Source organism: Ruegeria sp. HKCCA5426 (assembly GCF_013034585.1).
Lineage (GTDB): Bacteria > Pseudomonadota > Alphaproteobacteria > Rhodobacterales > Rhodobacteraceae > Ruegeria.
Genome location: NZ_WQGH01000006.1, coordinates 115,343 through 230,685 on the forward strand (window position 1 = coordinate 115,343; position 115,343 = coordinate 230,685).

Here is a 115,343-nt window from a genome sequence, read left to right on the forward strand (position 1 = left end):
CAACGAACAGGATCACCGGCAGGTAAAAGTCCCATCCCAGTTCAACGGTTTGATTAAGGGAACCCCAAAGCATCGCGTGTCCCCTCAGTCAAACAGCTTGTCGCCTTCGAAGACGGGCTTGCCGTCCCTCAGGCATTTCAGATCGCGCATCAGCGACTGGATCAGCCGCCAGATCATCAGCGCAAAACCGGTGGGCACGGCCATCAGGAACCAGACCTTTGACACGCGCAGCCCATCCGTGACCGAGCCGAACTTGGCCGAAACATGCACAGCCTCGTACGACCAATAAAGCGCGATGACGGCCACGCCAAACATCACCAGATCGCCAAAGATATACAGCAGCGCCTTGGGACGCGGCCCGAGATAATGCATGATCACGTCGATGCGGATATGAGCGCGTTCCTTGACCGCCGCCGCAGCGCCAATCCACGCGAGGTAGATAAAGGAATAGCGAACGATCTCTTCACCCCAGATCGACGAATACGCGAAAATTTCGCGCCGCAGGACCTCGATGGCCATGGTGATGACCAGCATCACGTAGAACACCAGCAGCAGCCAGCGTTCGGCGTTGCGGTCTATGTTTTGAAGTAAGGTCATCTGTTCCCTCGGCGTGCAGGCAGTCAGACGCGCGCCTTCTGGTCCGGGCGTTTACCGGCCTGACTGCATGAGGTTGTGACGGTCGATCAGGCGTCGTGGACGAAATACTTGCCTTGGGTCCCTGCGGCCTCGACCAATTTCTCGAACGCATCCATCGATCCGGCCAGTTCCGTCTTGAACGGATCCCAATCGGCGTTCTGATATCCACCGACGCTTTCCCACTCGGCCAGTTGGTCAGAGCTGAGCGAGTGGAACTCGACACCCGCCTTGTTCAGTTCAGCCATTGCATAGGCGCGGGCCGAGGGCACTTTGGCAAGGTTCTGGTGGCTCGTCATTTCGGACGCCCACATGATGCCTTCCTGTACGTCCGCCGGCATCGAATTGAACCACTCCAGATTGCAGGAATAGACCTGACTGTCCGGCACGGCCTGCGTAAAGGTCACGTGGCTGAGGATGTCCTTGAAACCAAAGACGAACAGCGCGCCCACAGATGGATCAAGCGCATCCGCGACGCCCTGCTTGATGGCCGAGGGGGTCTCACCCCAAGCGACGGGCGTCGGGTTTGCGCCGACCATGCGATAATACTGCTGCAACATCTTGGAACCCGGCACGCGAAACTTAATGCCGCTCATGTCACCCGGAGTGATAATGGCATTCCCGCCCTGCCGCACGGCAACAACGCGGGGGTCGATCACGACGTAGAACAACGCCTTGAATCCGGCAGCTTCGACCTTGGGATGGACTTCGTTTTTCCACGTGTCCGAATTCACGAGATTGGTGAATTTCTGGTTCGATCCGCACAGATACGGCATGTTGATCAGGTCAACGGTCGACGCAAACGGCGCGAAATTCGACAACGAGTGTTGCGCGGCCTGAATAGTGCCGCCCTGAACCTTTTGCACCAAAGATCCGCCTGCACCCAACTGTCCACCGGGGGCCAGCTTGACATAGACCTTACCGTTGGTGGCGTTCTGAATGTTTTCCTTAAGGTCCAACTGCATGATCGGATAACTGCGTGATGCACCCAGCACATAGGCTGTAGCGATGGTCATCACATGATCCGCTGCCTTTTCGCGTTCGCTCTCTTCTTTGGCGGTTTGCGCTGCGGCCTCGGATGACCACAGCACGCCCCCCGCCCCGGCAACCAGCGCCGCCGTGAACGCCCCCGTGGCGCTGAGCTTCAGGAAATTGCGGCGCTCGGCCGACGCCAGTTCAGTTTTTTCGTTGTTCATTGATTGCCCTCCCAAGCAAAAAAGTCAGCCGTCGCTTTCTGCGTCGCGGTCAGCCTCCTTTTTCAGAATTGCGACAACGAACAGGATCGACGCCGCGAACAGGACCAACATCTCACCCACGTCCCCAAGAAAGGCACTGCCTGCAAAAGCACCCAAAGCCACGTTCGCGAAGTAGATGACAAACACGATGATGGATGCGGTCAGAAACACTTTTCCGGACTCCCTTCGGATTCGGCCCAAAGTCATTTGTAAGCGCTTACATCAAAAATGCAAGCGCTTACATATCTGCTTTCCTTGGGGGCCCGTTGAGATTAGACTTATTGGCAAAAGTGAATTGCGGGTTTGATAATGTCGAAATTGGGGGCGGCACCAACGCTGGACGATGTGGCCAAGATGGCGGGCGTTTCGACGGCGACTGTCTCGCGCTGCCTCAACAGCCCCGACCGTGTCGTCAAGGCGACGCGGGAACGCGTTCAATCGGCTGTTGATGCCTTGGGCTATACACCGAATTTTGCTGCACAGGTGATGGCCGCCAAACGTACATTCACCATTGGTGCGATCATCCCGACAATGGAGAACGCAATATTCGCGCGCGGGCTGCAAGCCTTTCAGGAAGAGTTGCACCAGCACGGATATACCCTTTTGGTTTCAAGCTCGGCCTACAAGCCAGACATCGAGGAAGAACAAATCAGGACGCTCGCGGCGCGGGGCGCGGATGGGCTTTTGCTGATTGGCCATGACCGCGACCCAAAGATTTATGAGTTTCTGGACCGTCGAAATATCCCTACCCTGGTCGCGTGGTCTTTTGCGCCAGATGCGCCGGTCCCCTCGATCGGGTTCGACAACCGCGCGGCGATGTGCGCATTGGCAAACCGTGTCATTGCCATGGGCCACACGCGTCTTGGCGTGATTTCCGGCGTCAGCGCAGGCAACGATCGCGCGCGCCTGCGGATCGAAGGCGTAAAAGACGCCACGCGGCAGAACGGATTAGACGTTTCGGATCTGACAATCATCGAAACGCCTTACGAAATTGAATGCGGGGCCCAGGCGTTTTCCCAGTTGATAGGCCAAGCTTCGCGCCCGACAGCCATCCTTTGCGGTAACGACGTCTTAGCCGTTGGCGCGCTGCGGCGGGCTCAAGAAATCGGGCTGCGCGTTCCCAAGGATGTTTCAATCACCGGATTTGACGACATCGAATTGGCCCGAATTGTTAGCCCGGCCCTGACAACTGTACACGTTCCACATCGCGAGATGGGGCGCAAGGCCGCCCTGCAACTGGTCGAGATGGTCGAAAAACAGGTCACGGATCAGGGCGAACAGCTCGACACCAGTATCATCGAAGGTCAATCGCTTGAGCCGCCGGGCAAAACTTAAGCTGCCTCGGCCTCCATCGTCCTGAATTCATTTTTGAGCCAGATATGTTTTTTGCACATAGGTTCGGTAAAGTGCTGGCGTATCAGCTTTTCCATCGCCTTCTGGATCAAAGCCGATGTCGTTTCGGGATAGACCTCGGTGGTAAACAAAGACACGGTCCGCACAAAGTTCCGGCCCGGAAAAGGCATTGCTTTGACGCTGTCATGAAATCGCTGAGCGCGGTGGAAACACGCGGCAGTGGTAATCGCCCATCCCGCGCCCTCGGCAACCAGCCCAATGATCGACTGATTGCATTCCAGTTCGAACCGGTTCGGCAAATTGTACTTGCTACGGGTCAACTGAATTTCGATCTGTTTACCGATCATATAATCCCGCGAATATCTCAACAGCGGAAGGTTTGCATCCGGCTCAAACAGTTCTTCGGGCTGAACTTCAATGCTACTAGGTAAAATGACGATAAATGGGTCGCGCATCAGCGGGTATTCGATCAACCCCTCTGTGCGTTCTGATGGCCGCGTGGCGACCCCAGCGTCCAGCTTATGCTCTTGAAGTTTGGCGATGATCTCATGGCTGGGGCGGGTGTAGTGTCGAAAGTTACAGCGCGGCAACGCCTGAGCCAGAAACCGGAACAGATCAGGCGCGATCTGGTTGTCGAAATCGTCGATCAGGGCCAGCCTCAGATCGGTCGCGTGGCGCCAGTTTCCGGTTCGGATTTCAGCCTCACCCCGTTTCAATACCGTCAGGCCATCTCGGACATAACGCGCGAAAACCTCTCCGGCCGGGGTCAGCCCCATTGGGCGGCGACCATGGTCTACCAGTTCGATGCCAAGCGCACGTTCAAGACTGCGCAGGTGGTTTGAGACAGTACTGATGGACAAGCCCGTTTCCGACGCGACCTGTTGGATCGACCCTGACTTGGCGATCAGTTGAAACACTTCCAGCCAGCGGAGGCTTAGAGATTTAGACACAGCAACCGTCCATTGTTTCGATTACCTCGAAACAAGCCAAGCAGAGAAATGTCCGTTCGGCAATGGTGATGTTGTTTATTCGGCCCTAACCTAAGACCGAGCCCGTTCAAGATTTGGGTCGTAGGGCGAGGCCGGGACGACGGTGACCGCCACATGCTCGCCACAACGGTCCAACACCATTTCGCTGCCGATTTCGGCCAGTTCCGGCTCAACAAATCCATGCGCCAGGTTAAGGCCGACTCGATGCCCCCATTCGCCAGACGTGACCGTACCAACCACCCTATCCCCCTGCATGAGCGACCCTCCGGGATGCGCGGGGCCTTGCGATGTGTGCACCTGCAAGACAACCAGCTTTTTGCGAGGTCCGTCCGTTTGCCGCGCCTCCAATGCCTTGCGCCCAGTAAAGTTGCCTTTGTCCAGCTTCACGAACCGATCCAAGCCGGTTTCAAAAGGATCAAACTCTGTAATTAAGTCGGATTTCCAATGCAGGAAGCTTTTCTCCATACGCATCGAGTCCACAGCGCGTGCGCCAAACAACTTCATGCCCATGGGTTCACCGGCCTGACGTAAAGCCAAGTACGCAGCATAGAGCGATGCGTTGGGCACATGAATTTCATAGGCCAGTTCGCCCGAGAAACTAACACCCATAACGGTGGCGGGGGCGATCCCGACAAAACACTCGCGAACGCTGAGCCATGGGAACGCCTGGGCCGACCAGTCGCCGCGGGCGCAGGCGGACAGGACATCGCGCGCCTTGGGGCCAGCAAGGATCAGGATGGTCTGATCGTTGGTCAGGCTGCGCAGGTGGACGTCTTCGTCAGCCCGCAAATGGCTGGTCAGCCAGTCCATGTCGTGAAATTCGCTGGCCGCTGCCGATCCGTACCAGATACGTTCAAGGCCCCGGTCACTGGCGGGCAGATTGGCCACCGTCGCCTCGGCTTTGATCATACCGTTGTGGTTCAGCAGGTAACCCAACCCCACACGCCCGTCGCGGCGGGTAACCGCGCCGCAGAACACCCGATCCAGAAACGCGTGACGATCTGCACCCGTGATCTCGATTCGATTGAAACCGTTCACCTCGGCCAGCCCTACATTGGTCTGGACATTGGCAACCTCGGCGGCCACCAGATCGAAGGTTTCGTCAAAATCGAAACTGTGGCTGGGCGCGAAATCGGGCGATGGCTTGATGTAATCCACCCTCTCCCACCCGTTGACCACGGTGAACTCGGCCCCCTCAGCCGCCAGAACCGGGGTCAGAGGGGTCGTCTTGGCGGGTCGCCCGGCGGGGCGGTGTTCATGCGGAAAGTGAAAGCGGAACTCGTTTTGGTAATCCTCGATGGCTTTTAGCGCCGTCAGTTCGACATTCGCGTGACCCGTAAACCGGCGGGGATCAAGGCACCACGTGTCGTAACACGCCTCGCCATGCACGATCTGTTGCGCCAATAGCCAGCCGTGGCCGCCGCCCTCGCCCAGACCGGCGCGCAGGCCGATGATACAGAACGCATTGCGCTTGCCCGGGATCGGCCCGACCAAAGGCGCACCGTCGATCGTATAGGTGATCGGGCCGTTGACCACCGTATGCACGCCCACCTCCATCAGCGCGGGCATCCGGGCAAAAGCGCCCTCCAGCACATCCGTCACGCGGTTCAGATCGTCAGGGCACAGCGCATTGACGAAGTTGGGGTCGATCCCGTCCAGGCCCCATGTCTTGCAATCCTGTTCGTAGAACCCCAGCAACAACCCGTTCTTTTCCTGCCGACAGTAGTAATCGCTGATCGGGCATCGCAGCAGAGGCATCCTGTGGCTGGCATCGCGAATGGCCGGAATCTCTTCGGTCAGGAAATACTGATGCTCCATCGAGGCGACGGGATGATGTACCCCCATCATCGCGCCCACCTCGTTCACGCGATAGCCACCCGCGTTTACGACGATATCGCAGTCGATATCGCCCTGTTCGGTCTGCACGGTCCATGTGTCATCGGCGTGCTGTTTCAGCCCGATAACCGGCGTGTTGCGATACACCTCGGCCCCGGCCTTGCGCGCCCGCCGCGCTAGCGCCTGACACAGCTGGGCGGGGTCGATATCCCCATCCATCGGATCCCACAGCCCACCAATCAGGTTCTCGGGCGAGATCAGAGGGTGACGGCGCGCACATTCCTTGGCATCAATCACCTCGAACTGCACGTCCATCCCACGCGCCATTGATGTGAAATGGCGATAACCCTGCATCTGCGCTTCTGTATTGGCCAGCCGGATGCCGCCGTCGCCATGGTGATAATTGATCGGATAATCCGGGTCTTCGGCCAGTTCCTTATACAGCCGGATCGAGTGCGATTTCAGCCCGACCATCGTCTGGTTCATTCCAAAGTTCGTCACCTGCGCCGCCGAATGCCATGTGGTGCCCGAGGTCAGCTCGTTCCGCTCGACCAGAACCACATCGCTCCACCCCTCCTGCGTCAGATGATAAAGGGTCGAACAGCCTGCAATCCCGCCTCCGATGACAACGACTTTGGTGCGTGATTTCATGGACGTGGCTCCTGCTTTGCTGCCCACAAGTCTTGCGGAACAATGCGCGCCCGCGACAAGCCGCCCAGTGCTTGTATTGAAAAATCGAAACCGCGATTGCGGATTCTGCAAATTGCACTTGGCCTTTGCCAAGCGCGTGAACCCGCGCTTAGGGTTCAGGTAACAGGGCAAGAAAGGAACCGGATGAGCACGGGCAGCAAACGAAGCGGTAGACGCGCCCGGCACGCGAAGCGCGCGGCGGCCCCTGTGATTGATCCCTGCCCGCCCGGTCAGATCGGTGGCGCCTTTAAGCCGCTGACCGACCTTGAGATCACGCAGATTTACGATTCCGCCCTGCGCCTGCTGGAAACCCTCGGGATGGGAGAGGTACCTGATCGGCTGGCCCGCGACCTGCGCGCAGCAGGGGCGAGACCCGGACCTGACGACCGATTGCTGTTCCCGCGCGCCATGGTCGAACAGGCCATTCAATCCGCCCCCAAACAATTCACCTTTCACGGCCGCGATCCCTCGCGTTCGATCGAGGTGGGCGGAGACCGGGTGTATTTCGGCACCGGCGGCGCGGCGGTTCAGACGCTGGATATCGACACGGGGCTATATCGCCCCTCAACCCTGACCGATCTGCATGATTTCACCCGGCTACAGGACACGCTGCCCAATGTCAGCTGGTTCACCCGGTGCTGCGTGGCGACCGACGTGCCCGACAATTTCGATCTGGACGTCAACACCGTTTATGCGCTGATCCGCAACACCACCAAACCAATTGCCACGTCCTTTACGCTGGCTGAACATGTCGCGCCCATCGTCAAGATGCTGGATATCGTCGCCGGAGGCCCCGGCGCGTTCGCCGCGCGCCCGTTCCTGAAGGCGCATATCAGCCCGGTCATCTCGCCCCTGCGCTATGGCGAGGATGCGGTGGACGTGGTCTATAAATGCGTCACCCATAACATCCCCATGTCCTGCATCACTGCGGCACAAGCCGGTGCGACGGCCCCGGCCACGCTGGCCGGGTTTCTGGCGCAATCGCTGGCCGAAACACTGGCCAGCCTTGTCATGGTCAACACGATCAAACCGGGCTTTCCGATGGTGTTTTCCAACTGGCCCTTCATCGTGGACCTGCGCACCGGGTCTTTTGCGGGCGGCAGTGGCGAGACGGCGATTCTGAACGCGGCCTCGGCGCAGATTTCCAATTGGTTGGGGCTGCCGTCAGGTGTGGCGGCCTCGATGACCGATGCCAAGGCGATTGATGCGCAATACGGGGCGGAGAAAGGCATCACCTCTTTGGCGGCGGCGCTGGCGGGCGGGAACCTGATCTATGAAAGCTCGGGCATGACCGCATCGCTGCTGGGGGCCAGTTTCGAGGGCTTCATGCTGGACAATGAAATGCATGCCCACACCTATCGCGCCCTGCGCGGAATCGAAGTGACCGAGGAAAACCTTGGGTTCGAGGCAATCTGCCAGTCGGTTCTGGGCGACGGGCACTTTCTGGGCAGCACTCACACCTATGACGCGATGGAGCGCGATTATTACTACCCCGAACTCGCCGACCGGACCGAGCCGCGCACTTGGGCGGATGAAGGCGCAAGCGACGCATGGACCACCGCCCGCGCCCGCGCGAAAGAAATCCTCGACACACACAATCCCCAATATTTGACGCCTGAACAAGATGCGAACATCCGCGCCCGGTTCCGTATCCTTGATTGATCTTCCCCAACTGACACCCGGCGGCTAGGGTCGGCGGGACTTGCGACGAATGAGGCCCCGATGACCGACCCCTTCTTTCAGCCCGTCTCAGCCATGGAACTGGCGCGCTTTGCGGGCGTACCCACCTTCATGCGCCTGCCCGGCATGACGCTGGATCACGCGCGGATCGCCGAGGTTGATATCGGGCTGGTCGGCATTCCATGGGACGGCGGCACCACAAACCGCCCCGGTGCGCGCCACGGGCCGCGCCAGTTGCGGGATTACTCGACCATGATCCGCGCGATGAACCCCGTGACCGGGGTTGCGCCCTTTGCGATGATGAACTGCGCCGATCTGGGCGACGTGGCCCCGAACCCGGTAGATATCGAAGATACGCTGGACCGCGTGGCATCGTTCTACACCGACCTAACCGCTCGCGGCATCATCCCCCTGACCGCCGGAGGGGATCACCTAACCACCCTGCCCGTTCTGCGCGCGCTGGCCAAATCCGGCCCGCTGGGGTTGATCCAGTTCGACAGCCATACTGACCTTTTTGACAGCTATTTTGGCGGGCATAAGTTCACCCATGGCACCCCGTTCCGCCGGGCCGTCGAAGAGGGCTTAGTCGATCCCAAACGCTTTGTTCAGGTGGGCATTCGCGGCACCGCCTATAACACCGAGGATATCGAGTGGGGCGAGGCCCAGGGCATCCGTATCATCCGAATCGAAGAACTGTTCGACCGCGGCATCGGCGATGTCATGGCCGAAGTGCGCGGTATTGTGGGTGATGCGCCGACCTATTGCACCTATGACATCGACTTCGTCGACCCCACCTTTGCCCCCGGCACCGGAACGCCCGAGATCGGCGGCCCAAACAGCTTTCAGGCCCAGCAGGTTATTCGGGAAATGTCTGGGATCAACCTCGTAGGGGCCGATTTGGTTGAAGTTTCTCCACCCTTCGACGCTTCGGGCGGCACCGCGTGGCTGGGAATATCATTGATGTTCGAACTGCTCTGCGTTCTGGCGCAAGCCGTGGACGCCCGCCGCTAACTGACGTTTTCGGCGATCATCGAGATCATCTCGAACATCACCGCCGCTGCGGTCAGGGCGGTGATATTGTTCGGGCTGTCCTTGGTGGGCATCATGCAGACCACGTCTCCGCCCACGATGTTCAGCCCGCGCGCGGCACGCAAAATCCCCACAGCCTCGTCAATGTCGAACCCCTTCTCGCCGGGCTCCAGATTAGACACCGCGGGCGCGACAGTGGGGTCGAGGCAATCCAGATCAAAGGTGATATAGACTGGGCGATCGCCCAACATTTCACGCGTCTGCGCCACCACGTCCTTCAGCCCGCGCTGGCGGAACTCGCGCATGGTGACGATGTTGTAGCCATAGTCATAGGACGGTTGCAGCCAGTCCAGACTGCGCGGATGACCCCGCAGGCCGATCTGCATGGACCGCGTTGGATCAACTTGCCCCAGATCGGCCAGATAGGCGCCCCAATGGGCGGCGGATTTCTTGGCCCCCAGAAAGTGATCGACCTTGGTGAACACATCCGTATGCGCATCCAGATGCAGAAAGCTGATCGGCTCGCCCCCGGCCAGTTGGCCACGCCCCAAAGCCTGCACTATGCCGCCGGTGATCGAGTGATCTCCGCCCACCGACACAGGCCGCGCCCCCGCTGCGTCGATGTCCTTGTAAAAACCCGTGATGCGTTCGATACAGTCCTCGTTGTCATTAGCGCGCGGAAAGGGCACGTCGCCTACATCGGCAATCTTGGCGCTGGCCCACGGGTCGATCTCAAACACCGAATGCACGCGCCGCTGCACGGCCGAGACATGGCGCAGCGCGCGGGGGCCAAGGTGCTGATCCCGCTCGGTCGTGCCGTTGCCGGTGGAATGGGGCACGCCGACCAAGGCGATATCCTGCCCCTCGGGGCCGGTATTGGGACAGCGGAACAGGGTCGGCACGCCCCACCAATACAGGTTATCCATCATCGACTGTTCATAGCGGTCGGTCATCTGCATCCCCTTCAAGAAAAACGCCCCCGGCAGGCGGGGGCGCATATGTTCAGATTTTCTCGTCTTCTCGCCGGAAAGCCCCCTGCACGATCCGGTCGATGACCATGGCGCAGAACAGGATGGCGAAGCCGCCCAGCAGGCCCGGACCCTTGGCCGCGTATTGCAGCGCCTCAAGGATTTCCTTGCCCAGACCGCCACCGCCGATCAGCGAGATGATCACCACCATCGACAGGCACATCAGAATGGTCTGGTTCACCCCAGTCATGATCGAAGGCAGCGCCAATGGAATTTCGACATCCTTCAGCAACTGCCATTTCGAGGCACCAAAGGCGACCGCAGCCTCTTTGATGCTTTCCGGCACGCCGCGCATCCCCAAAGCCGTTAGGCGGATCACCGGCGGCATGCCAAAGATGATCGTGGCCAGAATGCCCGGCGGATTGCCGGTGCCAAAGAAGGCGATGATCGGGATCAGGTAGACGAAGGCGGGCAGCGTCTGCATCAAGTCCAGCACCGGTTCTGCCGCACGGTAGGCGCGCTGCGACTTCCCGAACCAGATGCCCAGCGGGATGCCGAAGATCACGCACAAGATCACGGCAGCGCCGACCAAGGCCACTGTCTCCATCGCGACGTCCCAGTACCCAAGAAGCGCGATATAGGCCAGCGACGCTGCGGTGAAGATCGCAACCCGAGGGCCTGCTGCACGCCATGCGGTGACACAAATGACCAGCATGACAACGGGCCAAGGCGACCCGATCAACGCAATCGTCAACGCATCCAAAACCGAGCGGACGCCAGCCACGATCCCGTCAAAGACGTCTCCACCCGCCGCTGCAGCAGCATCAATCTTGGCTTCCATCCAACTGGCGAGGGCAGAAAACAGTGTTCCGTTGCCTTCGCCAAGAAAGATCGCGGAAACCTCTTGTTCCGGGAATGCATCCAGCAAGGGCAGCGATGCGTTGACCGTGAATTTGTACACGATCAACGGGCCGATCGCGGCGATGAGAACCGCGCCCAGCACGGTGTTCCTTCTGGACTGTCCGCTTTCCGTGCTGCCCGGATCAATCCGCCATTTCGAATATTGCTTTTCGTAGACCCGATCTGCGTAGAAACCCTGCACCAGTTTGAAAACCAGCAACATCAACAGGCCCGTGATCAGAATCCCTGCCGCTTCGGATTGCGCGGCAGCCGCCCTTTCTAGGCTGGTGTCCGCTGCTTTTTGGATGTTCTCGGCCAGCTTGGTAAAGCGGTCGATATCGGCCTTTTCAGTGGCATCCGCTGCACGTGCCATCAACTCGGCCGCCCGTTCCTGTTGGCGCGCGGCCCGTTCCGCAAAATCAGCGCCAGGATTGCCCCAGGCACCCCGGCCAATCTGAACCCACGCGATGATCTCAAGGATCAGGAAGGTCCAGAACATCCCCCAGATCGCGCGCGAGGCCGACCAGAATGGCCCCAGCACGGCGGCCCACAAGTTGAAGGTATTGGGTACAGGGCTTGTTGCATCATGGATCTTGTGAAACGCATTGACGTAATAGTCGCCATTCGGTCCGACGAATTCCTTGATCGAACGGTCCAGCGCCTCGCGGTCGACTTCGATATCAGAGGCGGCTGTAACTTTCAGCTCGGTGGTTGCGTCAGTCATTTTTGCCCCCTTGAATACCACGCAGCAGGCGCGGCTTGGTCACGATCCCCACGTCATTACCTGCATCCGTTATGACCACTGGCATCTCGGTATTCACCGCTAGGTCGATCAACTGGTCCAGATCCGCGCCCTCATCCGCGCGCGGCGCGCCGTCGAGTGACCCGGAATAGCTGCCCATCGGCTCCATGATCGAGTGCGCTTTGACGAGTTTGAGTTTCGAGATGCCCTGCACAAATTCGCGCACGTAATCGTCTGCAGGGTTCATGACGATATCTTCGGGAGTGCCGATCTGAACGATCACACCGTCTTTCATGATTGCGATGCGATGTCCGATCCGGATCGCCTCGTCCAAGTCGTGCGTGATGAACAAGGTCGTCTTCTTGAGCTGGGCCACCAGCGCCTTGAACTGATCCTGCAACTGTAACCGGATCAATGGGTCAAGCGCCGAGAACGGCTCGTCCATCAACAGGATTTCCGGGTCCGAGGCCAATGCGCGGGCAATACCGACGCGCTGCTGCATCCCGCCAGAAAGCTCTTTGGGCAGGCGATCTTCGTAACCGGTCAGGTTGACGAGGCTGAGAGCATGGTCAGACACCGCCCATCGCTTGGATTTCGGCACTTTGCGGATTTCCAGAGGATACGCCACGTTGTCGCGCACCGAACGGTGCGGCATCAGCGCCATGTGCTGAAAGACCATCCCGATCTGCTGCGCCCGGATGCGGCGCAATTCAGACTCGGATATCTTTGAGACATCCCGCCCCAAAATTTCGATCTTACCTGCGGTCGGCTCAATCAGGCGATTGACGTGACGCACCAGCGTCGACTTGCCAGACCCCGACAGGCCCATGATACAGAAAATCTCGCCGCGCGGCACTTCGAAGGTTGCGCCCTGCACGCCGACAACGCAGTTGAAACGCTCCAGAACTTCAGGTTTTCCAATGCCTTCGCTGCGCACGGCGGCCATGGCCTCTTCTGCCCGTGCGCCAAAGATCTTCCAGACATTTTCCAGTTTTACGACAGGTTCGTCCATTTGCCCCTCATGTGCAGGGCTTTGCCCCGGCATATAAGAAAAGGGCCGCCGCGAACTGTCGCGACGGCCCCCCGATTTTGGATGTTAGTTGGTGAGCCAACCGATGACTGTGTCTTCGTTATCCGCCACCCACTGCCGGGCGAAGTCAGCCGCTTCGACATTGTCGACAGCCAGCGCCTTACCCATCGCGCTTAGGTCGTCGCCCTCCATCTGGTAGTTGCGGAACAGGGCCGCCACTTCGGGATAGCTTTCCTCCAGCTCCTTGGCGTAATGCAGATGGAGTGTCGCGCCATTCCATGCCGAAGATGCCTCAGACTTGGCCAGCCAATCCGGATCATCGGTCGGCTGAACGATGGTCCATGTGGCCGGATCATGCGCGGGCTCTTCCAGAACTGTCAGGTCCTGCGTCACAAAGATGTAGTGGGGGCTATAGCAGAACCCGATCCACGGATCGCCTGCCTTGGTCGCGTTGGCGAGGTTGGCATAGGCAATTGTCTCTTCATACTCGGTCAGGTCGAAAACCTGGTCATAACCGTAAGACTTGGCCCGAATTTTCTCAACCACGGTCGAGGCCCAGCCCGGCGCGCCGATCCAAACTTCTGGCGTGCCGTTACCGTCCGTGTCAAAAATCGCTATCTTGTCGGGGTCGCTCAGATCATCAATAGATTTGATGTCGTGCTGTTCGGCGATATAGGTCGGAACACACATACCCTGTTCGGCTTGCACAGGGTTTTCGTTCATAACGACTGTGCCGTTATCCTTGACGTATGTGTCATGCAGGTTTTGCTGGTTCGGCATCCAGACCTCGGGGTGCACGTGCATCGACCCGCTGTCCATAGCCTCAAATACAATTGGGTTGGTTCCGTTCTGCAATTCCACATCAAGGCCTAGGTTTTCCTCGATAACGACTTCTAGGATATGTGCGGTGGCATTCACCGATGCCCAGTTCGGCACACCGATCACGATGTCCGCAGCAATGGCAGGACCGGTTGCGACAACTGTTGCGCTTCCCAATAGCGTGGCTAGTTTTTTCATCAGGTTTCTCCATGTTGGGCGTTCACGGTGCTGTTTTTTGTCCGATCTGGGTCGGTGTCGCACTTTGCAAACAGTATCAAAAAGCAGTAGCTTTCCGGTTTTTTTGACCAACGGCTTGAGGTGCCGGAATGGTAGGAAAATTCAAGCACGCATGCGCGCCGCCCATCAAGCGTTACGTAAACCAAAACAGCGTATGCGAAATTATCATATATTTGTTTCGGTTTATTGCGATTTGACAGCTTCGGATTCTGTGTAAGCCTCGGGCAAAGCTTCGCTGCGCCGATACAGGCCATCGAAAAAAGCACGCGCAAACTCAATATTCAAATAGCTCACAACCGAATGAATTCGCCACTGGAAACTGAGTGCCAGCCCGACCAAGTGGGTGGCAAACACGTTGAAAATCCCGAAGATCGAGACAGATTAGTTAAGGTTTGAAGCCCATTTGGCCCAGTTATTCGCAGAGGTAGACGATGTCGCAGCCTGATATTCATCTTTACACCGCTGGAACGATGAACGGATACAAGCCCGTCATCTTCTTGGAAGAAGCGGGCGTTCCCTACGACCTGACGCATATCAACTTCTCAAAACAGGAACAAAAGGCCCCGGACTATCTGGCGCTGAATCCCAACGGCAAGATCCCTACGATCTTTGATCGGTCAGAGGGGCGTGCGATCTTTGAAAGCGGCGCAATCTTGTGGCATTTAGCCGAAAAGTACGGAAAGTTCCTGCCAACCGATCCGGTCAAACGGTCCGAGGTTATGCAATGGGTCTTCTTTCAGGTGGGCCATATTGGTCCGATGATGGGTCAGGCCATGTATTTCCAGCATATCGCGGCCCCGAACGGCCACGAAGAGCCGTTTTCGATCCGCCGCTATGTCGACGAAAGCCGCAGGTTGCTTGAAGTCATGAACACCCGGCTGGAAGGGCGCGACTGGATCGCCGCGGATGAGTACACAATCGCTGATATGATGCTTTACCCGTGGGCGCGCGCCTATGTCTGGGCCCGGGTCGAGGTCGATGGCTTGCCGTATCTGAATGCCTGGTTCGAACGCATGGACGCACGCCCCGCTGTTCAAAAGGCGCTGACAAAACCCAAGGCAAATCCTCAGTTCTGGGACGCGGCGGCGGACGCATCGGCCTTTGCAAAAGAAAACGCAGCGCGTTTTGCCGGAGATGTAAAGTCAGGCTCGGACTAGGTGCCGTGCGACAGAATAAATTCGATTGTCGCATTGGTCAGATCAGGAAAGCGAGACCGTTCGCTTACATACAAATAGACCTGCCGTTGTTCCGGCAGGTCTTTGATCGGACGGAACGCCGTTGCTTCAGGAATGTAATCGGCGACGGTCTGCGGCAGAACCGTCACCCAATTCCCTGTCCGGACCATAGTGATCAAGGAATGTGTGTTGTGAATGGTGATGTCGGCCTGTCCGATCGCCTCATGAAGACGCGGCGACTGGATCAAGTCACACAGCGCATTCCGAATGAACGGCACCGATAGAATATCGTCAATCACCAGCGGGCTAGTTTGTGTCATCAAGGGGTGGTCCACGGCACAGACAAGGCCAAACCTGTCTTCAAACAGCGGCAGAGCCGTCACACCGTTCAACGCATGGTGCCCCGAAGCAATGCCTATATCAGCCTTTCCTTCGGTCAACGCGTCCAGCACTTGCGCGGTATCCGTATCCCGCAGTTCGACCTTCACGCCCGGAAAATTCTGCGTCATGTGCTGCAAAACTTTGGGAAATACGATTGCCGCCACCGATGGCACGGATACGATCCGCAACAATCCGTGTTCAGCGTTCACAGCGGCTTCGATATCCAGAACCGCCTGATCGAACTGACGCAGTTGCTTCAGGCTCAAGTCAAACACCTGCTTACCCAGCGGGGACAGGCGGTTTTTGCGCTCACCTTCGAAGAGCTTCTTACCAAGGTGATCTTCAAACTGCTTCAGCGTCATTGAAATGGCGGACTGGGTTCTGCCCAGCCGATCGGCGGCCTCCATCAGGTTGCCGGTTTGCGCCACGGTGCAAAAGCACCGCAATGTCTCAATCTTGATAGGCATACTTCAGTTTTTCTGAACTTTAATCAATTTATTTGAATTTGACTGATACCTCAAGGCCCCCGCACTCTAAGCGCGACCAAAATACGACTCTGGGGCGCATTGTGACCAAATTGAACCTGATTGCCGGCGAATGGCTGGCAGGTGAATCCGAAATCGAGAACCGCAACCCATCGGACTTGAGCGATCTGGTTGGCACTTTCGCGCAGGCCAGTGCAGATCAGTTGGACGCCACGCTGGACCAGGCGCGTGCCGCGCAGGTTGAGTGGGCTGCTTACCTTCCCGAACGCAAGCAAGCGGTTCTAAACACCATTGGCACCGAACTCATGTCCCGGGCTGAGGAACTGGGCACGCTACTGTCGCGCGAAGAGGGCAAGCCACTGGCCGAAGGCAAGGGCGAGGTTTATCGCGCCGGTCAGTTCTTTACCTACTACGCCGCCGAGTGCCTGCGCCAAATCGGCGAGAACACCGACTCTGTCCGCCCAGGGGTTGAAATTGACGTGCGGCGTGAACCCGTGGGCGTTGTCGCCATTATCAGCCCGTGGAACTTCCCCACCGCGACTGCTTCGTGGAAGATCGCACCGGCGCTGTGCTATGGCAACGCAGTGGTTTGGAAGCCTGCGAACATCACCCCGGCCTCAGCCGTGGCGCTGACCGAAATCATCGAACGTCAGGGCATCCCCAAGGGTCTGTTCAGCCTTGTGATGGGGTCAGGGCGCAGCATCGGTCAACGATTGGTGGAAAGCCCCAAGGTGAACGCGATCTCTTTCACCGGATCGGTGCCTGTGGGCAAGGGCATTGCCGCCGCTGCCATTCAGAACCTGACCAAGGTACAAATGGAGATGGGGTCCAAGAACGCGCTGGCCGTGATGGACGATGCCGATCTGGATTTGGCGGTGACACTGGCGCTAGGTGGCGCATTCGGCGGCGCCGGGCAGAAATGCACGGCCTCGTCGCGTCTGGTGGTTCACGCACGGGTCCATGATGCTTTTGTCGACAAACTGGTCGCGGGGGCGCAGGCGATGAAGGTTGGGCACGCGCTGGAGAGCGGCACCCAAATGGGGCCGGTCGTCAGCGAGCAGCAGTTGCAAGAGAACCTCGCCTATGTCGAGCTGGGCAAGTCCGAGGGTGCGGAACTCGCCTGCGGCGGCACGCGGCTGGAGATGCCTCATAACGGGTTCTACATGTCGCCGGGTGTGTTTCTGAACACCAGCAACGACATGCGCATCAACCGCGAAGAGATGTTCGCCCCCCTGACCAGCGTTATCAAAGTGGACAGCTATGATGAGGCACTGAGCGTCGTTAATGACACCAATTTCGGCCTGACCTCGGGCATCGTCACCCAAAGCCTTGCCCGCGCCACCCATTTCCGCCGCAACGCGCGTACCGGTGTTGTCACCGTGAACCTGCCCACCGCCGGAACCGACTATCACGTGCCCTTCGGCGGGCGCGGAGACAGCTCTTACGGGCCGCGCGAACAAGGCAGGGCGGCTGCGGAATTCTATACCACAGTCAAAACCGCCTATATCAGCGCCGGGACGCCGGCCTGATGCGCATCGACGGGCTGCAATACGCCAACTGGTCGGAAAAAATATTCCGGCAAATGCGCGAAGGCGGTGTGGACGCGATCCACGTCACCATCGCCTATCATGAAAACTTCCGCGAAACGGTTCTGAACTTTGAAAAGTGGAACCGCTGGTTCGAGCAATTCCCCGACCTGATCATGAAAGGCCGCTGGGCCAGCGATATCGACACGGCGCGGAAAACCGGGCGGACGGCGGTATTCTTCGGCTTTCAAAACCCCTCGCCCATCGAAGACGATATCGGTCTGGTCGAAATCCTGCACGATCTGGGCGCGCGGTTCATGCAGCTAACCTATAACAACCAGTCCCTGCTGGCGACCGGGTGTTACGAGGCAGAAGACACCGGCATCACCCGCATGGGCAAGCAGGTGATCAAAGAAATGAACCGCGTGGGCCTTGTGGTCGACATGAGCCATTCCGCAGACCGTTCGACCATCGAGGCCGCCGAGATATCGGATCGTCCCATCGCCATCACTCATGCCAACCCACATGACTGGGCCCCCGCGCTGCGCAACAAGCGAGATGCGGTGATCCGGGCCGTGACGGAAAACGGTGGGATGCTGGGCTTTTCGGTCTACCCTCATCACCTGAAAGACAAGTCTGCCTGCACAGTAGAGAGCTTTTGCGAGATGATCGCCCGCACTGCCGACAAATTCGGCGTTCAGCATCTGGGGATTGGCACCGATCTGTGTCAGGACCAGCCCGACAGCGTGGTCGAATGGATGCGTGTGGGGCGTTGGACCAAAGAGATCGACTATGGCGAAGGCTCGGCCTCGGCCCCCGGTTTTCCGCCGATGCCCAGCTGGTTTCAAGACAACCGCGATTTCGGAAATATCGAGGCTGGGCTGCGCGCGGTTGGCATGAACGAAGATGAGGTTTCGGGTATCATGGGTGGTAACTGGTACCGTTTCTTCGACGAAAATTTCGGACCACTGGGGAAATGAACGAAACCGGACGCCATATCGCCCGCAGAGACCCCGCTCAGGTCATGCGCCTGTCGCGGCTGGGGTCGCTGCACCAATGCCGCCTCAGCTTTATGCGGCAGTTGACGCGACGCATGGCGCGCGAAGAATGGACCTTTACCCGACCTGCTTTTGACATCGACGCAAACGGGGTCGGCCACGCCGTCTATACCGCACAAGGCCCGGACCATGCCTATTCACTGGTCGCCTTCGCACATGACCTGCCCCCCGAAAAACGCTCTGACCGGGTGATTGCCGAAGCTTGGGATGCCACTTTCACTCTGTTCGACGGCGTTCCGACCGCGCAGGATATTGAACGCCTTTCCCAGAATGTCCCCTTGCAGGAGGCTGGCCGCGTCAGTGAGCACGAGCTGTCCCTGTCGCGCGCAAACCGTTCTGTGCGCCTATGGGCACATGTCGTCGACAGGCTGGCCGGTGGTCAGCAACCGGACCTCGATCAAATTTACGACGTCGGCTACCTGATGCGCACGACGGCCGTGTACGGCTCTGGCAAATTCGGCGCGGCGGACCGGGAAATAACCGCTGGCCGCCCGGAATTTAACGCTCCGTTCCAGACCGAAATGCTATCGGTCTACCTGACTCGCACATTTGTCCGCGATTTAGTTCAGCACATGGCCCGTGTCAAAGGCGGCAAGAATACAGCCGATCTGGACCCCGACATCGCCCGCTGGCTGGGCATTGGCAATTCGACAGGGCTGGGTATGGCGCCGTTTATCGTTAACCATCCGATCCTGTTCAACAACTGGATCATGGTGCGCGAAGAGGCGATCTCGCGCGTGCGGTCCTTGCCCAGCGCCTCTGACGCGGAAATTGCGCAGTTCCAGAACATTTTTGACCGCAGCACATTGTCGATGTCGTGGTGGCGATCCGAGCATCCTGTCCAAATCAGGAAACTGGCGGCGTTGACCTCAGACATTCAGGCAATCTCGAAACATCTGGACGGGGATGTCCTGACGCAGGACGCCCCGTGGGACCGGCTAATCACATGGGCTGAGGACGCGCTCAGCGAGGAAGGTCAGGAACTTCTCGCGTCGCTGATGCTGGAGCCCTATGGCGATCTGGTGGACGGGTTGGCAAGTTGCATGGCCGACAGCAACCTGAATGCGCAAATCATCGACGGTGCGATGCCGGTGTCCGAGGTCCGCGAACTGATCCTGAGCAACTTTGAATGGGCGCTTGAACTGGATTGGACGGCCGAGCCGAATTGCGCCCGTGCCTGGTATGTGTCCGAGGAAAAGCTGGAACCCAGATTGGGTGAACGGTTTGAGGAACCCATCGCCGAATACGAGCAACCCTTGGCCCCCGCGCGGGACGCTGCCGTGGCGTACAAGGCGCTCGCAGTCTGGCATGGCGACACCCCAATCCGCGAATTCCTGTTGCAGCACCCGGAACATCGGCACACCATCCGGCGCGCGCAGATCGGACGTATCGCCCCCTACGGAGAAATCCGCGACAATACGATCGGCGCCGATGTCATGCCCATAGACATGTTGCGTGCCAAGCTTTCGTTCTTTGGCGCGACGCATTTCGATCCGCGTTCCGATCGCTGGGTTCGGATCTGCATGTATGCGGGCGCGCCCTATCCCGAAGAATTGTCTGATGACACGGCGGATACTTGGGTCTACCCGGAGCCTGCAGCATGAGTTTTTCGCTAAACGAGATTGAGGCGACCTCCAAACGTGCCGCCCGTGGCGCTGGTTACACTTGGGGGCATGCGGAAGAGGCGGGAAAGGCGACCCGCTGGCTTTGCGCACAAGGGTTGGACGGCGTGGCGGCGCTTGCATCTTTGCTGCAGCAAGAACTGTCGCGCTCGCCCGAAAAGCACGTGCCCTGTAATTCTGGCGAAGGCTGGGCCGGAACGGACGTGCTGTGTCCGCTTGCCACTGGCTGTGCGCTTTCAGACAGCGCGTTGGTATTAGAGGCCGCACCGGTCACGTTGACCAATGTTACGACGCCGACCCTATTGCTGCCGTTCGTATCCAACGTGGCACGCATATTGAACAAAAGCGTCGCGATCACGATCGACGGCACGGAGGCACAAACTGATGGGATTGCCCTGCACCTGACCGGGCCGATGCCGGATCAAGCCCAATCCGTTACTGTGCGGTTAGAACAGGTTGCGCCCCCGACCCAACGGCAGCACTCACGCGCAACACCTGATCCTGCGGCTTGGTCCGCTCTGACGGGCTTTGCCCATCGCACCTATGCCCCCGCGACCGAGGAATCCCGCCTACGCGGTGCCGGAGCGGGCCTGTCCGACAACGATTGATGAGGTTGAAATGGTTGAAACTCGCACCCTGACCCTGACCGAAATCGAAGACCTCGCCTTTCGCGCACTTGTTGCAGCCGGTACCAGCGAGGCCAATGCGCGCCCTCTGGCCATTGCCACAGCCGCAACCGAGGCAGACGGCGTCGCCAGCCACGGCCTCGCCTACATCCCGATCTATTGTGAGCATGTTCAGTGTGGCAAGGTCGATGGAAAGGCCAAACCGGTTCTGTCGCGGCCCCGACCCGGCGTGGTGGCGGTGGACGCTGCCACAGGATTTGCGCATCCGGCGATTGACGCCGGGTTTGATGCGCTGATCCCTGCCGCGCGCGAACAGGGCATCGCGGCGCTTGCCATCCGCAACAGCTATAACTGCGGTGTCCTTGGGTATCATACCTATCGCCTGGCTCAAGCCGGTTTGGTCGGATTGGGCTTTACCAATGCACCGGCATCCATCGCGCCATCGGGCGGCTCCAAGCCCGTGGTTGGAACCAATCCTTTCTCGATCGCCGCTCCCGGCACGGACGGCCAACCTGCCCTTTTGATCGACCAGAGCGCCAGCACCATCGCCAAAAGCGAAGTCATGAAACATGCCCGTGAAGGAAAGCCCATTCCCGTTGGCTGGGCGCTGGACGCTGACGGCAACCCCACGACCGACCCGAATGTCGGCCTCAAAGGCTCCATGGCGCCTTCGGGGGGCTACAAGGGTGTGGGCGTCGCGTTGCTTACCGAAATTATGGCGGCCGCTTTGACAGGAGCGACCTTGGGCCTGAACGCGTCACCCTTTTCCGGAACGGCCGGAGGGCCGCCCAAAACCGGGCAATTCTTTATTGCCGTCGACCCGTCGGCCACGTCCGACGGCGCATTTGCATCAAGTATCGCCGAGCTTGGCTCGGATATTCGTTCACAAGACGGGGCGCACCTGCCCGGGGACGGGAGGTGCGCCAAACGCATTGCTGCGCAGGAAACCGGAGTAGCTGTCAACGTCACCACACTGGGCAAGATCGAAGCAATTCTCCGGTAACCGACCTTTACTCTGACCTCACTGGATGAGTCTCAGTTTCTGGATCGAACCTGCGATGGATACGAACGAGTCGATGATCTCATCACCCGTTACTTCGTAGTAATGGGACGGCGATGAGGCGCACGCTTTGATTTCGGCGGCTGCCTGATCGGACGTTTCGAAAGCAACGGCATAGATAATCACGTTGTTCGCTTTGGCCAATTCGCACTGCTGCTTGAACAGTTGCAGGTTCGTCGTCTGCGAAGACGTAATGGTCGTGTCTTCCGACGGGCGGGATATCAGTTCCGTCAGACCGTTTTCCTCTTCCATCTGGTCGGTGGGGCGAACCTGCGGGCTTGTGCGGCCGTCCGTCATGATCACGATGTATTTCGAGGTGTCCTCATGATCCCAGTTCAGCGGGCGGTTCGCGAACTCTGCCGGAATTTCACCTGCTGCGCTGAGATGCGCGAAGGCGTCACGTGACGACGGGTCCAGCAATGCCAGCGCGTATTTCAGGCTGTAGTTGGTTCCGGTACCGTCAAACAGGCGCAGATTGTCGATGAAGTTGTTCAGCAGAAGCTCATCGTTCTGAGCGTACTTGATGCTCATCTCATCATCAGGGCACCAACCCCAGTTCTGAGTGGTCTCATCATAGTCCCAGTTCACGAAATAAGGCACCTGAACATTCGACGCCGACGGGAGCTGCGAGGTCATGAAGTCCGAGTATTCCATCTCAAGACAGGACGACACATTGTTTGGAATGGTCGAAACGTAGGAGTAGAACTCGTCGAATTGATACTCCAAATCCACCTGATTGAATTTGGTAGACCCGTCAGTCGTAACCGTATGATCAAGGCTGAAGTACTGCGTAGTCTGTTTACCGCCTTTGATGGATGCCCCGAGCATCGTAGCAGTTTCCGGCAGGGCCGCAGTTTTGGTGATGATGAAATCCTTCACGTAGTGATGGTAGGTATCCACGTCATCTTTGTTGAAAAGTTCAACATCGTTACCCGGATACCCTTCAATTTTCGCTGAAAAATCCGCAACACCATCACTCGGACTATCTGTGTCGAACCAGAAGACGACGTTCGACACGTCCTGCTCCCATTCCTGGAAGTGGTCTTCTTCGGTCGTTGTCCCAAAACGCTCGCCACCCAAGTATTCAAACATTGTGGCGCCCGGGTTGGTTTGACCTGCGAACGGAACCACATTGATCGAAGTTTGTTTATCAGATTTTTGACCAGTGCTTGGGTCCTCGTTCCTGCTCAGGCTTTTTGTGATGAAAGCCTTGGCCGCTGCCTGCATCAACTCCATGCGGTTGTTGCTTCCCATACTACCCGAAATGTCGATAACCAGCGAAATTTCGGTATGCGGGGCAGCTTCATTAGCCGCAGATGATACGTTCATCGGCAGCGATTCCACACCGCTGAATTGCATGAAGTTCGTAGAAAACCTTTTCGACAAACTGGCGGTAACAGTACGATCCAAATAGTCATCCTGAACACTGATGCTGTTTTGGTACTCTCCCAACCCGCGCACGTCCAAATGGGCTTGCACAACTTCTGCCGGGTCCAGCTTTTGCTCAAGGCTGGCGGCCGACAGCACGGCATTATCAAGTGTCCACTGAAGATTGGCGCGGTCGCGCTCATAATTCATGACGTCCACTGCAATGCCCGTCAAAGCAAAGATGGCGAGAAACAGGAACACCGCAAAAATAGTTAACCCACCATCTTCTTGGGTCGCAAAAGATTTTGCTTGTTCCTTAGGCAACAAAAAACGTTGCGATTTCGAAGACCCCCAGACACGTCCTGACGACATTTCGCTCTCCACTACATCAAGATATTTTTGACAAGATGCGGGATGAATTTGCCGTCAAGAAGTCGCCCAATTGGCATTTAGGCTACCCGAAATTAACCGCTCATTAATCAAAGATGAACGGATTTTTTACCTTAAATGAACACACTGAATTGCAAAACTCGCTCTGTAATCGTGAAAAATATCTGAGAAATTCAATTTCTCTCGCCATTCGAAATGCAGCACCAAGACATTTCTGTTTCCAGCACATTTTAGCCGGACTAATCATTATTGACGACAAATAGATGTCAGCCAGTCAGAGCAAAACCCACTGGCTTTCCTGAACAAATTCGTTGCCAGCCAAGTGCAATAGATTTTATCTTGTTACTGTAATTCCAGGCTATTTATCGAAATGGAAATTCATTCAGAACACGGCCTTTCCGCTTCCGGAATAAACGATCACGCGGCACTCCAACCCTCCAAGCTTCTTGGATCTTCCCAAGTCTAGCTTCGCGCCATAAGCATTAAGCAAATCGACCGCGATCGCCAGTCCTAAGCCACTGCCTGTCACCGAAGTATCCAACCGCCCCCCGGATCGCAAAGCTTCGCGCCGATCTTCTTCGGTTATTCCCGGTCCGTCGTCTTCTATGCAGATTTCGATGGTCTTAGATTTTGATTTCGCCGACACGCGCACCGTGGACTGGCACCACTTCAGGGCGTTATCCATGAGATTGCCCAAAACCTCTTCAATATCCTGCGGGTCCATACGCACCCACAGCCCCGAAGGGCGGGTAACCTCGAATGTTTTGCCTTCTCTTTCCGCCATAGACGAAAACAAACGCGCAAGCCGGTCGATCGAGTTCGACAGGTCCGTCTGCAAATGACTCAGTTCCGCCGTGTTCATGGCCCGCATTCTTGCCAGTGAGCGGCTGAGCTGCGCGTCAATTCTATCCAAGGCTTCTTCGGCAATTTCCGTTTCGGACCCACTTTCGGAAATGTTAATCAATTCGTTGCGCAAAATGGCCGTGGGTGTTTTCAAAGCATGGGCAAGATCCGCAGACTGTCTTCTGGAACCCGCGACAATATCGCGATTTCGGCGCGACAACTGTTTGAGCTCCTCCACAAGCGGCGACACTTCCTCGGGATAGTCTTCCGGCTTCAATCCTTCATCGGTGTCCCAACGATGGGCCACGTCGTTCCTTAGCTTTTGCAAAGGACCCATAATGACCGACACCAGCAGCAGTGAACCCGCAACGCCAATCAGCCCAAGCAGCGCAAAGGCTGGCAACAGGCTGCGCTGCGCTGCGCGCCTTTCTTCAAAAAGTTGCGCGCGGCTTTCAGCGACGCTGACCCCCCAGACTGTTCCGTCTTCGTATGAGATTTCCTGATAAATACTCCGAACAGCCTCACCGTCCGGACCTGCCGTATTCCACAGGGCTGGTTCCTCTGACGCGGCCTCGGGTTCGGCCAATGTTTCGTCAAACAAAGAAGACGAAGTATAGGTTTCACCGTCGCTTCCCGTCACTTGCCAGTACCGACCTGAATACGGCGTGCTATAGGCCGGATCAAACATCAGATCGCGCAATGCATCGGGATTTTCGGTCGTCACGCTCAGACCAACCACAAGTTGAGTATGGCGGTCGCGAAGAGCGGTATCAAACTGGTCCGACACTCTTGCGTTGATATAGGAAAACACGGCCAGAGTGCTCACTCCGACGGACACGGCACCGGATAGAACCCCCCCCAACAACGCCCGCTCACGAAGTGAAAACATCATTCGCTGTCGATCATGTAACCTCGGCCCCGGACCGTTTTGATCAGGTCGGACCCCAGCTTTTTGCGCAAGCGCGTAATGAAAACGGCAATCGTGTTTGAATCCCGATCCCCGTCATATTCATAGATATGTTCCGAGAGCTCCATTCTGGAAATCAGGCGACCACGGTTGTGACAAAGATAGCCAAGGACCGCAATTTCCTGAGCGGTCAATTCAACAGGGACCCCTTTGACGGTCACGCGACCGTTCTTTGGATCCAGAACCACATCACCCATTTCGATCAGGGGATTAAGTTGCCCACTTTGACGACGCAGAATTGCACGTATTCGCGCGGCCAATTCCGGCATGTGGAACGGTTTGACCATATAGTCATCCGCGCCGGCGTCCAAACCATCAACGCGATCACTCCAGCCGTCTCGGGCGGTCAGGATCAAAACGGGGGTCTTAACGCCTTCGTCGCGCCATTCGCGCAGAACCGAAATACCGTCCCGCTCTGGAAGGCCAACGTCCAGGATGATGACGTCGTAAGGTTCAGTTGACCCCAAGTGAAGGGCTTCCATTCCGGTGCGGGCTATATCAACCACGCGCCCTTCAGCATTCAGGAGCTTCTTTATCTGAGCGCACAGGTGCGGCTCATCTTCTGCCAGTAATACTCTCATGCGAAAAAGTTACAGGTATAGTCGCAATTGTTCATCAATTATCTTCTTCCGCCACCACTGTTTCCGTTTCCGCCACCATTGCCGCCGCCGCCGTTACCACCACCGTTGCCACCGCTGTTTCCACCACCGTTGCCACCGCCACTGTTTCCGTTTCCGCCACCACCGCTGTTGCCACTATTCCCGCCGCTATTGCCGTTGCCGTTCCCGCCGCTATTTCCGTTTCCACCACGGTTGCCAACACCGCGATTTCCTGAAAATCCATTCAAGTTGGCCTGGGCTTTCGCGGTTGCCGAGTTACCAAGATTGGATCGCGCCGCTTCTTTTATTTGTTGGCCCACGCGGGACTTGTTCGGCACCACTACCCCGGTCTTTGCGTCCACTATCACACTGATAATGCTACCATTCGGCTTTTTGACCAAAATACGGTAATAGACCCCGTCGGCTTGAAATGCCCGAGCATCAACCGGGGTTCCGCCGAATATTTTCTCGACACCTTTGATTACGTTTTTCAGACGAATTGCACCACCTGATCTAGTGACTTTACGCAGTTCAGAATGCTTAAGCTCGCGTGGCGCAGCATCCCCCTCTCCTACAAGGAGAAGAGAAGCACAGACCACTATCGCAATATGCTTCATCATCGACGTCACTCAAAATCGCGCTCGAGAGCGTAAAGCCTAAAAAAAACAAAGTGAACCGCTGATTAACAATCGGTTTCGCCTGTGTTCAGCCTACATCAGTTCAAATGAGAGCATCAGGTGATTCTGTTACGATTGACTACGTTTTTGAAAAGAGATTTGCACGAGAGCTCAAAATGAGAACCAAAACCGCCCGCCTTCTGAAAGCCACATCAATCGCAATTGCTCTTATGGGGTCTGTTGCAATCGTGGGTGTGATTTCCGTTCCAGATGCCGCCATCGCTAAAGAGGGCAAGGGCAATGGTGGCGGCAACGGTAACGGCGGCGGTAATGGTAACGGCGGCGGTAATGGGGGCGACAAAGGGAAAAGCGGCAGTAAAGGTGCCAGCTCCGAGAATGGTCGCAAGGGCCAAGGTGCAGCCGGGGCGAATAAGGGCAAGGGGTTTGGCCTTTCCGGCCGAGGTTTCGCCAAGACGAATGGCTCCGGCTCTAAGTCAGGAACAGGCAAAGGCTTTTCCCTAAAGAGCTTCTTTGAAGGCAACAAAACAACGAAAGCTGGCCGCAAAACCACTTCGACACAGTCGAAACCTGCCAAAAATGTAGAAGTAACCCATTCTATTCGCCCAACCGCCCGCACGACCGGGAATAAGGCCGCCGCTCTGTTGGCAGCCCACCCATCGGAGCTGGGCGCGCTAAACGCCGCGAATGCAAGCGAAACCGCGTTGCTGAACGCCTCACCAAACTCGCGCGTGGGGCGGATAGCTGCGTACCGTGATACGGTTCTTGCAGGCGAGGAACTGCGCGAAGACCTGCAGGAAGCCCAAGATTTCCTGGACGGCCTCGAGGTTCCGGATCGCTCCATCGAAAAGATCGAAGATGATCTGGAAACCGCTCTTTCCGAGGTACAAGAAAACAAGAACATCGTTGATGACCTCCAGAAGCAAGTGGACGAAACCGACGATCCAAGCGACGAGTTGCTGGGACAGTTGGAAACCGCACAAGGTGAATTGGACGAGTCAATTGAGGAGGCTCAGGACCTTAACGATGAGCTTCAGGCGGCCAATGAATACGAGGACGCGGTAGAAGAGGTCGATGATTTGACTGAGCAAGTTGAAGCACAACCTGAGCTAGAACGTGAAGCACTAGAGAACGCTGCTAACAAGCCTGTAACCGACGAAGTGGAGGCAACGGTCAAGGTCATGCTTGGCCTCGAATAAATTCTGAACTCCTTGCCCAAATACTCACGGAGGCAACGAGTGCCGGGCCAGCCTATACATCCACCTACATGAACTCAGGCTGGCCCGGATACCCGAACAAGAATTTTTACTGGAAGCGTCTTCATTTTATCGAAGCGCGCATATTACTTACTCTAGAAGCGAAGAAAGCCCGCCCCAAATAGGGGCGGGCTTTCACTTTGCTGACCACATCTGCATTAGAGCATTGCGACGATCGGCGTTCGTACACGCAAAAATTACTCAATGGCCACTCGCGAGGTTCTAGCGGAACTGAGGGCAATCAATGGGTTCTCATGAGAACGTGGTGCCCGGGGGCGGAATCGAACCACCGACACGAGGATTTTCAATCAGTCTGGTTTGACCCACATCCCGCCACAAGCCGCCTCATCCAGCAACATTAACTTCTTGGCTTGGTTGCGTTTCTGACGTGCGTACCGCCACATCGGACCATACGCCGCCACATTCAACCACAGAGGTTTGTTTCACCCATAAGCCACCCAAGCGTGTTCTCACCACCCTAAGCGGACATTTGTGCAATCCGCAGCTAATGGTTGCTTCGAGCCCAATCTGTCTTATGCTGCGGAACAGCCGAATGTCCGCTTTTCTCCCAGGTGACCATCACGGCACGCGCCATTGCAATGACCTTAAGCCAGCGTGGAATAAACCTCGGCAACCCGCTGAAAGGTCCAAAAGCAGGCGATAGCCGCACAACCAGTCGCTAAGCCGACTCGTATAGACATCCACAAACTGGAGCTCACGCGTCGACACATTATCAAGGCAGGCCAGAGCGCAAGAATAATGGCCACCTGGCCAAGCTCGACGCCAAGATTAAAAGCAAGCAGGCTCTGCCAGATGTTTGGGGATGTAACCTGCAAAATATTGTGCAACACAAAGCTAAACCCAAGCCCGTGCAAGAGGCCAATCAGTGTCGTCAGAAGCACCATCGTGACCTCAGAGCGCGCGCGGTTATTGAAACTCATAAACGCTGCTGCGGCTGCAAAAATGATGGAAAGCGCGATCCCGGTTTCGACGGTAGGGACAAACCAAGCGCCCGATGGCACAAACCCGAAGAACCCCAGCGACAGCGTTACGCTATGCCCCACGGTAAAACCTGTTGCGCGAAGTAACAGCGCCCTGAGCGTTTGTGCCCCAATGACCAAACACACAACAAACAGAACATGATCCAACCCTTCGAGGATATGTCGCATGCCTTCCCAGACAAAACTCTGGAATCCTCCATATCCTTCTTGCCGAATCTCCACAGGCTCGGTCATCAGGCCCCGAGACCGGAAAATCTGCGGTGTCTCGGAAGCGTAATCGAGAATGAGGTTTGCCGTTTGGTCCTGATCCGGCAAGCCGGGGTCCAGCACGTTGGCAATGCTGTACGATTGGACCGGGCCGATAGTGTCATAATGCAGGACGAGATCGACAATTGTGTCACCGACAAAAAGCGGTGGCGTTAAGGCCGTTTCGGTGTCCACGGCCTGTTGAGCTTCGGCCAAAGTTGCAAATCCGGGCTCATTTCCAACTCGATGCAAGCGAACGGACTTAACTGTTCCTCTTAGGCGCTGATTGTCGACCAACAGATGCAACCCACCTTCGGCGAATTGCCCCAGCCCATTGGGATCGTTCATGACAGCTTGCAAGTCGACAAAGTGGACCAACTGACCGTCGCTCATGGCATTGGTCGTGAATGGTGCAGCTTCCGGCAAGGCATCACCATTCTGATCACCGACCTTATCTGCAACCAGATAAGGCATGGGCGTACGGATGTAGACACGCAGACCGCCTTCGGAATGCTCGACATGCGAAATTCGAACGTTGAGGTTTAGTAAAAAATGCGCCGAGGCTGACAGCGTCAGTGACAAAAGCACTCCGACAAACAGAGCGCCGAAAGCAAAAACCTTTGGTCTTAAACGCTCATGCATTTGGATCTCGGGCCTCGATTACTGTTAATCCATCCAGCTTCCATTGCCCTGACTCAGGTATGACCTCGGCCAGCACCCGGAACGTTACGGCGCGTATATGGGCGTGTCCCCAATGACCGCCTTGGGCTTTCACTGTCCATTTTGCCAGAGTGCTAAATCCACCCGGTTTAAGGGTCGGGTCAACGCGCTCTAATTTAAGATCTCTAATATCGGTAACTGTAGCAAGATTGCCTCCTGGCGTTCGGATCACGAGACCACGTTCCACCTCTGTTGCGATGTCGCCCAGAGACGCTGCCGTCACAATGTGGGCCAGCTCTGCCTTTCTTGCTGCCGGCGAAACTTCCAGAGTCACCGTGTTCAAGTTTTCGACCATCGAGCGCAGTATATCTTCCGCAACCTGTTGCTCAGGGGGCTCGGGCTTATTCCAGGGTAATTCCGGCAAATATCCCGAAAATACAAACGTTGCCGAAGCAGCGGCAACCATAGTCACGCAACTGGTACGCTTTGCGACTTTGCCTCTGGCTAGCAGGAGAAAACAGAGTGAGGCGGCACTGATAATCCCGGCGATCAAAGCCACGGCCGGGTTCTGCCGTTTCTGCTGTTCAACTGGAATCTGAGTAACAGATGCTCTTTGGTATTGGAGTAGGTGGTTCTGCCAGTGAAACTGGGGGTCCGCTGGTGTCACAGCTCCAAAGAATGGTCCGGCGATATCGTTTGAAATGGTCGCAACGCGGGAAATTTCCTCGTCAAACATATCCCATGTGACTGTCACCTGATCGGGAAGTTCTGCCGATGAGAAAGACAGGATGGCGCCGATAAATGCATTGTTCACGGACACTTCCTTTTCAGGCTCGACAACCTGAAAACCCTGCGATGTTAGCTCGAGGAGTTTTGCGGTTGCGTTTGACGGTTGCACTGATTTGCCGTCAATTGTCACCGGGTTACGTGAAGCCAGGAAGGACGCCGCCTCGTTTACGATCAAGGCGCTGCGCTGTGGCGAAAGCATTTGACCCACTTCCGTGGTTTCATCAATCCAAGGCGCTAGTTCACGCAAGCGGATCAGTGTTTCATGACGAACTTCACGAGGTTCGATGTAAAGAAAGGTGGATGTCCCGTCCTGCGCTTTTCGGTTCAGGCTTTCAGCAGAAAAGCGGCTATCCCAAGGATCAGGCCAGTGAATCTTTAACTCTGCTGGCTTTGACAAGAAGCTGAAATCCGTGACCGGAACCTTACGGTCAAAAACCTGCATCCCGATAGTCGCGAGTGGTTCACCATCCCGCGATGGCGGCACTATGGTCAGCTCCTTGGGAACTAAGTCTTGAAACGGAAAGAACACTTCCGCGAATAAAACGCGCGGATCTTTTGGCGGGCTGGGAACAACTTGCCCCGAGAATGGATCGCGCTGACCTGCAAGCGGCGCGGCCCGGTCTATGCGCGTTCGGTATTCCACCTTTCTGATATCAGCCTTTAGGACCCGTTCGTCGCCTGCAACAATCGAAAGCGCCCGGCTTTCGGCTTGCGCATAACCTTGATTGGTATCTTGTTCAGCCTCCGGCTCACCCCCGACGAAATCTGATGACCATCCTATTGGCAACATATCCGCAAAGAACGGAATATCTTCGACATAGATCTCAAGGTCGACGTAGACCCCATCCTCTTTGACATGAAGGACAGCAATATTGGGGGCAACTTCTGAACCGTTTGTCAGAACGACATCCGCCGAAACGGCCTGTGCACCTGAGGCCATCAGGCCCAGCATCAGGAATAGTCGGTACAGGTACTGCCAAATCGGAATTTTGTTCACCCTGAAGGTTAATTATCCGGCATTGGCGGTGGGGTGTAACCCTCCCATTTTCCCGCATTGACTTTGTCAGACGGCTCTTTTTCTTTTGAACGCGGGGCATTGATGTACTCGTCGCTCACAGCGGGTGGCAACGCATAGTCATCAACACTCGCTTCCCGAACAACGATCTGGTCCTTGGTCACGTTGATCACCTGTAGATCTCGTGCGAGCGTCAGAGGCCCATCGTAAGTCGAACGGACGCCTTCCAAAATCGCCTGATAATTTTCTGGTGAAAGAACAGAGTGATATCCGAGGGCCATACGCGGCTCGACCGCAGACATGACTTTGCCAAAGGCCGCAGGTTCGGTATGAACGCGCGTAGCTACATAGGTAGCCTGTTTCATGTCCCACCCGAAATACGGGGCCAAAGCATCAGGTGGAAGAAACGCCTCGTGAGAAGCGATGTCCGCCCCTTTGGCATATTCTACATACCATTTGTTTGGGTAAGTATCTCCGCCAAAGACGTATTTCAGTCCATTCCATTCCAGAGAATAACTTACCGAGCCATCTAAGCTGTGGATCGCAGGCCAAGACCGGATCGTGACGTCGTTCTCCTGATAAACGATCTCGTTTTCCTGCATGTAATCGAATTCAGTGACTTCAAGCTTGGCGCCGTCATCGGGCAGTGCGCCCGTTCGCGTGGCCAAGTCCCAGGCGTAAGCTTTGGACATGCCATCAACATAGGCTTTAGTGCCCAGTTCATCTTCTGATCCGGACGGGCCGAAGATGCGGAGCGGGGTATATCTGCCTGAAAGCCACCCCCCAACGTGGAGGCCCATGAAATCTCCAACGTGGTCAACATGCAAATGGCTGAAGAAGACCTTGTCGATCTTCGCAAAGTCCGGTCGCAGCGAGAACAGGTTTCCCGTTGCGCCAGTTCCTACGTCAAAAAGAAAAACGTCCCCATTCCCAAGTTCCACAAAAAACGAAATCGAGACGGCTGCCTTGGTTTGGTTTGGCATACCCGTCCCCAATGCCGTGATACGCATTTCATCCGTGCCAAGGATTTCAGTGTTGGGAAAGTATGACGCTGGATAAACACCATTTTCTATTGCAGAAGCAGTTCGACCAGTCGGCAGAGCATTTTGCGCTGAAGCGGTGCCAGCCAACGACAAACCCAAAGCCAATAATGCGCCAGTCGTGGAATTCATAATGCTTTTCATTGATCCCCCCATTTCTGCATGGCGTTTCTGAGAGCACGATGTCGTGAACTCCCGGTTGCCCATAGACTCCTCTACGGTATGACCATAGACTACTCTATGTCAAATAATGAATGCTATAATCTGAATGTCAGAAACTGCCACCCGAGCCTCACCCAAAAACGCCGCGACCAAGGAAGACTGGATATTGCTGGCCTACAAAGTCCTCAACGAGGGTGGCGTTTCCGCGATAAAAGTCGTGCCAATGGCAAAGCGACTGAACCTGACAAGCGGTAGCTTTTACTGGCATTTCAAGAACGTCCGTGAGCTTTTGGATGAGGTTCTCAGATATTGGGAGCAGGAACTGACTGACAAAGTGATCGCACAGGCAAAGACATTTGGCGGTCCCCCGGAAGACCGCATTCTTCTTCTTATGAAAAAGGTCATAGAAGAGGACGCCGCCTTGCCGGATCACGCTGTCTCAGTGTGGGCGAACACCGATGAGAAGGTAAAAGAATCGTATCAAAGAACCATCGGCAAACGGTTCCACTTCGCCGCCTGGATGTTTGAACAGGCCGGGTTTTCGAAAGAAGAAGCGAAAGCGCGCGGAAGACTGATGGTGACTTCGCTAATGGGAGACTCTTCGACCGGTCTGAAAACGCAAGGCGATTGGGAAAAGGTTATAGAACGGGAGCATGCAATTCTTGTCGGAAAGAAGAAGATAGACAAAGATAGTTGCCCGGCATTCTAGGTTTGCTCGAAACGGACCGCCAGTTTTAATTGCCCTGTAGAAACAGCACACGCAACAATGCCAGAAACCGACGTTCAGTCTGTCACCATCAAGGTCCGCTTCGTCTGCAACTCGGTCATTCAGTAGCCCCGCAGCAAAGGTCCGCTTCCAATGTTCGAAGGCAAAAAGTCCAGCGAATTCTAGTTGGCGCCACCGATTTGGTAGTGGATGCAGTGTACGAAGGCGGCGCAGCGCCAAACACAAGTTCTGACGCAATTGCCGCGCTAAACTTGGGAGTCGGCAACTCTGGCGGCTTTCGTCAGAATGGAGGTCTAGGTCACGAAAACCTTGTAGTGCTTTATACTAGCGGAGAGGATAAGGATTGGCCTGACAGCCTAGACCCAAGCACGGGCAGATTTGTGTATTTCGGAGATAACAAGAAACCGGGTAACCAGCTCCACGATACACCCAGAAAAGGAAACCAGATACTTCGTCGGGTGTTTCAGAGCATACACGCCTCACCGAATGAGCGAAGGAGTGTCCCGCCCTTCTTGGTTTTTGCTAAGTATCCAACAGCTGCCAGTTCTAGGTCGGTTCGGTTCAGGGGACTGGCAGTACCCGGTTTCCCAGGACTACCTGCAACGACTGACCTCGTTGCAATCTGGAAAACGACATCCGGGGCCAGATTTCAAAACTACCAATCCGTTTTCACAATATTGGATGTTCCGGTAGTCAGACGGGATTGGCTAAATGACCTTGTTCAAGGCAATGAGACTTCCGTTTTCGCTCCCAAAGCCTGGGTGGACTGGGTACAAAATGGGAAGTACACCCCTCTGACTTCAGAGGCTACAACAACCATCCGAAGTATTAGCGAGCAGACCCCTGAAAAAGGTGTCAAATCCGACATCCTCAGGTGCGTTTTTCAACACTTCAAAGAGGAGCCCACCGCATTTGAAACATTTGCTGCGCGTATCTTTCAGATGCACGACCAACGAGCAATTATCGACGAGATTACGAGAGGCGCTGTCGACGGCGGAAGGGACGCGGTCGGAAGATATTTGCTAGGTCTTACAAGTGATCCAGTCTACGCGGAGTTCTCATTGGAAGCGAAGTGCTACCGCCCAGGGATCGACGGCCAGAGTACAAATACAGTTGGTGTCAAAGAGGTTTCACGACTCATATCACGCATAAGGCATAGAGAATTCGGCATTCTGGTTACAACTTCAGCAATTGGAAAGCAGGCGTACGAGGAGGTGCGCGAAGATGGGCACCCAATCATCTTCTTCTCAGGTCGCGACATCGCAGAAATCCTCACTCAAGCGGGCTACAGTACGCCAAGCCTTGTCAAGGATCTGCTATCGAACGAATTCCCCGTTGGCTGAATGGTTGCCCACCCTCCTATGCTAGCATAACGCAAAGCGGCTGAACTCAGTCATGCCGGCGCAAAGAGTCCAAAAAGTCCAGCCGATTGTCCCTTTGATCTTTGCCACAGGCGTCAGGAGGAATTTCTGCTGCTCGAGTTTTGAGAATGCTCCACATTTCTTTGCAGATCTAAGCGAAAGAGCTCTCTTGAAAGCTTAGGACCAATTACCCAAGAAATTTCACCAAGCGCTTTTTCAAGACCGCACGATCTTTCGTTTCACACTCCCAGATTTCTAAGACTGCCCAGCCCTCACCCTCAAGCGCATTGCGGTTCTTCTTATCACGCTCACGGGTTCGCTCCAGTTTGGGCTTCCAGTACTCGAGACGGCTTTTGGGAACGTGTGAGTGGGGACAATTTGGGTCATCATGCGAATGCCAAAAACAACCGTGCACGAATATTGCCTTCCGCTTTGGTCCGAAAACTAGGTCAGGGCGCCCTGGAAACCCTTTCTTGTGAAGCCGGTATCTATACCCAAGTGAATGCACCAGACGACGGACAATCATCTCTGGTTTAGTGTGCTGTGACTTGATCCGGCGCATATTTTCACTGCGCCTATCTGCACTGATGCGATCTGCAGGCAACCTAAGCTGCCGCGCCCTTGTTCGCGTCTTGCATGACGTCCAATATCGACGTGGCAATTGCCTTCCCCAGGAGGGGAGGCACGGCATTCCCAACCTGCACATATTGCTCGGTTTTCGAACCCGCGAATACAAAGCTATCTGGGAACGACTGAAGGCGAGCAGCTTCACGTACAGAGATGGCACGATCTTGTTCGGGATGAATGTACGCGCCCCAGTGAATGTCGCACTTGGTTAACACGGTGCACGACAAGCCATCCCAAGTCATGCGTCCGTAACGCTTGGTGTGGTCGGAGCGCTTTGCACGTTTCATTCCAGCAGGAAGCAAATCATATGGGATATCCCGCCAAGAGCCACCGGGGGGAATGTACGGCAGACGGTCAAGGTTTACTTTGCCGAGTTTCGGCGCTGAATGGTTAGATACTTCAGTTCGGTTGCCGCGAGCGTAGCGCTGGAAATCCGAGCGAGGTTCATGCGCATATCCAATGTCACCGGGGTCCTCGCCATTCGCAAGAGGTGAAAGATCGCCGATCGCGTCCTTGATCGTTGTGAATGGAAGGTCATGTCCAGGCCCATAATCCGGCTCTGGGTGCTGGATCGGTGCGCCAACACGGTTGCCAATGAACACTACCCGCCGACGCTCCTGAGGGACGCCAAACTCCTCAGCCTTCAAGACTTTCTCTTCTACTTCGTAACCGAGCTCACGAAGCTCCAGCTTAATCGCATGAACTGCCTCGCCACCCGCGATCGAGAAGATACCAGCGACGTTCTCCATCACGATCCACTGTGGCTGCAAGCCTTCAACGATCCGGAGGTACTCGCGAAATAGCGACGCTCGTTCGTCGTGCATTCCTCTCTGATGATTGTAGACTGAGTACGCTTGGCAAGGAGGGCCGCCCACAAGCACCGTCAGTTCGCCTCTTTTCAAGCCAGTTTGACGCATCAGTTGTTCAACTGTCAGGTTCTGAATAGGACCTGGGAGAAAGACAGCATGAGGGTGAGTCGCTGAGAATGTCCTGCCGGCAGCCTCGAACGTGTCGTTCCCGGCTAGAACACGGAATCCGGCCATTTCAAAGCCTGCGGATAGACCGCCTGCCCCGCAGAACAAGTCTACAACAGTCAGCGTTTTCGACTGCTCCATGGATGCCTCCGTATACTCGTTTTGTTCTCATCTAGCTACCAGATGTTGATGTTATGGGCAACAGAATCCGCAAATGAGGTTGCAGCGCGGTTCGAAGGATTTCAACATCGTTTTCGGGGCTGAACCCACTAAATTTATTTGCGAACTAGTCGGCATCAGTTGCTCGCGGGGGCCAACTCAGAGCGTTCTATGCTTATATTTTTCCTATCTTGGAGGCCTCCACGCAATGGATGTTCAAACTTCTTTCAGTCCATGTTTACAAAGACTATCTTTATTGGGCCAACCAAGGGTAACCCTTTTGGCCTGCAATCCGCATTAGCTGGGAGAAAAGAATTTGGGATTTTACAGTGATTTTTTCCGGCTCAACGCAGCCAGCTTATCAGTGATCGTATGTTCATAGATGCCTAGCGGGGGCAAGTTTTGCGGCGATACAAATGCATAGGCTATTTGCTCTACCGTAGTAGTGAATTCAGTTACCAGCTCAATGGGGCGCTCCCCTGCCGGGTGTTTTTCAGAAAGCTGATATGAGTGAAACGTGATGGTTCCTGGTCCCTTCGGGTACTCAAGTAGTGAGCTTCCAATACGGGTCAGGATTTTTTGAAGCACGGGGTCAGGCAACACAAAGAAAAGGCCATGTCGAGCCAACTTTTCTCGCCGAAGTGCATGCCCCTTGTAAATGATTTGAGGAAGGATTCTTTTGGTTACATTTTCCCAATTGAATCCGGCATTCGTTCCTCCTTCGCCCCATTTGCTTTGGTGTTTTTGCTCAGCGTAATAACTTGAGGACGCCTTCTTATAGCTATTTGTGGTATCGATTGTTTGCACTTCTATGGCGACTATTGAAAGTGGTTCCAAGTTGGGGCCGACTGAAGCCAAAAGAAAATCTACTTTGAATGAGCCTGACTCTCCTTCCGCAGACGGTGCCTTAATTCCCACTTCACCACTATAGCCTTGCCCATAAACTACAACTTCACGACCGTTCAGTGTACCTTCTCGCCGCCTCGACTCCGCCTCCACATCAGTGATCATGTCACAGTCGTGACCAAACACTTGTTGAGCAACGCGCAAAATCACCTCAAACTGGTTTCCGTACAAACGGTTGGGGCAGATAATAACCGGCGCAGCACCTGGAGCTTGTAATGCGCAAACTCCACCGCTTTGGGCCTTTTTGCACTTCACGTCCACGAAAGGGCACCATTTCTTTAATGCGAATGCCTTGCTCTCTCCAGTGAGTGGCTGAAAGCCATGAAATTCAAGTACTTTTGTAGGCATTTTTAGTATCCTGTTTATGCCAGAAGACCTACGTTTGAAAGATTCTTCAACCGGTTACCGCACTGCAGCAGATTATTAGTGAACCGCGGCATGGTCTGTAAGGGAAAGCGCTATCTGGGCTGCGCCTCACACGTGGCTGTGCAACTTTTCTGTTGCTTCCGCAAGGAGTTTGAGTCTGAGTGGACGCCACTCTCGATATTCCATTTGTAGCCCGATAAGTTGAGCCAAACGGATTGGAAGGTCATGTTTGTCGATAAATTAAACTATTGTCCTGGAAGTGCATTTCGCGTTTCGAGCGCATGACAAGATACGCTGTTATCTTGGATGGGTTGAAACAAAAGAGCCATTTCGCAGACTGGAGCTTGAATTGCCTATCACAACTCGATCGATGTCGACAACCGCACGCTCAGTCTGGTTGAGGCGAGTTGATCCATCTGTCACACCACCGACTGCAGGGCTTTGGCGCGACATCGACGTTCTGGCTCTCGGCCACGCCGCTGCCCGGGAAACATTCACGACGGCGACGCCGCACATGGCGTCAATCTGGACAGATTTGTTCCAGAGCATTCTGGCTGCTGGCCCAGAACTACGTTGGCGTGATGATGGTCCGGGAATTGGTCGTGATGCAAAATCAGCTTATTCAAGCCTCCTAGGCCGCTATATGGCCCGTGCCTATCTGACTGCCTTCGAAGGTGCCCGGGTGCTCGTACCTCTGGACGTTGCCAAACGGTGGTTAGAGGGCACCGATTTCGTAGTCCGAAAGGATCCACCCAGCAACGGCCTTGAGGCCGATTGGATCGGCCTCGACGGGGATGGTTTGGTCATTGTCGAGGCCAAGGGCTCCCACAACAATGCTCTGGCTGCATGGGAAAAACCGACTGGCAGTCCCACTGTGCTTCAGTCTGCAATCGGTCAAGTCGAACGTACTGCCGTGTTTCGTCGATCTACAGGCCACAAGCTACCTTCGAAACGCTGGGCCGTCGCTTCACGCTGGGGCACTGAGGAGAATGGACGAAATCCTACGGTGATCGCCTGGGATCCGGACGAGGGTGAATTGGGAAAAGCCGACTACAATAAACTTGAAAGAATCCTTATGCAGGCCGACTTAGAGGCCGTCGCCAGCGGGATGCGTTATTCCGATGGAATAGGCGCGCCAAGTGGGCTTCTCACAGTCGAATATGATCTGAGAAATCGACTTCGTGTGGGTGAACGTTTGGTGGAACCCGGCCTCTTCGCAGCCGTTGGACCGTTCGGCATTTTTCCCGTCCGCAACCAAAATGATTTGCCACGGTTAAGACAAGCGCGGGATCTCGCCCCCAATTTAGCCCTGGCATCTCTTTCAGCGCAGTACATTAAATCTGTTCAAGAAGGTTTTGGATCCGCCTACGATAACCTAATCACCAAGGATCGAACCGCTTCACAAGGAGGGCTGGAAATTATTTGGCCGGAAAAGGGCGAAGAAATTGCCCTCGAAACATGATCGAGGAAGGTACTAGTGCTTTTCCGTAAGCGTCCGGAGGGATTTCTTATGTTTGAGATTTGACTTTAGAGGCATGACTCGGTGACATCCGGTTTCAGCACGGTGACGGGAATGCATACATTCGCGGCACGTTCAAAATCGTGAGGACAACGCTAGTAAAGCTGACATTCTGGGCAGATTCTGCCCCCATCAGCGATTTTAAAGAAACTCAGAAAACCTACTGACCTTCTCGTCAACGAGATAAGAAGTTAGTTGAAATTCACCCGGTTTTGCCGTGACACGCTCCACACTAAAAGCCTTTCTGCTCTTCTGAACCGCCATTGCCTTAGCTTCCAATTCGGCAGAGGCTCGAGCGCCGAGAATAACTCCCGCAACCTGTTCTGGATCGATTTTTTCGAATATCGCATTTGCACCTGCTGGGCCATGAAATATCACGCGGTACTCTTCTTCATACGCCCATTCTTTCGACTTTGTCCCCAGGACAGGAGCAAGCATGTCGGACTGTGAACCCGCGAACCACCGCAACTCCGGAACCTGATCTGAATATTTCACGTCGCCACTTGCGTACCGGTTCGGCAGCTCTGCCAAGGCATCAATTAGATCTGGCTTGTAGCAGACGACAAAGCCCGAATGAGACGCCCCATAGTGCGCCCACATAAGGTGACTATTCCATTTGCGCGCTAAGCATAAAACAAAAGACTGCCCCATGAGTTGTACACGTGGCCAGAAGTTCGTATTAAAGTCACTCGCATTTCCCGAAAAGCTCGACCAAGCATTTTCGAGTTCGTCAGCAGATCGAAAGGGATCATATTTTGCGTGCCACTGATCGAACTGGATCCGCGTAGGCTTGACTGAGGCAAACTTAAACTCGAATGGGTCATTGCAATGCAATGCAGATGCAAACTTGATTGATCCATCGACCACAGCCTTGTCGAAAACGTCGAGAATGACTTCTTCCGTGCCGCCCATGAATTTGTAGAACATGAAATCTCTCCAGATAGGCCTTTTTCTACGAAGCAGTGCTTTTGACTGCCGCCTGATCTAGCCAAGATGTTGCCCCGTCAATAAATGCAGCTAGGCGCTCCGCATCTTCACCACCAAATACCGAAGCCTGAGCAACTTCTTGAGCAACAGGGAGCAGCGATTCCAGATCATATATGCCCGCATCGGGCGCTTCCTTGATGCTAAAACTCGTTCCATAGGAGCTAGTGGTTTCCGTAAGTAGAGAAGTTGCCGTTCCCAATAAGAAATTAGCGTCCTCTTGCGCGGATTGCACGACCCAAACTTTGCACTGATCTTCGCCAAAAAAATAAGCGTATGCCCGAATGGTCGCCCATGTTTTGGGGTACCTTAGGTATTCCCCAGAAGCCAAGTCCTCTTCAAACAATGGCTTGAGTGCATCCCGAAACTCTTCCCAATCCTGCTTTGAGATTGGACTGTCCATCCGCTCTTCGGATACGCCTATTTCGCCCAGAAGTCTGCCATAGTCGTTGAAGGTTTCGACCCCGTATGCAACGTTGCGGTTCGCAGTCAACGCAGTGTTCAGGGCCTTCGCGGCGTCGCCGGGTGAATAGGTTTTTAGGATGTCCGCAATGAGTAGGTAGAGCACTTGTGATGGCCCCAGAGTAAAGAACCCACGTTTTGCATTCACGCGACTGACCGCTTCTCCAACCGAAAATAGTGCGTTCAGCAACTCTTGCGTAGGTTTCACGGCGTTGGGTTCGATCATTCGGTACTGGATTTCAGTGAACAGTTCGCCAATCAAAGGTTGGTATTCCGCATCCTTTCTCTTCAACCATGCGTCAAAGAGAGCATGTAGCGCAGCTTCATCATTCAAGTTGTCAAAAACCGTCTGGATCGCAGAAAAGGGAATAGTATCCTCCGACAACCCGAAGGCCATGTATGTTTGAAACACATTGACGTGGCCTATCCCTCTGCGCCTGACCACTTGATAGTGTGGTTCACCTACTGAGTGCTCTTTACCGGTTATCTGTTTTGCTCGTGTAGGGAACAAACATGCCAACAATGGTATCAGTGACTTGTCCGAGTGAACTGCGATCAACTTCGCCAGCACTTCGACTTGTTCGCTCTTCACATCATCAGTCCAAAAGCCAAAACTACCCTCGGAAAACAAGAAGTCGCGGTTTGCTTTGATCCAGTCAAAAATCTTTGGCTCAAAGAGCCTAAGTCCTTCCATCGCAATGATATCAGCTGGATCAACTTCATTCTCGAGCGCTGGCCAAGTGAATTTCAGAGCATTGGTGTAACGGTGGATGTCTCTTGGCGTCTTCATCCATCGTCTGAGCCCATGGGAAACAATTGTGTACCAACGATCTGAAGCCTGAATGTCCACGGCGATGAAACCAATGTTTTTGTCGAGCAAAGACAAAAGCGCCGATGATGACGGCTGAGGAAGCGTCAATTCTTGCTGAATGATTTTTTCTGCAAAGGTAGGTTCAAGCGGGTCTACTGCTCTCCCTTCTTCAAGTGCGGCCCAGACATGCTTTCTGTCGTAGGATAGCAGGTAAGTCACATAGGGAAGCTTTCCGACACTCTTGACCATCTGCATCATCGAACGGATTTCATCCGACGACAAACGGTCGAGGTCGTCGATCACAACTACAATTTGACGTTTTTCCGCGTTTAGGCGTTCAACAAGCTGCGCGTAAGTAGTTTGCAAGGAAGGTGTAGACAGCCACCGATCAAGCGATGCCTCCAAGCTTCGCTTTCCCATATTCGTTGCAGCCCCCGAAAGTAGGCCCGCGGTTGGATCAACGGTCAGGCCAACAGCCGCCACCAAACCCGCCAAACTGTCTGTGTTTCCTTTGGCAAACCTCCCCAAAGAAATTCCAAATTTTTTGGCTTTGGTCTCATCATCTGGAAGGTGTTCGGCCAACACTTGAAAAAATGCTGAAATAAGATCAGTTCGTCCGGAAAAAAGCCAAGGCTCAAAATCAACCACGGTTACGGGTACGCCCTGATCTTCGAGCTCTTGGTTGCGCTTCTGCAAGTATGCCTTGGTGAAGTTTATAGCCGTCGTTTTACCGCTTCCCCAAGGCCCGCAAAGGCCCACAACAAATCCGTCGGGTGACGAAATGTTCAGAATTGTTTGGCTCAACCTTTTCGCAAAACCAGCGAACCCTAAAACGTCATCGCGCCACGGGTTACTTTTGGGCACATCATTCGACATCGCGGATATTCTATTTTCGTTCTTCAAATGGCTGACCTTTTGCAAATTGATGGGGGCAAACAAATCTTTTTCTTAAATTGTTCGCATCATTACTATCTCATAATTTTGGTTCGTCGCTTCGCGGCCGTTAGGCCCGGTAAAAGTTAGCTATCGATCCTTTCGGGTTAACTTATTCGAGTGCCAAGCTGAATAGTATCCATCACCTTAATCGTGGCAATTCGACCCCCGACCGCACCGGAACCGATCGCTCCATGCAGGATAGACGACCCCTGTGCGACCACTTGACCGCATACCTCGCTTGGTTTGAATGTCGGCAATGCAGACTTTGATCGATGCTTTCAAATGCTGCGGTCACAGTCTGCAAAGGTCAGATTAATCGGCGTGGTCTAACGTACATGGAACTCTACTAACCGAGCCAGAATCCGTCAGCTGTCACCCAAATTGTCACCCAAACGCGAAAACGCACTTCGCGCTGAACGCATGAAACACGATAAGCATCTGTTTTTGTTAAATTTAAGTGGTGCCCGGGGGCGGAATCGAACCACCGACACGAGGATTTTCAATCCACTGCTCTACCCCTGAGCTACCCGGGCACGGGAACGGCGACTGCCGTTGGGTGGAGGCGTTCTATGACTTGCCACTGGCAGTGTCCAGAGCCTTTTTCACATTTTTTCAATGTGGGCGGTGCGGCCCTTCTTCTTCCGGCGATAAGTCCGTTTCGACATCCTCTTCGCGCTGGGACGGAACGGAATATGACCCATTTAGCCACTTGGCCAAGTCGATGTCGGCGCAGCGTTTTGAACAGAAGGGGCGAAACTTCGTAACGGTGTCATCTCCGCAGATGGGACAGCTCATTTCAGAACCTCCGAAAGCGGGAATCGGGCTCGTTTGCGCTGTAGCTCAAAATGCCCAAGAGGTGTCCAGCCGGCCATTGTTGTCTCGATCGGGTCAGCCTTCAATGCAGCGCGCAAGGCGGATTCAAAGCCACGGCGATCTTTCTTTGGCATAGGGGCCAGATCCACGGTGATTTGCCCGCCCAGGCCGCGCACGCGCAATGCGCGGGCCAACGCCTTGGCGCAAGCGAAGTTGGCTTTAGTTCCCGCCGCCAGCGACGTGTCGGCACCAGTATTCACATCTACAGCGATCAAGGCGCGGGTGGGCTGGATATAGAGATGACCGCCACCCGGCAATGGCTCGGATACCCCGCGGGCGACATCCAAAGCGTCAAGCACCCCTTGCGTATCAAAGCCACCGGTCTGCGTTACAACCTCAGCCGGTTCCGTCCAGTCGCGCCACGCAAGAACATGCGGCCCATCGCCTTCCAACAGAAGTTCAGGCTCGGTCCCCGGATCATTGATAACCTGATCCGCATGAGCCAACATCGCGTTGATGTCCTCGGCGATCTCACCCGCGTCTTCCCCGGCGCAGCACGACCGCAGAATCAATCCGTAGGAACTGCCATCCATACACTCATGCGCAATTTCCAGGAGACGGTCACGCTCATCCTCGTCCCGGATGGAACGCGAGATGTTCAGACCCGGCGCGTCGGGCGTCACGATCGCATAACGGCTTTTGAACAGCACCCGATCAGTGACCGGCAACGCCTTGCCCGGCTCGGCATAGCCGCTTACCTGAACCAGCATCAGGGCACCGGGCGACAAACCTTTGACCTGACGCAGAAAAGCAGGCCCATCCGGCGTTGTCAGGAACATGCCACCCTGCCCCTTGACCGGACGGTCTGCGCGGGCGCGATAGATTGTTCCGGGCGCGGGCGCATCCCCAGCAATCAGGAAATCGTCAAGTTTTCCGTCAACCATCAATGCCGCAGCTTCGCGGTCGTCGATGTGGTCCAGTACGATGGTGCGGCCTTTCATGATGCCTCACGATATAGCGGGTATCCGATGCCTTGCAGCAGAGCAGCGGTTTCAGACAGGGGCAAGCCGACGATACCGGTGAAGGAACCGGAAATCCACGGGATGAATGCGCCAGCGGGGCCTTGGATTGCGTAGGCACCTGCCTTGCCCTGCCAATCGCCGGTCGCCAGATAGGCGTTGATCTCAACGTCAGAAAGGCGTTTGACCTTGACCTGAGACACCACATCGCGCTGCAGCACACGCTCGCCACGCCGAACCGCGACCGAGGTGATGACACGATGGCGTCTGCCGGACAAAGCGTGAAGAAACTCGGCCGCCTGTCCTGTGTCTTCGGGCTTGCCCAATATCCGGCGGCCCAGTGCGACCGTGGTATCGGCGCAAAGGGTGATATCATCGCTATCTGCCTGAACCGCCTGCACTTTTGCCCGCGTGATGCGGTTGCAATATGGGACGGGCAATTCGCCCTTCAGGGGCGTTTCGTCGATATCGGGGGCGCGAATGGCATCGGGCTGCACGCCAAGCTGGGCCAGCAGGTCCAGCCGCCTTGGGCTGCCCGATCCTAAGATAAACGCCATTGGGTTGGGCGTTACTTGAAGCGGTAGTTGATCCGACCCTTGGTCAGATCATAGGGGGTCATCTCGACCTGAACCTTGTCGCCGGCCAGAACACGGATGCGGTTCTTGCGCATCTTGCCTGCCGTATGTGCGATAATCTCATGGCCGTTTTCCAGCTCGACCCGAAACGTCGCATTAGGCAGGAGTTCCTTCACGACACCGGGAAATTCGAGCGTATCTTCCTTGGCCATGTTGTCTCCACATTTACGTTGCACTCGCAGAATCTACGAGGATGTGCGCCTAAATGAGCCTATTTTGGGCTTATTTCAAGGCCGGAATCGCTAAAGTCGGGATAATGTGACGGATTCGACTCGGGTGGTCTGTTCGTCCCAATGGCTGCGGTTCAGCACGCGACCGTCCGCACGAACCGCCGCGATCGCGCCAAGGTCGATTTCCGCGAAGGTCCAGCCGGGCTGATTAAGCGCGCCTTCCGCTAGCACGCCAGTTTCGGGGAACCCCTTGTCAGGCGGCCCAAAAATGCCGCCGGTGCCGGTGTTCATATCCACAGCCTCGGACCAGTCATTGCTTCCCACCAGGGAGGCCATCACTGTAACGCATTGATTTTCCAAAGCTCTGGACATCGCGCCAATCCGCACGCGCCAATAGCCGGACAACGCCTCGGTGCAGGACGGTACAAGGATCAAGTCTGCCTCGCTCAGCGCGCGGCCCAGCAAAGGGAACTCGCTGTCGTAACAGATCAGCACGCCGATCTTGCCCAGCGCAGTGTCGAACAGTTTCAGTGGACCGCCGGGGGCTATGTCCCACTGCTCGCGCTCGAACCGGGTCATGATCTGTTTGTCCTGATGATCCTGCCCGCCATCCGGCGCATAAAGCTCGGCCCGGTTCACTGGACGGCCCAGTCCGTCCACAACCGGGGCCGATGCCCCCAGAATATAGGCCTTGTACTCACGGGCCAGTCGCTGATGCAGGGTGTGCACGTCTTCCATCCGGTCGGAAACTGCGAGGATCGACCGCTCCAAATTGCCGGCTACCTCTGCCCCGTCCAGCGTCGACAATTCCATCGCGCCGTATTCGGGAAGGACCAGCAGTTCGGCCCCTTGCCTAACCGCATCGCTGACCCAGCGATCCAACTTGTCCTCATACTGTGCCCAACTGTCGAGCCAGTCGAGGTCATAGGCGGCGGTCGCGACTTTCATCTGAGGGATCCTTCGGTTCTGGATTGGTGCAACACTAAGTCAGGAGCGCGCGATCTGTATACACCCCGACGCGACTCGACAGGAAAGTGAATTGGCAAAAAGGCCGCGACTTGGTTCAATAGGGACAGGAGGACGCCCATGCAAAACCCTGAAAGCTTCGAAAAGTTCTACTTCGCCAAAGTTGGCATGGGCGAGGCCTGTGGCTGCGCCGAACGCGTCATCGACGTATTCGAGTTCAATCGAAAAGGCGGGGCGCAAACTAAGTCCGAAGTTCAACAGGAAAAGCCCAGACGCCGGTCTTTTCGAGGGTGGGCGGTGAAATATGGTCTTCTCAGCCGCAGACAGACCCGTTGATACCTGACAGCGAAGCTACGCGTTCAGATCCCTGATCCAGAATTGCAACGGTTTCTTTGTCTCGGCCTCTTCGCTTATATCCTTCCACGAAAACTGCGCAACTACACCGGGCAGAGGCTCATACCCGCGCGCGCGCCAGAACGCGTCCAGCGGGCGGTAATTATCGGGCCGCATCGGATGATCCACCGGGCGTTGCACCGCGCAGAAGGCACATTTCTTGAATCCCAGTTCACGGGCATTCGCCTCGCGTAGATCGAAGAACTTGTGGCCAACACCCTGCCCCCGATAGTCCGACAGCAAAACGGATTCCGCACAGTAGAAGATTTGCGACAGGTCCAGACCTGCGCCCTCAAAAGCCGCTGCGAAATCGTCGGAATGATCAGTCAGAGGGGCACCGGTGGATGCGCCGATCAGCCGATTACTATCAAAGGCACCTACAACGATGGACTTGTCGCTATCACGGTAGGATTGCAGGTATTTCCGTTCGTAATCCAGATCGCCGTCATAAAGGTACGGCCACGCCCGAAACACTTCGATCCGCAAGCGCGCGACATCGTCCAGAGCGGCCTCCAACGCCGCTCCGGTTAGGGGGCGGACGGCTGTAACCTCAGCCATTCGAGACCTGTTTGGTCCAGTCAGCGAGGTTGTAGAAGGTCGTAACGCGGGTAATTTTTCCGTTCTTTAGGTCAAAGAACGAGCCCGCAGGAAGGCGATAGGTCTGTCCATGCGCTTCGGGCAAGCCTTCATCAGTTTCCAGATAGGTGCCGTTCACGGTGAATTCGGCCGCCGCGCGGGTGCCGCCTTCGGCGTCGAACACCACGATGTCGGTCAGGTTCTCGCGGTAGCAGCGATTCATATGGGCGCAAAAGGCTGCGAACTGTTCTTTGCCAACCCGTATTTGACCTTCGTTCACATGGTGGGCCACATCGTCGGACAGGCACGCCAACATGCCCTCCACATCACCTGCGTTGAAGGCGTCGAAATAGGTTTTGACGGTCTCGTTCATGATCACTCCGTAGGCTCGCCCCAGCGGTCTTTCAGATGCTTGATGATCTGATCGCGGGTCTGTCGGTAGTGATGTAGCTTTTCTTCGCGGTTCTCGCCCAGTCCAGTAGGGTCCATTATTGGCCAATAATCGACATCCAGATGAAAAATCCGGGTTAAGTCCAGCGCCCGGCGTTGGCTGGCGGGCGACAGCGCGACGATCAGGTCAAACGAGCTGAGGTCGTCGCCCCATTCCTGCATCTCATCAAACGAGCGTGAACGATGGCGGGACAGTTCAACACCGATTTCCTGGCACACTGCAATGCAGAACCCGTCGATTTCCAAGTCATTGTGAACACCGGCGGACTGGACATATGTGCCGGTGCCATAGAATTTTTTCATGATACCTTCGGCCATGGGTGACCGAACCGAATTATGGTCGCAACAGAACAGGATGGACTGCGGCAGAGGCGTCACCCGTCACCCCCCGAAATGCAGCACGCAGATCAGCGTGAACAAGCGGCGGGCGGTGTCGGTATCGACTTCGGCTTTACCTTCCAGCCGCTCCTGCAGGACCCGGCTGCCCTCGTTATGGATGCCGCGCCGGGCCATGTCGATGGTTTCGATTTGGCTGGGCGGCAGAGACTTCACCGCATCAAAATAACTTTCGCAAATCTGGAAGTAATCCTTCACCACCTGCTTGAACGGCCCCAGCGAAAGATGGAATTCGGCCGCTTTCTCCTCGGCCTCGGTCGCGATGTCGAACACCAGCCGTTTGTCGCGGATCGACAACTGCACATGGTAGGGACCGTCTGGCACCACTCTGTCCCCGCGTTTGGGCAGGACAAACGAGTTGTCTTCCAACAGATCATAGATCGCGACCTTGCGCTCCTGCTCGATCTCAGGGGTCGGCGGAGGCAGATTGCGGTCATCCAGTTCGATATGCGAAATGCGGGTCATGTGTGTGCAGTCCGTTCAGGTCGGATCAGGCTTATCGCAACAGAAATAATTGGACAACGCGGGAATGGATCAAATCGACGGCTCCGCTGGGTCAATTTGCTCTTTTGTAGCAATGGGTCGGCGAACATACCGGGATGCCAGTGGGTCAGATGCGTGTCGGGTTCCAACTTTGGGCCGCCAAGCTTTCACTCGTTCAGCCGTTTGAGCCGTGCCGTGACGGACAGACCATGTGCCTCAAGGCTTTCTGACTGGGCCAGTTGCTCGGCCGCGGGGCCAATTTCGCGCAATGCCTCAGGCGTCATCTGGCTAAGGGTGGTCCGCTTGAGGAATTCCATAACGCTAAGGCCCGACGAAAAGCGCGCTGACCGCGCCGTGGGCAGCACGTGGTTGGGGCCGCCGACATAATCTCCGATCGCTTCGGGGGTGTATTGCCCAAGAAAGATAGCACCTGCATGGACCGTTTTTTCACTAAGCGCGACTGGATCAGACACGCACAGCTCTAGATGCTCGGGTGCGATTCGGTTGGACAACTCCGCCGCCTCATCCAGATCGCGCACTGTTATAATCGCCCCGAAATCACGCCAACTGGCACCGGCGATCGCGCTCCGCTGCAGCGTTTCAAGCCGTTTCGCCACGGCCTTTGCTACGTCCTGCCCAAACGAAGCATCGTTCGTGATCAGGATCGACTGCGCGCTTTCGTCGTGCTCGGCCTGACTCAGCAAGTCCAGTGCAATCCAATCCGGGTCGTTATCCTTGTCGGCAATCACCAAAATCTCAGAGGGCCCAGCGATCATGTCGATGCCGACCTTGCCGAAGACACGACGCTTTGCGGCGGCGACAAAGGCGTTGCCCGGTCCGGTAATCTTGTCGACCGGAGCAATCGTGCCCGTGCCATAGGCCAACGCCGCGATCGCCTGTGCTCCGCCGATGCGGTAAATCTCATCCACACCCGAAAGTTGCGCCGCCAGCAAAACCAGCGGGTTCACTTGACCGTCCGGCGTCGGCACGGCAATCGCCAGCCGCTCAACTCCTGCCACCTTTGCCGGAATGGCATTCATCAACACAGAGGACGGGTACGAGGCCAAACCACCCGGCACATACAAGCCAGCCGCCGATACGGAAGACCAGCGCCAGCCCAATGTCGCACCGGTTTCATCAACCCATTGATCATCAGACGGCATCTGCCGTTCATGATATGCCCGAATTCGGCTCGCGGCCAATTCCAAGGCGGCGCGATCATCGGGCGTGACCTGTGCCACGGCTTCGGAGATTTCAGCCGCTGAAAAAGCCAATGTGTCAGGCGTCAGGCCAAGTCGGTCAAATTTTGCGGTCAGTTCTATGACTGCCGCGTCACCACGGGTGCGCACATCTTCAATAATCTGTGCCACAACGGCGTCAACGTCGGGGCTATCCTCGCGCTTGGCGGACAACAGCGCCTTGAACGCTGGTTCGAATTCGCGCGAGGTCGTATCTAGAAAGACGGGCATATTGTGCTCTCCGGGGCGTTTCACCGGGACATATCGCCCGGATGGGCTGGCCTCAACCCTTCAGCAGCAGGGTGCAGCGATTTGCGCATCGGATAATGCGGCATACCAAGCCAGTTTGTCGGCGCGCCTACATCTAACCACCCATAGCGACGATAGAACGCGCGGGCAGTTGTCGTGGCATTCAGATGCGCCGTCGTGCATCCCTGCCCGGCTAACTCATGCTCCAATCGGACCAGCAATGCCAACCCGATCCCGCGCCGCACATAGGCGGGGTCGACGTAAAGCAGCGAGAGTTCCGCCCCGTGGCGCACCCCACCGACACCAGCGACGACGCCATCTACCTCGGCCAGCCATAAGGTCGCCCCCGACTGTATCCATCGCCTTATGGTCTGAGGATCCTTGCTACCCGTCCACGCCGCCAGCAGAGCGGCGTCTTTATGGTGGTCACCAGCGCAAAGATAGGTGATCGACCGGGTCAGAACCCGGCTAATCTGAAACACGTCAAACACGGTCGCGCGACGCAGCTCCAGACCCGTGGATGGCCCAGAGAACGCCTGCGCTATGCCGCGCTTATTCCGGATGGTGCGGGGCCTGCCCGGATGGAGCCTGATACGGTCGGGTGACGTCCTTCAGGGTGGCGTCCAGCGCCTCGACCGTCAGGCGAATTGCGCCATCTCCGGCCAAGGTTAGCAAGACCTGACCTGCACCATCCTCTGCGGCCTCGAAATCGACCGACAACAGGGACATGACCATGTCCTTGTCGCTGCGGTCGATACCCTGGCTGGCAACCGAAAGGACCGAGTCAAAGACCAACACCGACTGCACACGCTCGAATGGCCGATCGCGAAGGGCAGCAGCCTCCTTGTCTTCCCACCGAAAACGATTGAGCAGCAGGCCAAAACGACGTTGCGACGGGCGCCACGTCATCTCGGTGATCGGAAACACCGCGTCCTGAGTGAGTGTCGAGATCACCCGTAGGTCGTCAGGGTCCTGCGCGCCCAGGTTCAGAGGGGCCTCGCGACCGTCGTGGAAACTTGCATCAGTCATTGGTTCTTGATCCGTTCAATCTTGGCACCCACGCCTTCGAGCTTGCGCACCACATGTTCATATCCGCGATCCAGATGATAGACCCGGCTGACCGTCGTTTCACCTTCTGCCGCCAATCCCGCCAAAATCAGCGATACCGACGCACGCAAATCCGTCGCCATGACGGGCGCGCCCTTTAACCGCTCGACCCCTGTCACGGTGGCCGTGCCGCCATGCACTTCGATGTCGGCCCCCATACGCACCAGTTCGGGTGCGTGCATGAACCGGTTCTCAAAAATGCGTTCCTCAAGAACAGACGTTCCCTCGGCCGTACACATCAACGCCATCATCTGCGCCTGCAGGTCCGTCGGAAAACCCGGGAATGGTTCGGTGACCACATCAACTGCGCTGACGCGACCGTTCTTGCGCGCGACTTTCAGACCCTTATCGGTTTCGGTGACATTCACACCTGCGGCATCCAGTTTCGCCGCGAAGCTTTCGACCAGAGACATACGGCCACCCAGCAATTCGACCTCACCTCCGCACATGGCCGGAGCCAGCATATAGGTGCCCAGTTCAATCCGGTCGGTCACAACCTGATGGGTCGCGCCGTGCAAACGGTCGACGCCCTGAATTTCGATGGTCGACGTGCCCTCACCGGCGATCTGCGCGCCCATCTTGCGCAGGCATTCCACCAGATCGACAATCTCGGGTTCGCGCGCTGCGTTTTTCAGAACCGTGGTGCCCTTGGCCAATGTCGCTGCCATCACAATGTTTTCGGTCGCACCGACGGATGCAAAACGCATCTCATGCACAGCGCCCTTCAGCCCACCTGAAGCCTTGGCATGTAGATAACCGTCTTTCAACTCGATCTCGGCGCCCAGCGCCTCAAGCCCTTCGACGTGCAGGTCCATTGGTCGCGCACCGATCGCGCAACCGCCGGGAAGCGAGACCACAGCCTCACCAAACCGCGCAAGCAGCGGGCCCAGCACCAGGTTCGAGGCCCGCATCTTGCGCACGATCTCATAATCGGCCGTATGGTTCGTCAGGTCATGACTGGACATTGCCAGCACCTGCCCGTCCTGCAGCGCCGACACCTCGGCGCCCAGCGATTGCAACAGTGCGGTCATGGTCTTGATGTCGCTCAGGCGCGGCGCATTTGTCAGCGTCAGCGGTTCATCGCTTAACAACGTGGCGGGCATCAGGGTCAGGCAGGCATTCTTGGCCCCCGCAATCGGTATCTGACCGTTCAGCGGCCCGTTGCCCGTCACCAGAATCGAATCCATCTGCTCTTATCCCTCGTCATTGCCGGCCTTGTCCCCAGATGTCGCACGCGCCTTGGCCTGCGCCTTGCGCCGCGCCATATTAGCCTTAAGCGCGGCCTTCAGCCGTTCCTCGCGTGCGTCACCGGGTTTACCGTGTTTTTTAGGTGTATTTCTATCTGCCATAGTCTTTCTCTACAGGAGGCGAAAAAAACCGTCCAGACACCCTTGCGCACCGTTTCGTTTGAGTCTAATCACCCGCCCACAGCGCTGCTGTAGCTCAGAGGTAGAGCACTCCCTTGGTAAGGGAGAGGTCGAGAGTTCAATTCTCTCCAGCAGCACCATATCCCCAAAAAATTCATCTAATTATCAATGCGTTGTGTTTTTGATTCTATTTAAAGCCCACTCCTTGGCCCACCTTTTGAAAATACCATTCTCAACTTCCTTGTTTGCTATCCGAAAAATCGGCGCGAGTGCCAACTGTGGTATACGAAATTGGTTTTCTCGAAGCCTTGCGACACTTCCACCTCAGAATTGGCAGGCCTTAACTGACAGAAAAGTAAGCTGATTCTCGGGGTTCGATACCTCAAGCTAAAGGACTTTTCTTTAATTCTCACTTTCGTCCGAAACCTAAGCATTCTGAAAAAATGTAGGTGGTGCTATATTGAGCATCCAAAATCAGAGCTTCACTTTAACCGCTACAATTTCTCCCACACCGATTAATCACTTGAGTCGCTACAGTGATCGAGTTGCACAACAAAGGGGTCGGGTTGCGGGCATAAGGAGCGTTGGCTGCAGCAAAAAAGTAGGCAGCTGGCACATTACAACTAAAGGTCACAATAAGGTGATGAGGTTTTTCGGTGAATACCCAATTCCCAGAGAAATCGCTGGTCGCTACAACCCAATCCATGCAATGCTATTCAGGTGAAAAACCCAGCTAATACAAACGTTCAGATGCTAAAATGTTGAAGCGGATGTGGGCGATGATCACCTGGAAACCATCGCGTAAGCTTCCGCAAGATTTCTATTGCCTGACACCCTATCTGAACAGCCTAGACCCGATTGAAAATCCCCGCACCCGGATCCGCGACGGACAAAAGGAACGCGAAGCTGGGCGAGACAGAAGGACCGGCAAAACAATCTGGTTGCCGCTTTCTGATTAAGCGTCCTTCGTGCGTCAGCGATAGATCTGCCCCGACCATCGTCAGGTTCGCTAACCCGCGCCTTCGTTTTTCGGCATTGTGCAGCAAACACAGCGACCGTGATTTGCGTAACACAAGCGGATGGGGTGCTCTTTATCAATTTCTTTTTCTTGTTCTTTGTCTATGTCTTGATGGAAGTACGTTCGCGTCGCGTTCGTAGAAACCGCACATTGATTTCATTACAAAAACTCAAATCATTTCGGTTTTAACGATCACTGATTGCTACTGAAACCGGTGCGTTTTTTCCAACCTTGTATTCATCCGGAAGTTCCAATGGCCCTAACCGGCCATTGACCGTCGGCAACTGGTGCTGTGACGCGGCCCGCCGAACCTGCCATTCGCTGCAAGCGCAAATTCATCGGCTGGCTGAACTCACACAATGCGGACAAAACGGATGTACAGCATCACCGAAAGGTGGATGATCTCGAGATTGGTTTTAAGAATTTGAAAGAGGCAGGTCTAGGCATAGGCAAAAGCAAGCAAAACTCCTGCCCCGCCCAAGCAAAGTTCTTCTGACAAGACGCTTGAAAGATCTGCGTTTTGTAGCGCCGGATCGCTATTCAGCTCCCCGCCCGCCCAGAACTGATCTCTTCAGATGATCGCCAGCAGAATCTTAGTAAAGACCCGCGACCTTTGCCCTCAGTTTTATCAGTGATGCAACAGTGTCGATTGTGGGTGTTGCGATCCCGGTCAGTTGCCCCAATTCCTGTACTGAAGTGACCAAGGCATCAATTTCCATAGGTCGGTTCAGCTCCAAATCCTGCCACATCGAGGTCTTGTGTGCTCCGACAGCCGCTCCTCCGTCAATGCGCTTTTCGACATCAATCGGGAACCTAACCCCCAGTTTTTCACCGATTTCCTGAGCCTCTAGCATCATTCCACGTGCCACGGAGCGTGAACCTTCATCAGTACACAAGACATCAAGTGTTGAGTGGGTAAGTGCGGAAATCGGGTTGAACGACAAGTTGCCCCATAGCTTCAGCCAAATTTCGTCCCGTATTCTTGGTCTTACGGGCGCGCGTAACCCGGCGGTGGACAATGCAGCCGAAAGATTGGAGGCACGGTCTGATTTAGTGCCATCGGGCTCACCCAAAGAAAAACGATTGCCTTCGACATGCTTGATCGATCCCGGAGCAATGACTTCCGCGGCCGGATAAACAACACAGCCAAGCACACGATCCGGTCCGAAACCGTTCCATTGCGCGTCTCCCGGGTCTACAGATGACAATCTCGTCCCCTCGAAGGGACCGCCCAGCTTGTGGAAATACCACCAGGGTACCCCGTTCACTCCGCTCACTATTGTCGTTTCATCCCCAATCAGTGGCTGGATCGAGTCCACAACTGCTGGAACGGAATGCGCTTTCAGTGTCACAAAGACATAGTCTTGGGGGCCGAGATCGGCGGCATTGTCCGAGGCGCGTATTGGCACGTTGATCGGGTCCTGCCCATCCTCATGGAGAGTCAGCCCTTTTTCTTGCATTGCAGCCAGATGTGGGCCACGTGCAACGACACTGACGTCCACGTCAGTCTGCGCGAGCTTCGCAGCAACGTAACCTCCGATAGCTCCGGCACCAAAGATGCAAACTTTCATGTGTCTAAGCCTTTGCCAGTCCCAATTTAGCGGCCAGCCCAATCCTTTGTATCTTACCAGTCGCACCTTTTGGTATCTCTCCGAGAATAACCACTGAAGTCGGCACCTTGAATTTTGCGAGCCGTGCGCCAACAAAATCCCGGACGTCCTGACCTGCAATCGTCGCTCCTTCTGAGAGCACCACCGCCGCCGCTATGTCTTCGCCCAGTTTCTCGTGGGGAACGGCAAAACAAACTGCCTGAGCAACGTCCGGATGGTTTAGAAGCACGGCGTCAACTTCAAGTGGACTGATTTTTTCTCCACCGCGATTGATAAGCTCCTTAAGGCGTCCAGTCAGTAGCAGATAATCCTCTTCGTCGAACGACCCTTGATCACCGGTGCGAAACCAGAGTTTTCCATCCGCTTCAAAGAAATTGTCTGCATTTGCCTGCGGGTTGCTCTCATACCCAGGGGTCACGTTCGGACCGCTGATAACGATTTCTCCGACATCCCGCGAAGCGATCAATACATTTTCCGTTTCGTCTGCAATTCTGACTTCAGGGCCCGCTGCTACTCCGACGTATCCGGGCTTTTGCTTTTGTGGAGGAAGCGGGTTGCAACACATTTGATGCGTGGCCTCAGTCATACCGTAGGCCTCGATGACAGGCGCATTGAATGTCGCCACCAACTCTTCCATGACCGGCGCGGGCAACGACGCGGAAGACGACCGCAAGAAACGCAAGCGCGATTGCTCAATGACTGATTGGTTTCGGGCGGCTCGGGCGAGAATAGCTTGGTGCATTGTCGGAACCGCCGTGTACCATGTCGGATCAACCTCAGCGACCTGTGAAAAAAAGCTAAGAGCGTTGAACCCAGGGGCGCAGCTAATTTGCGATCCGGCGCCTAAAGAAGCCGCGACTGCTGCGATCAACCCATGGATATGGAACAGCGGCATGATGCTTAGACAACGATCATCGATTGTCAGCTTCAAAGACGAAGCCACGTTCCGTGCCGACGAGTAGATATTGGCCTGCGTCAAAGGAACGATCTTGGGGCGCGACGTTGTTCCTGATGTATGGAGTATCAGGGCGACGTCATCTTCACCCGGCGCTGATGTATCAGCCACTCCAATTGGGTCACAGGCCAAAACGGAAAACTGTCCAGCTGGACGAGAACTATCGCTAGAAATCCGCAAGACGGCCACACCCAGTTCAGTCGCCGCTTGCACGGCTGGGCCACTTTCGTTTTCGCTTACTACAAGAGCCTTGGCTTTCAAGTCTTTGAGATAGAATACATATTCTTCGAAAGTATAAGAAGGGTTTAAAGGCGCCGTCGTCGCCACTTGGGCGACGGATATGAATGCCGTCGCCATCTCTGGTCCGTTAGGCAACACAATTGCCACCCTGTCGCCGCGCCCTATTCCGATCTGATGCAGATCCTCTTTGACCTTCGCGCAATGCTCGCGCAAACCAAGGTAGCTTAACCAAGGCTGGCCAGGGGCGCCAATGGCATTTGCCGTGTCTGCATGGTGTGCAATCAATTCAGCGACTAAATGGGGCATCTGTTATCCGTTTACACAAGCATCGGTTTCTTTCGCAATGTTAGGTCGTCGCAGCAGGTTCTAAGTCACGCGTACGTTCAGGCTGCCCAGCTTGTCGACGGCCAAGACCATAACATCCCCTCGGTTGACGGGACCAACACCAGAAGGTGTCCCTGAAAGGATAACGTCCCCGGCCGCAAGCTCGAAGTAGTCGCTCAGATACGAGATCATCTCGGGGACTTTCCAAATCATTTGGTTCAAGTCGCCTTCTTGCCGAACTTCACCATTCACCGTCAGAGTAATCGGACCTCTGTCGAGATGCCCGACCTCTGATGCCTTGTGAATTGGTCCGCATGGCGCCGAGCGCTCAAACGCTTTCCCAATTTCCCACGGGCGGCCCATCTTTTTCATCTGCCCTTGCAGGTCGCGACGGGTCATATCAAGCGAAAGGCCGTACCCAAAGACATGATCCAATGCATCGTCCACCGAGATATTCGTGCCGCCGGACTTGAGCGCAACAAGCATTTCTGCTTCGTGGTGCACGTCGGAACTGTGCGGAGGGTACGGGAATTCCCCTGAAGGGTCCAAATTGTTTGGGTTCTTTTGAAAGAAAAATGGAGGTTCCCGGTTCGGGTCATGGCCCATTTCAATTGCATGCGCCGCGTAGTTTCGCCCAATGCAGTAGACACGCCGGACCGGGAACGTGCCGCCCCCCGATACGGGTATGACATGCACCTGCGGCGCGGGAATTACATGATCGGACATCGCTTTCCTCCTGAACGCTTGACTGCCAAAGATCGGATTTCCGAACGGTCAGATACCTTCCGATCGATGCCACGCCACATTCAAACGGGCGCGGCGGCTTACCAAGTCATCGCCAAAATTCAGGCTGTTTTGCAAGACCAACGGCTACAATCTGCCCCGACCATTTCCCGAATTGGTTGGGCGCCAGCGCTACTTCAGCTGTCGGACTGGATGCTCGTAGGCAGCACCCGCGAATAAACCGATTTCAGGTGATCCACCATGGCACTGGCCGCAAGCTCACAGTCGCCCTTTGCTATGGCAGACACGATCACATCATGTTCGCTAAAGCTGGAATAGTTTTCTGCGGGCTTTAAAGTTTCGCGTGGCTGCCCCCAAACAATCGATCTTCGAACCGAATTCAAAGTCTCAAAGAAGTATAAAAAGAGCTGGTTACGAGTGGAGCGGGCTATAGCGTAATGCAAATTATTGTCCCAAGCTTCGTACGTGCGCCAATCCTCTGCGGTACGACATTTGTCCGCGCATAGCCTCATTTGCTCACGATCGGAACGTGTGGAATGGAGCGCTGCGAGGCCGCTAAGCTGCGGCTCGATAGTAAATCTAACAGATACAACCTGCTCAGGTTTAATTTGGTTGCCCAAATAAGTTACATCGGTGAGGTTGAGAACCGGCCTGGAACCAACAAATGTTCCCCGCCCCACATGACGCCAGATCAGCCCCTGGGCCTCAAGCTCTGCCAACGCTCTTCGCAACTGATTGCGAGTGGTCCCAAGTTTTGAACACAGCTCACGTTCAGGTGGGAGCCTGTCGTTATGCCTGTATCCGGCATTGTTAATCAGGTCGCGTACACGGTGCGCGAGTTCGGTTGGTGCACTCATATCTCCACCCAATTTGGCGATTGGTTGATTGATTGAAACGCCAAGTCGGAAAAAACTCAAGGGCAAGAGGAAAGCAAGAAACGAGTCGCCGGACAGGATCCGTGACCACGTCTTGACACAAGCACGAGGGAGGAGTGCCGAGTGCGGTTAGCAACTGTTTCCGTAGAGGGCCACGCCGTTTGCGTGGCAATACTAAACGATGGCGGCAAGTTGGACGTTTTGCGCGCAGCGCAAGTGCTTGGCGAAGCGCTGGACGCAGGTTCAATGCAGCATCTGATCGCAGGCGGAAAAGAAACGCTCGGCGTTTTGAAAACCCTCGTTTCATCGGCCGAAACGGGTAATCTAAACGACGCACTGGTCCCGGATGACGCGCCGTTTCTGGCACCAATTCCTTCCCCGCGTAAGAACGTTTTCTGTGTCGGGCGCAATTATGCTGAACACATCGCCGAGGGCGAACGTGCCCAAAACCAAAAAATTGGCGTAACAGAGCATCCGGTCTTCTTCACAAAACCGCCGACATCGATTGTGGCGCCAGAGGCAGACATTCTGATATTCCCCTCGGTCTCACATGCCATTGACTATGAAGTTGAACTGGCAGTTGTGATTGGAAAACCGGGGCGAAACATAGCCAAGGCTGACGCATACGACCATGTATACGGCTATACGATCCTCAATGACATCACCGCACGCGACATTCAACGCCGACATGGTGGGCAGTATTTCAAAGGCAAAGGTTTAGATGGGTCTTGCCCATTGGGCCCCTTCATAGTGACCGCTGATACAATCAGTGATCCGCACGCTCTATCAATCGGATTAACAGTCAACGGCGAACAGCGCCAAAACGGATCGACGTCGGACATGATTTTCGACATTCCAACGCTGATCGCATCCCTTTCAGAAGGTATGACCCTGGAACCTGGCGACGTAATCGCGACCGGCACACCGTCTGGTGTCGGATACGCCATGGACCCACCACAGTTCCTGAAAGACGGGGACACTGTGGTTTGTGAAATTTCAGAAATCGGCACGCTCAGGAATACCGTGCGCGTCGTTTAAGTGGCTCCTGCATAGCTGAATCTGCGGGTTGCCAACCATGCAAGGGAGGAAGACTAAAATGATGAACAGAAGGACTTTCACAGCGTCCTTGCTTTCGGCGGTTCCGGTAGCAGGAGCACTAGGAACACAGGGCTTTGCGCAGGACTTGCGTAAAATTACCTTCGTGCAGCCAAGCCCTTCGGCAATCAATTCATTTCCGGTTTTTGTCGCCATCGGCGAAGGTTATTTCGCTGATGAAGGGTTGGATGTGACCGTCGAGGCGATCAACGGCTCAGGAGCCGTGCTTCAAGCATTGTCCGCCGGACAGGCTCACTTCGGTCGCCCCGGTCCTGGCCCCTTAATTGCCGCACGGTCGCGGGATGTAGATGCCGTACACATCTACAACGTTGCGGCACGCAGCAACTTTGGCATAGCCGTGCCAGAAGACTCTGACATCCAAAGTGTTGAAGAGCTTCGAGGTAAAGTTATCGGAACAGGTACGGCCGATGGCGCAGAAGTCGGCTTTGCACGTAACGTGATGACCGGAGCAGGCATGAAAGAGGGTGAAGACTTTACCTTCCTTACCGTCGGCGACGGTGGCCCGGCGACCGCGGCTTTCCTAAACGGCGAAATCGACGCTTACTCTGCTTCGACGGCTGATACGGCAATTCTGAACCAGCGCGGAATGGCGGTGCGTGACATCACGCCTGCGGAGTTCGGGCGTTTCTTCGGTAACGGCATCGCCACAATGGCTGACACAATCGCCAACGACCGTGAATTGGTCGAAGCTTGGAGCCGCGCGTTCGCACGTGGTCATGCATTTGCACTGGATGATGCCAACCGTGAAGCTGTTTTGAAGCATTTGGCGGATGGCAACCCGCAGGAAGGCGAGGACAAGGAGTTCCAGTCAGCACTGTTCGATGCCGTACGCTCGAAAACTATCGCGGCGGATCCGAGCAATGGCCTGGGATGGTACCCCGCCGAAGTTTGGCAGGAATGGCAAGACGCACTTGTTGCAGGGGGCGAAATCCCAGGGCCGCTGGATGACCTGAGCGCTGCTTGGACCAACGAGTTTGCTGCCATTGGCAACGCGGCTGTCAGCAAATGAACGCTGTAGTCACACATGAGTTTTCCGGCGCGCCTTTGGGCACGCCGGTCTATGAGTTGACCCATGTAAGCAAGACCTATGCACGCAATCTTGTTGTCGCTCTCGAGGACATCAATCTGACGCTTCGGAAAGGAAGCTTCACATCTGTCATCGGGTCCAGCGGGTGCGGCAAGTCAACTCTACTAAAGATCATGGCGGGTCTGATCCCGCCCACCAAAGGGCGTGTAATCCTTCAGGGGCAACCAGTCACTGGGACCCGCCGGGACATCGGTATGATGTTTCAGCAAGCGACGCTTTTCCCCTGGAAAACAGCGGTGGAAAACATCGTCTTGCCAATTGAGATCCGCGATGGAAAAGCGGCGGCCAAGCAAGCTATGGCCAAGGCGCATGAACTTTTGGACATCGTAGGTTTGCAAGGGTTCGAAAACGTATATCCGAACGAATTGTCAGGCGGTATGGCACAACGCGCTTCGATCTGCCGAATGCTGATCACGGAACCAGCCGTGCTATTGATGGACGAACCGTTCAGCGCGCTCGACGAGTTGTCACGCGACATGATGAACATGGAATTGCAGCGGATTTGCAGGGAACAGGATGCGACTGCTTTTCTTGTGACGCACTCAATTCAGGAAGCTGTTATTTTGTCTGACGAAATCGTCGTCTTGAAACCGCGCCCAGGCAGGATTGCTGAAATCGTTGAGGTCGACCTGCCACGCCCACGAACACTCGACATGATGACGACACCCAAATTCGGCGCTATCGTTGACTACATTCGCAGCCTCCTTGATAAGGGAGAAGAAATGTGAGCGAAGTTCAGAATTACTCACCTTCCGTAAAAGACGCTGCCCCCTCAGAAGACACTGTATGGGAGCAGAAGGTTCACTTTATCGACTCGGTTCCTCGCTGGCTGGCGATGACCTTTGTCTTCGTGGTTTTTGTCGGAACTTGGCAAATTGTGACCAGCCTTAGGCTGGTCTCTCCGATCATTCTACCGACGCCGATGGAGACCCTCAAAGATATGATCTTCGTGGGGCAAAACCTTTTGACCGGCGGCTACATGCTTGGGGCACTGTGGATTACCATCAAAGAGGTAATCTATGGTTTTGCGCTGGCAATCGCGATCGGATTTTCGCTGGGTGTTTTGGTTGGCGAAACAGCCTTTGGCGAGAAGGCAGTAATGCCCTATTTGGTTTCTATCGATACGATGCCGAAAGTCGCGTTCGCTCCTCTTTTTGTGGCTTGGTTGGGTTTCGGCATTGAATCCAAGGTGGCACTTGCGGCCTTTATCGCGACGTTTCCAATCGTGGTTGGGACTGCGGCCGGACTTCACGCCGCCGACGAAAACGCGCGCATGTTGTTCAAGACGATGGGCGCCAGCCGGATGCAGACATTGATCAAGATGAAGCTGCCAACCGGTCTGCCGCAGATATTCACCGGCCTCAAAATCGGAGCAGTTGGTGTTATGGCAGGCGCGATCACAGGAGAGTTCCTGGGGGGCGGTAAGGGATTTGGTGAGTTGATCCGTGTTGCGGCATCGCAGCTCAATACTCCGCGCGTGTTCTCCTTGATCCTGTACCTAAGTCTCGTTGGTCTCGCTGTATTTGCGACGGTGGTTTGGACACAGCGAAAACTGGTGTTCTGGCACAAAGAGCAGGTTGGCAGAGATGACTTCTGAGCCAGTGAAAATAAACTGCCAGACCTTGCGTGAATTTGTGGCGAGCGCGCTCGAAACTCGAGGTGTTCCAAAAGCGGATGCAGATCAGGTGGCCTCGACGATGGTTGAGGCCGACATATTCGGATATGGCACCCATGGAGTCTTTCGCTTGCGCCAGTATCTTGCCCGATTGGCCGGAGGCGGGTGCAACGCCAAACCAAACGTTACCGTCATACATCAGTCTGTCGCGACCGCGTTGATTGACGGCGATGACGGCCTTGGGCATTTGGCTATGTCGGCGGCGCGAGATCTTGCGATAGAAAAGGCGAAAGAGGCAGGTATCGGATGGGTCGGTGTTCGGCGCGGCAATCATGCTGGACCTTTGGCACTTTATGTGCGCCCACAAGCCGAAGCTGGAATGCTTGGCATGGCCGCAGCGGTGGGCAGTGCTAACCACGTTCCGCCCTATGGCGGAAGCGACTTGCTTCTTGGCACCAATCCTATCGCTTTCTCTGCACCTGCCGATGGCCCCGACCCGTTTGTGTTTGATATGGCGACGACAGTTGCCGCGATGGGTAAGATCAAGACCCTGTTGCAGCAAGGCGAACCTATGCCCGAAGGTTGGATGGTTGGGCGTGATGGCAATCCGTTAACGGACCCTGCCCGCAAATCAGAAGGGTTTCTTTTGCCGATCGGAGGTCCGAAGGGTTTCGGCCTTTCCGTGGCCATAGGGTTGATGGCCGGAGTCTTGAACGGCGCTGCCTTCGGCTCTGACGTAGTCAACTTCACATCAGACACAACCTCACCCACAAACACAGGGCAATTCGTAATGGCGCTTGATCCGGCGGCCTTTGGAATGGAAAAAGACTTTGCTTCGAATGCAGCCCGCGTCTTCTCTGAAATGCGCGCATCCACCCCCCTGCCCGGTCATGACCCGGTACGCCTGCCCGGAGACGGAAAAACGGCTGCAGCTGAGGCCCGTCGCAAAGACGGTGTAAGCCTCAACCCCGCTCTTTGCCGAGACCTTAACAATCTCGCCCTGAACTGTGGACTGCCTCCCCCGTTTCCTGATGTTAACACTGACTAGCGGCATATCTGAGGGAAGCCGGACTGCACTTTTGACCAGGGTTTAGCGAGGCGTCACTTCTGGCTTCAGCGCTTTTACAAGCGCCGAAAGTTTGTTCATCATGTGAAGTTTCATTGCCTTACCAAGCCCATCTGCATCTCGGGCCTTGAGCAACTCCATCATGGTTACATGTTCGTCTATTGCCTGTGCCCAACGCTCGTCCGACAAGTTGGCCAAAAAACGTGCACGGCGGACCCGCGCGGCCAAAAGCTTGTGGTGGTTTTCCAGTATGTCGTTTCGCGCGCCCTTTATAAGTGCCTGATGGATGTCTTGATTGGCTTTAAAGTACGCCTGTCGATCACGCGCTTCGTACGCGCTCAGCATATCCTTGTGGCTACTTTCAATCCGTTGAATTTCCGCAACGTCCATTTGCTGACACGCTAGTTCCCCCGCCAGTTGCTCAAGCGCTGCGAGCACTGGAAACGTGTTTTCCAATTCTTCCCTCGTAACACTCGCGACACGGGCACCCCGGTTGGCTTGAAGCACCACAAAGCCTTCGGATGCAAGAACCTTTAGGGCCTCTCGCAATGGTGTCCGGGAAACACCCAATGAGTCGCAAAGCTGTTTCTCGGGCACTTTCTCACCCGGCTTCAAAACGTCTTCGACGACAAGATTGCGCAAGCGTTCGACCAACTCTTCATGTAGGGTCGGGCGATTAATGCTGTCCGTCAGGTTCATATCCACATCCTAATATTCAAGGACCATATCCAGCAGGCGCGCGACGTGCATCGCTTGGCGCTGCGTACCTTCGGCGATTTGGTGGCGGCATGATGTTCCATCCGCCACAACAATTGCATCCGCAGGCGCCGCGTCTAAAGCTGGAAACAGGTCGAGCTCTGCCATCTTGATCGAGACATCAATAGTACCGGGCGCGTATCCAAACGCCCCGGCCATACCACAACAACTGCTTTCGATCATGTGAACCTGTGATGCGGGAATACGCTTAAGTAAGTTGAGCATCGGTGTAACGGCATCGTGTGCTTTCTGGTGGCAATGACCATGCACATAAATGGGGCGATCTACCGATTTGAGAGGCAGATCCGGCTTTTTGGCCAGAAACTCCTCAAAGGTATGAGAGGCCTTGGATAGCAACTCCGCATCCCGCCCCGGACAAAGAGCCAAATATTCGTCCCGGAATGTGAGGATAGAAGAAGGTTCGAGACCGACTACCGGTATGCCCTGTGCAGCTGCTTCTCGCGTCGCGTCAATCACACGCTGTGCCTCGTGACGCGCCTCTTCCACGCAACCCTCAGCCAAAAGAGTGCGCCCGCAATCCAGCGGCCTTCCTGTTTGGTCATCTCTTGCTATGGCAACCCGAAGCCCTAGCGCACGCAGAACCCGGACAGCGGCGCGCAGATTGTCTGGCTCGAAATATCGGTTGAACACATCGGCAAACAGAAGCACCTGCGGATCTATGTCTTGGGCCTCGACATCCCGGAACGGGTCGGAGGACCACACTGGCAGGTCACGTCGCGCCGAAATTCCAGTTGGTTTCTCCAACAGCGTACGCAAGGGCCCAATTTTGTTCCGAGCATTCAATAACCACGCGACTTTTGCAGCTTTTGGCGCATATCTCGGCAGATAAGCTATTAATTTATCAGCCAATGTCAGCCCGTCTTTTTTGCGCTTTGCTGAAAGTACTTCGATCTTCATGCGGGCCATATCGACGCCAGTCGGGCATTCACGCGCACAAGCCTTGCAAGACACGCAGTATTCCATCGTGTCCTGCATTGCGTCTGAAGTTAAACCACCCGGCAACTGCCCGCTGATGGCAAAACGCAACGTGTTTGCCCGCCCACGTGTGGCATCACGCTCGTTTCTCGTCGCACGAAAGGAAGGACACATTACTCCGCCCTTGAGCTTGCGACACGCACCGTTGTTGTTGCACATCTCGACGGCACCCTGAAATCCTCCTCCGGCACCCGGCCAAGCGGACCAGTCCAGCGCCGTTTCGAATTCAGGAACTGAGTAGTCCGGGCTGTAGCGGAATAGGCGGCGATCATCCATGGCAGGCGCGTGCACGATTTTGCCGGGGTTCATTAGCCCGGCAGGGTCAAACCGGGCCTTAACCTGTTCAAACGCGGAAACGATACGAGGGCCGAACATCTTTTCATGAAACTCTGATCGCACGATCCCATCACCGTGTTCGCCTGAATGAGACCCTTTGTATCTCTTGACTAGATCAAAGGTCTCTTCGGCAATCGCCCTCATTGTCCGGACGTCTTTGTCCTGCCGCATGTTCAGGACAGGACGAACATGGAGACACCCGACTGAGGCATGCGCGTACCATGTCCCTTTTGTGCCGTGCCGGGTAAAAATTTCGGTCAGGCCAGCGGTATAATCGGCGAGATCAGGCAACGGGACGGCGCAATCTTCCACAAAAGAGATCGGCTTGCCGGCCTCCTTCATCGACATCATAACGTTCAACCCGGATTTTCGGTATTCGGCGATCGAGTTTTGCAGTTTGGTATCAGTAACTGATACAACCCCGCCCCAACGGTTTTCAGTCCCACTGAAATCAAACCCGAGATCTCCCATCAGTTGCGATAGCTCGACAAGCTTTGCAGCATTGGCGTCAGCGCTACCCTCAGCAAATTCCACTAACAACAACGCTTCCGGGCTGCCTTCTACAAACGCCTCAATCGTACTGCGGAATAATGGGATATCTCTCCCCAACGCAATCATGGTGTCGTCGATCAATTCTACCGCCTGCGGCTTGAGCGTCACGAGGTGCTGTGTTGCTTCCATCGCAGCACGGAACGTCGGGAAATGACACACGCCGACAACTTTCTCGCCCGGCAAGTGAGCAAGGTTCAGTTCCAATTCAGCGAAATAGGCCAGAGTGCCTTCTGACCCCACCAGCAAATGAGACATGTTGACGTCGTTGCCGACAAGCGCATCGATGTTATACCCGCCCACACGACGCTGGAGATTGGGAAACCGGGCGTCAATTTCCGCAGCCTCGCGACGCCCCAGAGCACGCATGTCCCCAACAAGATCGGCATAATCGCCAGATGCCGTCGTATCGGCGCTGAACCGTGCTTCCATACCATCGCTGAGGATTGCACTAATTGCACGGACGTTATCGCGCATGATCCCGTAGCGCAGGGATTTTCCACCAGAAGAGTTGTTGGCAGCCATTCCTCCAAGCGTGCAACGCGACGCGGTCGAGGGGTCTACGGGAAACCATAAGCCATATTGCTTTAGTGACTGGTTCAACTGATCCAGAACAACGCCGGGCTGAACACGCGCGACACGGTTCTCAACGTCCACGTCAAGAATACGATTCAAGTGCTTGGTGTTGTCTAAGACAACGCTTTGATTGACCGTTTGCCCACATTGCGATGTGCCGCCGCCGCGCGGAAGAACGGAGCATCCTTCGTCGCGCGCTACAGACATCACGGCCTGCACGTCCTCTTTGTTTCGGGGAATGACCACGGCGTCCGGCATCCTCTGATAGATCGAAGCGTCAGTCGAGTATCGTGCGCGTGATGCCGAGTCAGCCATCACCTCGCCTTGGACGTCAGACATCAGTCGGCGATGCAACGATCCATTCTCAAGCATCGGGTTCGCCTTCCCTTCCCAACTAGCCAATTAGAAGCTTCACTTCACCGTTGACTGAATAATGAATTCATAATTAACTTTTGCCAATAGGTAATTGCGCCACTGTTTCGGCGCCAGCGGAAGGATCAGTTCAGATGCGCCAGGCGGGCAGACATTTTTTGCAAATCCCAGGGCCAAGTGCCGTGCCGGAACGCATCCTGAAGGCCATAAGCATGCAGACCATCGATCACCGGGGGCCAGATTTTGCAGAAGTAGGCCACAAAGCCCTCTCTGGGATGAAAACAATTTTCAAGACAGAACAAAACGTCTTTATCTATCCTTCATCCGGTACAGGCGCGTGGGAAGCTGCGCTTGTGAATACAGTGTCGCCGGGCGGAAATGTTCTCATGTACGAAACGGGACATTTCGCATTCATGTGGTGCAACTTGGCTGAAAAAATTGGGTTACAGCCAGAGTTGATTGAAGGGGATTGGCGTGGCGGTGCGGACCCCAATCAGATAGAAGACCGCTTGCGCGCGGACAGTCAGCACGAGATCAAGGCGGTATGCGTCGTCCACAATGAAACTTCTACCGGGTCAGTCTCGCCTATTGAGGAAGTGCGCAGGGCAATAGACACGGCGAAACACCCTGCCCTTCTTTTGGTTGATTCAATCTCTGGCCTTGCATCAATCGATCTTAGGTTCGACGAATGGGGCGTAGATGTCTGTGTCTCCGGTTCGCAAAAAGGGATGATGCTACCGCCGGGTCTCAGCTTCAACGCTGTGAGCGATCGTGCTCTGGAACATTCAAAATCTGTGACCATGCCACGCAGCTATTGGAATTGGCAGGATATGGTCGAGCCGAACCAGAAAGGGTTCTTCCCTTATACCCCTGGCACCAATCTTATCTATGGATTGAATGAGGCCATCGATATGTTGCACGAGGAGGGGCTGGAGAACGTATTCGCTCGTCATGCCCGCCACGGAGCCGCGACTCGAGCTGCCGTGCAAGCATGGGGACTTGAGGTATTGTGTGCCCGCCAAGGTCAGGAGTCAGGCGTACTGACCGCTGTCAAAGTGCCTGAGGGACATTCTGCTGATGCCTTTCGTGCGACGGCGCTGGAGCACTATGATATCTCACTCGGAAATGGTCTATCCAAAGTAGCCGACAAGGTATTCCGAATAGGTCACTTAGGCGATTTCAACGACCTGATGTTGATGGGCACACTCTCAGGCGTAGAAATGGGACTCGCCAAAAGCGGCGTGCCGCACACTACAGGCGGTACTCAGGCTGCATTGGAGTATCTCAAGGCCGCGTAACGCCGGACAGAGTCTCCAAAAACTCAACCAGGTCTGCAATCTCCTGCTCGGATAAATTCAGTTCAGAGAGTATGGCTTCGCCATCGGCGTGAAGCCTTTCTATATCAATTTCGTTATAGTGTCGGACCACGGCGTCCAGATCATCCAGGCTGCCGTCATGCATATAGGGGGCGGTTTCGGCTACACCTCGAAGGCTGGGCGTACGAAAGGTTCCAAAATCGGAATGGCTCCTTCGTACATTTCGGACCGCCCACGCGCCTTGCTTTTCCGGATCGTCAGTCCAGTCTCCGTCCAATGTGTAAGGGCTGGAGAGCAAGAAGTTCAGCCCTCCGAACCGGCCATCGTCGACTTCGGTTTCACTCAGAAAATATGGCACGCCCGCGTCGTGGAATTCGTTGTTGGAAAATCTCGGGCCATTATGGCAGAACGCGCAATTCCCGCGCCCCAAGAAGAGCTGAAGCCCTCGCTGGGCAGCTTCGGGGTAGTTCGCAGCCTCTGCCAGATCGCTGCGCTCCAACGCGTCGCGAAAATCGTCAAATTGTGTCCGCTCGGTTACCAGCGTTTCCAGGTAAGCTGATAGGGCTTTGGCAATGTTTACCAAGACCTGCTCTGTGTCTTGGCTTTGAACATCGCCAAAAATGACCTCAAAATCTTCAATGTGCGTACTCTCGGAAATGGCTCTCATTAGGCTTTCTTTGCTGTGCGCCATCTCTTGTTCTTCAATGATCGGATGCAAGCTGGCAGCCCACAGATTATCGCTCTTTCCGCCCCACCCGTACCATCGCAGACCTGCCAGATTTCGCAGTGATGGCGTATTCCGATCCAAAATCACGCGACCGAATGTTCGTGCCTCGGAGTTGGTGAGTGCCTGCTCGGGGTCGTGACAACTTGCACAGGCAAATGCACCATCAATCGACAACACCGGATGGTCGAAAAGCGCTGCGCCCAGCGCAATCGCTCGGGGATCGTTTGAAACCCTGTTGCTTGGATCAGGTTGGAATGATGGTGGCCACGGCCCAAAGGACAGCGTTTGTTGGATTTCGTCTTCTGACAATAGGACTTCTGCACGCACCGAACTCGTCAGTAAGACTAGCGCAGCTGTCACCCACAACTTCATTTCAGCGCAATGTCAAAGGTGTAGGATACCGATTGCCCTTTGTATTCGACGTCCACTTGAAGCTCCCACATTCCCGGCATGTGAAACAGCATATCATCAACACGGAACACACCGTCGCCTTTTGCAGTGACGACTGGAAGGTAGTTCATCCCGTGTTGGTGAGCAGGCATGATTGCATCGACGCGCATATCAATCACGGTAATTTCGCTGCACACAGTGAGGAGTATTGAAAACGGTTGAGCCAAAGGAATTTCGTTGACAGTCAAATGCACAGCAGGCGCGTTCTGAATTTCAGAACCCATCCGTTGCCCGGTCGCCTCACAAGCGACGGCAGCGCCGGAAGATACAAGAAACCAGACGAGCCAGCGGATCATTTTGTTGCCAGCAATCGTTCTGCGTTGGCATAGGCAATGTTGTCCGCTATCTGGTCTGGAAGCAAATCCAGCCATTCGCGTGAAAATTCTGCATGCGGGCCGACGTAATACCAGCGCTCCGGCGCAAATGTATCGGTACCGACCATAAACCGATCAGGATGCGCTTCGAACGCAGCTTGCCAATCCGGATCGACACGGCCCCGCGAGACCATGTCGGAACGGAACGCCAGATCGGCCCAAAGCCGGGGATACGCATTCAAAGCGTCGACAACCTTTCCTGGATCGTCAAAGCCAGAATGTGCCCACAGTACCCGAGCCTCCGGCCAGGTTTCGAAGATCAGGTCAACCGCGTCGCGATCACCGTGATGGTGCAGAATTAAGTTCCGTTCCTTCGCCAGTGCGATCATACGCTGGATAACCGGCGTTTTGATATCGTCCCCATAGGCGTGAAACTCGCCGATGGCTTCGTAGTCGTTCTTCGACAGATTTGCTTCCAGATAATCGATTACTGTTTCGTCGTGCATCCAGGTGTTGATCTCACCGCGACGACGATAGGGACGAAGTGCCGGAACAACGATGTCCGGCGCTGCAGCCAAAAGCAGTTGCGTTCCGCTATCGTCCGAGCTGGAAACCAGGGCTTTCCGCACGCCTGCATCCCGCAGGATTTTGGCCACTTGTTCGGGCGGAACCAGTTTCACGGCATCATGGCTGTAGTGAATATGTGCATCGAAAATCGGTCGCTCATCGGCGATGGCCACTCCGCTGACTAGCGCTGCATATACAATGAATATGTATTTTAGCACTTCAAGCATCCTCCATAGCGTTCAGTCCCGAGCAAGCGTGACGTCGAAATTCACGTGCAGGTAAGGTTCAGTGATCCTACCAGAAAGTGCCATGTCATCGGGAAATTCCGAAGCTGGTCGTTCAACATACGTCATCACCAGATCGTCTCGAACACCAAAGACCGTATCCTGATCCAGATAGGGATCGTCGTCCGGAAAAATCTCGGTCACGAGTGAGCGATAGCCGGGGGCTTTGACGATAAAGTGCAGGTGTGAGGGCCTCCACGGATGGCGACCGCAAGCACGCAGAATATCGCCAACTGGCCCGTCAGACGGCACAGTGTATTCAACTGGCTTTACTGTGGTGAACGCGTATCTGCCATCGTCACCAACTGTCATCAGCCCGTGGAAAGAGTAGGTGTCCTGTTCTTCATCCTGACTGGCGTAGAGGCCGTTGGGTGCCGTTTGCCAGATGTCGAGTTCTGCTCCTGCGATGGGATTGCCCGCTGTGTCCCGAATGATGCCTTCAGCAAGCAGAACCGACCCGCCGTAGTGTCGTTTCATATCCCCACCCATGGGCAGCGGAGGTGCGCCGGATACATGAAACGGGCCCAACACCGACGAACTTGTTGCGTCTGGACTTGAATGCAGCATGTCCACCAAAGAAGACAGGCCCAGCACGTCCGACGCCAGCACAAACTCGTGCCGGTCCTCGGTTTCCACAGCGGCACAGCCCTCGAGAAACGCAATCCCAGCGCGCCATTCGTCATGCGTCAGGTTGGTTTCGCGCGCGAAGTCATGAAGGTGTTTGACAAGTGACCCCATGATTTCGCGCATCCGCGGATCTGTGTCCTTGGACAGGTATCCCATGAACACGTCGGTGATATTATCTTTGGTGACAGAGCGCATCTGTGCCTCCTTAAATCAGGGCAAGGCTGAGGATCGGGAACTCGATCAGAATAAACAGAACGATCAGCATCACGAACGCAAAGGGAAGTGCGCCCATGAACACATCCTTGAGCGATATTCGGTCATCGTTGATCGTCGATTTGATGACGAAGCAAGATATGCCCAAAGGCGGGGTCAAAAGCCCGATTTCGGCGCCGACCACAGTGATAATGCCAAACCAAATCAACGACATGTCCAGGGCTTCGGCCATGGGCAGGAACAGCGGGACGACGATCAGAATGATGGACGCTGTATCGAGCAAAGTTCCCAGAAAAAGCATCAAGAGAACGTAGAGCAGCATGATCGACCAAAAGGACGCGGAATTTCCCGCGAGCAAATCCTGCAACTGATTGGGCAGCCCGGCCAGCCCCAGCATGCGACTATAGATCGAAGCCGCCGTAATCAGGAACAAGATCGCCGCTGTAATATGACCGGTTTCCAGCAACGCGTCCCAGAACGCTCTTGGTGTCATGGACTTGCGTACGACTGCGATCACGAGCGCAACCAGTGCCCCAGCGGCACCCGCCTCGACAGCGGTTAGCCATCCTGTGTAAATGCCACCGAGCACTACCGTGATAATGAACAATGTGGGCAGGGTCTTGGATGCGATCTCGCGCCAGGACATCCATTCGGTGTCTTCGACGACCCGGCCGCCCACAAATGCAGGTGTAAAGCGGCCCATCAACCAGATCGCGCCCACATAAGCTATTGCCAGCATGATACCGGGTATAACTCCCGCCAGAAACATGTCCCCTACGGACTGTTCGGCGACAAAGGAATAGATGATCAGCATCGCCGAGGGTGGAATAATCATCCCCAAAACCGACGACCCGGCCACAACCCCAACCGCAAAACGTGGATTATATGCCTGCGCCATCATCTGCGGGACCGAGACCTTGGTGAACACTGATGCGGACGCAATGGACGACCCGGTAACGGCCGCAAACACAGCATTTGCTCCGACGGTCGCCATTCCGATACCGCCTTTGACCTTGCGAAATCGCATGGTCATGACCTCGTAAATATCCCTCCCTAGTCCCGCTTTTGAAACGATGAGGCCCATAAAGGTAAACAGCGGGATTGTCGCGAAACTGTATTCCATCGCGCTGTCGCCCACCGCAACCTTCAGCAGGTTGAGCGCAAGCGTGAAGTTGTCCCGCATCAGCCAGATCGACACGAAGGAGACCACGCCCAGAGCAATCGGAATATAGACCCCCGCGTAAATCAGAAAGACTATGGCAACGACCGAGATCAGGCCAATCTCAATCGGCGTCATTCTGCGGCCTCGTCATGCTCTGGGGTGCGAATAAGTTGCGGGCGGTCCTGCGCCGTGACGACCTTGAGCAGGAAGATCACGCAGGCAAGCGCAGTACCGCAAGCGATGACCAGTTTGACCGGCCACCAAGGCAATGTGAAAAGACCGGGCACTCCGAAGTAGTCCTGTGTTTCCCACATGTGAAGAAATTCTGGGAAGGTTACATAGGCGATCAAGGCCATGAAGATTGCCGAAATGGCGTTGATGATGCGCCTCAGGTTGGCTGTCAGACCGGGGCGACGATGGTGTAGCAGGTTCAGAAACCCATCTGAGCGCGTCAATCGATCCACTCTGACAACGTCGGCCAGCTGCAGGAACACAATCATCACGACCGAGAATTGCACCATCTCGTAGGTTCCGCGCAGTGGGGCCGAAAACAGGCCCCGCGCAATGACGTCAACATTCAGAATGACCACCAACGCTAGGACGACAAGCGTACCCAATGCGTTGGCGGCGATAGCAAGCGAATTGGCGACCCGCGACAGGACAGCAACAGCAGTCTTCAGCATGTAAGGCCCCTTTCTCAGGTCGCCGAAAGGTTATTTGACCGTCCAGTCGCGCACACCAGTGAATCCGGCGCCCTGAAGCTTGCTCAGATAAGCGGCTAGCATCTCTGTGCCCTGTTCGCCGTTTTCGTTAAGCGTTGCAGCCCATTCCTGCGCAACATTGGGCATAGCATTTGCCCACGCGGCGCGGTCTTCATCCGAGATTTCAATGATCGATCCGCCAGCTTCTACAAAGGCATCTCGTGACGCTGCGGCTCGGTCCATCGCAATGCCTGCCACATGGTCACGGTAGTCAATAGCCACGGCCTGTAGTACTTCTTTGACCTCATCGGGCAGACTCGCCCAGTAGTCGGCATTGACGGTGACTGTTTTTGTATTCACCGCACCAAGGTCTGCCTTCAACATGTAAGGGGCCACTTCGACGATTTTGAACGTCTTGGAAGCTTCCGGCCAAATCATTACGCAATCGACGAGGCCGGTTTGGACCATGTTGTAGAAATCTGTAAGGCCACCGCGAACGCCAGCCGCGTCCTTGATACCCTCGAGATAGCGCAGGTTCAAACCAGCACCCGCGATCTTGCGTCCTTCAAGGTCTGCAACTTTCTCGACCGGCTCTGAGCAGAACATCTGATATGTGTCGAGCACAACGCCTGTTGCCAGATAGACCTGATTTTGCGCAGCGAACTCATTCTGCATCGCCGGGTATTCTCGCGCGATCTCGTCGACCGCCTTGGCCACTGCGCGAGCATCCGACGCGACGAATGGTGTCGAGCCCGAGATCCCCTGGCTGGGCAGCTTGGACGAATGGAAGATGGTTGTGACGATGCCAATGTCGCCCAAACCCAACTGTACGCCCTCCAGAACACCTTTGGGTTTTACAATAGAACCGCCATAGTTCTCCTGCCAGTTCATCTTGTAATTGCCGGACTCGGCCAACCGCTTATCCACTTCAGGAATAAAGAAGTTTGTGAATTCTTTAACCCACAAGGCCCGGTCTGGGTAACCATCAATTACGACAGCTGAAATGGTCTCTTCCGCTGCGACTGACAGTGCCATAGTGCTTGCCACGGCAACACCCAGTAGACTGCACTTGGTCCAGTTTTTCATTATCTCTCCTCCCAGAAAGTTTGATCTTGTTGCCCTTTATTTGTTCGCCTTGAACCCCGGCAGTCAGTCCTTTCCACACCAACGGATTTGCGCAGCATTGCGACGGCAAAGTACTTGGCCGATTGGCCGCCCACTTGCGTCATTTCCTCATGCATAAGAACAAACCCTGTCGAACGGAAATCGCGGCAGTTTGTGAAACAAACCCGTTTCATCGGCGTAACCTAGATTGCACAGAAAGTTCGATTTGAGGGTGGTTCCTGCAAAGAACTCCTCGTCGACAATCTTGTTCGAAAAGCCTGACATGGCACCAACGTCCAACCCAACGGCCCGTGCCGCGATCATGAAGTAGGCGCCCTGAAGCGTACCATTGCGAAACGCCGTATCGGCCACGTAATCGGGATTATTTTCGAACAACGGCCGACGATCTTCGTGTGGGAAAAGGAAGGGCAGTTCCTTCCAGAACTCCATGTCGTGGGCAATTATAGCCGTGACTGGCGCGCCCATCATCTTTGGCACGTTCTTTGGCTTCAAAGACTTGGCAAGCCGCTCTTTGCCCTCGGCACTTTTCACGAAAATGAACCGCGCAGGCAGTGTATTCATACTGGTCGCGCCGCTGATCGTGATGTCGTAAACCTCTTCAAGCAACTCGTCGGAAACCGGCTTGTTTGTCCACGCATAGTGCGACCGTGACTCGCGCAGAATCAAGGCGATTGCGTCATCCGACAGACGAGGAATGCGCGCGCGCAGTTCGCGATGATCTTGCTGCGCCTTGGCGCGAAGTGCCTCCAGCTCTGCCCCGGTCGGTGCGCTCATTCTGCTGCCACCTTTGACCTGTTGTCTTTTTCGTCCACGATCGGGCTGGAACAGACGCCGATACCTTCGATCTCGACTTCAACGGTTTCGCCTGGCTTCAACCAGCGAGGGTCGGGTTTTTTGGCGTGGCCCACGCCCGGCGGTGTTCCCAATGCAACCAGATCTCCCGGTTCCAGAGTCATGAATTCCGAAATTGTCGCGATCACCTGGCGGACACCCCAGATCATGTTGGCGGTATTCGAACTTTGAAGAACCTCATCGCCAACGCGGCTTTCGATCTTGAGGCCCGAAGCGCCTTCGGGCAACTCATCCTGAGTCACGGTGAAGGGGCCAATTGCGCCCGTGTCGTCAAAGTTCTTACCCGGTGTCCACTGAACCGTTTTGCGCTGATAGTCCCGCACCGAACCATCGTTGAAAACGGTATAACCAAACACATGATCCAGCGCCTTTTCTTCCGAGATATGGCGACCGCGTTTCCCAACGATCAGCATCAATTCCGCTTCATAATCGAAATGCTCGGAGGCCGCCGGTCGCACCATGGGTTTGCCAGCCGCCATGATTGAGTTCTTTCCGCGCATGAATAGCGTTGGGTACGCGGGAATGTCGTATCCACCTTCTTTGATATGGTCGGTATAGTTCAATCCCATGCAAACAATGGTGCCGGGGGCGGCCACCGGCAATGCCGGCGTGATAGTCGAGACTGGCACAGGCACCGCTGCTGAGATTTTATCGGCCAGTGAGTCGCTCAAACCAGGATCGGCAATCAACCCCATCAGATCTGTGCCGACACCAGAGTCCAAAGCCGTTAAATTTACTGCTTTCTCGCCGTTCACGGCAAACACCGCGGTACCTTCCAAAGTCTCTCCCACTAGGTATTTCATTTTCATCATCCATATCAGTTTGCTTGATTTTTGCCGATTATTTTGCCATATGTCAATTAATATCGATTTTATTGGAGGGCGCAGATGGTTGCCTGGGCAGACTACAAATCAGAAGCACAGAGCCGCGGCGCACTTGCTTTGGAGCTTTACGTTGCACACAGCACGCCTGCCAAAGCGCCCGAAGACGTGAAGGCGTCACTTCCTGATCACTTGGCATATCAGGCGCAGCTTGAACGTTCGGGTCAGCTGGCTTTTGCCGGACCAATGTCGGATGAAACCGGTGAGCATATGCAGGGAATGGGCCTGATCATCTACCGCGCCGACAGCCTTGAGGCCGCTCGAAATCTAGCCGAGGACGACCCGATGCATAAAAGCGGGGCGCGCAGTTTTGTTCTTCGGCGCTGGATGATCAACGAAGGCTCACTGAACCTGACAGTCGGTCTATCGACCGGAACAAGCGCCCTCAGTTAAAAGCACTTCAAAGATTGCGCATTCAAAGAGGAAAAGTCGGATATGGACGTCATGCTTGATACCGAGGGCAAAGAGAAATCAGCCACTCATGGTGCGTATCGACGGCTGCGCGATATGATCCTAACAGGCGAGTTGCCGCCCGGACAGAAGCTCAAGATCGAACAACTCCGTGGCCTTCTGGATACGGGCGCAAGCCCGGTTCGGGAGGCGCTTAGCCTCCTGACGTCTGACATGCTGGTCGAGCGGATTGATCAGCGCGGATTTCGGGCGGCGCCAGTCAGCAAATCCAACTTCGAGGAAATACTGTTGCTCCGATGCAACCTCGAGGAAACAGCGCTGCGCGCTTCCATCGCTAATGCAGATGGAGCTTGGGAGGACAGGCTTGTTTTGCGGCATCACCATATGAAAAAGGCCAGTCAAAAATGTGCACCAGACTTCGAAGACGCCCACAAAGTGTTTCATATGGCCTTGTTGGAAAATGCAAAACTGCCGTTGCTGCTACGGTATTGTTCGCAGCTTTATGACCTCAACATTCGCTATCGTTATCTGGCGGCGGGAGGGCCCAGTTACAAAAAGCGCGATATCGCTGCCGAACACCAGCAAATCCTGGATGCCGCACTCGACCATGATGCAGACGGCGCGACCCAGCACTTGCTCAACCACTACCGCCGAACGGGTGAGTACCTGAGCAGTCAGATGGAGTCCTGAAATGCAGCGGAACTGGTTTCTGGGCGATCTGCTGAATCAGCTGTTCGATCGTCCCGGCAAAAAGCGCGGCAACGATGACTATCGATCCATTGCAGAGCTTTGTGAGGCCTTGTTGTCCGCAGAAGGCGAAGTATCGGGCTTCACCCTCGCCTCCACAATTCTTGATCGGTACCAGACCTTAGAAGACCCCGAGAAATTGGAGTTTTTTGCCTATTTGAATGACCAACTTGAGCTGGACGCGGATCAGCTTGCCGAAGTGGCAAGCCTCTATGCAAACGACAGAAGTGTCAATTTATATCAAAAGCTTAGCGAATTCGCGGAACCCAAACGGCAAGAGTTGTTGCGCCGATTGAACCAACCATCCGGCGCGACACAAGAACTCGTAGCAATGCGCGTTGACTTATTGCGCTTTCTTAAATCCAACCCCGAGCTCAAACGAACAGATATTGATTTCGTTCATTTGCTGAGAAGTTGGTTCAATCGGGGCTTTCTTGTCCTCAAACAAATCAGTTGGGATACCCCTGCCCGCGTTTTGGACAAGATCGTTGCCTACGAAGCGGTCCATCAAATCAACGATCTGGATGATCTGCGACGCAGGCTCTACCCGCCGGATCGTCGTTGCTTTGCATTCTTCCATCCTTCGATGCCAGATGAGCCGCTGATTTTTGTCGAAGTTGCTCTGACGGCTGAAGTTCCAGACGCAATCGATGCGCTTTTGTCCGAAGATCGGGAACCGATCGAAACCGAACAAGCAAAAGTCGCGGCGTTCTACTCTATCTCGAATTGCCAGAAAGGTTTAACCGGTATCAGCTTTGGCAATCTGTTGATCAAACAGGTTGTAACTGAGCTGTCGCGAGAACTTGAGGGGCTTGATACATTTGTGACCTTGTCGCCGATACCAGGACTGAACCGTTGGCTAGAGGGCGAAACAGACAATCCTGAGCACGGCCACGCCGCCGAGGCCGTACTTGCGGCAACAACCTCGCCGCAAGATTTGCGCGCAATGGCCGCCCGGTACCTGTTGTTCGCCAAGCGCGAGGATGGGATGCCGTTGGATCCCGTGGCCCGCTTTCACCTCGGAAACGGTGCCGAGTTGCACGAGTTGCACGCCGAAGCCGATTTGTCACCGAACGGACGATCACAATCCGGCGGTGCGATGGTGAACTACCTGTACGATTTAAACAAAACAGAACGTCATCACGAAGAGTTCGCGACACATGCGACGATCGAAGCCTCGCGTTCTGTTCGCGCGGCCTCAACCGCTGCGCTTGCGACCAAGCCAAGGGAAAATACCGCGTGACCAACACTCTATACGACAGCCTGTTTGCCCGGCATGAGGGCAACAAGGCTCCGTTCCTGCAACTCGACGATGACCAGGTTGTGTCCTATGACGCGTTTTTGAAGCGCACCGCGCAGGTCGCGCATGTTTTGCAAAACAACGGCGTTTCACCAGGCGATCGCATCGTTGTGCAAGCGCCCAAGTTGGCCGATACGATTGCCCTCTACGCCGCTTCGGTACAGGCAGGTGCAGTCTATCTGCCGCTTAACACTGCCTACACTTTGGCAGAGTTGGACTATTTCATCTCTGATGCCCAACCTTCGATGATCGTTTGCGATAGCAGAGACGAAATTGAAGTCGGAAAATTGGTGGCTCGGTCTGGGGCAAAGCTGCGAACACTCGGCGGCGTTTACCCTAGCCTGAGCAGCGAGGCCGACGCGCAGCCCTGCGTCTTCGAAACCGTGGATCGCGCTCCGGACGATCTTGCCGCGTTGCTCTACACATCAGGAACCACAGGCCGTTCCAAAGGCGCAATGCTGAGCCATCAAAACCTATTGTCCAACGCCCAAGCTCTTGTTGGTCTGTGGGGTATCACAAACGACGATCGCTTGGTTCACGCGCTGCCGATCTTTCACACGCACGGGCTTTTCGTGGCGATGAATACGTCACTACTCGCCGGTGCCAGAGTTCGCCTTATGCAAAAGTTCGACCTCGGCGCCATCCTGGATGAATTGCCCAAGTCGACCCTTTTGATGGGGGTTCCCACTTTCTATACCAGACTGTTGGCAGACGACCGGTTCACAAAAGAGATCACAGGGAACATGCGCCTGTTCGTCTCGGGCTCTGCCCCCCTGCTTGCCGAAACCCATCAGGCATTCGAAACGCGCACCGGCCACCGAATACTTGAGCGCTATGGCATGACCGAGACAAACATGAACACCTCTAACCCCTATAGTGGCGAACGTCGCGCGGGAACTGTTGGCATGGCACTGCCCGGCATCGAGGTGATCGTCACACATACGAAAACCGGAGAACCACTTCCCCCGGGCGAAGTTGGAATGATCGAAGTCCGCGGCCCCAACGTGTTTAAAGGCTATTGGCAGATGCCCGAGAAAACCGCCGAAGAGTTACGAGAGAACGGGTTCTTCATCACCGGGGACTTGGGCCAATTCAGTGAGGACAGCTATCTATCGATTGTGGGGCGGTCGAAAGACTTGATCATTACCGGGGGTTACAACGTGTATCCCAAAGAAATTGAAGAGATACTGAACGACATCGACGGTGTTCTGGAATCGGCGGTTTTCGGCGTCCCCGACAACGATTTTGGTGAAGCAATCATCGCCGCTCTGGTTATTGAGACAAGCGTAAAACTTGAAGCGGATCAGATTGCTGAGACCATCAGGGACAAGCTGTCGCGCTTCAAACATCCGCGCCGCTACGAATTCGTCTCGGAATTGCCGCGAAACACTATGGGAAAAGTTCAAAAGAACGTGCTGCGCGAACGGTACGCGGACATGGAACTGTCGCCGGCAGAATCTTAGTAAGCCCATCCAGACGCTCAATCAAATAAAGACTTTCAGATCGGATACTACCCTCCCCTTCAGACTGCCAAACTCATTAGGAGATTCATAATGACCCGCATGACGGCAAAAGACTTCGACCAGGAACTTCTGGACCTGTACGACTTTTACGCGCACGGCAAGATCACCAAGCGCCAATTCCTGGATCGCGCCGGAAAGTTCGCGGTCGGCGGCGTGACAGCGGTTGCGTTGCTGAACATGCTCAGCCCGAATTATGCGATGGCTCAGCAAGTGTCATTCAACGATCCCGATATCCACGCAGACTACATTACCTATCCGTCACCCAATGGAACCGGTGATGTCCGAGGGTATCTTGTCCGGCCCGCTGGCGTTGAAGAGCCCCTACCTGGGGTGCTGGTGATCCACGAAAACCGCGGTTTGAATCCTTACGTCGAGGATGTGACGCGCAGGTTGGCAAAAGCCGGATTTATGGCGTTGGCCCCCGACGGCCTGACATCGGTTGGCGGCTACCCGGGCAACGACGCCGATGGGCGCGAGTTGCAAAAGACAGTGGACCGTGTCGAGTTGATGAACGATTTCTTCAATGGGTTTGAATACCTGTTGAACCGAGATGACAGCACCGGAAAGGTCGGCGCAGTGGGTTTCTGCTATGGCGGCGGTTTAGTCAGTGCAATTGCCGTGGCCTACCCGGAACTGGCCGCAGGCGTGCCGTTCTATGGTCGCCAGCCAGCAGCTGAGGATGTAGCCAAAATTCAAGCGCCGTTACTAATTCAGATGGGAGAGCTTGATGAGCGCATCAACGCAGGTTGGCCGGATTTTGAAGCCGCTCTGCAATCCAACGGAAAAGTTTACGAGGCCTACATCTACGAAAATGCCAACCACGGTTTTCATAACGACAGCACGCCTCGTTATGACGAGGAAATGGCAAACCTAGCCTGGGACCGCACCATTGATTGGTTCAACACTTATCTGAAGTAACTACAGTGTACAGCAGAGCTCTGTGAAATTGAAGGAACATCGCGTGAAGATCTATTCCGTATTCGTTTGGATGCTTGCTCTTAGCTTGACATTTGGTGGTGTTGATTTCGCATTCGCCAAAGAGAAAGGCGGAAAATCAAAAGACAAGAAAGTTCAGCTGGACGGCAAACCAGGCAAGGGCCAGAAAGCTGTGCCTCCAGGACAAATAAAGAGATATACAAGGGGTGCCAAGCTTCCCAGCGACTTGGACTACACGGACATTGGAGACCTTGCGGACTGGAAATTAAAACCTCCGGGAAAAGGCAATCGTTACATACGCGTCAACGATGAAATTTTGGAAGTTACTGATGACCTGTCAACGGTCGTCGACGCAGTTGGCATCGTTGGAGACCTTGCCAAATAAGAGGGCTTAAAAAACTTAGGATACGCTCTGGCTAGAGCCTAACGTTGGGTATGGGGACAAAGCAGACCGTCAGAGACCTGCCCATTGTTTGTTGTTCATGCCAGTTCTTCCGTATTTACTCTGGCGCACATGCGCGACTTAATTGGGTAAAGTGCCTCCCTCGTAAACCCATCTTATGGCGGCGGGGTCCGGGCAAATCTGGCTGCCAACTTCGCGCAGGTGCTGGGAAATTTCGTCCGTCATTCCATCCATTCTTGCCTCGCCAACGGCGCCCTTGCGGATCATGGCTCCGGAATTAAGGATCGGGATTTCTGAGGCCGTACGCCCTTCAAACTTTCCCTCATTCGCTTTCATCCAAGGGAAGGATGTAAACTCTAGTACATTAGCCCATTGTTCTTCGGTCAGCTCTTCACCGATGAATTCGGCAATCTTTCGGATTGATCCTTGGTGATCACTCTTCATGTCAGAGAAGTGCAGGAACAAAACGTTTGGTTCGTTCCGGAGCGGCCACCACGCGGCGAGAAAGCCAAAGATCGCGCCTTGCATACCGTTGGCGTCAATCACATCAGAATAGAAGGATGGAAAGTCGGGTCGACAAAGGGCTTCTCTAGGCACGCCCCATAGTTCATACCATGCGTCCGAGTGCTTGTTCAGGAATGGCCTGAATGAAACGAGGGCCTCCTCCGGATTTCGCATGATTACGACATATTTGACGTCGGTGCCAGACCCGACGCTCTGAAACGGCACCGCAGGTGGCGGCGAATGCGTCTTGAAAGCGCGGCGTGTGTTGGTTGGCATGGCTGTTACTCGTTCAACCACGACTTCCTGGGGCTGCCCGGGGAAGGCCAAAAATTCAATCCAAGGCACCTCTTCGTAGACGTCTCGAAAATCATCAGTCCCGCCCGTTAATAACTGATGAACGATGTTCATTGTCCAGGTTGTCCCGCTTTTAATTGGAACAGAAATCACTACATCACCGTCCCTCCAAGCGATCTTTTGTTGAATTTCCGGAACTATCCATGGTGGCCCTGAAGGTGGGGCGCCGTCGTCTGGGACGTCGTTCATTATGATTGACCTCTCATTGGCCTCCCTTCGGTCGAGAGGACTAAACCAGTAACTTACCCCTTAAGAGCGGACTTTTCCAAATCCCGTGCACCAGGACCACTCAGATCGATGCGCGATGGCCCAAACAAGACGGGGACGAACAGCTTTTATTCGTGTCAACCAGCTTTAAAAATGAAGGTACGGAGCGTGCTCAACGCGGCCGTTCGGCAGAATTCAGTGAATGTCTGGTACGCGGGACAGTAAGGATTTTGAATGTTGCAAAAGGTCAAAAGCCTTTACTGCGGGGATTCAGTTTTCTTGGTTTCACATTTCTGAGGTTTCGCGAACTTCGCGTGGAGTGGTTTCAATCTATGCTCACCAACTTTACCAGTCACCTATCTAGGTAACCCTGCTTTTAACCAACCTTCACGCCAATTGTTTGCACAAGATGGAACAGTAAATATTGGTAGTTGAGTCTGTGCCGAGGTTACGGTCAGCCCTGGGCGCAACGCCTGAAGATCTGCAACCGCTTCGCGAGCCGCATAATCATCGGTGAGGTGTCCCAGAGCAGCAATCAGTATGAGATGACTCATTACGAAGTTTGAACGCACAGATAAGGCATCTCGGCAAGCCTTAACCGATTCCTCGTAACGCCCAAGATGAAAGAGTGCGCTTGCCTGAGCAATGTAAGAAGCATGGCGCAACGGATCGTGCGGGCTCAGGTCGACAGACTGAATCGCGTGACTTAGTGCCTCCTCCGGCCGATCAAGAAGAAAAAGGTTGATGGATGCCAGCATGTGAACTGTCGCTGCGTTTGGGTTTTGCTCGAGAGCTTGTTTGAAAGCAACCCGCGCGCGTGGCAGCTCCCGCGCCAGCATTGAGATTGAATGCGCAGCATACGCCAGCGCGATCCCGTCTGCACGATCACTCAGCAGTACCCGCTCGGCTGCCTTCACGGCCTCTTTCGGCCCTTCGCCAATAGGCTCAAGCCCTTGAACCATTCGTTGAATATGCAACCAAGCCAACAACCCTGATGCGGACGCATAGTCTGGGTCACGAACTAATGCGAGGGTCGTTAAACGTATGGCCTCTCGGTTGTCTTCATCTGTCAAAAGATGGAAATGCGATTGCGCTCGAAGGTAAAGTTCATAAGCTTCCAAATTATCCGTAGGTTTCGCACGCGCACGGTTGGTTTCGGCGTGCCTTAGAGATGGCTCTATCGCCGTTACAACCTCTAATGTGACTTTGTCTTGAAGGTCGAAAATATCATCAAGCACGCCGTCGAAGCGATCTGCCCAGAGATGACTGCCGTCTTCCGCATCAATCAACTGTCCTGTAATGCGGACGCGTTGACCTGCTCGTCTGACTGAACCCTCGAGAACATAGCGCACTCCCAGTATGCGACCGACTTCGCGGATATCCGTGCTTTTACCTTTGAAAGTGAAGGACGAATTTCGGGCCACAACCATCAGCCATCTGAAACGAGACAACTCTGTGATGATGTCTTCGGTGATGCCGTCTGCAAAGAACTCCTGTTCGGGATCACCAGACATATTGTCGAATGGGAGCACTGCAATCCCAGGTCTGACATCTGTCATAGGTGACAGATTGGCTGAAGTGCCCTTGGGCCAGCACCAGACACCGATACGACGTGTGATATTTTTGAGTTCTGTCTGCTCGCCGCCTTCGAATTTGGAAGCGTCGCCTCGGTCAAGACTGTTGTGAGACGTGTCCGATATCAAAACCTGATCCGGCTCGGCCATAGCTTCGAGACGAGCAGCGACATTTATTCCATCACCAAAAATGTCATCACCTTCGGTGACAACCTCGCCGGTATGGATGCCAATTCGAAGCTTGATACTGTCTGGTTTCTGCGCCGACTGTATTGCAATGGCGCAGTCTGCAGCGTCTGATGTGGACCTAAACTCGGCGATCCAACCATCGCCCAAGCTTTTGATCATTGTCCCTCCATGGGCCTTTAGCAGCAATTGGAGCGTTTCTTCACGGAATGATCTGAGCGCACTAATCGTACCTTCACGGTCACGATCCATCAGTGCAGAGTAGCCGACAATATCAGCTGCAAGCACTGTAGTTAGCCGTCTGTCCATTCGTTTCCCCCGTTTTAAGGAACTTAACGTGACACTCAGGTTCTGTCAGCCCAACAAGGTCACCTTCGGGCTCGACTCGGTCATCCGAGCGTTTTGCTCAGATGACGGCTATCCGTTTCTGTCACGAGCATAAACAAGCGTGCTCGGAATTTGTTTGGTGCTTATAAATCTGCGACGACTGTTATCGGCGCATAGTGTCGGTGGACATTGCCATACAACTATAAACACTTGGTCAAGTATTGGACCTCTGATTTGCCCATCTATTGCATTGTGCTTCAGCGATCCGCGCTCGGCCGGAAGCAGACTTTGGGCCAGTTGACAAGCCACCATGGTACCGACATCTCCGTTTTCCTGGAGACACTGGGAGCTGACACTGCGAACCTTTGCGCGTTTTCGCGCCACAGCGTGCACGGCGATGTGTTGGAAGCGGTTGACCCTCTTCGTCCAAGCCAATGTCCTGCAGATCTCGACACTGGCCACCAATACATTTGGAGCACGTCTTCTCTTTCCCTCGACCAGCAACGATCCTAAAGGGGCAGATTCGATAGCTCGGTGCCGTACCCGAAGAGAACTCTTCCTGAAGTGATAGCAACACCTCGCGAAGCATTTGGTTCAAACTCAAAAAAACCTCCAAATCTAAACAATTCTAAGCATCCACCTAATACCCCATGAACTTTGAAAGCGTCGCTAAACGCGGGCGGCATCAAATTGGACAATTTGCCTTGGGGCTTGTTGGCAGGAAAAAGAATTGGCAAGCCACATTTGTCAGTGTCTTCGCCGGTATTAGCTATCGGCCGGCAACTCCAAGCACAGTCACGTTTCGTTCAGCCAAGTTTAGAAAGACTCGATCAAAATACTGCCAAGATATTATTGCTCCATCGCCTTTTCTGGTTATCACCTTGTCTACATTTGAGACGATTTGATCATCGCTAAGTTCAAGCTCGCACCATCGTTCCACAGTGCGTTTTGCGGCGTCGCTATCAAGTGCATCGACGAGCCTATACGCACCCTTGTAATTAGCGAGATTTTTGAGAGCTGCGATCAGACGGTCAAATTCCAAGGTGAGCTCATTATTTTCGGCGTGGCTCAACAACTCCGCCACACTGAGTCCGCTCGTAGCCTGATCAGACAGGTTGCAATGCCCATCGTTTGCTTTCTCCAAGTCAGCTTTCGCTTTAGCCCTGTCGTTTCGGCAGGAGTTCGCAAATTTGCCGTTTTCGGATTTAGTTTGGAAATGGCTGATCGCGTTTTCTGCGAGAGCGACCATTATTCCGTCATCGGTCGCTTTCACTTTTCCAGTCTTGATGAGCGACGATAGCAGACGCGCCAGCGACTTTTTAGATTTGCCAAGGCCGACACGATACGCAAGCCTTTCCTCGTCATGCTCCAATGAGTCCTGCGCCTCACAATTCTCGACAAGAAACGAGAATAGCAATCCGCGCTCTTCAAGCGTCAAATCCTGTATTGTTCGGCGCATATCTTGGATTGAAAGTTGGGCGAAAATCATTGGTCCAGCCATGGAGGCTCCATACAAGGTTGGCTGACCGTGTGCTCACGTGCGTCCACCGTGAGGAAACTGGTCAGTTGATATTAGAAAAGCGGAGGAAGACGCATAGCCGCTCGCAAGCGTTGCTGGCCGGTTTGTTACCGGTTGGCTTTGGCTTCAGCGATGACAGCAAGGATTTCGGAACGAGGCCACCGAGAAGATCCACCAAGTTTGATTGGCTTGGGGACCGACCCATCCGCTATACGGCGCCAGAAGCTCGGCACGCTGATTGCAAGCAGCTCTGCGGCTTCCGCCACCTTAAGCAACGGATCGATTTCGGTTTGAATTGAGTTGGCTTCAGCGTTCATGTGACTAGATGCCTCGTTTTGATGAGCGTTGAGTCATCTAGAGGCGATCTAAAATGTTATTGGGAGGGGAGAAAAAATTTCTCCCCCCCAAGTCATGCTGTCAAACGCCGACAACGAGTTCTCGCTCCTCCGAACTCAACGGTTCCATGATTGGCTTAGCGCCCGGTTTAATGTCGTCCGGTATTCGCCAAGGATTCCATTGAATATGGCCGTGAGCAGAAACCTCGTCCATGAACCGCTCAAGAGCTTTGGCATCTGCACGAAAGTCGTCAAATTTCCCCACATCGTTTTCAAATATGATTTGCTTTGAATCATGCATTCGAAATGCGGTTTCCAAATGGCAGGTATTTCGCCACTTCCGGAAAGCTCTTTCGGCTTGGTCGGAGACTGAGCCTGCCTCCCTAAGCTTTTCTCCAAGCGAGTAGCGTGTGACGAGCCGTAACGCCTTTCCCACAGTTGGTTTTATCCCACTCTGTTCAAGACGTAAAAGCTCGGTGACAACCATGGCCGAAAATTCTCGCTCATTCCATTTCGCTCTGATGAATTTCCTCTGTATCGTGGCATCCAAATCGTCCAATTCGTTTGTGGTATTGTCCGAAATTTCAGACACGTATCGATAGGCCTTTGAAACCACGCTTTCTCCTTGAGAGTCTGTCACGGACATTCTGATTAATACATAGAGGTCTGGTCGAGAGATCCATTTTCCCTCTTCGTTGTACAAGGGAAGATAACGACGATCCTGATTCATGCTGTGGCCAATTTTATGATTGTATCTGTATTGTCGGTGAGGTGGGACGCCCAGCGCTCCAGCAGCACACGACGTTGGTCGAGAAAGTCGGTTCGACGATAGGCGCGTTCGACAGAGCTGCCCACAACATGACCAAGCATGGTTTCTGCAACTTCGTGACGCGCATCGGTTGCCTCCGCCAACCACACGCGGAGACTTGAACGAAATCCATGCGGACGGGCGCTCATGCAACGACGCTCCATCAATCGCGACATCGTGGCGTCCGAGATCACCCCTTTTCGAATACTCGGAAACAGATAGCCATCGCGAGCATGTCGCCGCGCGTCTCCAAGAACATGAAGCGCTTCATTCGAAAGCGGTACACGGAACTCAGCAGTAGCGCCCTCACGTCCTTTCATCTGCTCTGCCGGAATGGTCCAGACATCACCGTCGATCTGCTCTTCCCTCAAGTACCGTATTGGCCGTGACCGTACCCCGGTCAAAATTAGAAGTTTCAGAGCGAGGTGGGTGACTGTACCTTCGTCCAAGCTTTTGTAGAACTCAGGCACTTCACTCCAGGCAAGCGACGGAATGTTGGTGGTGGCCTTACGCGGTTTGCCAAGCAATGCACGTGCCTTCCTGGGGGCCTGCAAGTCAACATCAATGCCCAGCGCGGCTGCATGCTCCAGGCAAATAGATGTCCGTGTCAACGCCTTCCGAGCAGTCTCGGCTTTCTCATGCCAGATAGGCGCAAGGCAATCCCGCAGATCGATCTGAGTAATTTCAGCAACCGGCACATGACCAAGTTTGGGTATGACGTGTAACTCCAGCGGGCTAAACCAACGCCCCGCCTTTCCGCCACCCCGCAGCTCAGACTTCCGCGCTTCAAACGCATCCCGAGCGATGTCTCTAAATAAATGCAAGTTGCGCTGGGCTTCTACACGTCGTTTTTGCCGCTCTCTGATCGGATCTCGGCCTTCCCGCAGTTCGCGTCGGGCTGCGTCAGCTGTTTCCCGCGCCTCCGCCAAGCCAACATCCGGCCACCGCCCGAGGCCCATTTCCCGTCGCTTTCCAAAAACCGTAAGTCCAAGAACCCACTTACCGCTTTTAGGTTCTGCCTTCACAAGCCAGAGCCCAGCGCCATCGCAATGCTTTCCAGCCTCCATCGCGATAACGCCACGCGCGCTTAATTTGTTTTTCGCCATATATCTCTCTACCGGTCCACCTATTGGTCCACCCCTAGGTATGGTATATGCTGCCTCTAGTCGAGATTAATTGAGGCCGAATGAGGGAGATAAGTTGATGTATTTCATATAGTTAATCTCTATCTGAGATTCTTTGAGACATCTACATATAGGGTTTCAATGCCCTCCAGCAGCACCATCAAGCCCCCAAATTTTTTTGTTTGAAAATCCGGTCGAACACTGGATTAGCAAACTGAATTCGCCGGTATTGGGCGCCCGTGGGTGAAACGCTGTTTATCGATAGGTTTTGCCGCCTCCTGCATCCAGCTTTGGTCGCAATTGGTCAGCCCCGTTTGGGTTATTCCGTAAAATGTGCTTCGAAATGCAGAACCAGGTGCTTTGGCTTTTGACTGTTGCCCTGTTCTTTCACGTCGTCGCGCGCCTCGCGCATTAGGCGCAGGACAGTCTCAAGGTCATCGCTTTCTGATTTCATCAACCCGTAGGCGTGCAGGATTTTTCCCGCAGGCTCATGTTCTCCGGCCATCGCCAATTCCGTGGCGCATTGCCAAGATCGGTTTTTGACCATGTCGGAATACCTCATCGGCGTTCGGTTCCTTACTTAGTCGTTCCGGGCCTCCGTCCACCGCTGGCACATCGTCGCCAGTTACGACCCACATTGGTGTACCGGTTTGTCATTCGGGTCTAATTGTTCGGTTAGCGAGACCGTATCATATTCAACAGATACAACATATCCGCTGTACAGTCTGCACAAACCCCGTTCTGGACCTTTTCGGACAACCAATCGGTTTCCAGCCATATTGGGACATCTGCGCAATCTTTGCATTCAGCATATCCAAGGTGGGCTCCTCAATCAGTCTTTCGATATTCGCCATACGTCTATCTCCATTCCAATCACCCAAATGATGTGGAAGGAGGCAGTTCACGCAGCATGTTGCAAAGCGCCAATGACATGCGCATTGCGGCCAAATGGGTTTCCAAGTCTGAATGTGGTTACAGTCGGGGGGGCATCACAGCCTCCGCGAGTGCTTGGTGTTTTGGCTATGCGCCGCACCCCCTGATCCCGCCGCAACCCCCTCGGTTGACGTGGCAACCATACGATACAGCAGGACTGCCGCGCATATGGCAAGCGCCCTGCGGGTCTACGTATGAATCCCTGCCAGAAACATGTGTCTAAGCGCCAAATGGCTTTGCATCTAACGGGTAAGACAAGGCAAATCTCTGTTGCCTTGTCAGGCGCAGTTGAAAGGGATCAGGCGTCAGCAGGTGCCAGGATCGTCATACCAGCGCTGGTTGCGACAGCCATGATCGCCGGTATGTCAGGGGGCGCGTCCATAACCGGAATCTCGGTTGTTCCGTCGGGCATGGCTTCGCCAGCCTGGGTAAAAAACGTGTCATGCATGGCGCCCGGAGAATTGACGCAAAGCAGCCGACCGGGTTGGGCGCTAGTACAAGTAAATGCGTGAACCGTGCCATCTGGCACTTTTACAAAATCACCGCCTGAGACCTTGATGGTCTCACCGTCCACAAGAAACTCAAACTCCCCGTCCAGTACGAAGAAACTTTCGTCTTCACCCGCATGATGATTAGGCGGCGCGCCAGCACCCGGCGCGGTCTTGATCTCGACAATCGTATAGCGATCCCCGGTCTCTGCCGGAAAGGCGTGAAAGGTCAAAAGATTACCAAGCAGGTGATAAATGCGTGGACGAGATTCAGTCATCGGGCGACTCCCTTTACTTCAATCTTCATGTCATTATGATACACATATCTACTTATGAGACAAGTGTATCATAAAAGGACCTGAACTTGGCAACACGGACAAATCAGAAAAACCGAACGCGCGAGGCACTTTTGTCGGCGGCGCGTGCGCTCATGTCCGAGGGCACCGAAGTAACCCTGGCGAAAGTGGCCGAACACGCGCAGATCAGCCGCGCCACGGTTTACAGGTATTTCTCCGATCCCGGGGTGCTGGCTCTGGATGCCACATTGGACATGGAGGTCAGGCCGACTTCAGACTTGCTTGAGGGGATATCGGACGTTCGGCGGCGTGTTCATGCGGTGGCGCGGTATTACCTTGAATTCTCGCGCACGCATGAGGCGTATTTTCGCCAATTTTTGTCAGAATCCTTCAAAGCATCGCTTCAGGACGGAACCGTAAAGATGCGGGGGGCCAGACGCGTTGCCGCCTTTGCTGAGGCTCTTACCCCTGTTCGGTCTGCTCTGGGCCCTTCAAAGTTCGAAGATCTTGCAAACCGGCTTTCCATGACAACCGGAATGGAACAATTCATCATTCTCGAAGACATTTTGCGCGTGGACCAGCCGACCGGTGACCGGCTTCAAAAGGGGTTGGTCGATGCCCTGCTGGACAGATATCTTCCGACCTAGCAGTGCATCAAATACTTATTTCGCCATCACAGGCTGGTGTTAGTCCCAGCGCGTTTTCGGCGAAATTTTCAGAGTTTCCGAAAATGTGGCATAACTCACCAAAGCACGTGTCTCAGTAAACTATTGTTTCCGAAGGACGAGAGCGACGGATGGGTACGAAACGGCCACCCCAAACGACCAAATGTCCGAATTGCGGTCAGCTTACGGATATAGCGTCCGGAACCTGTTCGTCTTGCGGTGCTCCGCTCAGTGCGAATTGGTCGGGGTTTCAGGGGCGCACGCTGTGGGATGTCCTGAACCTTTTGATCGTGCCTTTTGTTCTGGCGGTGGGTGGGTTCTGGCTGAACGATATTTCGGTCAAACGTCAGAACGAAATTCAGCAGCAAGAAACACTTCGGCAACGCGAAAGGGATGAAAGCCGATTGCAGACCAACGCGCTGCAGGCGTATTTCGATGCGATCGGCGAACTTCAGTTGGAACAGTCCTTGGGAAAAGTCTGGGTCCGACCGGCAGTATTGGCGATCGCAAGAACCAAGACGCAGACCATCATGCGGGAAATCAACCGCGAACGGCAGGGTCTGGTTGTTCAGTTTCTGAAAGATGCCAACCTCATTGTTCACAGGCAGCCGGCAACAGTCGTCCCGTTCTATCAAAACAATGACTGTACGCCGCAATCGACGACGAAAGTTGATAATCGCGCGTTTCTTTCCTTGGAGGATACCAAGCTGATCGGGGTGTCCCTAGCCAACGCGGATCTGCAAGCCGTCGAACTGACCGAAGTGGACATGCGCGAAGCCGATCTTCGCAATGCCAACCTGTCCTCGGCCATTTTGGTCAATTCGGATCTACGGGGGGCCAACCTTAGTTCCGCGAACCTGATCGGCGCAGAAATGACAGGCGCCTATCTGGTGAATACCCAATTGCGTGGTGCAGGGCTGACCGGCGCAATCCTGAGGTGTTCCTTTCTGAGAGGGGCCAATCTGGAGGCCGCAGACTTGCGCCGCGCGAATTTCAGGGGTTCGTCCATGGAAGGCGCTAATTTCTGGGCCGCCGATATCCGAAACGCAGACTTGTCAGAAACATTTTTGCGCAAAGCAGACTTCAAGGCGGCATTTCTGGATGGCGCCGATTTCAACTGGGCTGATCTGCAAGGGGCGCTGCTGGATGACTCTTACCTGATCGGGACTTCGTTTCTGGGCACCGATCTCAGTGGCGCGGATCTGACCAATGCCAGCTTTATCGAGGAAGTCCACGACCCCGAGCACGCTCAGAAAGAGGAAACCCTGAAAAAGAACTTTGAAGTCGCCCAGAAAGCGCTGCAAAACGCGATCCTGTGCGACACGATCATGCCTGACGGTTCACTTGAAAGCCGCGACTGCAATCCAGACTTAGGCTTGGAGACGGCTGCCCCGATGACAATGCAACCCATCGAAGACGTTGAGCGGATCGTCGGCACGTATTTTGTGGAGGGGTATTTCGACGGTTATTTCGATAACGCGACAAACACCTATGTTGAAGAACAGTGCTGCTACAACGGAATCCTCTCGATTCAGGCCGAGGAAGACCTAAAGAACTATGCACGCCTGCACTGGACGATTATTTCCGACGACCAAAACCAACAACGGGCTGAAGGTGTCGGCCAAGTTACTGACACCGGAGAGTTATACTTCATCTTTTCCTTGGGCGCCTTCAAGGGCGACGGCCTGACATCTGCGGTCGAGGCCGACATGCTGTCAGCCAGATTCCGCTTTTTGTTCAATGGCGGCTTTGGAGGCGAAACCTGGGGTCTGTTAGAAGCCCGGGAGTAAGATGCTGATTACTTAACCCTGCCCGGCGCTTCTGTAGCGCAAGCCGCCCGATTGTTAGTGAGGGTTTCAGCCTGCGTAAGCGAGGCCATTTGCCGCCGGTGGCGTCAGTTCAATCGCTTGGACGCAGCCAGCGCACCCGCCAGGGCATTCTCGATCTCACCGGGAAATTCGCAGCCTTTTTCATGCAAACCTGCAGCGACCCAGCCAACCGTATGACCTCTGGCACCGATGTCGTTCGCCCGGCCCAATGTCAAAGAGGTGCGTTCCGTGCGAACAAGCGCCATCGATTCCTCGATTTCGCTTTCCGTCAGGACCATGCTGACGGCGCTGTAGATATCCATAGATACCTGCAACGTCTGATGGTCCAACCGATGCACTGACTCTGAAAGCATGCGCGTGCAAAAGGCTGAAAGAAAATACCAACGGAAAATGGAGAACACGCGTTTTTGAAACTCACCTGTCAAACCCGCACCGAAAGAGGCAGCGCGTGCAATCTGTTCAAACGCTGCTTCTGCCGCCGAGGATGCCTGACAGATCTGATGTTCGCGCATTTTTGTAGGAACACCGCACGATGCTGAACTCACTGCGGCGTCTTGTGTTTCAAAATTCATTTTAGCCCTCCGGTAAAAACCCTTGATGAGGACATGGGAAACTCAAAGTTCATTCTAATGTTTTTTTCTGCCTTATTTCGCTGTAATCCCTCGATTTCTGGCAATTACAAAAATGACACAAATGGACGTTTAACGCAAACATATCCGCTCTGAGTTTGTTTTCGCCGTGACGCGGCCCGCCCCAAGCACCGGCTGAACCGTGCAACAAAATCAGGCGTTCCCGCGCAAAATGCCCTCAAAACGGACATGATCTGGTACCAGTTATGCCTATTTCACCGCCTATACCAGTTCAATCCCGCGGATTTGTTTACCAGTAAGACTTTAACGAGGGGGTACGAGCGGGACTAAGGGGGGTGAGCGCCTGCCCAGCCCGACTCGCCCAAGGGCAGAGCAGCTCCCCCATCATAGCGACTTAATCGATCTTGCTTTTTTGCGCATGCGGGGTGACGCCGAAACTCGACCGATACACCCTTGAGAAATGGCCCGGGCTTTCGAACCCGCAAGCCATCGCCACCTCGGTGACCGACGCTTCGGTTTGCAACAGCAATTTCTGCGCCCGCTCCAGACGTAACTCCATAAAATATTTCTTGGGGGACGTATTCAGGTATTTTCCAAACAGTCGCTCAAGTTGCCGGGTCGAAATGCCAAGGTCTTCGGCAATCTGAGACGGAGACATGGGGGCCTCTATGCAGTCTCGCATGATGTGGATGGCTTTCGCCAAATGCGCATTACGCATCCCGTTTCTGGATTGCAACGAAACGCGTTGTTTTGCGGTGGCATTGCGCACGGCGTTGTAAACCATCTGGTCAGCCACCGCGATGGCCAGTTCCTCGCCGTGGTCGCGCTCAATCAGGTGCAACATCAGGTCGGCTGTGGCCGTACCGCCGGACGCGGTAATGTGCTTTTCATCTGCCACAAAAACGCTACGGACAAGGTTTACTTCGGGAAAGGCCTCCATAAAGGCGTCGTGGTATTCCCAATGAATTGCCGCCTGCATTCCATCCAGAAAACCGGCCTCGGCCAGCAGCCATGCGCCCGAACATAAGGCACCGATCGCCGTTCCCCGCGCCCGTTCGCGGCGTAGGGTCGCCAGCAAAGGGCGTGTGACGTGGTTGCGCATATGGATGCCGGACAACACAAAAAGCTGGTCGGTCTTCGGCAGATCGTCCAGCCCGCCATGCACTAATGTCACCAGTTCATTGGAACAGACCGCGCGTTCACCATCCTCTGAAACCAGCGTCCAGTCATAAAGCTGTTCCTCGCTGACGAGATTTGCGATCCGCAACGGTTCGACCGCGCATGAAAAGGCAAGGTGCGAAAACTCTTCGATCAGGATGAAAGTGATGTGCCGGGTTTGGCGCATGGGGTGATCCGTCTAGTTGGGCGTGTTTCATGCTGCACGATTCTTTTCTGTATACAATTTGTATTTTTTTCGAATACAGAAGGGAAGACCCAACACGAATCGTGTTTGACTGGGGAAACCGGATGAAAGACGACGCCAAATCCCGCAAAGCGGAACTGACCGAACATCTGAGGGTCGGCATCCTGACCCTGCGCCTGCAACCCGGCACCGATCTGGACGAGGCGCATCTTTCGGATGCGTTCGGCCTGTCCCGCACGCCTCTGCGCGAGGTGTTCCGGCAACTTGCAGGTGAGGGATATCTGGATCTGCGCACAAACCGATCTGCGCGGGTGTCCGAGATGTCATATACCACCCTGCGCGACTTCTTTCTGGCCGCGCCGATGGTTTACGGGGCCATTCTGCGACTAGCGGCGCAGAACGCGACAAGGGCACAGATCGACGCGCTGAAAGATGCGCAGCAGGCGTTCAAGGCGGCCTTGCGCGCTGGGTCCGCCGAAGACCGCGCCCTGGCCAATAACCGTTTCCACGACGTGACCGGAGAGATGTCGGGCAATGTCTATCTGTTGCCCTCGTTCAACCGCCTGCTGATAGATCACGCCCGGATCGGGATGACGTTCTATCGCCCTCAAACCACCAAGATGACCGAAAACCTGTCTGAAGCCAGTCGCCAGCACGACGCCATCATCGCCGCCATCGAGGCGGGCGACGAGGCGGCGGCTGCACAGTTGGCCGAGGACCACTGGAACCTGTCACGCGATCAGATCGAACTGTTCGTGATGCCCGACGCGTTGGATGTGCCCATGGGCGCGCCCCTGTCGAAACCTGCATGAGGATGCAATGAACCCGATTTTCAAGTTTGAGGGGATCTATACCCCGGTGATCACGCCCTATCACGCCGATGGGTCCGTGAATTGGGCCGCTCTGGCGCAGGTGATCGAGTTTTTGATCGACCACGGTGTGCATGCGTTGATCTCGGGCGGGTCGACGGGTGAGAACTATGCCCAGACGGTCGAAGAACGGCTGGAGGTGGCGCGGTTCACGCATCAGCAGTTGAAGGGCCGTCTTCCCCTGGTGATCGGCACAGGCGCGATGCTGACGGCGGATTCGATCGCTCTGGCCTCGGGCGCGCGCGAGATCGGCGCGGATGCAATCCTGCTGGCCAGCCCGCCCTACGCGGTGCCCACCGACCGCGAGAACGCATTGAACGCGCTGGCCATCGACAAGGCCGCTGACCTGCCCGTGATGCTGTATAACTATCCGCACCGCACCGGCACGATGATGGGAGAAGAGTTCCTTGACCGGGTTGGTCGCAGCCGAAACTTCTGCGGCATCAAGGAAAGCTCGGGCGATATCAACCGGGTGCATCTGCTGGCGCGGGATTACCCGCATATCCAACTGGGCTGTGGCATGGACGATCAGGCGTTGGAGTTCTTTGCCTGGGGCGCTCCGTTCTGGGTTTGCGGTGGATCAAACTTTCTACCTGCCGAGCATGTGGCGCTGTATCAGGCTTGCGTGACCGAGGGGGATTTTGCCAAGGGCCGCCGGATCATGTCGGCGATGATGCCCCTGATGCGAGTCTTGGAGCAGGGCGGCAAATTCATCCAGACGATCAAGCACGGCGTAACCATGAACGGGATTAATGCGGGCGAGATGCGGCCCCCGCTGAAAGGGTTGAACAAGGATGACAAGCGCGAGCTGGAACAGGTGACGCGCGTATTGAAGAAAACAATCGCTGACATTGTGGCTGAGGGGTAAGGCAATGGAACTGCTGACACAGGACGAATACACATCCATCGCCGCAAGGCTGGACCTGCCCACCGGGGCCTTCATTGACGGCGGCTATCGCCCCGCGATCTCGGGCCAGACGTTTGAGACGGTGAACCCTGCAACCAACGCGAAACTGACCGATATCGCTTCCTGCGGCGGCGCAGACGTAGATTTTGCCGTCGAAAAAGCGCGCGAGGCGTTTGACGATGGCCGATGGTCGAGATTGCATCCTTCGGACCGTAAGGATGTGCTGATCCGCCTGTGCAAACTGATGACGCGCAACGCCCGCGAGCTGGCGGTGATGGAGAGCATCGACAGCGGCAAGACCATCTATGACTGCGAAACCGTCGACATCCCCGAGGCGATCCACTGCCTGAAATGGCACGCCGAGGCGATCGACAAGATTTATGATCAGGTCTCACCCGCCAGCGACGATCACATCGCTATGGTGGTTCGTGAACCGATTGGCGTAGTGGGTCTAGTGCTGCCGTGGAACTTCCCTCTGCTGATGCTGGCGTGGAAGATCGGGCCAGCCTTGGCGGCGGGCTGTACCGTGGTCGTGAAACCTGCGGCCGAAACCACGCTGACCGCCCTGCGTCTGGCCGAACTGGCGATGGAGGCCGGTCTGCCGCGCGGCGTGCTGAACATTGTTCCGGGTGGCGGGGCCGAGGTGGGCGAGCCCATCGGGCGACATATGGATATCGACATGGTGTCCTTCACCGGCTCAACCGTCACCGGCAAGCGGTTCCTGACCTATTCGGCGGAAAGCAACGCCAAGGAGGTAGTGCTTGAGATGGGCGGCAAGAACCCCGCCATCGTGATGGAAGATGCCGAAAATCTGGACCGCGTGGCCGCGCATATCGTCAACGGCGCGTTCTGGAATATGGGCGAGAATTGCTCGGCCTCGTCCCGGTTGATCGTGCATAAGGACGTGAAGACTGAGCTGCTGGAACGCATCGCCCATCACGCGAAACAATGGAATATCGGCGATCCTCTGAACCCGGAAACGCGTATGGGTGCGCTGGTCAGCGAGGGGCATTTCACCAAGGTCTGCGGCTATCTGGAACAGGCCGATAACGTCGTGATCGGCGGCACCGCAAAGGACGGGTTTGTCGAGGCCACGGTGGTTGAGGTGCCTGGCAATGACGCAGTTTTGGCGCGCGAGGAAATCTTCGGCCCCGTGCTGTCGGTGATCGAAGTCTCGGGCTTTGACGAGGCCATCAAGATTGCCAATGACACTGAGTATGGCCTATGTGCTTCGATCTTTACGGCCAATGTCAAACGCGCCATTCGCGGCGCTCGGGCGATCCGGGCCGGTACGGTCACGGTGAACAGCTTTGGCGAGGGCGACATCACCACGCCCTTCGGCGGCTACAAGCAATCAGGCTTTGGCGGGCGCGACAACTCGGTTCACGCCCACGATCAATACACCCAGCTGAAAACCATCTGGATTGATCTGGCCGATGACGCGGATGAGGCCGTGGATTGAGCAGGTACACCGCCCGCACCCTGCCCCTCCACCGTGGGCCTGCGGCGTGGAGCGTTCTTTTGGGGGCGCAGCCCTCGGCCCGCGAGCTGAAGGCCGAAATCAAGGCTGACTTCACGATCGTAGGCGCAGGATTTGCTGGCCTGTCCGCAGCCCGGCGTCTGACGCAACTGCAGCCCAGTGCCAAGATCGTAGTGCTGGAGGCCGGGCGCGTGGCCGAAGGCGCGGCGGGGCGGAACTCAGGCTTTATGATCGACCTGCCGCATGATCTGGCGTCCGACGATTATGCGGGCGCGGGCGATGACAGGGCCATGATCGCATTGAACCGCCGCGCTATTGCGTTCGCGCGTGAAGCCGTCGAGCAATACCGGATCGACCCGAACTATTTTGATGCGGCGGGCAAAGTGAACGGCGCCGCCAGCGCAGCCGGGCACGTGCATAACAAAAGCTACTCGCAACATCTGGCCAGTCTGGGCGAGACCAGTGAAATGCTGGATCCACAGCAAATGTATGAGTTGACCGGCTCGCGCCACTATCGCTCGGGTCTTTTCACACCGGGGACGGTGATGCTGCAACCGGCGGGCTATGTGCGCGGTTTGGCGGCTGGGCTGGTCGGGGATGGGGTCGCGGTGTTCGAGAACTCAGCCGTCACTGGGTTTCAGAAACAAGGCGGCGCGTGGCAGGTACGAACGGCGCGTGGCGCGGTCAGCACGGGCGCGGTTATCCTTACCGTAAACGGTCATCTGGAAAGCTTCGGGATCGAGACCGACCGACTGATGCAACTGTTTCTCTTTGCTGCAATGACGCCCGAGCTGGACGGGGATCAAATGGCCCTTATCGGCGGTCAGCCGCGCTGGGGTGTGACCCCGTCTGACCCGATGGGCACGACCATGCGTCGGATAGATACCGGTCAGGGCGGCAATCGTATCATTACCCGGACCTGCGCCGCGCTGCGTCCCCGAATGGTCGCCACGCCGCGCGATCTTGAACGCGCCTCGCGGGTCTTGCAGCGCAAGTTTGATCAGCGTTTTCCACAGTTGGCAGGCCTGCCAATGCAGTACCAATGGGCGGGCCATCTGTGCCTGAGCCTTAACGGGGTGTCCGTCGCGCGGCAGATCGAACCGGGTGTCTTTTCCGGCTGCGTCCAGAACGGACTGGGCACCGCACGCGGAACGCTGACAGGCATCGCAGCGGCCGAGCGCGCCTGCGGGTACAACTCGGACATCACCCGGCACTTCGAAGCAGAACACCCACCTAAACGCTTGCCCCCGCAGCCCTTTCGCGAGCTTGGTGCGAATGCAGTATTACGATGGAAGGAATGGCGGGCCCGCGACGAATGAACGGACCCACCGCTTTTCAATAGCTTTGGTTCAACTCATCCGCCGCCGGGATTTCCCGTTCCCGTCGGGCGATATAATCCAGCAGCGCTTCGTTCTTGGCCTCGTCCAGCTTTGGTTCCTGGTATTCGGCCAGCAGGGTTTTGGCCCGGGTCAGGGCGCGTTCGGTGATCTCGATGCTGCCTTCGGCCTGCCATTGCTCGATCGAGTTGTTGTCGAACATCTCAGGCATGAAAAAGGCGCTTTGGAAATTGTCCTGCGTATGCGGATGGCCCAGGTAGTGTCCGCCGGGACCGACATCGGGAACAGCGGCCAAGGCTTGATCGAAATCATCCCATTTCAGCCCTTCGGCCATGCGATAGGCCATGGCGCATTGTTCCGCATCGACGATGAACTTGGCGACGGAACAGTGCATCCCGGCCTCATTCCAGCCCGCGCTGTGCCATATATAGTTGGCACCGGCAAGGACCACCGCCTGCAACGTGGTGGCGGATTCATATCCGGCCTGCGCGTCAAAGGTCTTGGCACCGCCCAAAGTGTTCGAGGTACGCCACGGCACGCCGTAGTACCGCGCCATTTGGCCGATCATGAAGTTCATCAGGCTGATCTCAGGCGTGCCTGCCATCGGCGCACCGGACTTCATCGAGACGGTCGACAAGTAATGCCCGTAGATCGCGGGCGCACCCTTGCGGATGATCTGCGTATAGGCCAGTGCGCTTAGCGCTTCGGCGTTCAACTGCGCCACGGTGGCTGGAACGGATGCCGGTGTATTCGCCCCACCTAGTACGAAGGGCGAACACAGCACCGGTTGCTTGCGGCGGCAAAAAGCGCGCAAGGCCCCCAGCATGGTTTCGTCCCATACCAAGGGCGAGTTGCCGTTACAATTGCCGGTGGTGACCGGGTGATCCTCTAGGTAATCCTCGCCGAACAGGATGGCGCACATCTCCATCACGTCCTCGGCGTTTTTGGGGCTGGTGGTCATGCCCATGAAGGTCTTGTCGGAATGTTTCATCGACGAATAGGTGATCCGCAGATGGCGCTGGCTGATCGGGTGGTCATAGGGTTCGACGATGTGATGGGCGCTGGAATGCAGCGCGGGCAGCATGTGCGACAGCTTGTGGAACATCGCCAGATCGTCCAGCGTCGGGTTGCGGCGCACATCGTCCAGGTCGCGCAGGAAGGGCGCGCCGGTCATCGGCACAAAGATCGAATGCGGCCCGCCCAGCCGCACATTCTTTTTCGGATCGCGCGCGTGATAGGTGAAATCGTTGGGGATGGTGGCGATCAGATCGCGCACCAGGCCCCGATCCAGATAGACCATCTCATCTTCGAGCTTGGCGCCAACCCTCTTCCAATCCTCCAACGCGATGGGGTCGCGGAACTGGACACCCACATTCTCGAGAATATCCATCGAGGCGTTATCGAGGCGTTCAACCTGCGCGCCGTCCATCACCTCACACAAGGGGATGCCACGGGTCAGGCCGGGCAGCATGTCGAAATTGGGCGCGGTGCGCAGGGCGCGGCGGGCAGAACGGCCTCCTGCGCGGTTGGCGGTGCGAATGTTCATGGGGCAATCCTCCGATCTTGACCCCAGACTGGAGGATTCGCAGGCCACGTACGTCACTGATTGCGATATCTGTTTGCAAGAAGCGACATTGACAAGAAAGCGATCCGCTAAACTCTTAAATGCTGACTGGCTTTCACCCGTCGAATTGCCAATACTGAGGTGAATGAAAGTAATCCAAGTCCCGCCGATGCTTGCCACCCATCATGTCCAGACGCCACTATAACCTCCCGCCGTTGACCACCTTATCCGCGTTCGAGGCCGCAGCGCGGCACCTGAGCTTTAAGAACGCGGCCGAGGAACTTTCGGTCACTCCCGGCGCGGTCAGCCACCAGATCAAGGCGCTTGAGGGCGATCTGGGCACAGCCCTTTTCCAACGAAAACACCGGGGCGTTGATCTGACCGAAGATGGGAAAGCCTTGTACGAGGCACTGTCGTCCTCTTTCACTCGTATCTCGAAAACTCTGGGCGCAATCCGGAATCGCGCTTCGGTCGAAAAGGTCACGGTGGGATCGACCACGGCCGTTGCCGCCCTGTGGCTGTCCCCGGCTGTCATCCGGTTCTGGCGCGACATGCCCGAGGTCAACGTTGATCAATTGTCTCAAGACCGCGCCTTTCGCGACAGGCCGGATGTTGACTTCTTTATCCGCTATGGCCGTGACAGTGATCCCAGCCTTACAAATACGCCTTTGTTCCGCGATCATTTGGTGCCGGTCGCCAGCCCCGAGGTCGCCGACAGACTGATCGGCGCCAGATTGGATCAACTTGCAGCCGAGCGGTTGATTCACCTTGAGTCCGAAGACCGTAGCTGGACAACCTGGCCGGAATGGTTTCAGCAATTGGGGTATAGCGGCACAATTCCAATTGAATCCCGCGTAAACAGCTATTCGGTTGCCTTGCAGCTAGCCCGCAAGGGGGCTGGGTTGGCGCTGGGGTGGCAGCGGCTTATCCAGCCGATGCTGCAATCCGGCAAATTGGTCACCATCGGCCCGCATCAACTGACCGCGCCAAACCAGTTCTACCTTGTCGGTCGCCCCGATGAAGATCTGTCTGACAGCGCGCGCGCCCTGAAGAACTGGATCATTCAAGAGGTGCAGAACGGTTCGGTTTAGGTGAAATCACTCTTTGATGAGGTTTTCTGATGTTGTGTGGTGCCCTTCCCTTCCGCCAATACAGATAAAGCGCATCCAGCACACCTTCAGGAGAGCCCGATGAACAAGCATAGCCCGCTATCCTCCGTTCTGGCCGATGTAAATGTCGCCAACGGCCTGCCTAACGAACATTATATCGACCCGACCGTTTTCGCCGAAGAACGGAAATCGGTCTTGTACGCGAACTGGTCCGGCATCGGTTTCGGCAAGGATGTGCCCGAAGAAGGCGACGCCAAGCCGGTCGACTTTCTGGGAATGCCCCTGCTGATCGTGCGCGACCGCGACGGAGAGGTCGGCGTTTTCCAGAACACCTGCCGCCACCGTGGCATGATTCTGGTCGATACCCCCCGCAAAATCGGCGGCGCGATCCGCTGCCCCTACCATAGCTGGTGTTACAGCCTGAAAGGGGAATTGCGCGCGACCCCACATGTGGGCGGCCCCGGCCACAACACCCACGAAGATGTTGACCGCAAGAACCTGGGGCTGGTCCGCGTGCGATCTTACGTCTGGCGCGATGTGATCTTTGTGAACGTGGACGGCAATGCCCCTGCCTTCGAGGACGCCCATGCCGCTCTGCTGGAGCGTTGGAGGGAATTTGACCAGCCCGTGTATCACGGCGGCGAGACATCCTCGTTCAAGCTGGAGGTCAAGACCAACTGGAAACTGGCGGTCGAGAACTATTGCGAAAGCTATCACCTGCCGTGGGTCCACCCCGGCCTGAACAGCTATTCCCGGCTTGAGGATCACTACAATATCGAAGAACGCGGGCACTATTCCGGTCAGGGCACGCTGGTCTATCGGCAACTGACCGATCAGGACGGCGCAACCTTCGAGGACTTTGAAGGCCTCAGCGACCAATGGGATGAGGGCGCGGAGTATGTGGCGCTCTATCCGAATGTCCTGCTGGGCGTGCAGCGCGACCATGCCTTTGCAATCGTGCTGGAACCCGTCGATCAGGAAAACACGGTCGAGCATATCGAACTGTACTATGCCAAAAGCATAGAAGACACACCCCAGCATGACGGCCTGCGCGCCTCAAACGCGCAACTCTGGAAGACCGTATTCGAAGAAGACGTCTTTGTTGTCGAAGGCATGCAGAAAGGCCGCCACGGTGTTCTGTTCGACGGCGGCCGCTTCTCGCCCGCGATGGACGGGCCGACGCATAACTTCCATCACTGGGTCGCAACACAGATCGAAAACGGTCGCGCGGAGTAGAGCCACGAACCGGTTGGCCTGCGCCGACCGATCCCGACGGAGACCGAATGGACAAGACCGATCTAGACCGTCTGTTACTTGAGGCGCATCATCGCAATGATCTTGACGCCTTGATCCGCTATTACACCATGGCCGCTGACGAGTGTGAGACCGCGCAGGACATCGACGCGGCCTGTTTCTATTTGACCCACGCCTTTGTCTTTGCACTGGAATCCGGCGCAGCCGAGGCAGACGCCTTGAACGCGCGACTGGCTGCTTATGGGCGTGCGCATCGGCTGGACTTTTTGGAATAGCGTGGCGCCAAGCCTGCTCGACCCGAAATAAGAACTGCGTCCGTTGCCCTTCCTGCACCGATGGTGAAAGAAAGCACGTGGATTAGCACCTGACCCTACGGGACCCTATCCACGAGCCTTCGCAGTTTATATCCTGATCGCACCACCACGGTCGCTTTGGGAGGGGCGGACGCATGGAACATGAAACGGATATGCTGATCGTTGGCGCGGGGTTCTCGGGTCTGATCATGGCGATCGAGGCGCGAAAGCGAGGGATCACCAAAATCGCAATCCTTGAAAAGGCAGACGATATCGGCGGGACCTGGCGCGAGAACACCTATCCCGGCGTGGCCTGCGATGTGCCTTCGCACCTGTATTCCATGGCCACGCATCTGAACCCTGACTGGAGCCGCGCCTATGCGGGCGGGGCCGAGATACAGGCGTATCTACAAAAAGTCGCACAGGACGAAGGGCTGTACGACCTGTGCCATTTTCACCATCGCCTGAAGGCGGCGCGGTGGGACGGAGCGCGCTGGCAGGTCGAAACCCACGAGGGTCAGCTCTGGTCGTCCCGGTTTCTTGTTTCCGCCATAGGCGCCCTGCATATTCCCAGTATTCCAAACATTCCCGGCGCAGACAGCTTTCCCGGCCCCAGCTTTCATTCGGCCCAGTGGAACCACAATGTTTCCCTTACAGGCAAACGTATCGCGGTCGTAGGAACAGGCGCTTCGGCTGTCCAGTTCGTCCCTGAGATCGCGAAGATGGCAGCCCAAGTCACGATCTTTCAACGCACCGCGCCTTATGTACTGCCCCGCCCCGATGGACCGATCGCGCCGTGGGTGCGCCGCCTGTATCAACGCCTGCCCATACTGCCTAGGCTTCGCCGCAAACTGATCTATCTGGTTTTCGAATACCGCCACCGAGTCTTTCGCGGCGAAAAGGGGGCCGTCAACTTTGCTATGAAGATGTGGCGCAATTCGCTGGAAAAAGCGATCTCGGACCCAGCCCAGCGCGACATGCTGACGCCCGACTATCAGATCGGCTGTAAACGTATCCTCAGTTCTAACGACTGGTACTCTGTCCTTGCACGCGACAACGTAACGGTCGTACCGCAGGGCGTGGCCGCAATCGAAGGCGATCAGATCATCGCCTCTGACGGCACGCGTACCAAGGCCGATATCCTGATCTGGGGCACCGGGTTCAATGTCACGGAAACGGTCGAATTTCTGAATATCAACGGAACAAATGGCCTGAGCTTGCGGGACGCGTGGTCTGACGGGATGAAAGCCAATCTGGGCACAGCTATCGCCGGATTTCCGAATTTCTTTATCCTGCTGGGGCCCCATACCGGGCTGGGTCATAACTCGGTCGTTTTGATGATCGAGGCGCAAGTGCGCCATATCGGGCGTGTCTTGGACAAAATGAATAGCAATGGCACCCAGACCATCACGCCGGATGCTGAAAAGCAGGCTTCTTTCCTGCAGGAAATGCAGGACCGGCACGTAGACAGTGTCTGGCAAGCCGGAGGGTGCACATCCTGGTATCAGGATGCCAAGGGCCGCAACACAACCCTCTGGCCCGGCACCGTATCAGAATATGAAAAGCGCATGGCGCGGTCCGGGATCGAGCAATACTCGGTCGTCCCGACCCAAAGTGGAGAGCATTGAGATGACCACCCTATTCATTATCGTTCTTTTGATCGCGGCATTTTTCGGAGCCATGAATCTCTGGACCCGAAAGCTGACACAGGATGGCTTGAAGCGAGTTCCGCAACTGGGTCAGATCGCACCGGTGCAAGGCGGCAGTATTCACTATGTCGAGGCGGGCGATCCTACAAAACAGACCATCGTGATGATCCATGGCCTTGCAGGGCAGTTGCAGCATTTCATCTATGCGATGGTCGACATGATGGCCGATGACTACCACGTCATTGCGGTCGACCGCCCCGGCTGCGGATATTCGACACGCGACACGGGCGATCTGGGCCAACTGCACCAACAGGGCCGGATGATACAAGAGCTGCTGGATGCCAAGGGCGTGGAAAATGCCGTCTTGGTCGGACATTCACTGGGCGGAGCGGTCTCACTGGCCATGGCACTAGACAATCCTGGCAAGATAAAGGCGCTGGCGCTGCTGGCCCCGTTGACGCAAGTCATGCCGGGGCCGCCTGACGTCTTCAAACCGTTGGCGATCCGAACGGATTGGCTGCGCAGCTTCATCGGAAACACGATCGCGGTGCCGATGGCCGCAAAAACCGCCCCTCATACTCTGGGCATCGTGTTCGGCCCGGAGCCCGCGCCCGAAGATTTTCTGGATCGCGCGGGTGGTGCCTTAGGTCTGCGCCCGACGGCATTCATCACCGCGTCACAGGATGTTGCGGGCATTGACGACAGCATGGACGCGCAGGTCGCGCGCTACCCGGATCTGAAAGTCCCCGGCGGCATCCTGTACGGCCAAGAAGACGCCATCCTGTCGCCCGCAGCGCATGCCGCCCCCATGACGCAGTTCGGCCTGACAGACGAACGGCTTGAGGGGCTGGGTCACATGATACCAATTACGGCCCCAGAAACCTGCGTTGCTTTTATCCGCCGCATTGCGATGGCCGCAAACGCCGAAGGCGAGGCCGCCGACAAGACAGGTTGAAGCACCGTCAAAAAGAATCCCGGTTTGGTGGTCATTTCCCTCTTGACCCCCTCGGGCCCCTCCCTTAAATCGCCTTTCACTCGTGGCGGAGTAGCTCAGTTGGTTAGAGCAGCGGAATCATAATCCGCGTGTCGGGGGTTCAAGTCCCTCCTCCGCTACCAAAACCTCCCTGATAAATCAGATGGATACGCGCATCCTACGCCTCTCGTACGTGCTCCAAATGGGGCCGGGATTCGTCACGAGGGGCGGAAAAGGGTCCTTCGCTGAAACGTAGTGCTCCTTAGCATCAATTAAGAGAGCAGACATTCCAGCAATTCTTCTTTGACTAGTGGGTCGAGAGTTTAGCTCCTGCTTGGCTCACCATTGGCCTCAATGCCCCAGTCGTTGCCGCGACTTGAAGCAATTTGTTTAGTTGGTAAATGGGTGGCAATCGCATGACTTCTGCCTGCTTTGGCCATCTCATTCTTAGTTTGTTTCTCCCACAACGCTAGGCTATCCCAGCCGTGCTCGCTAGGGATTAAGCTATTGAGGGTCCGGACGAAACAGTAGTCCAAACTTACAAAACTCATTCGGTTAGGAAATATATATGGCTAAAGAACTCGACTCTGACCGCGCTGTAGAAGCCAACGACGATGATGAGTTTGGTTTCGTGGGTATCGCTGAGAAACTCGCGCCGCGCATTGCAGAGGCTTCCAAGAGCGATGGGATGGTCATCGGTTTAGAGGGGCGTTGGGGGTCCGGCAAAACCTCCTTGGTGAACGATGAACAATCCCCTCTCCATCGCCGTCCGGCACGGCTGCAAAGGCGAATACCTGGGCTTCCTTGGGGTCGACTTCCAGATCAATCGATAGGCAGCGCGACAAGATTTTGGATTGCTCCCGCGGTGTTTGAGTACTCTGAATTTCTGGCGGAATAGTCCCTGGCTTTTCAAGCGGCTTTGGTCCGCCACGGCCAAGGGCCTTTGATATGCCACGGGAAATTAAGTTTTTCATATTGGCAGGTTAATAATTATTCCCAAGGAGCGGAACCTTCGGCGACCATTTGACAAAATATGTTGTCCCGGTGCCATGCCAAGTTTGCGAGGTGCGGCCAATTGTTTTTCTTCGGCTTCACAGATCTTCCTATCCGGAACCAACTGCCGGTCGAGAACATCACTCGGGAACTTTTTGCGAGACCGGAGCTGGCAGGTTCCAGACAGGCTTGTTGGTCAAAGTTCCCACCCAAACGACTAATGCTGCGCTCATCACATAAGTCGCCTTTGGGCTCAATGCTGTCATTCGCTGCAACTTGCTTGAACGTCTACTTTGCGGACAAAGCTGCCATTCAGTCGAACTACACTAGGTGATGCAAACTGCCCACAAGCGGCCAATTGCCAACCCTTCCGATGCCGCAGTGCGTGAACTTAGACGGGAGAGCATTAATCCATCAGGTGGGCAGGTTAAGCAGCCGTTCATTTCAGGCGATGCAACTGTGCCCAGCTATCTTGGCGGTTTCCTTCAGATAAGTTCTGTGGTGCAGTCTGCTTTTGTCTTGGGATTCGATCACCAAACGCTTTCAAGATCGAAGTTTCCGATGATCAAGATTTGATTTTGCGCTTTCGCCGGACATAAACTGGTTTGGATATTTTGAGGAAGAATCGTCAAAAATGACTATGCGGTTAGATTTTTTGGCTGGTCTTTGTGGTGTTCTTTGTACCCTTTCGACTACATCTATTGCGGACACAATCATGCACTTGGGTCGAGAATGGCCGGCGCCAAAAGGGTTTGAAAGTGTTTGCTCGAGCTATCCGCCAATTTGTCAAAAATCACCGAACCCTCATCAGATTACCGATGCTGAATGGAAGAAGATAAAAAAAGTAAATCAAAGCATTAACCAAAAAACTCCAGAGGTGTCTGACAAGAGCCAGTATCACGTTCTTGAAAAGTGGGCACTGCCCTCGCACTTAGGCGGAGATTGCGAAGACATCGCGATGCTCAAGAAGGTAGAGCTTCAGAAATTGGGCATCTCTCCGGATCACTTACTTCTCGCTACCGTGTTGGATCTTCACCGCGAAGGGCATGCGGTACTAGTCGTTAGGACATCCAAAGGAGATTATGTGTTGGACAACCTGACCAACCGGGTGCTTCCTTGGAACAAAACCCACTACGCATTTATCGAGGCACAAGACCCCAACGAACCAGCGCGATGGGATATTGTCCTGCAGGATCGATGACCCTTAGTCTGGGTAACCGCAATGTTATCGGCTCAAAGCACTCGTATTGAATATCAGACTTCAGTGAGAAAACTGAAAAGAAAGACATGATCCGCGTTATTGCAGCCAGCACCATATTCGTTGGCCCTTTACGTCAATTTTTGCAATTGCTTTGATCTGATCCGAGTGGGTCAAGAAGGGGCCGGAAACTTCCACATAGAGTTAGTTTCGAGGCGCAAACATCCGATTTTCGGCACCATCTCTGTGGGAGAAGAGTTTAACTTGAGAACTGGCCGCATGTGGGGGTTTTAGCCGAAATCTGGCATGGGTGCTGAGGGACTTGGGAGCCGGTATAAGCAATGAAGGGAAGGCCCCAGTACCTTCTCCTGTTCAAAATAATCAAATAGAGAAAGAGGCTTCGGAATACATAGAGAACGTATGGCTCTCGAGGCCGATCGGACGTTCCAACAATAGTCTGACTTTCGGTTCGCATTGGGGTCGATCAAGTTGTTATCTACACTTGGTATCAGCACTATTCGACACGCAAAATGACCCAATGCAGTAGTTAGAACCTGACTTTAAGAACCAGCCGAACTAATAGCGCAGTTTCAAAATTCTGCAGATTGATTTCTGTTTTGTTCGCATCGACTAGCGTCACTTTGCCGTCGACTTCTGCACCTGCAAGTCAGACCCCGGCCCCACCGCAGTCTTCTTCTGGCGTTCCTGCAGAAAAAGCTCGTAAGAAAAAGCGACCGAGCATTGGACTGGTATCTTCGCCCAGCCGCGTTCTCCGGTTGATTCCTTTTTTTCTCAAGATACGTTTAGGTAAATTTTTTTTTGAGATCTGATCAAAAAGCCAATGAGTACCAACACGGCATATCAAAGTAAGCGAACCAATCGCGCTCCCGCTATGAAGTCAAACTCGCGGGTTTTTGTGTGCCTTGTCTCTTTGGGAATCAACGCACTTGCGTTGGCGCTTCCTTTGGCTCTCCTGCAGGTCTACGACCGGATTTTGCCGAATCAGGCAGCCGGATCTGCAATCGTCATTTTCTCGGCAGTTGTTGTCGCGTTGGTGTTTTCGGGAATGCTTCGATATGTAAGGTCCGGCGTGTTTGCTCGGTGGTCGGCACTGGAAGAACACAGGCTTTGGTCTCATACCGCTCGACAACTTCTTAAAGGCCATCACAGCCGGGAGGATGCTCTTTTGCTTGCTTCCGCCCCCGCCAAGGCGCGTGATGAGAGTGTCGGTCAAACAATGCTGGCCCGATACGATGCGCCTTTCTCGATCGTTTTCCTCGCTCTGGTCGCCTATCTCGGCGGAATCGTTGTCGCCGCGCCCTTGTTGGTCGCTGCCGTTTCGGTGATCGCGTTCCTTGTGGTTGCGCCGCGGAATCGATCTGCCCTGCAGCAGGAACTGCTGTCGGGCGCAAAGTACGAGGCCAGTGTCACGGCGCTCGCTAACACTTCCTCAAACACGACGACGCTGATCAGCCTCGGCTCGACATTTGCCCGTTTGACTCACGATCGCTCTGTCCAGTTGAAAGCAAACAGAACGACGCAGAACATCAGCAGTTTTCAATTTGACCTCTTGCAGAGTGGCGCGTTGATCTCGACGGTCGGCGTTGTCTGGTTGGGCGCCGTAGAGGTGCTCGCAGGGCAGATGACAACCGGCGGGCTTGCCGCCTGCACGTTGCTTGGCTCTCGGGCGGCATCACAGCTTATAGGTGTTGCGGCGACGGGCCTGCGTGCCCAGCCCGCCGCTGTCGCGGCGGAGCAGTCGAAGGCGATCCTTGAAAACAGTGGAGAGAGCGAGCGTCAGCCGTCGCACCGTACGACCGAATACCTGAACTCGACTGGCGGTGGCATCTGGGTGCTCGAAGCTTCACCGCATCAAACGGTGTCTGAAAAGCTGGAAGCCATAGTCGACCACTTGCCCTGCGACCTGTCGGACTCGGAGACAGTTCGGATCGTATCTGCTCGGCCACGGCTGTTGGCTGGTAGGCTCATGGATTGCCTGTCCCGCTTGGACAAGGATCTAGAGCCAGAAGCACTGTCCCTGTCGCGCGAGATCGGACTGGACAACGTCGTTTGTCGACTTCCCCATGGCTACGACACGGTGCTCGCATCTTCCGGCCGGCCACTTTCGGATGGCGGCACCAAGCGCGCCGCGATTGTACAGGCATTCGCGGGCAGCCCCGGGCTGGTCATTATCGAGTCACCCGAAGCGCTGCTCGATGTCGATACGGTGAGGAACCTGTCGGAGTTCCTGCTGTCCCGCGCAATTGATTTCAAGATACTCTTACAGACATCGTCTGAAGAGCTTCTCGCCGGTCTTGAAGATGCCAAGCGCCTCGAAAACCCGAAAAACTGGATCGAGGGGGTCGAGTAATGTCAGCAGCCGCCAACTTCCTCCAAACCGTTCTCAAATATCTAGACGGGCGCCACTCCGATCAGGCGGTAGAGGCGGCATTCGGAGGTTTCTCGTCATCGCTGTCCGATATGGCGCGAGCAGGTAACCTAATTGGGCTTCACGCTTCAATTCACAAGCGCGTTCCGGCATCCTGGAGCGACGGACACGACGGCGCGCTGATTGCAACAGACGGCACCAACTGGTTTGGCGTCGTAAGACGTGATGGTGATCTCGCTTCGTTCCGAGAGGGCGACAAAGCTGTTCAAAATCTATCACTTGAGGGGCCGCTTCTGTATCTGCGTGTGCTCCCCGAAGCCGAAGCCGCCAAGGTCACCTATTCCAATATCTTGTCTCGCGCGCGTGATGCCTTTGTGCATGTCTCGTGGCAATCTCTGGTCATTAACCTATGCGCTCTTGCGGTGCCCTTCTTCACCATGACGGTGTATGATCGGGTACTGGGAGGCGGCGCCGTCGACTCGCTTCCGGCCTTGTTATCGGGTGCAGTGATTGTTTTGATCACGATGCTGGCAATGCGCCGCGTCAGGTCCGGTTTTGCTGCCGCAGAATACGCCTCGCTTTCTGGACAAATTTCGACATTGCTGGCCGGCAAGGCGCTCCGCTCGCCTGTATCGAACGCGGCCGGCAACTCGGGCAGTGCGATTGTCATGAAGGTCCGACAAGGTGAACGCGCCGCTGACCTGTTCGCCTCCCCGAATATCACGGCGATTTATGATGCACCGTTTATCCTGTTGACCTTTGCCGCTTTGGTGATTGTTGGCGGAGGCATGGCGATCATTCCCGCGATCTACCTCCTGATGTTTTTTGGTTTCGGTTTGTTGATGAACGCTGGAACCGGCAGTAGGGACCCGTTTGCCGCCCGCCAATCCATGAGGCGCACGCAGATGATTGGGGAATTGGTCGACGCCAACGGCGCTATTCAACGCGCCGGGTTGGGCGAGAAATGGCTTCAGCGGTTCGATGCAGCCTTGCGCTCAAGTGCGCGCGACACGCACCGTTCGATGACAAAGATTGGCTCCCAGTCTGCAATCGCGACCACGCTTGGATCCGGCACCGCGCTCGTAACACTGGTCGTAGGAATCGATCTCGCGCTGAAGGGCCATTTGTCACCAGGAACACTGATCGGAACAATGTTGCTGACTTGGCGCATCACCGGTCCAGCGCAATCGCTGTTCCTTGCGATCCCGCGACTTAAAGCAATCCGCAACGGCTGGAACTCTCTTGAGACACAACTCCGCGCGCCAACGATAGGCCAAGAGGCTCATCTCCAAATCGCGCTTGAACCTGAGGCGCCCGCTGTGGCCGCTCAGGGGTTGTTCTACCGCTACGAAGCCGGTCAGCCACCTGCCGTGACCGGCGTAACATTCGATGTGCCCGCCGGCAGCGTCGTCGTTGTGATGGGACCGAACGGGTCGGGCAAATCGACCTTGTTGCAGCTCGTGGCAGGGCATTTCAGCCCGCAATCCGGAAACCTAACACTAAACGGGCGTCAGATGTCCCAATATGATCCCGACGAGATCGACGCACGATGCGCCTACGTCGGTGGTGACAAGCGCTTTTGGCTGGATCAAAGTGGAACGGAGCCCGGCGCTGGGTTTTCCGCGGAAGCCAAGATAGAACGTATAGCGTGGTCCGCAATTGTCGGACATGACAGCAGTTTCTTCGTTCTCGATGATCCGCTTGCCGCGAGTGGTAAGGACGCTGTGACCGAGATCGCGAAGTTCATCGACGAAACGCGCGGCAAGGCTACGATCTTCCTTGCAACCCACGACACGGAACTCGCGGCGCATGCCGATATCGCTATCGTTCTGGACGCCGGCAACGTCGTCTATTGCGGGCCCGTTCAGACAGAAAAGCCAGAAGCAGAAGCTTCGACGGAGGAGAAGAGCGATGGGTGAAAATCGCGGAGATCAACCTTTCGACCTTTACGATACGTCGACCTTCGTCTGGATGCGTCGTGCGGCGATTGTCGTTTTGCTCGGTCTGACCGCACTGGTGATCTGGATGGTCTACACGCCGGTGGACGAGATCTCCAAGGCGCGCGGGGAAATCGAACCCATCGCGCAGGTGAAGCGGGTTGAAAGCCGGCACGGAGGTCAACTGGCCGAGCTGCGGGTGACGCGAGGTCAGATGGTGGAAGCGAACGAGATCGTGGCGCTTCTGGATCAGGCGGAGGCACAATCGGCACTCCGGGCGGCTGAAGCGCGTATTGCGGGATTGTCGCTTGAAATCGAGCGGCTTCTCGCGCTTGCAGAGGGGCGGGAACCGAATTTCTCGGCCCATGCCGAAGATTTCAATGACCTCGTGGAACGCGAAACGGCTGCACTTGCGGCAACTCGTGCCTTCCTTCGCGCCGAACGCTCAGTGATCCAGTCGCAGATCGAAGAAAAGCGCGCCGAGATTGCAGCCATCGATGAAGAACGCCCCCAACTCATTCAACAGATCGCAGTCACCGAGGAGGAGCGTGCCGTTCAACAGGACCTGCGGGATCGGGGACTGAGCGGACGCGCAAAGCTCGCGGAACTGCGCGAGCAAGAAGCGCAGTATCGATTCGAACTTGCCCAGCTCGCCGGTCGGCGAACCATTGCCGAGGCCGAGATTACCGAGCTGCAGGCGTCTCTGACACAGGTCGAACTGGATGAGTATGCCAAGGCCCGTAGCCGGATTGCCGAAGCGGATTCCCAGCGGCGTGCACTGCAGGCCGAAGCGGCCGGCCTTCAGAGCCGTGTCGCGGAGACAGAGATCCGGTCGCCCGTTTCCGGGGTAGTCCAGTCGATCCCCGACGACACGATCGGCGATGTCATCGATCCCGGCGGAATGGTCGTCACAATTGTCCCCGCCGATGGCGGCTATCGTTTCAGCGGTCGCTTGTCGCCGCGCGATGTCGGCTTCGTTTCAGTCGGGCAACCCGTTCGATTGAAAATTGACAGCTTCGATTACAGTCGCTTCGGCGCATTGCCCGGCAAGGTCGAGGAAGTTTCGCCAACAACATCAGTCGATGAGCGAGGAACAGCATTTTACGAAGTCCTTGTGCAGCTGGACAGCGACCATTTCCGCGATGCAGAGGACGGACTTACATTGATCGCCGGAATGACCGGCGAGGCCGATATCAAGACCGGTGCCAAGACCGTGTTTCAGTATGTCTGGAAACCCATCTACACCAATCTCGACCTGGCATTGACTGAGAGGTGAGGAGAGACGCGATGTCCGATCAGAGCCCGAGCAAATCCCAACCCTCCCGCTCGACCGCGGATCCCAGAGACGAGTTGTCCGAAGAGGTTTTTGCCTGGGTTGTGACCGACACGAGCGATCTTCCGGATGTACAGGACGAAGGCGCCCATGCGGCGCCGGATGGCGTAGAGCAAGGTGGCGGCGGTTCCGGCAACCGGCAGTTGATGGTCTCCGCGCCGGCCCTGGCACGCCATATGGGCGCCGACCTTTCCGAGTTGCATTCCGAGCCGGGTCGTCCGGGGGCGGAGTCCGGCTCCGACTGGTTGGCCTCGTCCGGCCTGGCCCCGTTGCCCCCAACTCATATCCAGAAATCTGGTGCAGGACATCCCGACTTCACTCATGCTTTGCCGGGAATTGGCACAGGTCAAAATGTCGGACATGTGATCATTCCCTCCGTTTCAACTGGCGGTTCAATCGGCGGTGGCGGTAACGCTTCGGGACAGACGCCAAGCCACATCGTGACGGGTGGTCAGCCCAGTGGGCCTGCCATCGCCGGGTTGATCCCCGGTGGTAAGGAAGGCCACCCTGTGCCGGTCCTGATCTCGGTGGTGAACGGCAACAACACGCAGGGTGGCTCCACCGTGACCATCGGTGGGTTGCCCCCCGGAACGATCATGAACCAAGGGCACGCAGGTCCGGGTGGGACGTGGATCCTTGGTCCCGGCACCGACCTTAAGAACCTGACCATGACTCCGCCGACCGACTGGTTCGGATCAGGGCACCTAACCGCAACGGTCGTTGATCCAAACGGTCACTCCGCACAGGTTCAGCTGCCTTTCAATGTGTTGCCACAACCCGACGCAGCCAGGATCTCGGGAACGGATACCGGAACGACGTCCGAGGATCGTGTTCTGACGGTGTCCGGCGCGCTGACGATCGTCGATCCGGATCCGGGCGAAGCACATTTTCAACCCACATCTTTGACTGGAAGCTTCGGTAGCTTGCAGATCGATGCGTCGGGTCGTTGGACTTACAGGCTCGAAAACGCCTCTCCCTCGGTTCAGGCGCTGGTTTCCGGGCAGACCGAGCGCGAAACATTCACAATACACAGCGTTGATGGAACGAGCCACCAACTGGTCGTAAACGTAATGGGCACCGACGATCGAGCAATCATCGCCGGAGCCTCTCAGGGCGCGGTGACCGAGGACAAGCTGACCTCGACCGGCGGCAAGCTGGATGTGACCGACCCGGATGCGGGCCAGGCGAGCTTCGTGCCGCAGACCGGCGCGGCCGGCGCCCATGGCAGTTTCACCGTCCAGCCCGATGGCACCTGGAGCTACACGCTCGACAATGGCCAGCCGGCGGTACAGGCGCTGAAGACCGGGGAGCAGCTGACCGACACGCTGACCGTCTCCACCGTCGACGGCACCACCAAGCAGATCACCGTCACCATCAACGGCACCGACGACAAGGCCATCATTGGCGGTGTGGATACGGGGAGTGTCGCAGAGAACACTGCAG

The 115,343-nt window shown here is 55.5% G+C and carries 107 protein-coding genes and 3 tRNA genes (2 of these 110 running past the window's edge); 45 read left to right on the top strand and 65 right to left on the bottom strand.

Annotation, left to right across the window (positions count from 1 at the left end; all coding sequences use genetic code 11):
- The 4 genes from GOV87_RS12080 to GOV87_RS12095 all read right to left on the bottom strand — a co-directional run.
- Positions 1-73 carry the 5' portion of a TRAP transporter large permease gene (locus GOV87_RS12080; protein WP_171211940.1) on the bottom strand. It extends 1,256 nt beyond the left edge of the window, so only the first 73 of its 1,329 coding nucleotides appear in the window; it begins with the start codon at positions 71-73; the stop codon falls past the left edge of the window.
- An 11-nt stretch (positions 74-84) separates the two neighbouring features.
- Entirely contained in the window at positions 85-597 is a 513-nt protein-coding gene (locus GOV87_RS12085; RefSeq protein ID WP_171123452.1) for a TRAP transporter small permease, read from the bottom strand.
- Positions 598-683: 86 nt separating this feature from the next.
- Complete coding sequence (locus GOV87_RS12090; protein WP_171123454.1) at positions 684-1,829, bottom strand: TRAP transporter substrate-binding protein; 1,146 nt, start codon at positions 1,827-1,829, stop codon at positions 684-686.
- A gap of 24 nt (positions 1,830-1,853) precedes the next feature.
- Positions 1,854-2,039 (bottom strand): hypothetical protein, encoded by a 186-nt coding sequence (locus GOV87_RS12095; RefSeq protein WP_171126139.1) that lies wholly within the window; start codon positions 2,037-2,039, stop codon positions 1,854-1,856.
- A 138-nt stretch (positions 2,040-2,177) separates the two neighbouring features.
- Between GOV87_RS12095 and GOV87_RS12100 the strand changes: the two genes are divergently transcribed.
- Complete coding sequence (locus tag GOV87_RS12100) at positions 2,178-3,203, top strand: LacI family DNA-binding transcriptional regulator (RefSeq protein ID WP_171211941.1); 1,026 nt, start codon at positions 2,178-2,180, stop codon at positions 3,201-3,203.
- On the opposite strand, the gene GOV87_RS12105 is transcribed toward GOV87_RS12100, so the two are convergent.
- Together GOV87_RS12105 and GOV87_RS12110 are read right to left on the bottom strand one after the other, a co-directional pair.
- Positions 3,200-4,171, bottom strand: a complete 972-nt coding sequence (locus GOV87_RS12105; RefSeq protein ID WP_171123460.1) for a LysR family transcriptional regulator — start codon at positions 4,169-4,171, stop codon at positions 3,200-3,202. The two genes, GOV87_RS12100 and GOV87_RS12105, sit on opposite strands and share 4 nt — an antisense overlap.
- 90 nt (positions 4,172-4,261) lie before the next feature.
- A complete protein-coding gene (locus tag GOV87_RS12110; RefSeq protein ID WP_171211942.1) occupies positions 4,262-6,697 on the bottom strand; it encodes an FAD-dependent oxidoreductase in 2,436 nt (811 codons plus the stop codon).
- A gap of 183 nt (positions 6,698-6,880) precedes the next feature.
- Here GOV87_RS12110 and GOV87_RS12115 point away from each other — a divergent pair, with 183 nt between their 5' ends.
- Positions 6,881-8,398 (top strand): trimethylamine methyltransferase family protein, encoded by a 1,518-nt coding sequence (locus GOV87_RS12115; protein ID WP_171211943.1) that lies wholly within the window; start codon positions 6,881-6,883, stop codon positions 8,396-8,398.
- Between the two features lie 60 nt (positions 8,399-8,458).
- Complete coding sequence (locus GOV87_RS12120; protein WP_171211944.1) at positions 8,459-9,427, top strand: agmatinase; 969 nt, start codon at positions 8,459-8,461, stop codon at positions 9,425-9,427.
- Here GOV87_RS12120 and GOV87_RS12125 read toward each other — a convergent pair.
- The 4 genes from GOV87_RS12125 to GOV87_RS12140 all read right to left on the bottom strand — a co-directional run bounded on the left by GOV87_RS12125 (position 9,424) and on the right by GOV87_RS12140 (position 14,102).
- Positions 9,424-10,398: an arginase family protein gene (locus GOV87_RS12125; protein ID WP_171211945.1), complete on the bottom strand. Its 975-nt coding sequence runs from the start codon at positions 10,396-10,398 to the stop codon at positions 9,424-9,426. The genes GOV87_RS12120 and GOV87_RS12125 overlap by 4 nt on opposite strands.
- A 49-nt stretch (positions 10,399-10,447) precedes the next feature.
- A complete protein-coding gene (locus tag GOV87_RS12130; protein ID WP_171126152.1) occupies positions 10,448-12,037 on the bottom strand; it encodes a proline/glycine betaine ABC transporter permease in 1,590 nt (529 codons plus the stop codon).
- Positions 12,030-13,067: a glycine betaine/L-proline ABC transporter ATP-binding protein gene (locus GOV87_RS12135; RefSeq protein ID WP_171211946.1), complete on the bottom strand. Its 1,038-nt coding sequence runs from the start codon at positions 13,065-13,067 to the stop codon at positions 12,030-12,032. Before GOV87_RS12135 ends, GOV87_RS12130 begins: the two co-directional genes overlap by 8 nt.
- An 84-nt stretch (positions 13,068-13,151) precedes the next feature.
- The gene (locus GOV87_RS12140) at positions 13,152-14,102 is read right to left on the bottom strand and encodes a glycine betaine ABC transporter substrate-binding protein (protein WP_171211947.1); all 951 of its coding nucleotides are present in this window, start codon (positions 14,100-14,102) and stop codon (positions 13,152-13,154) included.
- Between the two features lie 470 nt (positions 14,103-14,572).
- Between GOV87_RS12140 and GOV87_RS12145 the strand changes: the two genes are divergently transcribed.
- Positions 14,573-15,298, top strand: a complete 726-nt coding sequence (locus GOV87_RS12145; RefSeq protein WP_171211948.1) for a glutathione S-transferase family protein — start codon at positions 14,573-14,575, stop codon at positions 15,296-15,298.
- On the opposite strand, the gene GOV87_RS12150 is transcribed toward GOV87_RS12145, so the two are convergent.
- On the bottom strand, positions 15,295-16,164 hold the full coding sequence (locus GOV87_RS12150; RefSeq protein WP_171211949.1) for a LysR family transcriptional regulator: 870 nt from the start codon (positions 16,162-16,164) through the stop codon (positions 15,295-15,297). The genes GOV87_RS12145 and GOV87_RS12150 overlap by 4 nt on opposite strands.
- A 101-nt stretch (positions 16,165-16,265) precedes the next feature.
- Between GOV87_RS12150 and GOV87_RS12155 the strand changes: the two genes are divergently transcribed.
- The 5 genes from GOV87_RS12155 to GOV87_RS12175 are packed head-to-tail and all read left to right on the top strand — an operon-like array spanning position 16,266 to position 22,017.
- Positions 16,266-17,711, top strand: coding sequence for an aldehyde dehydrogenase family protein (locus GOV87_RS12155; protein WP_171211950.1), 1,446 nt, complete (start codon positions 16,266-16,268; stop codon positions 17,709-17,711).
- On the top strand, positions 17,711-18,688 hold the full coding sequence (locus tag GOV87_RS12160; protein WP_171211951.1) for a membrane dipeptidase: 978 nt from the start codon (positions 17,711-17,713) through the stop codon (positions 18,686-18,688). The genes GOV87_RS12155 and GOV87_RS12160 overlap by 1 nt, the downstream gene beginning before the upstream one ends.
- Entirely contained in the window at positions 18,685-20,370 is a 1,686-nt protein-coding gene (locus GOV87_RS12165) for a hypothetical protein (protein ID WP_171211952.1), read from the top strand. The genes GOV87_RS12160 and GOV87_RS12165 overlap by 4 nt, the downstream gene beginning before the upstream one ends.
- On the top strand, positions 20,367-20,996 hold the full coding sequence (locus tag GOV87_RS12170; protein WP_171211953.1) for a DUF3726 domain-containing protein: 630 nt from the start codon (positions 20,367-20,369) through the stop codon (positions 20,994-20,996). The genes GOV87_RS12165 and GOV87_RS12170 overlap by 4 nt, the downstream gene beginning before the upstream one ends.
- A 10-nt stretch (positions 20,997-21,006) precedes the next feature.
- Positions 21,007-22,017: an Ldh family oxidoreductase gene (locus GOV87_RS12175; protein WP_171211954.1), complete on the top strand. Its 1,011-nt coding sequence runs from the start codon at positions 21,007-21,009 to the stop codon at positions 22,015-22,017.
- A gap of 18 nt (positions 22,018-22,035) precedes the next feature.
- On the opposite strand, the gene GOV87_RS12180 is transcribed toward GOV87_RS12175, so the two are convergent.
- From GOV87_RS12180 to GOV87_RS12195, 4 genes are all read right to left on the bottom strand, one after another.
- The gene (locus GOV87_RS12180) at positions 22,036-23,814 is read right to left on the bottom strand and encodes a Tad domain-containing protein (protein WP_171211955.1); all 1,779 of its coding nucleotides are present in this window, start codon (positions 23,812-23,814) and stop codon (positions 22,036-22,038) included.
- Between the two features lie 400 nt (positions 23,815-24,214).
- Complete coding sequence (locus tag GOV87_RS12185; protein WP_171211956.1) at positions 24,215-25,567, bottom strand: ATP-binding protein; 1,353 nt, start codon at positions 25,565-25,567, stop codon at positions 24,215-24,217.
- The gene (locus GOV87_RS12190; RefSeq protein WP_171123494.1) at positions 25,564-26,223 is read right to left on the bottom strand and encodes a response regulator transcription factor; all 660 of its coding nucleotides are present in this window, start codon (positions 26,221-26,223) and stop codon (positions 25,564-25,566) included. Before GOV87_RS12190 ends, GOV87_RS12185 begins: the two co-directional genes overlap by 4 nt.
- A 38-nt stretch (positions 26,224-26,261) precedes the next feature.
- Entirely contained in the window at positions 26,262-26,861 is a 600-nt protein-coding gene (locus tag GOV87_RS12195; RefSeq protein WP_171211864.1) for a PepSY domain-containing protein, read from the bottom strand.
- Positions 26,862-27,034: 173 nt separating this feature from the next.
- Between GOV87_RS12195 and GOV87_RS12200 the strand changes: the two genes are divergently transcribed.
- Complete coding sequence (locus GOV87_RS12200; protein ID WP_171211865.1) at positions 27,035-28,075, top strand: hypothetical protein; 1,041 nt, start codon at positions 27,035-27,037, stop codon at positions 28,073-28,075.
- 662 nt (positions 28,076-28,737) lie between these two features.
- Here GOV87_RS12200 and GOV87_RS12205 read toward each other — a convergent pair.
- From GOV87_RS12205 to gntH, 3 genes are all read right to left on the bottom strand, one after another.
- Positions 28,738-30,021 (bottom strand): HupE/UreJ family protein, encoded by a 1,284-nt coding sequence (locus tag GOV87_RS12205; RefSeq protein WP_171211957.1) that lies wholly within the window; start codon positions 30,019-30,021, stop codon positions 28,738-28,740.
- Entirely contained in the window at positions 30,014-31,471 is a 1,458-nt protein-coding gene (locus GOV87_RS12210) for a hypothetical protein (protein WP_171211958.1), read from the bottom strand. Before GOV87_RS12210 ends, GOV87_RS12205 begins: the two co-directional genes overlap by 8 nt.
- 362 nt (positions 31,472-31,833) lie before the next feature.
- Positions 31,834-33,015 carry a guanitoxin biosynthesis MBL fold metallo-hydrolase GntH gene (gene gntH / locus GOV87_RS12215; protein ID WP_171211959.1) on the bottom strand — a complete coding sequence of 394 codons (1,182 nt, stop codon included), beginning with the start codon at positions 33,013-33,015 and terminating at the stop codon, positions 31,834-31,836.
- A 136-nt stretch (positions 33,016-33,151) separates the two neighbouring features.
- Between gntH and GOV87_RS12220 the strand changes: the two genes are divergently transcribed.
- Together GOV87_RS12220 and GOV87_RS12225 are read left to right on the top strand one after the other, a co-directional pair.
- A complete protein-coding gene (locus tag GOV87_RS12220; protein WP_171211960.1) occupies positions 33,152-33,754 on the top strand; it encodes a TetR/AcrR family transcriptional regulator in 603 nt (200 codons plus the stop codon).
- Between the two features lie 203 nt (positions 33,755-33,957).
- Positions 33,958-35,115, top strand: coding sequence for a restriction endonuclease (locus GOV87_RS12225; protein WP_371813508.1), 1,158 nt, complete (start codon positions 33,958-33,960; stop codon positions 35,113-35,115).
- 205 nt (positions 35,116-35,320) lie between these two features.
- Here GOV87_RS12225 and GOV87_RS12230 read toward each other — a convergent pair whose 3' ends face one another.
- From GOV87_RS12230 to GOV87_RS12240, 3 genes are all read right to left on the bottom strand, one after another.
- On the bottom strand, positions 35,321-35,839 hold the full coding sequence (locus GOV87_RS12230; protein WP_371813505.1) for a very short patch repair endonuclease: 519 nt from the start codon (positions 35,837-35,839) through the stop codon (positions 35,321-35,323).
- Positions 35,739-36,875 carry a DNA cytosine methyltransferase gene (locus GOV87_RS12235; RefSeq protein WP_171211962.1) on the bottom strand — a complete coding sequence of 379 codons (1,137 nt, stop codon included), beginning with the start codon at positions 36,873-36,875 and terminating at the stop codon, positions 35,739-35,741. The genes GOV87_RS12230 and GOV87_RS12235 overlap by 101 nt, the downstream gene beginning before the upstream one ends.
- Positions 36,876-37,217: 342 nt before the next feature.
- Positions 37,218-38,147, bottom strand: a complete 930-nt coding sequence (locus tag GOV87_RS12240) for a NotI family restriction endonuclease (RefSeq protein WP_171211963.1) — start codon at positions 38,145-38,147, stop codon at positions 37,218-37,220.
- 388 nt (positions 38,148-38,535) lie between these two features.
- Here GOV87_RS12240 and GOV87_RS12245 point away from each other — a divergent pair, with 388 nt between their 5' ends.
- Positions 38,536-39,627: a hypothetical protein gene (locus tag GOV87_RS12245; protein ID WP_171211964.1), complete on the top strand. Its 1,092-nt coding sequence runs from the start codon at positions 38,536-38,538 to the stop codon at positions 39,625-39,627.
- A 198-nt stretch (positions 39,628-39,825) separates the two neighbouring features.
- Here the strand turns inward: GOV87_RS12245 and GOV87_RS12250 are convergent, their stop codons facing one another.
- From GOV87_RS12250 to GOV87_RS12285, 8 genes are all read right to left on the bottom strand, one after another.
- Entirely contained in the window at positions 39,826-40,611 is a 786-nt protein-coding gene (locus tag GOV87_RS12250) for a DUF2971 domain-containing protein (RefSeq protein WP_171211965.1), read from the bottom strand.
- A gap of 25 nt (positions 40,612-40,636) precedes the next feature.
- Positions 40,637-42,880, bottom strand: a complete 2,244-nt coding sequence (locus GOV87_RS12255; protein ID WP_171211966.1) for a P-loop NTPase fold protein — start codon at positions 42,878-42,880, stop codon at positions 40,637-40,639.
- 455 nt (positions 42,881-43,335) lie between these two features.
- Positions 43,336-43,410: transfer RNA gene (locus GOV87_RS12260), tRNA-Phe, on the bottom strand.
- A 79-nt stretch (positions 43,411-43,489) separates the two neighbouring features.
- A complete protein-coding gene (locus GOV87_RS12265; RefSeq protein WP_171211967.1) occupies positions 43,490-43,672 on the bottom strand; it encodes a DNA gyrase inhibitor YacG in 183 nt (60 codons plus the stop codon).
- Positions 43,669-44,691 (bottom strand): ribonuclease E/G, encoded by a 1,023-nt coding sequence (locus GOV87_RS12270; protein ID WP_171211968.1) that lies wholly within the window; start codon positions 44,689-44,691, stop codon positions 43,669-43,671. The genes GOV87_RS12265 and GOV87_RS12270 overlap by 4 nt, the downstream gene beginning before the upstream one ends.
- Entirely contained in the window at positions 44,688-45,266 is a 579-nt protein-coding gene (locus GOV87_RS12275) for a nucleoside triphosphate pyrophosphatase (RefSeq protein ID WP_171211969.1), read from the bottom strand. Before GOV87_RS12275 ends, GOV87_RS12270 begins: the two co-directional genes overlap by 4 nt.
- An 11-nt stretch (positions 45,267-45,277) precedes the next feature.
- Positions 45,278-45,496 (bottom strand): translation initiation factor IF-1, encoded by a 219-nt coding sequence (infA, locus tag GOV87_RS12280; RefSeq protein WP_005978431.1) that lies wholly within the window; start codon positions 45,494-45,496, stop codon positions 45,278-45,280.
- 90 nt (positions 45,497-45,586) lie between these two features.
- Positions 45,587-46,462 (bottom strand): carbon-nitrogen hydrolase family protein, encoded by an 876-nt coding sequence (locus GOV87_RS12285; protein ID WP_171211970.1) that lies wholly within the window; start codon positions 46,460-46,462, stop codon positions 45,587-45,589.
- A gap of 138 nt (positions 46,463-46,600) precedes the next feature.
- Here GOV87_RS12285 and GOV87_RS12290 point away from each other — a divergent pair, with 138 nt between their 5' ends.
- Complete coding sequence (locus GOV87_RS12290; protein WP_171211971.1) at positions 46,601-46,816, top strand: hypothetical protein; 216 nt, start codon at positions 46,601-46,603, stop codon at positions 46,814-46,816.
- Positions 46,817-46,831: 15 nt separating this feature from the next.
- Here GOV87_RS12290 and GOV87_RS12295 read toward each other — a convergent pair whose 3' ends face one another.
- The 9 genes from GOV87_RS12295 to GOV87_RS12335 all read right to left on the bottom strand — a co-directional run bounded on the left by GOV87_RS12295 (position 46,832) and on the right by GOV87_RS12335 (position 52,721).
- Complete coding sequence (locus tag GOV87_RS12295) at positions 46,832-47,431, bottom strand: GNAT family N-acetyltransferase (RefSeq protein ID WP_171211972.1); 600 nt, start codon at positions 47,429-47,431, stop codon at positions 46,832-46,834.
- Positions 47,424-47,822 (bottom strand): ketosteroid isomerase-related protein, encoded by a 399-nt coding sequence (locus GOV87_RS12300; protein ID WP_171211973.1) that lies wholly within the window; start codon positions 47,820-47,822, stop codon positions 47,424-47,426. Before GOV87_RS12300 ends, GOV87_RS12295 begins: the two co-directional genes overlap by 8 nt.
- A gap of 2 nt (positions 47,823-47,824) precedes the next feature.
- Positions 47,825-48,277, bottom strand: a complete 453-nt coding sequence (locus tag GOV87_RS12305; RefSeq protein ID WP_171123576.1) for a low molecular weight phosphatase family protein — start codon at positions 48,275-48,277, stop codon at positions 47,825-47,827.
- Positions 48,278-48,280: 3 nt separating this feature from the next.
- The gene (locus tag GOV87_RS12310; protein ID WP_171123578.1) at positions 48,281-48,760 is read right to left on the bottom strand and encodes a UPF0262 family protein; all 480 of its coding nucleotides are present in this window, start codon (positions 48,758-48,760) and stop codon (positions 48,281-48,283) included.
- A gap of 185 nt (positions 48,761-48,945) precedes the next feature.
- A complete protein-coding gene (gene hisD / locus GOV87_RS12315) occupies positions 48,946-50,247 on the bottom strand; it encodes a histidinol dehydrogenase (protein ID WP_171211974.1) in 1,302 nt (433 codons plus the stop codon).
- Positions 50,248-50,267: 20 nt separating this feature from the next.
- A complete protein-coding gene (locus GOV87_RS12320; protein WP_371813506.1) occupies positions 50,268-50,747 on the bottom strand; it encodes a GNAT family N-acetyltransferase in 480 nt (159 codons plus the stop codon).
- A 70-nt stretch (positions 50,748-50,817) separates the two neighbouring features.
- The gene (locus tag GOV87_RS12325) at positions 50,818-51,294 is read right to left on the bottom strand and encodes a DUF2948 family protein (protein WP_171126174.1); all 477 of its coding nucleotides are present in this window, start codon (positions 51,292-51,294) and stop codon (positions 50,818-50,820) included.
- Positions 51,291-52,559 carry a UDP-N-acetylglucosamine 1-carboxyvinyltransferase gene (murA, locus tag GOV87_RS12330; protein ID WP_171211975.1) on the bottom strand — a complete coding sequence of 423 codons (1,269 nt, stop codon included), beginning with the start codon at positions 52,557-52,559 and terminating at the stop codon, positions 51,291-51,293. Before murA ends, GOV87_RS12325 begins: the two co-directional genes overlap by 4 nt.
- A gap of 6 nt (positions 52,560-52,565) precedes the next feature.
- Entirely contained in the window at positions 52,566-52,721 is a 156-nt protein-coding gene (locus GOV87_RS12335) for a hypothetical protein (RefSeq protein ID WP_171211976.1), read from the bottom strand.
- A gap of 83 nt (positions 52,722-52,804) precedes the next feature.
- On the opposite strand from GOV87_RS12335, the gene GOV87_RS12340 reads away from it, so the two are divergent.
- A tRNA-Thr gene (locus GOV87_RS12340) sits at positions 52,805-52,879 on the top strand.
- Between the two features lie 1,471 nt (positions 52,880-54,350).
- On the opposite strand, the gene GOV87_RS12345 is transcribed toward GOV87_RS12340, so the two are convergent.
- The 4 genes from GOV87_RS12345 to GOV87_RS12360 all read right to left on the bottom strand — a co-directional run bounded on the left by GOV87_RS12345 (position 54,351) and on the right by GOV87_RS12360 (position 58,487).
- The gene (locus tag GOV87_RS12345; protein ID WP_171211977.1) at positions 54,351-55,328 is read right to left on the bottom strand and encodes a 2-dehydropantoate 2-reductase; all 978 of its coding nucleotides are present in this window, start codon (positions 55,326-55,328) and stop codon (positions 54,351-54,353) included.
- A 4-nt stretch (positions 55,329-55,332) separates the two neighbouring features.
- Positions 55,333-56,868, bottom strand: coding sequence for an acyl--CoA ligase (locus tag GOV87_RS12350; protein WP_171211978.1), 1,536 nt, complete (start codon positions 56,866-56,868; stop codon positions 55,333-55,335).
- Between the two features lie 60 nt (positions 56,869-56,928).
- Positions 56,929-57,612: a fumarylacetoacetate hydrolase family protein gene (locus GOV87_RS12355; RefSeq protein ID WP_170383457.1), complete on the bottom strand. Its 684-nt coding sequence runs from the start codon at positions 57,610-57,612 to the stop codon at positions 56,929-56,931.
- Positions 57,613-57,806: 194 nt separating this feature from the next.
- Positions 57,807-58,487, bottom strand: a complete 681-nt coding sequence (locus GOV87_RS12360) for a FadR/GntR family transcriptional regulator (RefSeq protein WP_171211979.1) — start codon at positions 58,485-58,487, stop codon at positions 57,807-57,809.
- 141 nt (positions 58,488-58,628) lie between these two features.
- Here GOV87_RS12360 and GOV87_RS12365 point away from each other — a divergent pair, with 141 nt between their 5' ends.
- From GOV87_RS12365 to GOV87_RS12385, 5 genes are read left to right on the top strand one after another with little or no spacing between them, the layout of a single operon-like run.
- A complete protein-coding gene (locus GOV87_RS12365) occupies positions 58,629-59,543 on the top strand; it encodes a fumarylacetoacetate hydrolase family protein (protein WP_281995639.1) in 915 nt (304 codons plus the stop codon).
- A 58-nt stretch (positions 59,544-59,601) separates the two neighbouring features.
- Positions 59,602-60,630, top strand: a complete 1,029-nt coding sequence (locus GOV87_RS12370) for an ABC transporter substrate-binding protein (protein WP_170383461.1) — start codon at positions 59,602-59,604, stop codon at positions 60,628-60,630.
- On the top strand, positions 60,627-61,436 hold the full coding sequence (locus GOV87_RS12375; protein ID WP_170336353.1) for an ABC transporter ATP-binding protein: 810 nt from the start codon (positions 60,627-60,629) through the stop codon (positions 61,434-61,436). The genes GOV87_RS12370 and GOV87_RS12375 overlap by 4 nt, the downstream gene beginning before the upstream one ends.
- On the top strand, positions 61,433-62,305 hold the full coding sequence (locus tag GOV87_RS12380) for an ABC transporter permease (RefSeq protein ID WP_170383463.1): 873 nt from the start codon (positions 61,433-61,435) through the stop codon (positions 62,303-62,305). The genes GOV87_RS12375 and GOV87_RS12380 overlap by 4 nt, the downstream gene beginning before the upstream one ends.
- Positions 62,295-63,371 (top strand): Ldh family oxidoreductase, encoded by a 1,077-nt coding sequence (locus tag GOV87_RS12385; protein WP_171211980.1) that lies wholly within the window; start codon positions 62,295-62,297, stop codon positions 63,369-63,371. The genes GOV87_RS12380 and GOV87_RS12385 overlap by 11 nt, the downstream gene beginning before the upstream one ends.
- Before the next feature lie 42 nt (positions 63,372-63,413).
- On the opposite strand, the gene GOV87_RS12390 is transcribed toward GOV87_RS12385, so the two are convergent.
- On the bottom strand, positions 63,414-64,088 hold the full coding sequence (locus GOV87_RS12390; protein WP_171211981.1) for a GntR family transcriptional regulator: 675 nt from the start codon (positions 64,086-64,088) through the stop codon (positions 63,414-63,416).
- A gap of 9 nt (positions 64,089-64,097) precedes the next feature.
- On the bottom strand, positions 64,098-66,974 hold the full coding sequence (locus GOV87_RS12395) for an FAD-binding and (Fe-S)-binding domain-containing protein (RefSeq protein ID WP_171211982.1): 2,877 nt from the start codon (positions 66,972-66,974) through the stop codon (positions 64,098-64,100).
- 134 nt (positions 66,975-67,108) lie between these two features.
- Here GOV87_RS12395 and GOV87_RS12400 point away from each other — a divergent pair, with 134 nt between their 5' ends.
- A complete protein-coding gene (locus GOV87_RS12400) occupies positions 67,109-68,272 on the top strand; it encodes an alanine--glyoxylate aminotransferase family protein (protein ID WP_171211983.1) in 1,164 nt (387 codons plus the stop codon).
- On the opposite strand, the gene GOV87_RS12405 is transcribed toward GOV87_RS12400, so the two are convergent.
- From GOV87_RS12405 to GOV87_RS12445, 9 genes are all read right to left on the bottom strand, one after another.
- Positions 68,259-69,377, bottom strand: a complete 1,119-nt coding sequence (locus tag GOV87_RS12405; protein ID WP_171211984.1) for a cytochrome c peroxidase — start codon at positions 69,375-69,377, stop codon at positions 68,259-68,261. The genes GOV87_RS12400 and GOV87_RS12405 overlap by 14 nt on opposite strands.
- A gap of 8 nt (positions 69,378-69,385) precedes the next feature.
- A complete protein-coding gene (locus GOV87_RS12410) occupies positions 69,386-69,763 on the bottom strand; it encodes a hypothetical protein (protein WP_171211985.1) in 378 nt (125 codons plus the stop codon).
- Positions 69,760-70,566 carry an amidohydrolase family protein gene (locus GOV87_RS12415; RefSeq protein WP_171211986.1) on the bottom strand — a complete coding sequence of 269 codons (807 nt, stop codon included), beginning with the start codon at positions 70,564-70,566 and terminating at the stop codon, positions 69,760-69,762. The genes GOV87_RS12410 and GOV87_RS12415 overlap by 4 nt, the downstream gene beginning before the upstream one ends.
- Before the next feature lie 21 nt (positions 70,567-70,587).
- Complete coding sequence (locus GOV87_RS12420; RefSeq protein WP_171126188.1) at positions 70,588-71,454, bottom strand: dioxygenase; 867 nt, start codon at positions 71,452-71,454, stop codon at positions 70,588-70,590.
- Positions 71,455-71,464: 10 nt separating this feature from the next.
- Positions 71,465-72,769, bottom strand: coding sequence for a TRAP transporter large permease (locus tag GOV87_RS12425; protein ID WP_171211987.1), 1,305 nt, complete (start codon positions 72,767-72,769; stop codon positions 71,465-71,467).
- Positions 72,766-73,317, bottom strand: coding sequence for a TRAP transporter small permease subunit (locus GOV87_RS12430; protein WP_171211988.1), 552 nt, complete (start codon positions 73,315-73,317; stop codon positions 72,766-72,768). Before GOV87_RS12430 ends, GOV87_RS12425 begins: the two co-directional genes overlap by 4 nt.
- Before the next feature lie 30 nt (positions 73,318-73,347).
- Positions 73,348-74,421: a C4-dicarboxylate TRAP transporter substrate-binding protein gene (locus GOV87_RS12435; RefSeq protein WP_171211989.1), complete on the bottom strand. Its 1,074-nt coding sequence runs from the start codon at positions 74,419-74,421 to the stop codon at positions 73,348-73,350.
- 147 nt (positions 74,422-74,568) lie between these two features.
- Positions 74,569-75,234, bottom strand: a complete 666-nt coding sequence (locus GOV87_RS12440) for a malonic semialdehyde reductase (protein ID WP_171211990.1) — start codon at positions 75,232-75,234, stop codon at positions 74,569-74,571.
- On the bottom strand, positions 75,231-76,115 hold the full coding sequence (locus GOV87_RS12445) for a fumarylacetoacetate hydrolase family protein (RefSeq protein WP_171211991.1): 885 nt from the start codon (positions 76,113-76,115) through the stop codon (positions 75,231-75,233). Before GOV87_RS12445 ends, GOV87_RS12440 begins: the two co-directional genes overlap by 4 nt.
- An 84-nt stretch (positions 76,116-76,199) precedes the next feature.
- Here GOV87_RS12445 and GOV87_RS12450 point away from each other — a divergent pair, with 84 nt between their 5' ends.
- The 6 genes from GOV87_RS12450 to GOV87_RS12475 all read left to right on the top strand — a co-directional run bounded on the left by GOV87_RS12450 (position 76,200) and on the right by GOV87_RS12475 (position 81,495).
- Positions 76,200-76,586: a YciI family protein gene (locus tag GOV87_RS12450; protein WP_171126194.1), complete on the top strand. Its 387-nt coding sequence runs from the start codon at positions 76,200-76,202 to the stop codon at positions 76,584-76,586.
- Between the two features lie 42 nt (positions 76,587-76,628).
- Positions 76,629-77,294: a GntR family transcriptional regulator gene (locus GOV87_RS12455; RefSeq protein WP_171211992.1), complete on the top strand. Its 666-nt coding sequence runs from the start codon at positions 76,629-76,631 to the stop codon at positions 77,292-77,294.
- Between the two features lies 1 nt (position 77,295).
- Entirely contained in the window at positions 77,296-78,594 is a 1,299-nt protein-coding gene (locus tag GOV87_RS12460) for a malonyl-CoA decarboxylase (protein WP_171126196.1), read from the top strand.
- Positions 78,591-80,114, top strand: coding sequence for a malonyl-CoA synthase (locus GOV87_RS12465; RefSeq protein WP_171211993.1), 1,524 nt, complete (start codon positions 78,591-78,593; stop codon positions 80,112-80,114). Before GOV87_RS12460 ends, GOV87_RS12465 begins: the two co-directional genes overlap by 4 nt.
- A gap of 90 nt (positions 80,115-80,204) precedes the next feature.
- Positions 80,205-81,092 (top strand): YghX family hydrolase, encoded by an 888-nt coding sequence (yghX, locus tag GOV87_RS12470; protein WP_171211994.1) that lies wholly within the window; start codon positions 80,205-80,207, stop codon positions 81,090-81,092.
- Between the two features lie 43 nt (positions 81,093-81,135).
- The gene (locus GOV87_RS12475; RefSeq protein WP_171211995.1) at positions 81,136-81,495 is read left to right on the top strand and encodes a hypothetical protein; all 360 of its coding nucleotides are present in this window, start codon (positions 81,136-81,138) and stop codon (positions 81,493-81,495) included.
- A gap of 138 nt (positions 81,496-81,633) precedes the next feature.
- Here the strand turns inward: GOV87_RS12475 and GOV87_RS12480 are convergent, their stop codons facing one another.
- The 9 genes from GOV87_RS12480 to GOV87_RS12515 all read right to left on the bottom strand — a co-directional run bounded on the left by GOV87_RS12480 (position 81,634) and on the right by GOV87_RS12515 (position 90,150).
- Complete coding sequence (locus GOV87_RS12480; RefSeq protein ID WP_171211996.1) at positions 81,634-82,560, bottom strand: sulfotransferase domain-containing protein; 927 nt, start codon at positions 82,558-82,560, stop codon at positions 81,634-81,636.
- 374 nt (positions 82,561-82,934) lie between these two features.
- Entirely contained in the window at positions 82,935-84,647 is a 1,713-nt protein-coding gene (locus GOV87_RS12485) for an adenylate/guanylate cyclase domain-containing protein (RefSeq protein ID WP_171211997.1), read from the bottom strand.
- Positions 84,648-84,879: 232 nt separating this feature from the next.
- The gene (locus GOV87_RS20610) at positions 84,880-85,254 is read right to left on the bottom strand and encodes an HGGxSTG domain-containing protein (RefSeq protein ID WP_305849522.1); all 375 of its coding nucleotides are present in this window, start codon (positions 85,252-85,254) and stop codon (positions 84,880-84,882) included.
- Positions 85,255-85,434: 180 nt separating this feature from the next.
- Positions 85,435-86,166, bottom strand: coding sequence for a hypothetical protein (locus GOV87_RS12490; protein WP_171211998.1), 732 nt, complete (start codon positions 86,164-86,166; stop codon positions 85,435-85,437).
- 125 nt (positions 86,167-86,291) lie between these two features.
- Complete coding sequence (locus tag GOV87_RS12495; RefSeq protein WP_170546573.1) at positions 86,292-86,501, bottom strand: AlpA family transcriptional regulator; 210 nt, start codon at positions 86,499-86,501, stop codon at positions 86,292-86,294.
- A gap of 100 nt (positions 86,502-86,601) precedes the next feature.
- Positions 86,602-87,249, bottom strand: coding sequence for a hypothetical protein (locus tag GOV87_RS12500; protein WP_171211999.1), 648 nt, complete (start codon positions 87,247-87,249; stop codon positions 86,602-86,604).
- On the bottom strand, positions 87,246-88,433 hold the full coding sequence (locus GOV87_RS12505; protein ID WP_171212000.1) for a site-specific integrase: 1,188 nt from the start codon (positions 88,431-88,433) through the stop codon (positions 87,246-87,248). Before GOV87_RS12505 ends, GOV87_RS12500 begins: the two co-directional genes overlap by 4 nt.
- 337 nt (positions 88,434-88,770) lie before the next feature.
- Positions 88,771-89,013, bottom strand: coding sequence for a hypothetical protein (locus GOV87_RS12510; protein ID WP_171123612.1), 243 nt, complete (start codon positions 89,011-89,013; stop codon positions 88,771-88,773).
- Positions 89,014-89,682: 669 nt separating this feature from the next.
- Positions 89,683-90,150 (bottom strand): cupin domain-containing protein, encoded by a 468-nt coding sequence (locus GOV87_RS12515; RefSeq protein WP_171212001.1) that lies wholly within the window; start codon positions 90,148-90,150, stop codon positions 89,683-89,685.
- Positions 90,151-90,236: 86 nt separating this feature from the next.
- Here GOV87_RS12515 and GOV87_RS12520 point away from each other — a divergent pair, with 86 nt between their 5' ends.
- Together GOV87_RS12520 and GOV87_RS12525 are read left to right on the top strand one after the other, a co-directional pair.
- Complete coding sequence (locus GOV87_RS12520) at positions 90,237-90,815, top strand: TetR/AcrR family transcriptional regulator (protein WP_171212002.1); 579 nt, start codon at positions 90,237-90,239, stop codon at positions 90,813-90,815.
- Between the two features lie 149 nt (positions 90,816-90,964).
- Complete coding sequence (locus GOV87_RS12525; RefSeq protein WP_171212003.1) at positions 90,965-92,623, top strand: pentapeptide repeat-containing protein; 1,659 nt, start codon at positions 90,965-90,967, stop codon at positions 92,621-92,623.
- 104 nt (positions 92,624-92,727) lie between these two features.
- Here the strand turns inward: GOV87_RS12525 and GOV87_RS12530 are convergent, their stop codons facing one another.
- Positions 92,728-93,234: a hypothetical protein gene (locus GOV87_RS12530; protein WP_171212004.1), complete on the bottom strand. Its 507-nt coding sequence runs from the start codon at positions 93,232-93,234 to the stop codon at positions 92,728-92,730.
- A gap of 412 nt (positions 93,235-93,646) precedes the next feature.
- Positions 93,647-94,597 carry a GlxA family transcriptional regulator gene (locus tag GOV87_RS12535; protein WP_171123622.1) on the bottom strand — a complete coding sequence of 317 codons (951 nt, stop codon included), beginning with the start codon at positions 94,595-94,597 and terminating at the stop codon, positions 93,647-93,649.
- 122 nt (positions 94,598-94,719) lie between these two features.
- Here GOV87_RS12535 and GOV87_RS12540 point away from each other — a divergent pair, with 122 nt between their 5' ends.
- From GOV87_RS12540 to GOV87_RS12555, 4 genes are read left to right on the top strand one after another with little or no spacing between them, the layout of a single operon-like run.
- The gene (locus GOV87_RS12540) at positions 94,720-95,427 is read left to right on the top strand and encodes a GntR family transcriptional regulator (RefSeq protein ID WP_171212005.1); all 708 of its coding nucleotides are present in this window, start codon (positions 94,720-94,722) and stop codon (positions 95,425-95,427) included.
- Between the two features lie 7 nt (positions 95,428-95,434).
- Positions 95,435-96,352 carry a dihydrodipicolinate synthase family protein gene (locus GOV87_RS12545; RefSeq protein ID WP_171212006.1) on the top strand — a complete coding sequence of 306 codons (918 nt, stop codon included), beginning with the start codon at positions 95,435-95,437 and terminating at the stop codon, positions 96,350-96,352.
- A gap of 4 nt (positions 96,353-96,356) precedes the next feature.
- Complete coding sequence (locus tag GOV87_RS12550; protein WP_171212007.1) at positions 96,357-97,853, top strand: aldehyde dehydrogenase; 1,497 nt, start codon at positions 96,357-96,359, stop codon at positions 97,851-97,853.
- Positions 97,850-99,190: an FAD-binding oxidoreductase gene (locus GOV87_RS12555; protein WP_171212008.1), complete on the top strand. Its 1,341-nt coding sequence runs from the start codon at positions 97,850-97,852 to the stop codon at positions 99,188-99,190. The genes GOV87_RS12550 and GOV87_RS12555 overlap by 4 nt, the downstream gene beginning before the upstream one ends.
- Positions 99,191-99,206: 16 nt before the next feature.
- On the opposite strand, the gene GOV87_RS12560 is transcribed toward GOV87_RS12555, so the two are convergent.
- Positions 99,207-100,754, bottom strand: a complete 1,548-nt coding sequence (locus GOV87_RS12560; protein WP_171212009.1) for a trimethylamine methyltransferase family protein — start codon at positions 100,752-100,754, stop codon at positions 99,207-99,209.
- Between the two features lie 203 nt (positions 100,755-100,957).
- On the opposite strand from GOV87_RS12560, the gene GOV87_RS12565 reads away from it, so the two are divergent.
- From GOV87_RS12565 to GOV87_RS12620, 12 genes are all read left to right on the top strand, one after another.
- Positions 100,958-101,863 (top strand): LysR substrate-binding domain-containing protein, encoded by a 906-nt coding sequence (locus GOV87_RS12565; protein ID WP_171212010.1) that lies wholly within the window; start codon positions 100,958-100,960, stop codon positions 101,861-101,863.
- Positions 101,864-101,962: 99 nt separating this feature from the next.
- Positions 101,963-103,117: an aromatic ring-hydroxylating dioxygenase subunit alpha gene (locus tag GOV87_RS12570; protein ID WP_171212011.1), complete on the top strand. Its 1,155-nt coding sequence runs from the start codon at positions 101,963-101,965 to the stop codon at positions 103,115-103,117.
- 47 nt (positions 103,118-103,164) lie between these two features.
- Complete coding sequence (locus GOV87_RS12575) at positions 103,165-103,410, top strand: hypothetical protein (RefSeq protein WP_171212012.1); 246 nt, start codon at positions 103,165-103,167, stop codon at positions 103,408-103,410.
- Positions 103,411-103,583: 173 nt separating this feature from the next.
- A complete protein-coding gene (locus tag GOV87_RS12580) occupies positions 103,584-105,056 on the top strand; it encodes an NAD(P)/FAD-dependent oxidoreductase (protein WP_171212013.1) in 1,473 nt (490 codons plus the stop codon).
- A 1-nt stretch (position 105,057) separates the two neighbouring features.
- The gene (locus tag GOV87_RS12585; protein WP_171212014.1) at positions 105,058-106,032 is read left to right on the top strand and encodes an alpha/beta fold hydrolase; all 975 of its coding nucleotides are present in this window, start codon (positions 105,058-105,060) and stop codon (positions 106,030-106,032) included.
- An 84-nt stretch (positions 106,033-106,116) separates the two neighbouring features.
- A tRNA-Met gene (locus GOV87_RS12590) sits at positions 106,117-106,193 on the top strand.
- A 425-nt stretch (positions 106,194-106,618) separates the two neighbouring features.
- Positions 106,619-106,948 carry a P-loop NTPase fold protein gene (locus GOV87_RS12595; protein WP_171212015.1) on the top strand — a complete coding sequence of 110 codons (330 nt, stop codon included), beginning with the start codon at positions 106,619-106,621 and terminating at the stop codon, positions 106,946-106,948.
- A gap of 729 nt (positions 106,949-107,677) precedes the next feature.
- Positions 107,678-108,244, top strand: a complete 567-nt coding sequence (locus tag GOV87_RS12600; RefSeq protein WP_170624710.1) for a transglutaminase-like cysteine peptidase — start codon at positions 107,678-107,680, stop codon at positions 108,242-108,244.
- Between the two features lie 838 nt (positions 108,245-109,082).
- Positions 109,083-110,612, top strand: a complete 1,530-nt coding sequence (locus tag GOV87_RS12605; protein ID WP_170560176.1) for a hypothetical protein — start codon at positions 109,083-109,085, stop codon at positions 110,610-110,612.
- Positions 110,612-112,549, top strand: coding sequence for an ATP-binding cassette domain-containing protein (locus GOV87_RS12610; protein ID WP_170382241.1), 1,938 nt, complete (start codon positions 110,612-110,614; stop codon positions 112,547-112,549). Before GOV87_RS12605 ends, GOV87_RS12610 begins: the two co-directional genes overlap by 1 nt.
- Positions 112,542-113,843 carry an HlyD family type I secretion periplasmic adaptor subunit gene (locus tag GOV87_RS12615; RefSeq protein WP_171212016.1) on the top strand — a complete coding sequence of 434 codons (1,302 nt, stop codon included), beginning with the start codon at positions 112,542-112,544 and terminating at the stop codon, positions 113,841-113,843. The genes GOV87_RS12610 and GOV87_RS12615 overlap by 8 nt, the downstream gene beginning before the upstream one ends.
- An 11-nt stretch (positions 113,844-113,854) precedes the next feature.
- On the top strand, positions 113,855-115,343 hold the start of the coding sequence (locus tag GOV87_RS12620; RefSeq protein ID WP_171212017.1) for a VCBS domain-containing protein. 5,075 nt of this gene lie beyond the right edge of the window; only the first 1,489 of its 6,564 coding nucleotides appear in the window; it begins with the start codon at positions 113,855-113,857; the stop codon falls past the right edge of the window.

Excerpts from the sequence above, each read along its gene's own strand:
- GOV87_RS12440 (WP_171211990.1), bottom strand. The coding sequence starts at position 75,234 with ATGAGCGCACCGACCGGGGCAGAGCTGGAGGCACTTCGCGCCAAGGCG.
- GOV87_RS12425 (WP_171211987.1), bottom strand. The coding sequence starts at position 72,769 with ATGACGCCGATTGAGATTGGCCTGATCTCGGTCGTTGCCATAGTCTTT.
- GOV87_RS12420 (WP_171126188.1), bottom strand. The coding sequence starts at position 71,454 with ATGCGCTCTGTCACCAAAGATAATATCACCGACGTGTTCATGGGATAC.
- GOV87_RS12480 (WP_171211996.1), bottom strand. The coding sequence starts at position 82,560 with ATGAACGACGTCCCAGACGACGGCGCCCCACCTTCAGGGCCACCATGG.
- GOV87_RS12505 (WP_171212000.1), bottom strand. The coding sequence starts at position 88,433 with ATGGCGAAAAACAAATTAAGCGCGCGTGGCGTTATCGCGATGGAGGCT.
- GOV87_RS12125 (WP_171211945.1), bottom strand. The coding sequence starts at position 10,398 with ATGACCGACCGCTATGAACAGTCGATGATGGATAACCTGTATTGGTGG.
- GOV87_RS12350 (WP_171211978.1), bottom strand. The coding sequence starts at position 56,868 with ATGCCCCATTTAGTCGCTGAATTGATTGCACACCATGCAGACACGGCA.
- GOV87_RS12510 (WP_171123612.1), bottom strand. The coding sequence starts at position 89,013 with ATGAGGTATTCCGACATGGTCAAAAACCGATCTTGGCAATGCGCCACG.
- GOV87_RS12370 (WP_170383461.1), top strand. The coding sequence starts at position 59,602 with ATGATGAACAGAAGGACTTTCACAGCGTCCTTGCTTTCGGCGGTTCCG.
- GOV87_RS12205 (WP_171211957.1), bottom strand. The coding sequence starts at position 30,021 with ATGCATGAGCGTTTAAGACCAAAGGTTTTTGCTTTCGGCGCTCTGTTT.
- GOV87_RS12460 (WP_171126196.1), top strand. The coding sequence starts at position 77,296 with ATGCAGCGGAACTGGTTTCTGGGCGATCTGCTGAATCAGCTGTTCGAT.
- GOV87_RS12360 (WP_171211979.1), bottom strand. The coding sequence starts at position 58,487 with ATGAGTGCACCAACCGAACTCGCGCACCGTGTACGCGACCTGATTAAC.
- GOV87_RS12185 (WP_171211956.1), bottom strand. The coding sequence starts at position 25,567 with ATGATGTTTTCACTTCGTGAGCGGGCGTTGTTGGGGGGGGTTCTATCC.
- GOV87_RS12310 (WP_171123578.1), bottom strand. The coding sequence starts at position 48,760 with ATGACCCGCATTTCGCATATCGAACTGGATGACCGCAATCTGCCTCCG.
- GOV87_RS12100 (WP_171211941.1), top strand. The coding sequence starts at position 2,178 with ATGTCGAAATTGGGGGCGGCACCAACGCTGGACGATGTGGCCAAGATG.
- GOV87_RS12085 (WP_171123452.1), bottom strand. The coding sequence starts at position 597 with ATGACCTTACTTCAAAACATAGACCGCAACGCCGAACGCTGGCTGCTG.
- GOV87_RS12150 (WP_171211949.1), bottom strand. The coding sequence starts at position 16,164 with ATGCCTATCAAGATTGAGACATTGCGGTGCTTTTGCACCGTGGCGCAA.
- GOV87_RS12230 (WP_371813505.1), bottom strand. The coding sequence starts at position 35,839 with ATGTGCAGGTTGGGAATGCCGTGCCTCCCCTCCTGGGGAAGGCAATTG.
- GOV87_RS12455 (WP_171211992.1), top strand. The coding sequence starts at position 76,629 with ATGGACGTCATGCTTGATACCGAGGGCAAAGAGAAATCAGCCACTCAT.
- GOV87_RS12400 (WP_171211983.1), top strand. The coding sequence starts at position 67,109 with ATGCGCCAGGCGGGCAGACATTTTTTGCAAATCCCAGGGCCAAGTGCC.
- GOV87_RS12535 (WP_171123622.1), bottom strand. The coding sequence starts at position 94,597 with ATGCGCCAAACCCGGCACATCACTTTCATCCTGATCGAAGAGTTTTCG.
- GOV87_RS12600 (WP_170624710.1), top strand. The coding sequence starts at position 107,678 with ATGACTATGCGGTTAGATTTTTTGGCTGGTCTTTGTGGTGTTCTTTGT.
- GOV87_RS12145 (WP_171211948.1), top strand. The coding sequence starts at position 14,573 with ATGTCGCAGCCTGATATTCATCTTTACACCGCTGGAACGATGAACGGA.
- GOV87_RS12450 (WP_171126194.1), top strand. The coding sequence starts at position 76,200 with ATGGTTGCCTGGGCAGACTACAAATCAGAAGCACAGAGCCGCGGCGCA.
- murA (WP_171211975.1), bottom strand. The coding sequence starts at position 52,559 with ATGGATTCGATTCTGGTGACGGGCAACGGGCCGCTGAACGGTCAGATA.
- GOV87_RS12265 (WP_171211967.1), bottom strand. The coding sequence starts at position 43,672 with ATGAGCTGTCCCATCTGCGGAGATGACACCGTTACGAAGTTTCGCCCC.
- GOV87_RS12525 (WP_171212003.1), top strand. The coding sequence starts at position 90,965 with ATGGGTACGAAACGGCCACCCCAAACGACCAAATGTCCGAATTGCGGT.
- GOV87_RS12540 (WP_171212005.1), top strand. The coding sequence starts at position 94,720 with ATGAAAGACGACGCCAAATCCCGCAAAGCGGAACTGACCGAACATCTG.
- GOV87_RS12235 (WP_171211962.1), bottom strand. The coding sequence starts at position 36,875 with ATGGAGCAGTCGAAAACGCTGACTGTTGTAGACTTGTTCTGCGGGGCA.
- GOV87_RS12490 (WP_171211998.1), bottom strand. The coding sequence starts at position 86,166 with ATGGCTGGACCAATGATTTTCGCCCAACTTTCAATCCAAGATATGCGC.
- GOV87_RS12395 (WP_171211982.1), bottom strand. The coding sequence starts at position 66,974 with ATGCTTGAGAATGGATCGTTGCATCGCCGACTGATGTCTGACGTCCAA.
- GOV87_RS12160 (WP_171211951.1), top strand. The coding sequence starts at position 17,711 with ATGCGCATCGACGGGCTGCAATACGCCAACTGGTCGGAAAAAATATTC.
- GOV87_RS12130 (WP_171126152.1), bottom strand. The coding sequence starts at position 12,037 with ATGACTGACGCAACCACCGAGCTGAAAGTTACAGCCGCCTCTGATATC.
- GOV87_RS12550 (WP_171212007.1), top strand. The coding sequence starts at position 96,357 with ATGGAACTGCTGACACAGGACGAATACACATCCATCGCCGCAAGGCTG.
- GOV87_RS12610 (WP_170382241.1), top strand. The coding sequence starts at position 110,612 with ATGTCAGCAGCCGCCAACTTCCTCCAAACCGTTCTCAAATATCTAGAC.
- GOV87_RS12170 (WP_171211953.1), top strand. The coding sequence starts at position 20,367 with ATGAGTTTTTCGCTAAACGAGATTGAGGCGACCTCCAAACGTGCCGCC.
- GOV87_RS12560 (WP_171212009.1), bottom strand. The coding sequence starts at position 100,754 with ATGAACATTCGCACCGCCAACCGCGCAGGAGGCCGTTCTGCCCGCCGC.
- GOV87_RS12410 (WP_171211985.1), bottom strand. The coding sequence starts at position 69,763 with ATGATCCGCTGGCTCGTCTGGTTTCTTGTATCTTCCGGCGCTGCCGTC.
- GOV87_RS12110 (WP_171211942.1), bottom strand. The coding sequence starts at position 6,697 with ATGAAATCACGCACCAAAGTCGTTGTCATCGGAGGCGGGATTGCAGGC.
- GOV87_RS12355 (WP_170383457.1), bottom strand. The coding sequence starts at position 57,612 with ATGTCCGATCATGTAATTCCCGCGCCGCAGGTGCATGTCATACCCGTA.
- GOV87_RS12115 (WP_171211943.1), top strand. The coding sequence starts at position 6,881 with ATGAGCACGGGCAGCAAACGAAGCGGTAGACGCGCCCGGCACGCGAAG.
- GOV87_RS12245 (WP_171211964.1), top strand. The coding sequence starts at position 38,536 with ATGTCGACAACCGCACGCTCAGTCTGGTTGAGGCGAGTTGATCCATCT.
- GOV87_RS12605 (WP_170560176.1), top strand. The coding sequence starts at position 109,083 with ATGAGTACCAACACGGCATATCAAAGTAAGCGAACCAATCGCGCTCCC.
- GOV87_RS12120 (WP_171211944.1), top strand. The coding sequence starts at position 8,459 with ATGACCGACCCCTTCTTTCAGCCCGTCTCAGCCATGGAACTGGCGCGC.
- GOV87_RS20610 (WP_305849522.1), bottom strand. The coding sequence starts at position 85,254 with ATGCTTCGCGAGGTGTTGCTATCACTTCAGGAAGAGTTCTCTTCGGGT.
- GOV87_RS12580 (WP_171212013.1), top strand. The coding sequence starts at position 103,584 with ATGGAACATGAAACGGATATGCTGATCGTTGGCGCGGGGTTCTCGGGT.
- GOV87_RS12090 (WP_171123454.1), bottom strand. The coding sequence starts at position 1,829 with ATGAACAACGAAAAAACTGAACTGGCGTCGGCCGAGCGCCGCAATTTC.
- GOV87_RS12240 (WP_171211963.1), bottom strand. The coding sequence starts at position 38,147 with ATGCCTACAAAAGTACTTGAATTTCATGGCTTTCAGCCACTCACTGGA.
- GOV87_RS12175 (WP_171211954.1), top strand. The coding sequence starts at position 21,007 with ATGGTTGAAACTCGCACCCTGACCCTGACCGAAATCGAAGACCTCGCC.
- GOV87_RS12180 (WP_171211955.1), bottom strand. The coding sequence starts at position 23,814 with ATGTCGTCAGGACGTGTCTGGGGGTCTTCGAAATCGCAACGTTTTTTG.
- GOV87_RS12285 (WP_171211970.1), bottom strand. The coding sequence starts at position 46,462 with ATGAAAGTCGCGACCGCCGCCTATGACCTCGACTGGCTCGACAGTTGG.
- GOV87_RS12615 (WP_171212016.1), top strand. The coding sequence starts at position 112,542 with ATGGGTGAAAATCGCGGAGATCAACCTTTCGACCTTTACGATACGTCG.
- GOV87_RS12220 (WP_171211960.1), top strand. The coding sequence starts at position 33,152 with ATGTCAGAAACTGCCACCCGAGCCTCACCCAAAAACGCCGCGACCAAG.
- GOV87_RS12565 (WP_171212010.1), top strand. The coding sequence starts at position 100,958 with ATGTCCAGACGCCACTATAACCTCCCGCCGTTGACCACCTTATCCGCG.
- GOV87_RS12595 (WP_171212015.1), top strand. The coding sequence starts at position 106,619 with ATGGCTAAAGAACTCGACTCTGACCGCGCTGTAGAAGCCAACGACGAT.
- GOV87_RS12585 (WP_171212014.1), top strand. The coding sequence starts at position 105,058 with ATGACCACCCTATTCATTATCGTTCTTTTGATCGCGGCATTTTTCGGA.
- GOV87_RS12500 (WP_171211999.1), bottom strand. The coding sequence starts at position 87,249 with ATGAATCAGGATCGTCGTTATCTTCCCTTGTACAACGAAGAGGGAAAA.
- GOV87_RS12495 (WP_170546573.1), bottom strand. The coding sequence starts at position 86,501 with ATGAACGCTGAAGCCAACTCAATTCAAACCGAAATCGATCCGTTGCTT.
- GOV87_RS12325 (WP_171126174.1), bottom strand. The coding sequence starts at position 51,294 with ATGACTGATGCAAGTTTCCACGACGGTCGCGAGGCCCCTCTGAACCTG.
- GOV87_RS12165 (WP_171211952.1), top strand. The coding sequence starts at position 18,685 with ATGAACGAAACCGGACGCCATATCGCCCGCAGAGACCCCGCTCAGGTC.
- GOV87_RS12545 (WP_171212006.1), top strand. The coding sequence starts at position 95,435 with ATGAACCCGATTTTCAAGTTTGAGGGGATCTATACCCCGGTGATCACG.
- hisD (WP_171211974.1), bottom strand. The coding sequence starts at position 50,247 with ATGCCCGTCTTTCTAGATACGACCTCGCGCGAATTCGAACCAGCGTTC.
- GOV87_RS12135 (WP_171211946.1), bottom strand. The coding sequence starts at position 13,067 with ATGGACGAACCTGTCGTAAAACTGGAAAATGTCTGGAAGATCTTTGGC.
- yghX (WP_171211994.1), top strand. The coding sequence starts at position 80,205 with ATGACCCGCATGACGGCAAAAGACTTCGACCAGGAACTTCTGGACCTG.
- GOV87_RS12445 (WP_171211991.1), bottom strand. The coding sequence starts at position 76,115 with ATGAAATACCTAGTGGGAGAGACTTTGGAAGGTACCGCGGTGTTTGCC.
- GOV87_RS12250 (WP_171211965.1), bottom strand. The coding sequence starts at position 40,611 with ATGTTCTACAAATTCATGGGCGGCACGGAAGAAGTCATTCTCGACGTT.
- GOV87_RS12140 (WP_171211947.1), bottom strand. The coding sequence starts at position 14,102 with ATGAAAAAACTAGCCACGCTATTGGGAAGCGCAACAGTTGTCGCAACC.
- GOV87_RS12195 (WP_171211864.1), bottom strand. The coding sequence starts at position 26,861 with ATGATGAAGCATATTGCGATAGTGGTCTGTGCTTCTCTTCTCCTTGTA.
- GOV87_RS12375 (WP_170336353.1), top strand. The coding sequence starts at position 60,627 with ATGAACGCTGTAGTCACACATGAGTTTTCCGGCGCGCCTTTGGGCACG.
- GOV87_RS12295 (WP_171211972.1), bottom strand. The coding sequence starts at position 47,431 with ATGGCTGAGGTTACAGCCGTCCGCCCCCTAACCGGAGCGGCGTTGGAG.
- GOV87_RS12485 (WP_171211997.1), bottom strand. The coding sequence starts at position 84,647 with ATGGACAGACGGCTAACTACAGTGCTTGCAGCTGATATTGTCGGCTAC.
- GOV87_RS12335 (WP_171211976.1), bottom strand. The coding sequence starts at position 52,721 with ATGGCAGATAGAAATACACCTAAAAAACACGGTAAACCCGGTGACGCA.
- GOV87_RS12430 (WP_171211988.1), bottom strand. The coding sequence starts at position 73,317 with ATGCTGAAGACTGCTGTTGCTGTCCTGTCGCGGGTCGCCAATTCGCTT.
- GOV87_RS12345 (WP_171211977.1), bottom strand. The coding sequence starts at position 55,328 with ATGAAAGTTTGCATCTTTGGTGCCGGAGCTATCGGAGGTTACGTTGCT.
- GOV87_RS12190 (WP_171123494.1), bottom strand. The coding sequence starts at position 26,223 with ATGAGAGTATTACTGGCAGAAGATGAGCCGCACCTGTGCGCTCAGATA.
- GOV87_RS12300 (WP_171211973.1), bottom strand. The coding sequence starts at position 47,822 with ATGAACGAGACCGTCAAAACCTATTTCGACGCCTTCAACGCAGGTGAT.
- GOV87_RS12575 (WP_171212012.1), top strand. The coding sequence starts at position 103,165 with ATGGACAAGACCGATCTAGACCGTCTGTTACTTGAGGCGCATCATCGC.
- GOV87_RS12385 (WP_171211980.1), top strand. The coding sequence starts at position 62,295 with ATGACTTCTGAGCCAGTGAAAATAAACTGCCAGACCTTGCGTGAATTT.
- gntH (WP_171211959.1), bottom strand. The coding sequence starts at position 33,015 with ATGAATTCCACGACTGGCGCATTATTGGCTTTGGGTTTGTCGTTGGCT.
- GOV87_RS12390 (WP_171211981.1), bottom strand. The coding sequence starts at position 64,088 with ATGAACCTGACGGACAGCATTAATCGCCCGACCCTACATGAAGAGTTG.
- GOV87_RS12270 (WP_171211968.1), bottom strand. The coding sequence starts at position 44,691 with ATGAAAGGCCGCACCATCGTACTGGACCACATCGACGACCGCGAAGCT.
- GOV87_RS12290 (WP_171211971.1), top strand. The coding sequence starts at position 46,601 with ATGCAAAACCCTGAAAGCTTCGAAAAGTTCTACTTCGCCAAAGTTGGC.
- GOV87_RS12275 (WP_171211969.1), bottom strand. The coding sequence starts at position 45,266 with ATGGCGTTTATCTTAGGATCGGGCAGCCCAAGGCGGCTGGACCTGCTG.
- infA (WP_005978431.1), bottom strand. The coding sequence starts at position 45,496 with ATGGCCAAGGAAGATACGCTCGAATTTCCCGGTGTCGTGAAGGAACTC.
- GOV87_RS12570 (WP_171212011.1), top strand. The coding sequence starts at position 101,963 with ATGAACAAGCATAGCCCGCTATCCTCCGTTCTGGCCGATGTAAATGTC.
- GOV87_RS12435 (WP_171211989.1), bottom strand. The coding sequence starts at position 74,421 with ATGAAAAACTGGACCAAGTGCAGTCTACTGGGTGTTGCCGTGGCAAGC.
- GOV87_RS12515 (WP_171212001.1), bottom strand. The coding sequence starts at position 90,150 with ATGACTGAATCTCGTCCACGCATTTATCACCTGCTTGGTAATCTTTTG.
- GOV87_RS12530 (WP_171212004.1), bottom strand. The coding sequence starts at position 93,234 with ATGAATTTTGAAACACAAGACGCCGCAGTGAGTTCAGCATCGTGCGGT.
- GOV87_RS12200 (WP_171211865.1), top strand. The coding sequence starts at position 27,035 with ATGAGAACCAAAACCGCCCGCCTTCTGAAAGCCACATCAATCGCAATT.